The organism is Streptomyces sp. AJS327, from assembly GCF_013450295.1.
Classification (GTDB): domain Bacteria; phylum Actinomycetota; class Actinomycetes; order Streptomycetales; family Streptomycetaceae; genus Streptomyces.
This window is the reverse complement of record NZ_SKBR01000002.1, coordinates 344,373-459,715: the sequence shown is the minus strand read 5'-3', so window position 1 is coordinate 459,715 and position 115,343 is coordinate 344,373. Positions and strand designations below refer to the sequence as shown.

The window sequence follows — 115,343 nt, the reverse complement described above, 5'->3', positions numbered from 1 at the left end:
TGCGGCGCGGCTCCGGGCGGCTGGCCGCCGACCCGGCCGGTGCCGAGCCGGTGCGGTTCAAGGGCCGGAACGACGAGTTCGCCGACGTCGTACGGGCGCTCAACTCGCTGGCGGAGTCGGCCACGTCGAGCCGGGAACGCGCGCTGGAGTCGGAGGCCGACCGGGCCCGCCTGGAGGGTGGCCGTATCCGGCTGGAGGCCACCCGGGACGAGCTGACCGGCGAACAGCGGCGGCTGCGGGACGAGCTGGACACCGTTCGGACGGAACTGGCCACCGCACGGGGTGAGTTGGCCAGCGCCCAGGAGGAGGCCGAGGCGGCGCGCGCCGAGCCCTCCCGCGCGGAGGCCGAGCGGGAGCGCGCCGAGACCATCGCCCGCCTCGCGCTGCGCGCCCTGGGCCTGGTCGAGCGCCAACTCGGCGTGATCGAGGGACTGGAGGAGAAGGAGACCGACCCGGACCGGCTCGGCACCCTCTTCGCGCTGGACCACCTGGCGACCCGGATGCGGCGGCACGGCGAGAACCTGCTGCTGCTCTCCGGCGCCGAGCGGACCGCGCCCCGCCACCCCTCCCCCGCCCCGCTGCTCGACGTGATGCGCGCCGCGGTGAGCGAGATAGAGCACTACAAGCGGGTGGCGCTGGGCTCGCTGCCGCCCCGTACGAAGATCGCCGGACCGGCCGCCGGGGACCTCGGGCACCTGCTGGCCGAACTGCTCGACAACGCCACCGCCGCCTCCCCGCCCGAGACCCAGGTGCGGCTCGCGGCCGACGCGCTGCCCAGCGGGGAGGTGCTGGTCTCCGTCCGGGACGACGGCGTCGGACTGCCGCCGGAGCGGATGGACGCGCTGAACGCCCTGCTGGAGCAGGCCGCCGCCAACGGCGCGGCCGCCCCGGAGCGGGACGGCGCGCGGGTGCCCGCCGGGCTGGAGGCGCTCCCCGTGGGCGAGTTCGCGGGCCCCGGCACACCCGGACTCGGGCTGCGCGTGGTGGCGCTGCTCGCCACGCGCCGGGGCTTCCGGGTGGAGCTGCGGGAGCGGCCCGAGGGCGGCACCGCCGCCTCGGTGGTGGTGCCGGAGGCGCTCGTGCTCCGCGAGCCCACGCCGGGCACCGAGCCGCTGCCGGAACCCGGCACCCGGGCCCCGTCCAGCTTCGACATCACCCGGCCGCCTCGCCCCCTGACCGCGGCGGAGGTCCAGGACGCCCACGACGCCCAGGAGGCGGCGGAGTTCGGCGGGATCTCGCGCGAGCACAGCGCGGAGCCGGAGCCGACGGGCGGTCAGGGCCGGGAGCACGAGCGGCGGGAGGGCCCCGAGGGGCCAGCGCCCGTGCGTTCCGCGCCGCCCGCGGTGACCGGCAAGGGCCTGCCCAAACGCACCCCGAAGCACCGCGCCCCCCAGCGGGCGCGGCCGGAGCGCCCCGTGCGGGGCACGACGGACGCCGAGGAACTCCGGCGCCGCCTCGGCGGGTTCCAGCGGGGCGCCCGCGAGGGACTGCGGGAGGCGGAGGCTCGGCTCGCCGCCGAGCTGCCGGGAGAGCACGACGAGCCGGACGGCACGGGTCCGACCACCCCGTCCGGCCGGCGGAATCCGGGCGCGGCGCCCGGGCCCCAGGGAGATCCGGCGCGGCAGCCGGACGCGGCGCCGGGCAGTGGCCGGGCGGCCGAGCCGGGCCGGGACGGAACCGGCCGGTCGGGGGCGCAGAGTGACGGTGGTACCGCTGAGGAGGCACGCAGGTGAAAGCGCCCACCACGCGCACGGCAGAGGGCAGTGCAGGGGCACGCAGTCTGAACTGGCTGCTGGAGAGTCTGGTCCACGAGGTGCCCGGCATCAGATCGGTCGCCGTGGTCTCGTCCGACGGACTGCTCCTGCTGTCCTCCGATCCGGGCCACGAGAGCGCGGCGGATCCGGCCGCCGGGGGCCCGCACCGGCCCGGGTCGCGGGCGGACGCGGCGGGGAGCGCGCGCGGTTCCAGCGGCGACCTGGCCACCCTGGTATCCGGTCTCGGCTCGCTGACGCTGGGCGCCGCCCGGCTGATGGACGGCGGACCGGTCCGGCAGACGGTCGTCTCGATGGACGAGGGCTCGCTGTTCATCATGTCCATCAGCGACGGTTCGCTGCTGGGCGTGCACACGGCGCCGGAGTGCGACACCAACGTCGTCGGCTACCACATGGCCCTGTTCGTGGGCCGCGCGGGACACGTCCTGACTCCGGAGCTGCGCTCGGAGCTACGCACCTCACGGGAGGAGCGCAGATGACGGCGCGTCGGGCGACGGATTCCGCCCCGGCCGGAACCGGGCGGCGGCCGGGGCGCGTCCCTGCCGCCACGACAGTCGCGCCGCCGGGGGAACCAGCCCGGCGGCGCGCCGGGGACCGTCGCCGGAACCACGGCGGGCGGGGAGCGCGGGCGGTCACCGGGCCGGGGCGAATCGTCCCGGCAGGGCCGCGCGGGGGAGGATGCTGAGTGGACTCCGTGGACATCACGGGAAGCACCCGCTCGACGGAGCGGGATGAGCGCGGACCGTACGGAGAGGACGCCGCCGGTGCCGCCGCCGTGGACGGCGCGGCGGAGCGGCAGGAGTCCGAGGCACCGCACCCGGCGGCGGTCCAGACGAAGATCGTGGTGGCAGGCGGTTTCGGGGTGGGCAAGACCACCTTCGTGGGCGCGCTCTCCGAGATCGAACCGCTGGTCACCGAGGCGCTGATGACCCGCGCGAGCGAGGGCACCGACGACCTCAGCGCCACCCCGGAGAAGCTCACCACCACGGTGGCCATGGACTTCGGGCGCATCACCCTCAGCTCCGACCTGGTGCTGTACGTCTTCGGCACCCCCGGCCAGGAGCGCTTCTGGTTCATGTGGGACGACCTGGTGCGCGGGGCGATCGGCGCGGTGATCCTCGCCGACACCCGGCGGCTGGACGACTGCTTTCCGGCACTGGACTACTTCGAGGGCTGTGGGCTGCCCTACATCGTCGCGGTGAACCAGTTCGACGGGGTCAACGACTTCGCGGCCGAGGACGTGCGCGAGGCGCTGTCCATCGCGGAGGAGACGCCCGTCGTGCTGATGGACGCCAGGGACCGGCACTCGGTCCTGGAGTCGCTGCTGGCCCTGGTGGGCCACGCGCTGGACGTGGCCCCGGCCTGAGGCGCCGGCGGACGCGGCGTCAGTCCGCGTGCCAGCGCCCGGCCACCCGCGCCCGCGCGCCCCGGCGACCGGTTCGCCCGTGGGGCCGGAGGGCCGCGCCCCGGCGGAGCGGTCCGCGCCCCGCCCGCCGACTCCGCTGTCCTGGCCGTCACCGTTCTCGTGGCGTCGCTGCCGTGCTGGCCGCCGTCGCCGCTTCGCGGGTGACGCCGCGTCACCCCGGCGAGCTCCCGGTTCCGCCCCTCGCGGCGGGACCCGGCCACCCGCCGGACGCCCCGGCCGGGTACGGCCCGGCCTTCTCCGCGGGGACGCGTCCCGACGCCCGCCGTCCGTCGCTCCGACGGGGGTGGGGCTCACTCGCCCGGCGGCGGCCCGGACTCGACGGGCGTGTTCAACCGGTGCAGCAGCCGGGCGAGTTCGGCCACCTCGGCCCGGTCCCAGGAGGCCATCTTCCGCGCGTACCGTGCCCGGCGGGCGTCCCGCACCCGGGTGAACCGCTCCCGCCCCTCCGAGGTCAGCCGGACGAGCGAGGCGCGGCCGTCGGCGGGATCGGGCGTGCGGACGACCAGTCCGAGGCCGTCCAGGGCCCGCAGCTGACGGCTTATCGTGGCCTTGCCCACGCCGAAGTACTGGGCCAGGTCGGTGGCCCGCTGGCTCCCCGCCTCCGCCAGTCGGACGAGCAGCCCGTAGGCGGCGGGCTCCAGCTCGGGGTGGACCTCGCGCGCCATCTCGCCGGAGGTCGCGCGGGCCCGGCGCAGCAGCACGGCCAGTTCCCGCTCCAGGTCGAGGAGTTCGTCGAGCTGGCCGGTCCCGGCCGCCGCGTCGAGCACGCCGGTCCCGTCAGCCGGGCCGGACGCGTCCGCCCGACTCGTACCGCCCGCGTCCCTCGTGCCGCTCGTGTCGCTCGTTCCGGTTGTTCCGCTCGTTCCGGAGGCGGCGCCGGTCCCGCCGACATCACGCGCGTCGGCGGTGGCGGCGGTGTGCGGCTCCTCGGCGGGTGGCCGTCGTTCCGCGAATCCGGGCGGCGCGCCCGGCTGTCGCGAGCGGTCCACACCAGTCGCGCCAGCCGTACGACGGTCCGCACCGCTTCTGGTCTCGTGCACGTCAGGCACGCCTCCGGCGTTTTCCGTAAAGAAAGTTTCCTTCAAAGCCTACAATTTCCGCAGCTCTGTCAGCACTCACGAGGTGTAGACCAACGGCGGCTACCGGGTGCCTTCCTGGCCCCTTCTCCACGCGCGTACTGTCGCTGTGACATGCCCATACCAGCATGTTGGTCTGCCCCTTCCTCCACCCGACCATCCCCCACCGAGGTTTCTGGAGGCAGTCATGCCAGGCTCCACTTCCGTCCACTCCCGGCGCAGACGCGGCGCTCCCGCCGCGGCCGGTGCCGTTCTCGCGTCCTTCGCCCTGGTGGTCGCCCTCCCGGGCACGGCGAACGCCGCTCAGGAGGACGCCGGCCCCGGCGCCCGGGACAGCCAGCGCGCCGCACCCACCAAGCCCGGCGAAGCGTCGTTGGGCGCGGGCGTGCGGATGTACGAGGGCGACAGCACCGACGGCGCCCCGCCACCGATCACCAACCGCGCCGCCACCGTCAAGGGCGTCGACGTGAGCAGCCACCAGGGGAACGTGAACTGGAAGGCCCTCTCCGACAGGGGAGTCCGATGGGCCTACGTGAAGGCCACGGAGTCGACGAGCTACAAGAACCCGTACTTCACCCAGCAGTACAACGGTTCGTACAACCGGGGGATGATCCGCGGCGCCTACCACTTCGCGCTGCCCAACAAGTCCAGCGGCAAGACGCAGGCGAACTACTTCGCCAAGAACGGCGGCGGCTGGAGCAAGGACGGCAAGACCCTGCCGGGCGTGCTCGACATCGAGTACAACCCGTACGGCTCGACCTGCTACGGGCTGAGCAAGAGCGCGATGGTGAAATGGATCCGGGACTTCACCCGCACCTACAAGTCCCGCACCGGCCGGGACGCGGTGATCTACACCAACACCAACTGGTGGCGGCAGTGCACCGGCAACAACGGCGGTTTCGGCAAGACCAACCCGCTGTGGATCGCCCGCTACGCGTCCTCGCCCGGCGCGCTGCCGAACGGCTGGGGCTTCCACACCTTCTGGCAGTACACCTCCTCGGGCCCGGTCGTCGGTGACCACAACGTGTTCAACGGCGCGTACAACCGGCTCAAGGTCCTGGCCAACGGCGGCTGACCGAGACCGCCGGGGCAGGGCCCCGCGCCGCCCGTTCCACTCGCGCTCCGCCGGGCGGAAACGGGCGGCGGGAGCGAGGGGGCACCACCGTCCGCCAGCCGCCCCCGGCTGCCGGGCCGAACGTGGTGGGCCGGGTGGCGCGGCGGCGTCCACCCGGCCCACCGCACCCGGGGGAAGGGCCCCGCGCCGGTGCGCGCGGGGCCCTCTCCATCACCGCCGAGAGCCTGCGGACGGGGACGCGGGCCAGGGCGGCTCAGGCCGCGACCGGCATCTCCCGGCCGCTGGCGCTGTGCGCCGGGGTCAGCGCCAGCTCCAGCACCTGCCGCACGTCGGAGACCGGGTGCACCTCCAGCCCCGCGAGCACCTCCGGCGGCACGTCGTCCAGGTCGGGCTCGTTCCGCTTCGGGATGACCACCGTGCTCACCCCGGCCCGGTGCGCCGCCAGCAGCTTCTGCTTGACACCACCCACCGGCAGCACCCGGCCGGTCAGCGAGACCTCACCGGTCATCGCCACCTCGGGACGGACCTGACGGCCGCTCAGCAGCGAGGCCAGTGCGGTCGTCATGGTGACGCCGGCGCTCGGGCCGTCCTTGGGCACCGCGCCCGCCGGAACGTGCAGATGGATGCCGCGCTCCCGCAGATCCCCCACCGGCAGCTCCAGTTCGGCGCCGCGCGAGCGCAGGTAGGAGAGCGCGATGTGCGCCGACTCCTTCATCACCTCGCCCAGCTGCCCGGTGAGCGTCAGCCCCGAGGCCCCGGTCTCCGGATCCGCCAGCGACGCCTCGACGTAGAGGACGTCCCCGCCCGCCCCGGTGACCGCCAGGCCGGTGGCCACCCCCGGGACGGCGGTGCGCCGCTCGGCCGGGTCCTGCGCCGACTCGGGCGTGTGGTGCGGCCTGCCGATCAGCTCCCGCAGCCCGTCCGGACCGACGGTGACGGGCAGCTCGCGCTGGCCCAGCTCGTGCTCGGCCGCGACCTTGCGCAGCACCCGCGAGACCGCCCGCTCCAGGTTCCGCACCCCCGCCTCGCGGGTGTACTCCCCCGCCAGCCGGCGCAGCGCGGCGTCCTCCAGCACGACCTCGTCCGGCTCCAGCCCGGTCCGCTCCAGCTGCCGTGGGAGCAGGTGGTCGCGGGCGATGGTGACCTTCTCGTCCTCCGTGTAGCCGTCCAGCCGGACGACCTCCATCCGGTCGAGCAACGCCTCCGGAATCGCCTCCAGCACGTTGGCCGTGGCCAGGAACACCACGTCGCTCAGGTCCAGTTCAACCTCCAGGTAGTGGTCCCGGAAGGTGTGGTTCTGGGCCGGGTCCAGCACCTCCAGCAGCGCGGCGGAGGGGTCGCCCCGGAAGTCCGAGCCGAGCTTGTCGACCTCGTCCAGCAGCACGACGGGGTTCATCGAACCGGCCTCCCGCACGGCCCGGACGATCCGCCCCGGCAGCGCGCCGACGTAGGTGCGCCGGTGACCACGGATCTCCGCCTCGTCCCGTACGCCGCCAAGCGCCACCCGGACGAACTCCCGCCCCATGGCGCGCGCCACACTCTGTCCGAGCGAGGTCTTCCCGACACCCGGCGGGCCGACCAGCGCCAGCACGGCGCCACCGCGCCGCCCTCCGACGACCCCGAGCCCCCGCTCGTCCCGGCGCTTGCGCACCGCGAGGTACTCGGTGATCCGCTCCTTCACGTCCCCCAGCCCCGCGTGGTCCTCGTCCAGCACGCGCCGCGCTCCGGGGATGTCGTACGCGTCCTCGGTGCGCACCGTCCACGGCAGCTCCAGCACGGTGTCCAGCCAGGTGCGGATCCAGCCGCCCTCGGGCGACTGCTCGGAGGACCGCTCCAGCTTGTCGACCTCCTTGAGCGCGGCCGCCCGCACCTCCTCGGGCAGGTCGGCGGCCTCCACCCGGGCGCGGTAGTCCTCTCCCGCGTCCTCCGGATCGCCGTTCAGCTCGGCCAGCTCCTTGCGCACCGCGTCCAGCTGACGGCGCAGCAGGAACTCGCGCTGCTGACGGTCCACACCCTCCTGGACGTCCTTGGCGATGGACTCCGCGACGTCCTGCTCGGCGAGGTGTTCCCGGACGGCGTCGACCGCGTACGTCAGCCGCTCCACCGGGTCCTCCGCGCGCAGCAGCCGCAGCTTCTGCTCGACGCCGAGGAAGGGGAAGTAGCCCGCGTTGTCGGCGAGCTGCCCGGCGTCCTCGATCTGCCGCACCCGGTCCACGACCTGCCAGGCGCCCCGCTTGCGCAGCCAGTCGGTGGCCAGCGCCCGGTACTCACGGACGAGCTCGGCGACCGCCTCCGGCAGGGGACTCGGCGTCTCCTCCGAGACCTCGGCGACCGTGATCCACCGCGGCCCACCGGCACCTCCGCCGTCACCCGCCGCCGCGGCTCCACCGGGCTCCCCGGCCGTCGCGGCTGCGCCGGGGGCGGGGATCTCCCCGGTGGTACGCACCCGGCGCACCGCGCGGATCAGCGCCCCGGGGTCGCCACCCGCGAGGCGGCCCAGCTGCTCGACCCGGCCGAGCACCCCGATCTCCCCCGGGCCGCCGGCGCCGTCCGCCCCCGCCGGGCGCGGCAACAGCAGCACCTGCGGCTTGTCACCCCGGGGCGCCGCGTCCCGGGCGGCCTCGACGGCGGTGCGCACATCGTCGTCGGACAGGTCCAGCGGCACCACCATGCCGGGCAGGACCACCTCGTCGTCGAGGGGCAGGACCGGCAGGGTGAGGTGGGTGGACGATGAAGCCATGATCTCTCCCTTGGCAGCCAACTTGAGTACTACACGCTCAACCTCATGACGGTCCGGGATGTTCCCCGCCCCGCCCGCCCGATCCCGGGGTGTTCACCGTGGGCGAACACCCCGAACACCCCTCCGTGGACCGCCCCTTGGGTCCCCGCTTCCGCACCCCCTCACCGTCCACCACCGCCCACCACCCAGGCCCCTGCGCGGGGAGCGCCCGCCTCGACGGCGGCCGCGCGCCGCCCCGACACCCCTCCGAACCCCGGCGGCCCCCGTCCGCTTCCCCGGATTCCCCCGGATTCCCCCGGAACCGGCACCGCCGTCGCCGCCTCGCGGGCCGGGGGCGAAGGCCAGGGGCGAGGGAGCCGCGGTCTTCCCGCAAACGGTTTGGCGGGGAGCCCGGACGGCGCGAGGATGATCGTCGGCGCCGCGCCCCGCACCGCGCCTCCCGGCCAGCCACCGTGACGATCAGGCCGCCAGTGGCCCAGACCACTGGGCGCCACCGGCCGGGAGGCCCGCACCGGCGGCCGCGCCGCCCCATCCGGCGCCCGGCGCCGGTGCCCCGCCGGACGCGCGCCCGCGGCGTCCGCGACCGCGCCCGACCCCAGGGAGGCCGCCGTGCCAGAGGCCCCGAGCCCGCAGTCCGCCCCGCCCCCGCGGCCGTCCGCCCGGCCCGTCCGGCCGCCCGCCCCGGGCCCGCTGGGCTACGGGCCCGGGGCGGAACCCACCGTCCTCGACCGGCGGCGGGGGCCGCACGGCGAGATCGTGCTGCGCCACCGCGCTACCGGGGAGCCGGGCCCCGCGACGGCGGGCGGGGACCGTGACGGCGGGGACGCGGCGGGGCTCAACGGGGTGTACGAGATCATCGCCAACGGCTGCTTCCTGATGGACACCTCCGACGGCCGGTCGGAACGCCTGCTGGTGCGGTCCGCGCTCGCCGCGCTCCCACCGGACCGGGCCGCCCCCACCCTGCTCATCGGCGGACTCGGCGTGGGCTTCTCGCTGGCCGAGGCGGCGGCCGAGCCGCGCTGGGGAACCGTCGCCGTGGTGGAGCGGGAGGCCGCCGTCCTGGACTGGCACGCCGGGGAGCGGGCGCCGCTCGCCCCGCTGTCCCGCGCCGCGCTCCGCGACCCGCGCACCACCGTGCTCCACGCCGACCTGGTCGAGACGGTGCGCCGGGGCGTCCCCGCGAGCGTCGACGCGCTCTGTCTCGATATCGACAACGGCCCGGAGTGGACGGTCACCGAGGACAACGGCTCGCTGTACTCCCCCGCCGGGCTCAGCGCCTGCCACGCGCTGCTGACCCCCGGGGGCGTGCTCGCCGTCTGGTCGGCGCGGGCCTCCGCCGACTTCGAGCGAGAGCTGCGGATTGCCGGATTCACCAGCGTAAGGACCGAAGAGAGCCCGGTCGCCCGAGGCGTCCCCGACGTGGTCCACTTCGCCGTCAAACCGGCGTAGCCGCACCCCACATGAGGCCCTTACGCTTCTGCCAGTAGACACACGACCGAGTCACGGGCGGACGCAGGGGCGGGGCCGAATGGACCAGAAGAACAACTCGCAGTCGCAAACCGGGGCCGCCGCCCCAGCGGCCACTCCGGGCGCCCAGCGCCGCATCCTGGTCGTGGAGGACGACCCCACCATCGTCGACGCCATCGCGCGGCGCCTGCGGGCCGAGGGCTTCCAGGTGCAGACCGCGCCGGACGGCCCCACCGCCGTGGACACCGCCGAGGCGTGGCAGCCCGACCTGCTGGTGCTGGACATCATGCTGCCGGGCTTCGACGGCCTGGAGGTCTGCCGCCGGGTGCAGGCCCAGCGGCCGGTTCCGGTGCTGATGCTCACCGCCCGGGACGACGAGACCGACATGCTCGTCGGCCTCGGCGTCGGCGCCGACGACTACATGACCAAACCGTTCTCCATGCGCGAGGTCGCCGCCCGGGTGCACGTCCTGCTGCGCCGGGTCGAGCGGGCGGCGCTCGCCGCGCACACCCCCCGCAGCGGCACCCTCCGCCTCGGCGAACTGGAGATCGACCACGCACAGCGCCGGGTCCGGGTCACCGGCGAGGACGTGCACCTCACGCCGACCGAGTTCGACCTGCTGGTCTGCCTGGCGCACTCGCCGCGCGCGGTGCTCTCCCGGGAACAGCTGCTGGCCGAGGTCTGGGACTGGGCGGACGCCTCCGGCACCCGCACCGTGGACAGTCACATCAAGGCGCTGCGGCGGAAGATAGGGGCCGAGCGGATCCGGACGGTGCACGGCGTGGGGTACGCGCTGGAGACCCCGGCCCCCGCGACCGACGGGGTCTGAAGGGCCGGCGACGGAAGGGATGTCGCTCACCGACCGCGCGGCGCCGCTGGCCCGGCGCCTGCGCGATCAATGGAGTCCACTGGTCCGTAAGCTGCGCGCGCGCCGTCGCTCCGGCGCCGGGTCCCGCGGGGCCACCGCGCGCGGCGCCCGCGCCACGGCCGCCGCGCTGGCCCGGCTGGCCCGGCGCTGCCGCTCGGTCGCCGCCCGGGTGCGCCAGCGCTGCGGACCACCGCTGCGCGCGCTGGGGGCCTGGCTGCCGCCGCTGGCCGGGCGCTTGCGCCGCCGCTGGGAGCCCGCCGTCAGCCGCGCGGGAGCGCAGCTGTGGGAGGGGCTGCGCCCGCTCGACCCGTACCGCTCCGTCAAGGCCGCGCTCGGGGCGCTCGTGATCACCTCGGTGACGATCACCACGCTGCTCGCGCTCTTCGCGGTCTACTCGGCGACCGAGCTGCGGGTCATCACGGTGTTCTCGATCATCGCCTCACTGCTGATCACCCAGTTCGTCGCACAGTCGCTCACCTACCCGCTGGACGAGATGACCGACGCGGCCAAGGCCATGGCGCACGGCGACTACTCGCGCCGCGTCCGGGTGGGGCGGCGGGACGAGTTCGGGGAGCTGGCCGAGACCTTCAACCAGATGGCGGCCGACCTGGAGTCCGTCGACCAGCACCGCAAGGAGCTGGTCGCCAACGTCTCGCACGAGCTGCGCACCCCGATCGCCGCGCTGCGGGCGGTGCTGGAGAACGTGGTGGACGGCGTCTCCGACGCCGACCCGGAGAACATGCGCACCGCGCTCGCGCAGACCGAGCGGCTGGGGCGGCTCGTCGACCACCTGCTGGACCTCTCCCGGCTGGACAGCGGGGTGGTGCCGCTGCACGCCCGGCGCTTCGAGGTGTGGCCGTACCTGGCGGGGGTGCTCAAGGAGGCCAACATGAGCAAGGGCTCCGGGCACGCGCGCACCGACGTGCACCTGCACCTGGACGTGTCACCGCCGGAGCTGACCGCCTACGCGGACGCCGAGCGGCTGCACCAGGTGGTGGCCAACCTCATCGACAACGCGGTCAAGCACAGCCCGCCGCACGGCCGCGTCACCGTGCGCGCCTTCCGGCCGGACGGGGGAGCCGAGGAGAGCCTCGGCGTCGAGGTGCTGGACGAGGGGCCGGGCATCCCCCGGGACGAGCGGCACCGGGTCTTCGAGCGCTTCAACCGGGCCAAGGAGCCGGCGGACCGCCGGGCGGGCCCGCCACTGCGCCAGCGCCAGACCGGCCAGGGCTCGGGCGACGGCGGCACCGGTCTGGGGCTGGCCATCGCCCGCTGGGCGGTCGATCTGCACGGCGGCCGGATCCGGGTCGCGGAGTCCCCGCGGGGCTGCCGCATCCAGGTCACCCTCCCGGGGCTGGCCGACGAACGGATGTGACGTAGGCTCGGGACGGTCCTTGACGAAATCATTACCCGCCGGCGGCGGGATGGCGGACGTTCCAGCGACCGCCCCACCGGGGACGCGTCGAGGCGGCCACCGGCTGCCTCGTCATGCCGAAACCTCGCGTGATTCCCGCCAATTCTCGTCCTGAAACCAGAGTTCGAGTGTGATGTACGCGACCTCGGGGGCTACCGGACTGCACCAAACGGCCAGAGAGGCGTAGCCTTTATTTCCGCTGTCCACCACCCAAGGAAGCGGAAGAGGGCGGTTGCCGCCGTGTCGTCTCAGTCCCCCAATAGCGCGAGTGCCTCAGCCGACCAGGGCGGGCAGGGGAAGCCCCCTGCCACCACGTTCGGCGCCAACGAGTGGCTCGTCGACGAGATCTACCAGCAGTACCTCCAGGACCCGAACTCGGTAGACCGAGCCTGGTGGGACTTCTTCGCCGACTACAAGCCCGGGGCCGGGGCGGCCGCGCCCGAGGCGGCGCCGTCGAAGCCCGCCCCCGCCGCGCCGACGGCCCCAGCCCAGCCAGCGGCTCCCGCGCCGGCGGCGGCCCCGCCCCAGCCGGCGGCCCAGGCTCCGGCGGCGTCGAAGCCCGCGGCGCCCGAGCGGCCGAAGGCGGCCGCCCCGGCGAAGCCCGCGGCACCCGCCCCGGCCGCGGCCGCGGAGGAGGCGGCGGAGCAGCCGTCCGGCCCGGAGTACACGCAGCTGCGCGGTCCGGCCGCGGCGGTCGCGAAGAACATGAGCGCCAGCCTGGAGCTGCCGACGGCGACCAGCGTGCGGGCCGTCCCGGTCAAGCTGCTGTTCGACAACCGCATCGTCATCAACAACCACCTGAAGCGCGCCCGCGGCGGCAAGGTGTCCTTCACCCACCTCATCGGCTACGCCATGGTGCAGGCGATGAAGGCGATGCCGTCGATGAACCACTCCTTCGCGGAGAAGGACGGCAAGCCGACGCTGGTCAAGCCGGACCACGTGAACCTGGGTCTCGCGATCGACCTGGTGAAGCCGAACGGCGACCGGCAGCTGGTGGTCGCGGCCATCAAGCAGGCCGAGACGCTGACGTTCTTCGAGTTCTGGCAGGCCTACGAGGACATCGTCCGGCGGGCCCGGGACAACAAGCTGACGATGGCGGACTTCTCCGGCGTCACCTGCTCCCTCACCAACCCCGGTGGCATCGGCACCGTCCACTCGGTGCCGCGGCTGATGCCGGGGCAGAGCATGATCATGGGCGTCGGGGCGATGGAGTACCCGGCGGAGTTCCAGGGCACCTCGCAGGACACCCTGAACCGGCTCGGCGTCTCCAAGGTGATGACGCTGACCTCCACCTACGACCACCGGGTCATCCAGGGCGCCGCCTCGGGCGAGTTCCTCCGCGTCGTGAGTCAACTGCTCCTGGGGCAGAACGACTTCTACGACGACATCTTCAAGGCGCTCCGCATCCCCTACGAGCCGGTGCGCTGGAACCAGGACATCGACGCCTCGCACGACGACGACGTCACCAAGGCCGCCCGGGTCTTCGACCTGATCCACTCCTACCGGGTGCGCGGCCACATCATGGCCGACACCGACCCGCTGGAGTACAAGCAGCGCAAGCACCCGGACCTGGACATCACCGAGCACGGCCTCACGCTCTGGGACCTGGAGCGGGAGTTCGCGGTCGGCGGCTTCGCCGGCAAGACGATGATGAAGCTGCGCGACATCCTCGGCGTGCTGCGCGACTCGTACTGCCGCACCACCGGCGTCGAGTACATGCACATCCAGGATCCGAAGGAGCGCAAGTGGATCCAGGACCGCGTGGAGCGCTCGCACGCCGCGAAGCCGGAGCGTGAGGAGCAGCTGCGCATCCTGCGGCGGCTGAACGCGGCGGAGGCCTTCGAGACCTTCCTCCAGACCAAGTACGTCGGGCAGAAGCGCTTCTCACTGGAGGGCGGCGAGTCCGTCATCCCGCTGCTCGACGCGGTGCTGGACGCCGCCGCCGAGTCCCGGCTGGACGAGTGCGTGATCGGCATGGCGCACCGTGGGCGGCTGAACGTCCTGGCGAACATCGTCGGCAAGTCGTACGCCCAGATCTTCCGGGAGTTCGAGGGCAATCTCGACCCGAAGTCCATGCACGGCTCGGGGGACGTCAAGTACCACCTCGGCGCCGAGGGCACCTTCACCGGGCTGGACGGCGAGCAGATCACCGTCTCGCTGACCGCCAACCCCTCGCACCTGGAGGCGGTCGACCCCGTGGTGGAGGGCGTCGCGCGCGCCAAGCAGGACATCATCGGCAAGGGCGGCACGGACTTCACCGTGCTCCCCATCCAGCTGCACGGCGACGCGGCCTTCGCGGGCCAGGGCGTGGTGGCCGAGACGCTCAACATGTCGCAGCTGCGCGGCTACCGCACCGGCGGCACCGTGCACATCATCATTAACAACCAGGTCGGGTACACGGCGCCGCCGGAGTCGGCGCGCTCCTCGATGTACTCCACCGACGTGGCCCGGATGATCGAGGCGCCGATCTTCCACGTGAACGGTGACGACCCGGAGGCCGCCGTGCGCGTCGCGCGGCTCGCCTTCGAGTACCGCCAGGCGTTCAACAAGGACGTCGTCATCGACATGATCTGCTACCGGCGCCGGGGCCACAACGAGGGCGACAACCCGCACTTCACGCAGCCCCTGATGTACCACCTGATCGACAAGAAGCGCTCGGTGCGCAAGCTGTACACCGAGTCGCTGATCGGCCGGGGCGACATCACCATGGAGGAGGCGGAGCAGGCGCTCCAGGACTTCCAGGGCCAGCTGGAGAAGGTCTTCACCGAGGTCCGGGACGCGGCGGCGGCCCCGCTGCCGACCTCCGTGCCGGAGCCGCAGGCGGAGTTCCCGGTGCGGGTGGACACCGCGGTCAGCCGCGAGGTCATCAAGCGGATCGCCGAGTCGCAGGTCAACATCCCCGAGCACATCACCGTGCACCCGCGGTTGCTGCCGCAGCTCCAGCGGCGGGCGCAGATGGTCGAGGACGGCACGATCGACTGGGCGATGGGTGAGACGCTGGCCATCGGCTCGCTGCTGATGGAGGGCACCCCGGTGCGGCTGGCCGGGCAGGACTCCCGGCGCGGCACCTTCGGCCAGCGGCACGCGGTACTGCTCGACCAGAAGACCGGGAACGACTTCACCCCGCTCCTGTACCTCTCCGAGGACCAGGCCCGGTACAACGTCTACGACTCGCTGCTCAGCGAGTACGCGGCGATGGGCTTCGAGTACGGCTACTCGCTGACGCGTCCCAACGCGCTGGTGATGTGGGAGGCGCAGTTCGGCGACTTCATGAACGGCGCGCAGACCGTCATCGACGAGTTCATCTCCTCGGCCGAGCAGAAGTGGAACCAGACCTCCGGGATCACCCTCCTCCTGCCGCACGGGTACGAGGGCCAGGGCCCGGACCACTCCTCGGCGCGGATCGAGCGGTTCCTCCAGCTGTGCGCGCAGAACAGCATGACGGTCGCGATGCCGTCGCTGCCGTCGAACTACTTCCACCTGCTGCGGTGGCAGGTCCACAACCCGCACCACAAGCCGCTGATCGTCTTCACCCCGAAGTCGATGCTGCGGCTGAAGGCCGCCGCCTCGCAGACCGAGGAGTTCACCTCGGGTGGCTTCCGCCCGGTGATCGGGGACCCGTCGGTGGACCCGGCCAACGTCCGCAAGGTCGTCTTCTGTTCCGGCAAGGTCTACTACGACCTCGACGCCGAGCGGCAGAAGCGCGGGCTGACGGACACCGCGATCATCCGGCTGGAGCGGCTGTACCCGCTGCCCAGCGAGGAGATCCAGGCCGAGATGGCGCGGTACTCCAGCGCCTCGAAGTTCCTGTGGGCGCAGGAGGAGCCGGCGAACCAGGGCGCGTGGCCGTTCATCGCGCTGAACATGGTCGACCACACGGACCTGATCATCGGTTCCGACCCGGTGCCGAACGCGGACCGGCTGCGCCGGGTCTCGCGTCCGATCTCCTCCTCGCCCGCCGTGGGGTCGGGCAAGCGTCACCAGCAGGAGCAGCTCCAGCTGATCCAGGAGGTCTTCGACCTCTGAGCGCGTTGGTCCGGCCGGTGCGGGGCACCGGCCGGACCAACGCCTCCGCTCGTCCCGAGGGGCTCCACCGTCCGGTGGGGCCCCTCGGTCCGTCCGGGCACGGGTCCCGTCCGGCCATCGGGCCGTCCGGTGCCCGGCGGTGCCCTGCCGGGCTGGGCGGGGGCGGGGGCGCCGGTTCCCGTCAGCCGAGGTCGGCCTCGAAGTCCCACTGGGGGCGGACCCGTTGGCGGGCCGCGACGGTCTGCGGGTGCTGGGCGCCGAGCGTGCGGGTCAGCTCGCGCAGCGCGTCCCGCTCGACGGACTCACCGCGCTGCTTCTCCCCCGTCCCCCGCAGGTCCGCGGAGTGCGCGGTGTGCGCCGCGAGGGTCAGCGGATGGTCGTCCCCCAGGACGCGGGCGGTGCGCTCGGCCGTGTCCTCGCTGAGCGCGAGGGCGTCCTGGAGCCGTCCGGTGATGTTCCGCCCGCCGCTGGCGTTGAGCGCGCTGCCCAGCGTCCAGGGGTGGTCGTCGCCGAGGAGCGTGCGCAGTCCGACGTACGCCTGCTCCAGCAGGTTGAGCGCGCCCTCCCGGTCGCCCTCCGCCTGGAGGAGCAGCCCGGCGTTGGTCTGCATGCCGGTGGGGACCGGGTGGGCCTGGCCGAGCAGCCGCCGGTAGCCGTCCTCGGCCTCCAGCGTCAGGTCCCGGGCGTGGCTGAGTTCCCCTGAGGCGCGGAGCAGGTTGGCGTAGTCCGTGGCGATCACGAGGGTCTCGTGGTGGTGCGTGCCGTACACCTGCCGGGAGGCGTCGAGCAGGGCGCCGAGCATCGCGCCGATCTCGCCCCGGTCCGCGCCCGCCCGGTACTGGCAGAGGGCGAGCTGGCGGCGGGTCCAGAGGGTCTGCGGGTGGTCGGCCCCCATGGTCTGGAGGTGCAGCCGCAGCACCTGCTGCTGCCGGGACAGCGCCTCCTGGTAGCGGCCGAGCAGCCGCAGGTCGAAGGCGCAGTTGTTGCCGGAGCGCAGGGTGGAGGAGTGCCGGGCGCGCAGCACCGCCTCCTTGCGGCGCAGGGTGCGCAGGTCGAGGGTGTACGCCTCCTGGTAGCGGCCCAGCAGACGGAGGACCACGCCGAGGTTGTTCCGCGCGCTGAGCGTCATCATGTCGTCGGCGCCGAACAGCCGTTCCGCGTCCTCGCTGGTGCGCTCCTGGAGGCGGACGCCCTCGACGTACCGGCCCAGGCGGCGCAGGTCGGCTGCGACGGCGGAGCGGGCGTAGGTCATGGAGCTCTCGTCGGCGCCGATGCCCTCCAGCCGGTCGACCTGCTCGCGGTGCAGCTCGTAGGCGGGCAGGAAGGCGCCGCTGTTCCGCAGCATGTCGCCCTGCTGGAGGGTGAGTTGCAGCCAGAGCGGGTCGTCCTCCGGCAGGACGCCCCGCCAGTGCCCGCGGACGCGCTCGGCGAGCGCGACGCCGGTGCTGTACTCGCCGCTGAAGTTGCAGTAGCGCAGGCAGTTGATGACCAGGGCGCGGACGCGCTGGTTGCGGCTGCTGAGCGCGCCGCTGGCCTCCAGGTGGGCGAGCAGCTCGGCGTACCGCGGCCACTCGCGGCTGTCCTGCGGGTTGTCGACGTCGGCCTCGGCGAGGGCGCGGCGGACGATCCGCTGGTGGGTGTCGCGGTCGCCGGTGGCGATGAGGCGGCTGACGATGCTGTGCACCAGCCGGTGCATCCGCACCGAGCCCTCGGGCGCCTGCGGCTCGCCGGGCCGCTGCCGTTCGACCGGCTCCTGGGTGATGACGGAGAAGTTGGTGAGCGCCTCCAGCGCCTGGTTCCAGGCGGCCCGGTCCCGGACCATCCACCGCAGCCCCTCGGGGAGTTCGGCCTCCGGGACGGCGCGGACCAGCCCGAGCGGGATACGGCCCGCGGCGAAGGCGGTGCACAGCGCGAGCAGGTCGACGGCGGCCGGGTGGCTGCGCCGCAGCTGGTTGATGAGTATCGACCAGGAGGTGAGGGAGGACTGGGGGTACTCGCTGGGTGGGGCGGCGGACGACGGGGCCGCCGAGAGGGCGGGCGGGGTGGCCGGGGCGGGGATGAGCGAGGTCGCGGGGGCGCTGGTGAGGGGCGCCGCCGGGGCGCCGGTCTCGCGGGTCATGCGCAGGTAGTCGGCGACGCCCATGTCCGACTCGCCCAGCCAGGCGGCGGCCTGGGCGAGGGCGAGCGGGACGTCCTCGAACTCGGTGGCCACCTCGTCGGCCTCGCGGGCGGTGACGCGGGGGGCTCGCCGCATCAGGTAGCCGGTGGACTCGGCGCGGAAGAAGCCGGGGATGGCCAGGCAGTCGGCCCGCTCCCGCCAGCCGTGGTTCCGCGAGGTGATCAGGGTGTGCCCGGCTCCGGCGGGGAGCAGGTCGGCGGCGCCCTCCGGGTCCTCCCAGCCGTCGAAGATCAGCAGCCAGCGCCGGTAGGGCTCGCCGCGCCGCAGGGCCTCGCGGAGCGAGCGGATCCGGCCACCGGGGCCGCCCGCCTCGGCGGGGAGGCCGAGCCGGGGCGCGAGTTCGCTGTAGCGCTCGCGCAGGGTGCCGCGCTCGTCGGCGTTGATCCACCACACCACGTCGTACTCGGAGCTGAAGCGGTAGGCGTACTCGGCGGCCACCTGCGTCTTGCCGATACCGGACATCCCGACGAGCGCGCAGACCGCGGCTCCGCGTCCGGCGCTGACCAGTCGCTCCTGGAGGGTGTTGAGGAGTTCGTCCCGGCCGGTGAACTCGGTGTTCCGCAGCGGGACGTCGCCCCAGACCTCCGGGGGGTCGTCCGGGTAGCGGGGGGCGCCGCCGGCGGCTCGCGCCGCGCGGGTTCCGGCGGGGAGTTCGAGGCGGTTCAGCAGCCGCCGCTCGGCCTCCTCGGCGTCCACGCCCCACAGCGCGGCGGGACGGAGTACCGAGGTGGCGGGGAGCAGGGCGCGGCTGGTGAGGTTGACGGCCGCGAAACGGTCCTGGTAGGCGGCGACGAAGCCGCGCAGCGCGCGGTCCCAGTCCTCGTCGTCGCGCCGGGGGCCGAGTTGGAAGAACCAGTCGCTGAGGACGAGCACGACGCGCCCCTCGGCGAGGAGCAGGTCGCCGAGTTCGTCCTCCAGGGCGCGCTCTCGGGGCGGGTCCCAGCGTTGCAGGGTGACGCGGTGCCCGAGGCCGTCCAGGGTGTGGTAGATCCAGGTGGCCCACTGTCTGTGATAGCCGGGAAAGACGACGGTGAAGTCCTCCCGGTGCTCGCCCGGCTCCTCGGCCGCGCGCGGCTCGCCCTGCGCGCCCATGCGCACATCTCCTCTGCCTCGTTCCACGTCCACCGCGGACCACTCGGCGTGACCACCGTGAGGCTACAACACCTCACGTACGGTGATGGTGCGGGAGTTCCCGGGTCCGGGGGCGCCCGAGGCGGCGGTACTCACGGCGCATTCCCCCGGTGAACTCACGCCCCGCTTCCGTCAGTTCATCGGATTCAAGCAGAGTCCGCAGCGCTTCGCCTACGTATGCGCGGCAGCGCTCCCGGCGGACCGCGACCTCCGCCGCCCCGGTACCGCGCGCTCCGCGCGCGTGCCCCACGCGGTGCCAGAGGTCGGCCATCGCGAGGTGCGCGTAGGCGCCCTGGAGAACCGCGCCGACCGGTCGCGGGTCGGAGCGCCAGGGCACCCGGTAGTGCGCGGCGCCGCCCGGCCGGTAGAGCGGCAGGAGGTCGCAGAGCACCGCGAGTTTGCTGTGCTGGATCTCGTGCACCAGCACCTCGGCGAGGACCTCCCCGGAGGCGGGCAGCACGCTCAGCACGGCGCCGGGGGCGGCGCGCAGCGTGGCGCTGCGCGAGCCGGTGCGGGCGCCGTGCTGAGCGGGGTGAACCGGGGGCCGTGCGGGGGGAGTCGGGGCTTCCGCCCGGCCGGGGGGCTCCGCCGGGCGCGCGGGGGTGGACGGCGGTGCCAGGGGGATGACGCAGCGGGTGAGCGCCGCGACCTCCTCGGCCCGCCGCTGGTCGACCGCGCGCAGCAGCGCCATCGCGGTGGTCCAGCGGTGGTCCCAGGGGCCCGCGCCGCTCGGCTGCCGCTCCTCGGCGACCGTCGCGCGGAGGCCGGGGGCGCCCTGGGGCACCCGGTAGGGGTCCAGGTCGTCCAGTCGGGCGGTGCCACCCGGCAGCCGCCGCAACCGGCGGGCGCCCCGGCGCGCGCCGGGGCGGAGGGTGAACTCGCCGCCGGGACAGGGGACGGTGCCGACGCCGGGCAGCGTCAGGCTGCCGCCGGGGGCGGGGAGGGTCAGCTCCGCCGGGCAGCCGGAGCGGAGCGCGGCCGCCGCGGCGATCGCGCCGAACTGCCCCAGTTCGGTGGCGAACTCGCCGCCGTCGGCGGCGCCGAGCGCCCGCACCAGCCGGGTGCCCACGGTCGGGTAGGCGAGAGTGGCCCGCACCGCCTCGGGGGCGTGCGCCTCGGCGCGCTCCAGCACCAGCCAGTGCCGGGCGAAGGTGGCGCGCGCCGCGGCGGAGAGCTCGGAGGAGGGATCCGTCACGCGCCGCCAGAGCGACTTCAGCAGCAGCAACCGTCGGTGGTACAGGGCGCGTTCCAGGGCGCGCACCCCGCCGGGCACCGGCCGGGTGGTGCCCATCCGGCGTGGGGCGAGCGGGGCCGGATGGCTCCCGGCGCCCCTCACGCGGCGCCGCCGCACCGCCCCGTCGACAGGGGGCTGGGGCCGGTGGTCGGGGGGTCGTTGGCGCCGTAGTCCTCCGCGACGTCCCGTGGGTGGCGCAGTACGTGGTCGACGGCGGCGGTAACGGCGGGGGTGTCGAGACTGCGCAGCGTCCGCAGATCGACCCCGCTCAGATCGGGCAGTGGCGGCGCCGCCGCGCCCGTCGCACCGGCGGCTGCGTCCGTTGCGTCCTTCGGTTTCGGCACGCTCTCTCCTTCTCGACGCCCCGCTCCGGAGGCGGCCCCCGCGGCTGTTGACTTCTTCCCGACTCCTCAGATACGGAAACCCGTTCGGGATACGGACACCTCCGGCCTCCCCGGCGCCGCCGGGGCGCACTCCCCGGTGTGCGCCCACCCGGTGTGAGCTTGGCGCGTGCTCCCCTGGGCCCGGCCGAGCGCCGGGTGTCCGGTGAGCGGACGCCCGCCCGGACCGGCCACGTCGCCGGTACCGGCCCCACCGGGCGCACCGGGCACACCGCTCTTCCCCGGCGAACCGGCCCTCCGGAGCGCGCCGTTGACGCCTCTTCCCCACCCTCCCGGCCCCGCTCCTCCTCCCTCCCTCCCGGCCCCGGCGCTTCGGCCCGTCACATCGACTCGTCCCCGTGGGTGTCCTGCCCGGCGGGATCCGCGGGGCCGGGTGCCCCGGGCGACTCCAGCCGGGCCACGCACTCCCGGGTGGCGGTCACCTCGGGCCACGGCAGCCGGACGAACTGCCCGGCCAGCCGGTTCCACTCCGCGGCCGCCGCCCGGTACCGCGCCAGGGCGCTGCCCAGCGCGCCGGCCCGCTCCTCCATCGCGCCCAGGCCGTGCAGCGCGCGGGCGGCCTCCACCGAGCCGCGCCCGCGGGCGGCCTCCCCGGCCCGCCGCAGCGCCCGGTGGTAGGCGTCGCGCGCCTGGCCGTACGGGGGTTCGCGCGGCGGGAAGGCCAGCCGCGCCTCGGCCAGCAGCCGCCACGCCTCCGCCTCGTGCTCGCCGTCGGTGGCCTGCCGGGCCGCCGCCTCCAGCTGGTGGCAGCTCTCGTACAGGTCGGGCAGGAAGCGGGCGCGCTCCCAGCGCAGCGCGAGAGCCCGGCCGAGCAGCAGGTGGAGGCGGGCGGTGACCGGGCCGTCGCCCGGCGCGCCGATCAGCGCCTCGCGCAGTATCCGCTCGGCGCCGTTCACGTCGAAGGCGTCGGTCAGCCTCATCTCGCCCATCTCAGCGAGCAGTTCGCACCGTTCCCAGCTGTTGGCCCAGGTCAGCTCGGCCGCCTCGGCGTAGGCCCGGTCGGCGGCCCCCCACTGCATCGCGTCCCGGTGCACCCGGGCCCGCTCCCGCGCGCAGCGCAGCAGCAACTCCGGGCTCCCGGCGGCCTCTTCGGCGGCGCGGTCCAGCCCGCGCAGCTGCTCGCCGGTGGGCGCCTCGCTCAGCCGCAGGGCGCGCACCAGGTCCAGCAGCACCTCGGTGCGGTGCCGCCGGGCCCGCTCGTCGGTCTCCGCCGCCCGGTTCCGGTTCGCGTCCAGCTCCTCGCTGACGGCGCGGAGTTCCACCACCGCCTCGCGCGCGCGGTGCCGGAAGGCGGGCACCGCCGCGGCGTGCGCGAGCAGCACCCGCCCCAGCCGCAGCCTGCCCTCGGGCGGTACCGGCACCGGCAGACCGCGCAGCGCCGACTCGGCGGCCATCAGGTGGGCGGGGTCGGCGTCCACGTGCCACAGGTCGTGCAGGGTGGCGGCGCGCTCCAGCCGCTCCGCGAGTCCATCGCCGCCGAGCAGCCGGGCGGCGCGGTGCAGTGGGACGGCCGGATTGCCGTGCGGGCGGGCGAACTCCGGGGAGCGCGCGCGGGCGCGGAGCACCCGCCCCAGGGTGAGCCGGGCGCGCTGGCCGCCGTCGGCGGCGTGGGCCGCCTCGGCCAGCTCCTGGGCGTGCGCCAGTCCCCGCGCGTCACGCTGGTTCCACCACTCCTCCAGCAGCCGCTCGGCCTCGTCGAGCCGCCCCCGCTCCTCGGGCGGTGGCCGGAACCAGCGCACCACGCTCGCCGGGACCTGCGCGAACAGCTCGTCCGGCTGGGGGGCGGTCGGGTCGTCCGGCGGCTCCGGCCGGGCGTTCCGCGTGGCGCCCGCGCCCCGGCGCCCGGACAGCTCGGCCACGGCGAGCGCCGGGAAGTTCCGGGAGCCCTGCCCGAACCGGTGCGCGGCGTACGCGGAGACGTGCTTGAGCACCAGTTCGGCGGTGTCCTCGTCCAGCGAGTGGAACAGCAACTCCTGGACGCCGGGCGCGAACTGGTAGCGCGGCCCCGGGGTGGCCGCGCCGTCCGGCAGCCGCTCCAGGAGGCCGCTGAGCAGCACCTCGGCGAGTTCGGTCGGACCGGTGTCGGGCAGCATGGAGCGCTGCACCAGCTCGATCACGGGCAGCACCAGCGGCACCGCCGCGAGGTGCACCGCCAGGTCGACCGCGCCGGGCGAGGCCGTCTCCAGGAAGGCGTCGAGCAGTTCGCGGGAGTCCCGTTCGCCGGGCGGCGGGCCACCGGGCGGGGGCATGGCGTGGTGCCGGGGCAGCACCCAGGCGGCGGCGCCCCGCGCGGTACGGCGCCCGCCGCCACCGAGCAGCCCGGCCCAGTTGCCGAGCGCGGCCGGGGTGGGCAGCAGCACGGGCACCGGCAGCGCGCCCGGTATGTCGCCGAGCCCGGTGCGTCCGTAGCCGTCGGGTTCGAAGGTGACGCGCCCGCCGCCGTCGGCCGCGCGCACCAGGGTGCCCGGTTCGGCGGGCAGCGCGGTGCGCGGCCACATCCGGGGCGGCAGCGGCTGGACGACGGCCAGCGGCGAACCGCCCGACCAGTCGTGCAGCATCCGCTGGGCGGAGCCGTCCTGCCAGAGGGGGCCGACGCAGTCGCTGAGGACCAGGGTGATCCGGCGGCCGCTGGTGTCCCGCCGCTGGTCGACGGGGCGCAGCCCGGCGGGCCCCGGGTCGGGGCCGGTGCCCAGCAGCGGGGTGCCGTCCCGGCCCCGGTGCAGGTAGAGCGCCTGCACATCGCGGAAGCAGCCGAGTTGCTCGAAGGTCTGCCGCAGCTGTTCGAAGGTGAGCCGCCACACCGAGGTGGTCGGTGAGGCGTCCATCAGCAGCTGGACCTCGGTCTGACGGCGCGTCGAGGGGGCGAAGACGGCACGGAGCGCACCGGCGCGCGCGCTGGCGTCCGCGGAGGCCTCCTCGTCCAGGTCGCCGAACGGCGTGGGCAGCGCGGTGCGGTACGCGGCCAGGGGGCGCAGCGCCCGTTCGTGCTCCAGCAGCCCGGAGAGCGAGCTGACGGCAGGGGCGCGGACGGGGAAGGTGTACCCGGCCGTCGGGGAGTGCCGCGCCGGGGCGTACAGCGAGACCGGGGGCGAGCGCTCGACCAGCGGCCTGGGCCGCTCGGCGCGGTCGGCCAGCTCCTCCCGGGTGGGGGCGGGGCGCGGCGGCGCCGGTTCGCCGCCGGTCGCCGGATCGCCCCCCGCTGGGGTGGCCGCCGGGGGCGCGGCGGGTGGGCGGGCGAAGCGGGCCAGCCAGAGCGTCTCGGCCAGCTCCTGCGCGGTGGGCTCCCAGCCCGCCCGCCGCAGCCGGCCGCCGAGTTCGGCCAGGGCGGCCCGCGGGTCACCGGCGAGCGGCCGCCCCTCGCGCCGGCCCGGTGCGTCGGATCCTCCTCGGCCGGGCGGGGTGGTCATCCCCCATCACCTCGGCTCGTCCAGCGGACGCAGCAGCATGTCGGCCAGCCGGTTCCGGGTGACGCGCTCGGCGCCCGGCGCCCGCTGGGTGAGGTAGAGGGCGTTGAGGAGCTGGTCGGTGGCGACCAGCTGGCCCGGTTCGCGCTGGAGGAACCGTTCGACGAGGTCGCCGCCCTCCTCCAGGGCGCCCTCCCCCAGGTGCGCCGCGACCATCGCGGCGAGCTGCTCGTTCCCGGGCGGCTTGAGTTCCAGCTGTACGCAGCGGCGCAACAGGGCGGCGGGGAAGTCGCGTTCGCCGTTCGAGGTGAGCACGATGAACGGGAAGACGGTGCAGCGGACGCGGCCGCCGACGACCGGGACCTGGCCGCCGTCGTCGGAGAGCACCTCGGTGCTCGGCGTCCGGTCCGCGACCCGCTCCAGCTCGCGGATGGTGAACTCGCCCTCCTCCAGGACGTTCAGCAGGTCGCTGGGCAGGTCGATATCGCTCTTGTCCAGTTCGTCGACGAGCAGGACCCGCGGTAATCCGTCCGGGGAGGGCAGCAGCGAGGTGCCCAGTGGTCCCAGCCGGATGTACGAGCCGATCGGCGGCCGGACGGCGGGTTCCTCCCCGCCCGCGCGGTCCAGCTGCACGTCCTGCAACCTGCCGATGGCGTCGTAGTGGTAGAGGCCGTCCTGGAGGACGGTCCGGCTGACGATCGGCCAGCGCAGCACCCGGCCCAGGCCGAGTTCGTGCGCCACCGCGTGCGCCAGCGTCGACTTCCCGGTGCCGGGGTTGCCGGTGACGAGCAGCGGGCGTCTGAGGTAGAGCGCCGCGTTGACCGCCTCGATCTCCTCCTCCCGGGGGAACAGGTTCTCCACCACGGCCCTGCGCACCCGTTCGACGCCGAGCCGGCGGGCGGCGTCGCCGTCGTCCGCCTCGCCCGCGTCGGAGAAGTCACGCCAGGGGGGCGGGGGAGGCAGGCGCCGCACCTCGCCGTGCGGGCGTCCGGCTCCGCGGTAGATACGCCAGTCACTCACCATGGGCTCCCTTGCCTGTCTGACGCCGCCCGCGGTGCGGTGTGCCCGGACTGGTCCGCGGCGGTCTGGGGTGGACTGGGTGGACTGGATGCGCGGGGTGACGCGGGTCCTGCCGCCGCCCACCCACCATGACGGCACCGGCGCCGCCCGGGGGCCGGAGACTCCGGGACCGGGGCCGTGCCCGGGGTGGCCGGGTGCTCGCCGGGGCCCCGCCGTGGCGCGGGAGGGCCGCCGCCGCGCGGCCGCCGCCGGGGGCGGCGGACACCCCGTGGGTACCCGGAGTACCGGAGGGACCGGGGGAGTTGGGGGTCCCGGGGGCGCCGGGGCGGCCGGGGAGGGACGGGTCGGAGTGTGGGGTCGGGCGCGCCGGGAACGGCCGCCGGGGTCGCCGCTCAGCGGAAGACACGTGACGGCTCCCGCAGTAGGCCCTCCGCCGGGCGCGGTCTGTGGGGCGGATCGTAGAGGAGCGCGAGGTGGCGTGCACAGTCCGCCTCCGTTCCCGTTTCCCCGGCTTCCGACTCCCCGTCATACCGCTGGCGCAGTGCGCGTAGCCGGGCCGGGAGCTCGGAGGCCGTCGCGGCGCCCGCGAACAGCGCCCGCGTCCGCTCGTGGAACTCGGCGCACCGGCCGGGCTCCCCCCGCGGCGGTCCGCCCGCTCCGCTCCCCGAACCGGGGCCCTCGCCCCCGGGCGCGGGATGCTCGCCCGCGCACCGCGTCCACAGCGCCACCGGGTACCCGGCGGCCAGCGCCGCGCCCATCGGACCGGCCCCCGGCCCCTGCCCGACGCGGCCGCTGTGCACCGGGACGGTGCCCGCCGGGGCCGCGAGCAGCCACTCACGCGCGCCGTCCTCCCCGCGCGACTCCCCCGGCAGCGGCACCGGCGCGGGCGCCTCGGCGCCGAGCGCCTCCCACCGCCGGGTCCACTCCTCCAGATAGCCCTCCCGGACCTCGCGTCCGCCGTAGCGCGCCCAGTCCCGCAGGACGACCGGGCGGTGACGCCCGAGCGGCAGCGTGCGGCAGGCGCGTGGCTCGTCCGGGTCGGTCATCCGCACCGGCCACGCGTCCACCGGAAGGTCGAACAGCGGCTGCGGGACGACGAACTCGACGTCCGCCAGAACGCCGAAGGCGTCGCCCAGGTCGAGTACGGCGGGCAGCGCCCGGCTGATCTCCTCGCGGAGCAGCGCGCGCGGCACCGGCTCCCGCGCGACGTGCTGCATCGTGACCCGGCCGCCGCCGCGGTCCAGCCGGATGTGCCAGGTGTGCGCCTCCGGCGTGGACATGTCCGGCTCGATCTCCACCCGCGCCACGGACCGCGTCAGCCCCGTCCGCGGGTCCTCGGCGAGCGCCTGCGGGACGATGATCTGCCGCACCACCTGGTTCCGCACCTGTCGGCGGTTCCGGTCGATCCACTCCCGGAGCGCGGACCGGGCCGCCTGGCCGCCACGCCCCTCGCGGCTGAGCGCCGCCCAGACCTTCGCCGCGTAGACCATCACGGCCTCCAGTTCGAGACCGGTCGCCCCGGCCCCGTCGCTCACCCGGCCGTCGTGCGCGTCGTACAGCAGCCCGGCCCCCTCCCGCCAGCTGTGCGGGCGGAACTCCCGCACCTGGTACGAGGGCCGGAGGGTGGCCAGACGGGCCGCGTTGGACAGCTCGATCGGCTCCCCCGCGGTGCGCGGCGGCGGCAGCTCGGCGAAGAGCGCGTACAGCTCGGCGCGCAGCTCGGGCGAGAACCCGCCACGGGAGTCCTGGAGCCGGGGCTGCACCCGCGGCCAGCAGTCGCCCGCGCCGTCCAGCCGCCCGTGGTGGTAGCGGTCGTGCGCGCTGAGCAGTTCGTGCAGCACCGCGCCGCCGTGCTGCTCGCTGTCGCGCAGGACGCGGAGCGCGGTGATCGGGGTGGCCACCCCGGAGCCACCGCCCTTCGAGACGCCCTTGTTGACGCCGATGACCGCGCCCCGGTCGAGGTCCACCACCGGCCCGCCCGAGCAGCCGGGCTGGAGCTGTCCGCCCTGGATCACCAGGTGGCCGTCCCGCCCGCCGCTCGCGCGGCCGGTGCTCGGGTGGAACTCGACAGCGCCGCCCGGCACCTCGATCCAGCCGTAGAGTCCGGTGTCGGCCGGGGCGAGGGTGGAGCGGTCGCTGAGCCAGAGACACTCGCAGCCGGTGCCCTCGTCCACCCGCCACTCCGCCTCGGGGACCCGCAGCAGCGCCAGGTCGGGGAACGGCCAGGCGCCGGAGGTGCGCCCGCGTGGGGTGGCGGGCGCGGCGCCGGGGCCCGGCAGGAGGTACATGACCTCGCCGGGCAGGTTGTCGCCGTCGGCCGTCGTGACCGTGATGACGCGCTCGCGCCGCCCCACTGGCCCGCCCCTCCCGCTCACGACATGGGCGTTGGTGAGCACCCACCCCGGGGCGACGAAGAAGCCGCTGCCGAGGAACGTGGTGCCGCCCTCAGCATGCCCCCCGGCGGAGGCCCCGACGCGCACCACGGAGGGGCGGATGATGTCCTCCAGGGTGTCCGCCGTGTACCCGGGGGCGCTCACGGCGCACCCGCCCCGCTCACGCGGCCCGTCCCGTTCCTGGAACCTCCGGTCGTGTCACCACCGTCGCTACGCACCCGTCCCCCGTCCGTCCGTCACGCGCGGGAAGCCCACTAGTTCCCGCCTTCCGGGCCCCCGGAACCGCGCGGTGCCGGAGGGGCGGCCGGATCGGCGGGGTCGGCCCGGTCGTCAGCGGGTGGCAGCCGCGTCCCGCCGGGAACCCAGCGCAGGGTGACCGAGATCGACGCCTTGGCCTCGCCGTCCGCCAGCATCGCCACCGCCCGGCCGGACTTGGCGACCAGCTCCACCCCGAAGGTGGCACTCACCTCGTCCGGCCGCGCCGACGCCGCCGCGTCCACCACGGCCGAGCCCACACCGCTGATCACCTCGCCCAGCCGGTCGACGCGGGCCGCCAGCCGGTCGAGGGCGCCGACGTCCGCGAACCCGAAGTCGTCCTCCGGCCCCTCTCGCAGGTCCGGTCCCTCCGGCAGGTCCTCCGCGTCCAGCACCGTGACCCGGGCCAGCACCAGTTCCCCGCCGGGCAGCTCGATCTCGCGTAACGCGCGCTCGCCCGGCTGGTGTTCGGCGCCTCCCGGGGCTCGTCCGGTTTCCGTCTCCACGACCGTCTCCTCTCCGCGCGCGCCCACCGTGTAACCCCCGCGCCGCGCGAACCGCGCCCGGTGGGCACGGTTCCGGCCACCGCGGGCGCCCGGCCGGGAGGCCGACCGGCGCGCGGAGGGCGGAGCTTACGCTGGGCCCGGACATTTCGCTGGCCCCGGTGTGGGCCACCGGCACCGGGAGTGAGCGTGTACTTCACCGACCGCGGCATCGAGGAACTGGCCGACCGGCGCGGAGAGGAGGAGGTGACCCTCGGCTGGCTCGCCGACCAACTGCGGACGTTCGTCGACGTGAACCCGGACTTCGAGGTGCCGGTCGAACGCCTCGCCACCTGGCTGGCCCGGCTGGACGACGAGGACGACGACTAGCGACGACTGGCCAGCCCGACCGGCGGCTGACGGGCCGGAGCGCCGCGAGACCGGGCGAGGGACGGCGACAGACGGGTACGGGAGGAGACGAATAGGACAGACGGGACGGGCACCTACAGACAGGGGTGAACGGGGCATCGCGAGGCCGGGAAGGGGACGCGGATCGGCGGGCCCACCGGACGTACGGAGGGCGGGCCCGATGACCGGCCCGGGCGCGGGACCGGCGGGAGCGTCCGCCACTGGGCGGGCTCACGGGGGCACCCGGGGCGCGGAACGGGGCGGAAGGCGCGGAACGACGTGAACGACGGGGACGCCGGGGACGTGCGCTGGTTGCCAGTGACGCGATACGCGACATATCGTGTTGTTCGCACGCGATAGCACGTCGCGTCCTTCCTTCCCGCGCCCACACCGCCCGTCCGGAGGTCACCGTGGTCGGCGAACGAACGTGGCAGGTCTCCGGCGGTGAGCGGTTCGCCGTGTCCGAGCCGGTACGCGAGCTGCGCGTCGAACTGATCGACGGCAGCGTCAACGTGGTCGGTACCCCCGGCGACACCGCCCGGGTCGAGGTCGGCGCGGTCGAGGGCCCTCCCCTCACCGCCCGCCACCGCGGCGGCTCCCTCTCCCTGCGGTACGACGACCTCCGCTGGCCCGGCCCGCTCCTGCGCCCCCCGGGCGCCCACCGGCGCTCCGCCCGGATCACGGTCTCCGTCCCGTCGGCGACCCGGGTGGCGCTGCGCTCCGAACGCGCCGAGGTGTTCGTCTCGGGGATCGCCGGGCGCACCACGGTCTCCGGAGTCGCGGGCGGCAGCACGCTCGTCGGCCTCTCCGGCCCGGCACACGTGCGCACCGTGAGCGGCGGTGTCGAGGCGCAGAACCTCGGCGGCGCCCTGCACTTCGGTTCGGTCAGCGGGGACCTCACCCTCGTCGAGGGCGGCGCCCGGGTGCGGGCCGAGTCCGTCAGCGGAGACATGATCATCGACGTCGCGACGGTCGCCGCCGAGGCCGCGGACATCCGGCTGTCCACCGTCTCCGGTGAGGTCGCCATCCAGCTGCCCGACCCGGTGGACGCGCGGGTCGAGGCCAGCACCACCAGCGGCTCCCTCGCCAGCGCCTTCGAGGAGCTGCGCCTCCGCGACGGAGGCTGGCGCGCGGGCCCCGGCCCCCGCCCCGGCCGGGTCGTCGGTACCCTCGGCACCGGCAGCGGCCGCCTCCGGGCGACCACGGTCACCGGAGCCATGGCGCTGCTCCGGCGCCCCGGCGGTCCGGACCCCGCGGCTCCCCGCACCTCCGCAACGCCCCACCCCGGTAAGGACCTCTGAGATGCCTCCTGTCTTCGCGCACGGACGGCTGCGCCTCTACCTGCTCAAGCTGCTCGACGAGGAACCCCGCCACGGATACGTCGTCATCCGGCTGCTGGAGGAACGCTTCCAGGGGCTCTACGCCCCCTCGGCGGGCACCGTCTACCCCCGGCTGGCGAAGCTGGAGACGGAGGGCCTGGTCACCCACACCACCGAGGGCGGGCGGAAGATCTACTCGATCACCGAGGCGGGCCGGGCCGAACTGGCCAGCCGCCAGGGTGAGTTGTCCGAGCTGGAGATCGAGCTGCGGGAGTCCCTGGCCGCGCTCGCGGAGGACATCCGCGAGAATGTCAGCGGCTCGGCGACCGATCTGCGCCGGGAGATGCGCGAACAGGCCCGCCGCGCCCGAGGCGGTGCCGCACCGCGCTCCGGCCGCGCCCAGGACTCTCCGGAGGCTCAGCCCGCGCAACCCTCACAGCCCTCTCAGCCCTCACAGCCCTCCGCGTCCACGGGCCCGGCGGACTCCGGGCCCCCCGGCGGCGGGAGCGAGAGCGAGACCTCCGGGGCCGCGAGCTTCGCCGAGGAACTGCGGTACGCGAAGGAGCAGTGGAAGGAACAGGCCCGTGCGGCGGCCCAGGAGGCGCGCCAGGCCCGGCGCCAGGCGAAGAAGGAGCGGGAGGCGCACGCCGAGGCGCTCCAGGAGGTCCAGCGCATCGCCCGGCAGGTGCAGGACCAGGTGCAGGACCACCTGCGGGCCGGGGACTGGCAGGGCGCGATGCGTCACGGCATGTCCGAACTGGCCGGCGGAATGGGCGCCCTGGGCCGTATCACCGGTTACACCACCCGATGGCCGTACGTCTCCTACGACCCGGCCGGGGGCCACCGGAACGCCACCGAACCGGGCGCCGAGGAGGAGGCGGATCCGTGCGGCGAGCGTTCCGAGACCACTCACCCCGAGCGGGAGTTGCTGCGGCTGCTCGACCACTTCCGGGACGACGTGCGGGACGGCGCGCGGGACCACGGCGTCAGCGAGGCGCAGTTGCGAGAGATCCGGCGTACCCTCTCCGCCGCAGCCGCGCAGGTGGGTGCGGTCCTGCGCGTCCCGGGCCACTCCACCGGTTCGGCCTTCGCGAAGGAGTCGGAATCCGCCAGCGGGTCGGAACCCACCCTCCCTCCACCACACTACCCCTGAGCCCGCGCGATACGAACACCCGGGCCACGCACGGCCGTTCGGTCTACCCGCGTCGGTCAGACCGCTCGGCGCCGTTCCGGCGGTTCACCATCGATCGGGCGGTTCGCCACCGCCGGTCAGGCCGTTCGTATCCCGTACCGCCGATCACCGCCGTTCACCGCCGTTCACCGCCGTGCACGGCGGTCCGGGCGCCGCGGCTCAGACGGTGAGAACGATCTTGCCGAACAGCTCCCCGTCCGCCATCTTCGCGAAGCCCTCCCGCACCCGCTCCAGCGGCAGGGTGGAGTCCAGCACCGGGCGTACGCCCTTCGCGGCGCAGAAGTTCAGCAGCCCGGCCAGCTCCTCCTTGGAGCCCATCGTCGAGCCGACGACCTTCAGCTCCAGGAAGAAGATCCGGTTGAGTTCGGTGCTGGGCGGGTTGAACCCGCTGGTGGCCCCCGAGATCACCAGGGTGCCGCCGGGCCGCAGCGACTTGATGGAGTGCGACCAGGTCGCGGCCCCGACCGTCTCCAGCACCGCGTCGACCCGCCGGGGCAGCCGCTCACCCGGGGCGAAGACGGCCTCGGCGCCGAGGTCGAGCGCCCGCCGCCGCTTGACCTCGTCCCGGCTGGTGGCGAAGACCCGCATCCCGGCCGCGGCGGCCAGCACGATCGCGGCGGTGGCGACGCCGCCACCCGCGCCCTGCACCAGCACGCTGTCCCCGGGGCGGACCCCCGCGTTGGTGAACAGCATCCGGTACGCCGTCAGCCAGGCGGTGGGGAGGCAGGCGGCCTCCTCGAAGCTGAGTTCCGGCGGCTTCGGCAGCACGTTCCACTGTGGGACCGCCACCCGCTCGGCGAAGGTGCCCTGGTACCGCTCGGTCAGCAGGGTGCGGGTCTCGCGCGGGCCCACCCCGTGCCCGGTCTGCCCGATCACGGAGTGGAGGACGACCTCGTTGCCGTCGGTGTCCACCCCCGCCGCGTCGCAGCCGAGGATCATCGGCAGCGCCTCCTCGCCGAGCCCCACCCCTCGGAGTGACCACAGGTCATGGTGGTTGAGCGAGGCGGCACGCACCGAGACGGTCGTCCAGCCGGGAGGCACGACCGGCTCGGGGCGCTCCCCCAACTCCAGGCCGTTCAGCGGCTCGTCCTTGTCGAAGCGGGCGGCGTAGGCAGCGAACATGATCCTGACGGTACGCGGGGGCCGAGGCCGCTGAAAGACCCCAACCGTCGAAGCGAGCCAGATCACCTGCCCGGCCGTCGGACGGCGCGGGCGACGCCCCCGCAGGTCGAGACGGCACCGACCACCGGCCCCGCCGCCCCTCCCCCGCCCGGGACGCGCAACGGCGCGCTTCAGCGCCGCGCGCCGCGAGCCCGACGGCCCCGGTGGCGAAGTGCCGGGACCTCCGGGTTCCGGGCCCGCGCCTCGGGCTCGGGCCCCCGAAGCGCGGTAACGCCAGCGCCCCACGGCTCAGCGACCACCGAAGCGGGGAGAACACCAGAACCCGGGAACCACCCAGAACCCGGGAACCACCAGGGCCGGGAACAAGCCGGGCCCTCGGGGCCCGGACCGCCGGAGCCCCGGATCCGGAACGCCGAGGCGCCGGGGCTCCGGGCACCCCGACTCCACGGCATCCGGACCTCCACGGCTCCCCGGGAACCCGGAACTCCCGGCCGTCGCGGGCCTGATGACCCTCGCAGGACTGACGGCCCTCGCGGCACTCCCCCGAGCCGGGGGCTCCGGACCGGCTACAGCACCTTGGAGAGGAACGCCTTGGTGCGCTCGTGCCGGGGGTTGCCCAGCACCTCCCGGGGGTTGCCGGACTCCACGACGACGCCGTCGTCCATGAACACCAGGGAGTCGCCGACCTCGCGGGCGAAGCCCATCTCGTGGGTGACGACGATCATCGTCATGCCGTCCTCGGCCAGGCCCCGCATCACGTCCAGCACCTCGCCGACCAGCTCGGGGTCGAGCGCCGAGGTGGGCTCGTCGAACAGCATCAGCTTGGGGTCCATGGCCAGCGCCCGGGCGATGGCGACGCGCTGCTGCTGCCCGCCGGAGAGCTGGCTGGGGTAGCTGTCCGCCTTGTCCGCGAGGCCCACCCGGTCCAGCAGCTTGCGGGCGCGCTCCCGCGCGTCCGTCCGGGACTCCCGCTTGACCTGCACGGGCGCCTCGATGACGTTCTCCAGCGCGGTCATGTGCGGGAAGAGGTTGAAGCGCTGGAAGACCATGCCGATCTCCCGCCGCTGCGCGGCGACTTCCCGGTCCCGCAGCTCGTACAGCTTGCCGCCGCGCTCCCGGTAGCCGACCAGCGTCCCGTCGACGTAGAGCCGCCCCGCGTTGATCTTCTCCAGGTGGTTGATGCAGCGCAGGAAGGTGGACTTGCCGGAGCCGGAGGGGCCCACCACGCAGAACACCTCGCCCCGCGCGACCTCCAGGTCGATGCCCTTCAGTACCTCGACCTGGCCGAAGGACTTGTGCACCGCCTCGGCCTTGACCATGGCGTTCACGCTCCGCCCACCCCCGCTCCCTTGCCGCGTCCGAATGTGAAGAGGTTCTGCCGGGCCTTCTGCCAGGGCGTGGCGGGCAGTTCGCGGGAGGAGCCCCGGGCGAAGCGCCGCTCCAGGTAGAACTGGCCGATGCTGAACACCGTGGTGATCAGCAGGAACCAGAGGGTGGCGACCATCAGCATCTCCACCACGGCGCCGGAGTTGTTGGCGATGTTCTGCGCCTTGCGCAAGGTCTCCTCGAACATCACCACGGCGCAGAGCGCGGAGGTCTTCAGCAGGTTGATGAACTCGTTGCCGGTCGGCGGCACGATCACCCGCATCGCCTGCGGCAGCACGATCCGGCGCATGTTCTGCGAGCTGGTCATGCCCAGCGCCTGGGACGCCTCGGTCTGTCCCTCGTCGACGGACTGGATGCCCGCCCGGCAGATCTCCGCCATGTAGGCGGCCTCGTTCAGCCCGAGGCCGAGCAGCGCCGCCATGAACGGGGTCATCACATCCGTCATCTCGTCCTTGTAGATCGGACCGAGGTTGAGGATGGGGAAGATCAGCGCGAGGTTGAACCAGAGCAGCAGCTGCACGTAGACGGGCGTGCCGCGGAAGAACCAGATGTAGCCCCAGGCGACCGAGGAGGTCACCGGGTTCTTCGACATCCGCATCACCGCGAGGACGACGCCGAGCACGAGCCCCATGAGCATGGCGAGCACGCTCACCACGAGGGTGTTCTTGACGCCCTCCAGGATCTGGTCGTCGAAGAAGAAGTCGCCGACCGCGCTCCACTCCAGGTCGGCCTGGGCGAAGGCCCGGACCAGCAGTCCCAGGAGCACGATGACGACAACGGCGGCGAGGTAGCGGCCGTAGTGCCGCACGGGTATCGCCTGGATCACCTCGGGCGCGTCCGCCGACGGCTTCGCACCGTCGGGCGCGGCCTTCTTGAGATCTGTCACGCGTGCTGCCTTTCCGCGTCCGTACTTGATCGCTGCCGCCGCGTACCGCCCGGGCCCGGGTGAGGCCCGGGCGGTGGGACGGTCAGACTCCGGCGTTGATCGTCGACTTGCTGACGGCGCCGTCCTCGACGCCCCACTTCTTCAGCGCCTTCTCGTAGCTGCCGTCCTCGATGATCGCGCGCATCGCGCCGTGCAGCGCGTCGCGGAGTTCCGTCTCGTCCTTGGAGACGGCCATCCCGTACGGAGCGGACTCCATCTGCTCACCGGTGAGTTCGAAGTCGTCACCGTTCGCGGCCGCGTGCGCGGCGACCGGGAAGTCGGCCACGTCCGCGACGACCCCGCCGGACTTCAGCCGGACCCGGGCCTCGTCGTCGGTGGCGAAGGGCTCGACGGCGATCGGCTGCTTGCCGTCCTTCTCGCACTTCTCCGTCTGGTTCTTCAGCAGTTCGTGCGAGGTCGTGCCGCGCTGTGTGGCGACCTTCTCTCCGCAGAGCTGCGCCAGGCACTCGATGCCCTTCTCGTTGCCCTTCTGGACGAGGATCGAGGAGCCGGCGGTGAGGTAGTCGACAAAGTCGACGCCCTTGCCGACCTTCTTGCCCTTCTCGTCCAGCCCCTCCTGACGGTCCTTGGTGTCCGTCATGGAGGACATCACCATGTCGAACCGGCCCGTCTGGAGCGCGGTGATCAGACCGTCGAAGGTGCCGTTGGTGAACTCGAAACGGACGCCGAGCTTCTTGCCGATCGCCTTGGCGATGTCCACGTCCAGCCCGACGATCTTGCCGCCGTCCTTGTACTCCATGGGCTTGTAGGCGGCGTCGGTGCCGACCTTGAGCACGCCACGGTCCTTGAGCTTGGCGGGCAGCGCGGCGTCGGGGTCGGCCGTGGGGCCGCCGGACGGCTGCTTGCTCTTGTCCGACCCGCCCTCGGTGGTCTTGCAGACGTCGGCGGCCTTGTCCTTGCCGCCGGAGCCACCCGCCCCGTCCGTCTGGTCGCCGCAGCCGGACAGCACCAGCGCACCGGTGCCCAGCAACGCGGCGACCGAGGCGGTGCGTATCCGGGCGGTCGCTCTCGGGCGTCGTGTGGATGCGGACATGAGCTGCTCCTTCTCCGGAGACACGAACGGGAGCCGGCCGGGCACGCGCCTTCGAATGTCTCGACCGCTGGTGAATGGAGGCATCTTGCCATCCGGACAGCCCCGCCCAGGACGCCCGCTACGTCAAAATCGGATAACGGATGTGCGAATCCGAATACGGTGCGGGCGAGTTGGAGCGGGAGAACCGCACCGCACCGCCCCGGTTGAGAGGTTCCTCACGCCCACCCCACCTCCGCACCCTCGCCCCGTCCGCCCCGCTGTCTCTCTTCGCCCTCTCCCACTCCCCCCACCCGGTAGCCGCCGTCCCGCGGTGCCGCCCGGTCCACCGGACGGAGGTGACGCGCCCCTCCCGGACGCCGATCCGCCGAATCAGCGGCCCCACCCGGCCTGTTGGACATCCCCCGCACCGCCGCCGCCCCGGTCCGGCCCCCGGGGGCCCGCGATCGGCTCGTCCCGGCGGGGCCTCGTCAGGTAAAAAGGTCGATTACACCCCTCACCCGGGGACCAGGGCGCGTGTGCGGCGCGCCCGGCGTCCGCTCCTCCCTCCGCTCGGCGATCCGCCGGCCGGAACGCGGACGTGGTGCCCGCCCGCTTCCCGACCGGGAGCGGCCACCCTCACTCATGTTTCGACTAAGGGGTACAACACAGTGGCAGCGGAGATCGTCAATTCGAAGGACGGGCTGAACGAAGGCGTGATCGATCCGGCGTTCGCCCTGCACCGGGGCGGCAAGATGGCAGTCCAGGCGACCGTGCCGGTGCGGGACGCGGACGACCTGTCCCTCGCCTACACACCCGGCGTCGCCAAGGTGTGCACCGCCATCGCCGAGGACCCCGCCCTGGTGGACGACTACACCTGGAAGTCGCAGGTGGTCGCCGTGGTGACGGACGGCAGCGCGGTGCTGGGCCTGGGGGACATCGGGCCCGAGGCCTCCCTCCCCGTGATGGAGGGCAAGGCCATCCTGTTCAAGCAGTTCGGCGGGGTCGACGCGGTGCCGGTGGCCCTCGACTGCCGTGCGACGGACGAGCTGGTGGAGACGGTCGCCCGGCTCGCGCCCTCGTTCGGCGGTATCAACCTGGAGGACATCTCGGCGCCCCGGTGCTTCGAGATCGAGGCCCAGCTCAAGCGGCGGCTCGACATTCCCGTCTTCCACGACGACCAGCACGGCACCGCCATCGTGACCCTCGCGGCGCTGCGGAACGCGGCCAAGCTGCACGGCCGGGGCCTCGGCAAGCTGCGCGTGGTCATCTCCGGCGCCGGGGCGGCGGGCGTCGCGATCGCGCGCATCCTCGTGGAGGCGGGCATCGGCGACGTGGTGGTCTGCGACCGCAAGGGCGTGGTCTCCGCCGACCGCGGCGACCTCACCGACATCAAGCGGGAGCTGGCCGGGTTCACCAACAAGGAGAACCGCAGCGGCTCGCTGGAGTCGGCCATGGCGGGCGCCGACGTGTTCGTCGGGGTCAGCGGCGGCACCGTCCCCGAGTCCGCGGTGGCCACCATGGCGGAGGGGGCGTTCATCTTCGCGATGGCCAACCCGAACCCGGAGATCCACCCGGACGTGGCGGCCAGGTACGCCTCGGTGGTGGCCACCGGGCGGAGCGACTACCCGAACCAGATCAACAACGTCCTCGCCTTCCCCGGCATCTTCGCGGGCGCCCTCCAGGTGCGCGCGACCGACATCACCGAGGGCATGAAGCTGGCCGCCGCCGAGGCGCTGGCGGCGGTGGTGGAGGACGAGCTGAGCTCGGAGCGGGTGATCCCCTCGCCGTTCGACGAGCGGGTTGCTCCCGCCGTCACCGCGGCGGTCGCCGCGGCGGCCCGCAGCGAGGGTGTCGCCCGCCGCTGACCGGCCGAGGTCCACGGCGCCGCGCGGCGTTCACCCGGTCCGTCCGGGCCAGCTGAAGCGCGGGAGCGTTCCGGAAGGATCCAGGTCCAGGGGAACGCTCCAGGAAAGCTCCAGGAAAGGGGCCCCACGCCCGGGGCCCCTTTCTCGTGCGCTTCTTCTCGTGCGCTGCTTTCCCGGGCGCTTCCCGTCCGCTTCCCGCGCTCCCTCGTTCCCGGGACCGTGGAGCTCCGTGGCACGAGGTTCCGGGGTCCGGCGCCCCGGGATCCCAGGGTCCCCAGTCTCAGGGTTCTCCGGGTCCCCGGTCAGCGCAGGGCGAGCACCAGCGCGTCCGTGGACGAGCACCAGATCGGCCGGGCCTCCGCGAACCCCACCTCACGCAGCGTCTGGGCGTGCCAGGCCGGGGGCTGGAAGTCGTTGTTGTTGTGGTCGCCGTGTGCGGGGTCGCCGAAGAGCGCGAAGCGCTCGGCCGCGACGCCGGCCAGTTCCGGATCGGCCGCCACCGCCTCCCACCAGTCCGACCAGCTCTGCCGTCCGGCGGCGCGGTCGCGCTCGCGCCGCCGCTCGTCGAAGGCGCGCACCGCCGCGTTGATCCTGGGCGTGGACTCGTCCGGCATGTGGTCGGCGTTCATGAGGACGCCGCCCTCCGGCAGCAGTCCGGCGATCCGCCCGTAGAGCGCCCGCAGCGGTTCGGTGGTGAGCCAGTGCAGCGCGGTGGCGGTGAGCACCGCGTCGTAGGACGGGTGCGGCAGCCGCTCGGGCCAGTCGGCCGTGGTGAGGTCGGCGGTGACGAACTCCACCCGCTCGTCCTCCGCGTAGCTCCCGCGGGCGATGGTGAGCAGCGCCGGGTCCAGGTCGAGCGCGGTGACCCGGGCCTCGGGCAGCCGCCGCAGCACCCGGCCGGTGATGCTGCCGGTGCCGCAGGCGAGGTCGAGGACCCTGGGCGCGGGCCCGGCGAGCGCCTCCAGCGTGTCGAGCATCACCCGGAACCGTTCCTCGCGGTCGGGGAGGTACCACTCCTGCTGCCGGTCCCAGCTCTCCTGCCAGGAACGCCAGCGATCCCGCTCCGTGGTTCGCGACACCGCGACCCCTCCTTCTCCTGACTCGTAATACCCTCGGTTCCCTCTCAGCTATTACGTCACCCTAGACAGCCCCCGTAAGGATCACAAGTGGAACTCAACTATTACGCGGAAATGGCGGTGCGCCTCGTGAACACCGAGGAGCCCGACCGCGGCCGGGACACCCTCACCGGCGCCGACGTGGTCCGCGAACTCTTCGGCGCCAACGCGCAGATGGCCCGCCGGGTGACCGACGCGGACGTCCCCCGGCTGCGCGGGGTGCGGACCCGGCTCCGCGCCGTCTTCGGCGCCGCCGCCGAGGGCGACCAGGAGCGGGCGGTCGACCTGCTCAACTCGCTGCTGATGGACTTCCCGGCCAGCCCGCAGATCTCCGGGCACGACTTCCTGGACGACGAGGGACGGCCGCGCTGGCACATGCACCTGGCCGAGCACTCCGCCAACGCCACCGCGGGCTACGCGGCCTCGGCCTGCATGGGACTCGCCTTCCACCTCACCGACCTCGGCGTCGACCGGCTCGGGGTCTGCCAGGCCGGCCCCTGCCGCAACGCCTACCTGGACACCTCGACCAACCGCTCCCGCCGCTACTGCTCCGACCGCTGCGCCACCCGCGCCAACGTGGCCGCCTATCGCGCGCGCAAGCGCCTGGAGAGCCGGGAGAGCCCGGAGAGCCGGGAGTCGCCCGCGGGGGCCGAGAGCCGCGGGAGCACCAGCGGCCGTACCGAGCCCAGCACCCACCTGGCCACCGACGAGACCGAGCGCTGAACGCCGCGCGGCGAGCGCAGCCGCAGCCACGCACGCGCCACCACCAACTCGTCGGGCACGACGCCGAACTCGCGGCTGTCGTTGCGCACCCGGGGGTTGTCGCCCCGTACCCACCAGCCTCCGGCACGCCGCTCGACGGCACGCTTGACGATCAGCAGATCGTGCTGGAAGGGGTGGCGGAGCACCACGATGTCGCCGGGCCGTACGGCCGATCCGTAGCGCACCACCAGCTGGTCCCCGGGCCGCAACACCGGGACCATGGACGGGTTGTAGACCTCGGCGAGACCGACGCGCAGCAGGCCCTCGCCCTGTGCGCCCCGGCCGCCCGTCGGTGCTCGCTCCGGCATCTCTCCGCCTCTGTCCGGGTATCGGCGCGCTCCGGCTCGATACTCCACTCGGTCCAGTCTGGGCCTGGACTTTTGTCTTAAGCCCCCGGGGGCACGCGGGAAAAGGCTTCCCGCACGGAGTAATCTCGCACCTGAGAAGACGATCACGAGGAAGGACAGCTCTATGCTCTCCCGCCTGTTCGCCCCGAAGGTGCAGGTAAGCGCCCACTGCGACCTGCCCTGCGGCGTGTACGACCCGGCTCAGGCCCGGATCGAGGCCGAGTCCGTCAAGGCCGTCCAGGAGAAGTACCAGGCCAACGACGACCCGCACTTCCGCGCGCGCGCCACCACCATCAAGGAGGAGCGTGCCGAGCTCGCCAAGCACCACATCTCGGTGCTGTGGAGCGACTACTTCAAGCCGCCGCACTTCGAGAAGTACCCGGAGCTGCACCAGTTGGTGAACGACACCCTCAAGGCGCTGAGCGCCGCCAAGGGCTCCACCGACCCGGCCACCGGGCAGAAGGCGCTGGACTACATCGCCCAGATCGACAAGATCTTCTGGGAGACCAAGAAGGGCTGAACGGCCCCCACTTGGCGGCCCGCGGCTCATCCGGCCGCGGGGCCCGTCCACGTCCGCACTCGGTCCGCATGCCGCCGGACGGCGTCCATGCCGGACCGGGTGCGCCCGGTCTCCCGCTCCGCGTGCGCCCGCCCGTGCGCGTCACGGGCTACCGGAGCATCCGCAGTCCGTCCCGCGCGGCGCCCCGACTCAGCACCGCCTTCCGGATCGCGCGGTACGCCTGGGCGCGTTCGCCGTGCTGTTTCCCGAGTTTCCCGGATTTCCCGGCGGATGTTGCCGCCAGGTTGATCAGCCGGTGCCGCGGCGAGGTCTCCATCAGGAACGGGGTGTACCCGGCCCTCGTGACCCGCCACTCGTCCCCGTCGCCCTTCGGCGGCGCGAAGGTGAAGCGGGCCGCCGAACCCATCGTCCCGCGCGGGTCGTTCATCTTCCCGGCGATCTGGTCCCCCATGCCGTAGACGACCCAGGTGCCGTTGACCTTCTCGTAGGCCTGGGGGACGTGCGCGTGGGTGCCGAGGATGAGGTCGATGTCCCGCCGGCCGTCCGACCGCGAGGCGGTGAGCCGCCGCGCCACCGAGCGCTGCCGGGCGTCCGGCGCCTCCTGCCACTCGGTACCCCAGTGCAGGCTGGCGACCACCACGTCGGCGCCCGCCCGGCGCGCGGCGCGGGCGTCCGCGATGATCCGGTCCGGGTCGATCAGGTTCACCAGCCAGGGTTTCCCCCGCGGGACCGGGATGCCGTTCGTGCCGTAGGTGTAGGCGAGTTGGGCGACGGTGGCTCCGCCCGCGCGCATCACCGCCGGGCGCGTCCGCTCGGTCTCCGAGCGGGCCGAGCCGACGTGGCGGAGCCCGGCGCGGCCCATCGCGCGCAGGGTGCGCGACACCCCCTCGGCACCCGCGTCCAGCGTGTGGTTGGAGGCGGTGGAGCAGCTGTCGTAGCCGGTGGCCCGAACGGAGGCGGCCAGCTGGGGCGGCGTCTCGAAGGCCGGGTAGCCACTGAAGGGGCCGCCGTCCGGGCCGTACACCGTCTCCATGTGACAGATGGCCAGATCGGCCCGGGTGGCCAGGGGCTTCGCCGGGGAGAGTATCCGGCGGAAGTCGTACCCTCCGCCCCGGGCGTCGGCCTTCGCCTGGCGAATGATCGAGTCGTGCACCAGCAGATCGCCCGTGGCCAGCAGGGTGAACGCGCGCTCGGCGTCCGACCTGGCCCGGGCCCGCTCGGTGACGGGGTTCCCGCCGTGCTCGGGGTCCTTGGAACGCGGTGGATCGGCGGAGACACCGCATCCGGCGACGGTCGCGAGCAGCGCGGCGGCCAGCACAGCGGCACAGCGACGTGCGGGTCTGTTCATGGGGCCACTCCAGAGGCGAACCTTCGGCAATGTGATAAACCCACTGACCCTCAGAACGCCGCCTCCCCGGGCGCGCAATGCCGTCCGTACCGGCCATCCGGAGCAGCGGAAACACCCGCTCCGGCGCCCCGGCCCCGACGCCGCCCCGGGACCGGCCGTACGTGATCAGCAGGAGCGGACGGCCGGGCGGTGCGCTCAGTCCGCGCGGCCCAGCCGCCAGAGCGAGGTGACCTCCGCGGTGCGCGCGACGGCCAGGACGTCCTCGGCCCGCGCGGCGCGCGGATGGCGCGGACGGGTGTCCTCCCGGCCCAGGACCCGCAACCCCGCCTGGCCGATCCACTCCAGAAGCTCGGCGCGAGAGCGCAACTCCAGCCGTTCCGCCAGGTCGGAGAGGACCAGCCACCCCTCACCGTCCGGCGTGACCCGCGCCGCCAGCCCGGAGAGGAAGCCCCGCAGCATGCGGCTGCCCGGGTCGTACACGGCGTGCTCCAGCGGCGCCGTGGGCGTGGCCGGAACCCACGGCGGGTTACACACCACCAGCGGGGAGGGCCGCGTGTCCGGGAAGAGGTCGGCCTCGACCACCCGCACCGCGTCCGCCACCCCGAGCCGTCGCGCGTTCTCCCGCGCGCACTCCAGGGCCCGCGCGTCCTGGTCGGTCGCGACGACCTCGGCGACGCCCCGCCGGGCCAGCACCACGGCGAGCACCCCGCTGCCGGTGCCGACGTCGACGGCGCGCGCCGTGCCGCCCGGCGGGAGCGGCACCCGGGCGACCAGGTCGACGTACTCGCCACGCACCGGTGAGAAGACGCCGTAGCGGGGGTGGACGCGCTCGCCGTCGAGCGCCGCCACCGGCACGCCGGTGCGCTGCCACTCGTAGGCCCCGGTGGCGCCCAGCAGTTCGCGCAGCGCGAGCAGGCTCAGTCCGGGCTCCGGCGCGCTCTCCGGCGCGGGTTCGCCGCCGGGCCCCGGTCCGGGCGCTGACCCGAAGGCCGCCGCGCAGGCCGCGTCCACCGCGGGTGCCCGGCGCAGCGGCACGGTGTATCCGGTGGGCCCGGTCTCCAGGGGGACGAGGAGCATGCCCAGCACCCGGGCCCGGCGCGAACGGGCCTGCCGGTACCGGTGGAAGCTCTCGCGGGGCGAGGCGCCGCGCTTGGCCGGTTTGCGGTCGACCCGGCGGCCGAGCGCGCTCAGCAGCTGGCGCGCGCCGTGGAAGTCGCCGCGCCAGAGGAGGGCGGTGCCCTCGCAGGCCAGCTTGTACGCCTCGTCGGCGCGCGTCCGGTCGTCCGCCACCACGATCCGGCGCGGGGGGCGCGCGCCGCTCTCGGAGCGCCACGCGGCGGTGCGCTCCTCGCCGTCCTCGATCCACCGCACCACCGGGAATGTGCTCACCCGCCCAGCTTAGGCGGCCCCTGGCGGACGCTTCGCCGGCGGTCGGGGGGGACGTCCCGACGCCCGCGGCGGGCGTACGCGGGCACCTCCCGGGTCAGCCGAGAGAGTCCGGGCGGGCCGGCCCCCGCGCGGGCGTACGCGGGGGGCCGGGGCGCGGTCCGCCCTTCCGTGACGGGCGGGCGGGCGCTCGGCGGGACTCAGCGGCGGCCGGTGCGGACCGCGCCCATGCTGGCCAGGATCACCAGCACGATGGCCAGCAGCTCCACCCAGCCCAGGCGCTGCCCGAGGACGGCGAAGCCCGCGAGCGAGGCGGCCACCGGCATCAGGCTCATGAGGAGCGCGAAGGTCTCCTTCGGGAGCCTGCGCAGCGCGAACAGCTCCAGGGTGTAGGGGAGTCCGGAGGACAGCACCGCGACGACGGCGCCGAGCGCCAGCGTCAGCGGGTCGAACAGGGCGGTACCGGCACTCACCACCCCCAGCGGCGCGGTCAGCACCGCCGCCACCCCGAGCGCCAGCGCCAGGCCGTCCACCCCGGGGAACCGGGCCCCGGCACGCGCGTTGAAGACGATGTACCCGGCCCACATGCCGCCCGCCGCGAGCGCGAAGGCGGTACCGGCCGGGTCGAGCCGGTCCAGTCCCCCGCTCAGCAGCCCCACTCCGCCCAGCGCCAGGGCCGCCCAGAGCAGGCTCAGCGGGCGCCGGGAGACGACGACGGACAGCACCAGCGGTCCGAGCAGCTCCAGGGTGACGGCGGCACCCAGCGGGATCCGGTCGATCGCCTGGTAGAAGAGGGAGTTCATGGCGGCCAGCGCGACGCCCAGCCCGATCGCGCTCCCCCAGTCGGCCCGCTGGTGGCCACGGAGCGAGGGCCGGCAGATCGCCAGCATCAACAGCGCCGAGAAGACGATCCGCAGCGCCACCATGCCCATCGCCCCGGCACGTGGGAAGAGCAACGCGGCGACGGCGGAGCCGAACTGCAACGACAGCGCGCTGGCGATCACCAGCCCGGTGCCGGTCAGCGCCCCGCCCCGGCCCGCTCCCCCGGAGGCGTCCCCAGTTCCGGGCGCCCCGGACGGTCCGGACGCCCCGGGGGCAGCGGTGACGTCGGGGGCGCGCGGCGCACCGGAGCCGCTGGAGCCACCGGGGGAACCGGAGGGGCGGGGGGTGTCGGGGGATGCGTTCACCCCCGCACGGTAGGGCGGCGCCCGCGTGCGGGGAAACGCCGTCCGCTCCGTGGCCCCCGCTTGCCGCCCCGGCCCGCTCGGCGCCCTCCCTGTACTTCTCTCCATGCCCTCCCCGTGCCTCCCCGTGCCCCTTCCGGGCCCTTTCCGGCGGCGGTCGCGAGGGGGCCGGGGGCGCCGGGCCCGGGCGCGCGGCCCCCACGCGGACGGGCCACGAGGCGGACCGGTGGGCCGGGCGGGATCGCGGGCTCCGGGGAACACGCCGCTCTCCCGGTACGTTGACGGCAGTACGGGAACGCGGGTGGGGTGTCGGGGCCGGAGCCGCGGAGCGCGCTGAGGACCGGGGGTCTCCGGGCCGGGGCGCGTCCGGGGTCACCGTCCGCCAACTCCCCACGCACACCGCACGCGTGGCCAGGGCGAGCACCCCGCGAGCCGGGCCACGCCGAACACGGCGACTCCGTCCGCCCGTCGGCCACCCGCGGAATCGTGGCCGCCGGAGGCCGGCCGGAGAACCACCGGGAGCGGCGGGCGGCACCCGCCCTCCCACCGAGCGCACCAGGAGGCAGGACGATGGCAGGCTTTCTCGACCGGGCGAAGGAACAGGCGCAGAGCGCTCTCACGCAGGGCAAGGAGAAGGTGGGCGAGGTCCAGGCCGAGCGCGCCGGAAAGGACCTGCTCCGCAAGCTCGGCGCGGCGTACTACGCCGAGCAGCGTGGGAGCGGGTCGCCGCAGGAGGTGCAGCGGGCGCTGTCCGAGCTGGAGTCGCACATCGCCCAGCACGGCGACGGCTTCCTGCGGAACTGAGCCGGAGCCCGGCCCGGCCGGGCCCCCGGCTCAGCCGAACCGGAGCCGGTAGAGCATCAGCAGGGCGGCGGCGGTGTTGGCGGCGGGCACCTCGCCCCGGGCGATGAGGTCCGGGGTCTCCTTCAGCGGAACCCACTCCCTGCGGTCCGACTCGAAGGCGTCCTCGGGCTCGCCGACGTGCTCCGCACCCGTCGCCCAGTAGATGTGGTGGCGCGCGTCGGTGAGTCCGTTGGCCGGTTCCACCGTCATGAGGTGGCGCAGGGGGCCGGGCCGCCACCCGGTCTCCTCCAGCATCTCGCGCGCCGCCGCCGCGGCCAGTTCCTCGCCGTCCTCGACCACCCCGGCGGCCAGCTCCCACCCCCAGCTGTCGGTGATGAACCGGTGCCGCCAGAGCAGCAGCACCTCGTTGCGGTCGTTCAGGGCGGTGGCCATCGCCACCGGGCGGACCCGAAGCAGGTAGTGATCAAGGTGTCTGCCGTCCGGCAGTTCCACGTCCGCGAGGTTCACCTGTAACCACGGGTTCTCGTACACGGTGTGCTCACCCAAGCTCTTCCATCGCACGTGTGTGCCCCCTTCCGGACGGAGGGTTTGGGCACATCCCAGTATGGTGCCGCGCCCCGCTCAGAGGGGGACGCGCAGCGCCTCCTCGATCAGCCGGGCCGCCTCGGCCGCCGGGGCTCCGGGGCGCAGCAGGAGGCGGTCCCGCACGTCCCGCATCCGCTCCCGTAACCGCTGCGACTCGATGCCCTGCGCGACGCTGACCATCTCGGCCGCCGCCTCGGCGGCGCGCTCGGGCTGGTCACTGCGGAGTTCGACGTCCGTGAGGGTGGCGAGCCGGTTCACCCGTCCCCGCGTGTGCGCGGGGGCGCAGGCCGCCTCCCGCGCGTACCGCCCGGCGGCGTCGAGTTCGCCGAGCACGAGCAGCGCCTCCGCCAACCGCACCTCGGCCAGGCCGGGTTGGACGTATCCGATCTCCTCCGGCTCCTCCTCGGGACGGATGCGTTCCGAGGCGCGTTCGGCCTCGCGCATACGGTCGTAGGCCGCGCGCCGGTCACCGAGCCGGGCGTACGCGGTGGCCTGCATCGCGTACAGGTCGGTGGCCAGGGCCGGGCTGGCGCGCGCGGTGCGCAGCACCGCCTCGGCGCAGGCGATGGCGCGCCGGTTCTCGCCCAGGAACAACGCCTGGTTGACGAGCAGCGCCACCACGTACCCGCCGAACAGCCGGTCCCCGGACGCCTTCGCCAGCCGCAGCGCCTGGTGGAAGTAGCGCTGGGCCAGTCCCTGCGCGTCGGTGTCGTAGGCGCAGATTCCGCTCACGGCGGCCAACGAGCCCACGGCGCGGCACAGTTCGCGGCCCATGGCCGCGTCGTAGCCGCCGCGCAGCAGGGGTGCGACCTGACCGGTGAGGAAGCCCGCGATGCGGGGCCGGGTCGCGACCCCGCCGGCGTTCCGGTACAGCTGCTCGTAGTGGCCGCGCGCGGCGTGCAGCACGGCGACGTGGTTCTCGGTCACCCGCAGGCTGCCCCGGTGGGCGACGTCCGGGTCGTCCGGGGGGTTCTCCCACTCCCAGACCGGTTCGATGGCGGCCGAGCCGCCGAGCAGGGGCGGGCCGGGGCCCTCGGGATGTAACTGGTCCATCCGCCAGAGCGCGGCGGCTCGTTCGACGAAGCGCTCCGGTTCTTCCTCTTCGGCTCCGTTGGGTGCGGGGGCGGCCGGTGGGGCGCCCATACCGATGTCGCTGAGAGTGAGGGTGCGGCCCAGGCGGCCGCCCAGCACCTCGCAGACCAGCTCCGGTACCCGGCCCCGCGGACGCTGCCCTTTGAGCCACCGGGCAACGGCGGTGTGGTCGTAACGCAGGGTTATCCCTGCTTCCTTGCCCAGGCGATTGACGCGGGTGGCGAGTCCCGCCCGGGAGATTCCGGACTGGTCAAGGACCGCGTCCAGTTGACTGTTGGGCTCCATGCCGCCCTCCGGTCGTTCATCTCGTGTGCTCGCAGAGTAACCGAGATCCCTTCACACGGGGTGTGAAAAGCGCACCAGCGCGGGCCCTCCGACACATGTTCCCGCCGCCGTTCGGCTGCGGTTGGGTGGAAACGCTCAGTAAGCAACAGCATGCTCGTATCCCCCAGGGAGGACCACCCCCGTGAACGACCCGCTCCGATTCCGCATCACCACTCACCATGCGCCCCGGTAGCCACACCAGCGCGGCCCGGCACCCAGGCGACGGCGCTCGCGCCCGCACCCCGAACCACAGCCTCCGCGCGCTGTTGACCGAATGCGAGTGGACACAGGAAGCGTTCGCTCGTGCCATCGCCGTATCCGGCGTCGAGGCCGGCCTACGGCGTCGGTACGACCGGACGTCCGTCGCGCACTGGCTCCGGGGGAGCCGCCCCGAGCCGCGCGTACGAGCCCTCATCGCCGAGGCGCTGTCCCGCCGCCTGGGCCGCCCGGTCCACGTCACCGACATCGGCATGGGTGGCCCCGGACCGGAGCCCGAGCACAGCGGCGGACCCCCCGCCGAGGGAGCCGAACTCCCCGGACCCGCCCCGGACGTCGAGACCGCCGTGGAGCACCCCCGCCACCGCGCCCCGCGCGCCGGGGCGGCGCCCGGAACGTCGTCGCTCCCCACCGACCGGCTCGCCTGGCTGACGGCACCGGTGATCGGCCCGCCACGCGCCGACTCCCCACCGCCCGCGCCCTACCGGCTGGCCCTCGCCTCCGCGCCGCGACCGAAGCCCGAGGCGAAGCCGGAGCCCGGCCCGGCGGCTCCCGGCACCCAGGACGCCACACCGGCCCGGCTGCCCCAACCCGCGTACGGAGGCCGGCCGTTGGCCCGCACCAGCGCGGTGGACGTGGCCTCGGTACGCGAGCACGCGCGGTTCTTCGCGCTCCAGACCGACCGGCACGGCGGCGGCCCGGTACGCACCCCGCTGGCCGCCTACCTGTCCGGGCTGGTGCGCACCCTGCGGTGCGGCGGCGAGGGCACGCACCATCGCCAACTGCTGGCCGGTACCGCCCGGTTGAGCTTCCTGCTGGCCCGGGTCTACGCCGACGAGCAGCGGCACGGCCTGGCACAGCGGGCGTTCCTCACCGCCGACGAGCTGGCCGGGGAGGCGGACGACCGGGAGGGCGTCGCCCTGATCCGCCGGGCGCTCAGCACGCAGGCACACGAACTGGGCCACCACCGGCAGAGCCTGGCGCTCGCCGAGTCGGCGTGCGCCGTCGCGCCCGCCAGGACGGCGCCTTCCACCCGTGCCTACCTGTACGCCGGGCTCGCGGTGGCGGAGGCGGCGGGCGGCACCCGGGACCACGCACTGGACGCGCTCCAGCGCGCCGAGCGTGAACTGGCGCGCGCCCCGGCGGACTTGACCGGTGGTCCGGAGAGCCCCACCGGCGAGCCCATGGGGACCTACCAGGACGCCGCGCTGCTCTACCAGTCAGGCGCGGTGCGTACCGCCCTGGGCGACGGCGCGGGCGCCGTCCGCGAGTTGCGCGCCTCGATCCACGCCCGGTCGGAGGGCGAGTGCCGGGCCCGCGCGCTCAGCCGCGCCGAACTCGCCGAACTCCTCCTCACCCAGGGGCGGTTGGACGAGGCGTGCGCCGAGTGGTGGGCCTTCCTGGACGACTGCGCGCTGGTGCGCTCGGAGCGTGTACGCACGGCGCGCACACGTGTCCCGGTGCTACTGCGCCCGCACCGGACCGTCCGCTGCGTTCAGCGACTCCTCGTTCGTACGGGCGAGGACGCGTGACGTCGCCCCGTACCGGGGATCCCGGTAGCAGCGTGAGCACTCGGACGACAATCCCAGGATTCCCGGGGGCACCCGCCCCCGGGAACCGGGCGCCCCCGGGAACCGCACCGGCGCCGCACCGCGGAACCGGTGCGCGCCGCGCCGTCGATCCCCGGGAACCGCCCGCGGACCGGCACCCGTACGGCGCGCGGCACCCCCGGCCCGGCCTCCGAAGACGGCGGCCCGGGGAACGGCGAGTCACGGCGGGGCCGCCGCGCACGGGGAACGGCGGAGGAACGGCGAGCGCGCCGGGAGGCACCCGGCCCGCCGGCACCGGCGACGGGCGGCGGCGCGGGCGGGTCCACGACCAGCGACGGCGGGCGGCGGAGCGCACGGAGCGCCGCGGCCCGCGAGACCAGGCACAGGGACGAACAGAGAGCGGGGACACCATGGCGACACCCATCACCGCGAACGCCCTCGTCGCGGCGCTCCAGCAGGAGGGCGCGACGATCAAGGAGGTCCGGGACTGGCGTAACAACAACCGCAACCACAAGGGGCCGTGGGGCGGGGTCAACGGGATCATGATCCACCACACGGTGACCAGCGGATCGCAGGCCACCGTCGACCTCATCTACGACGGCCACAGCGAACTGCCCGGGCCGCTCTCCCACGGGTGCGTCACCAAGGACGGCACGATCCACCTCGTCGGACACGGCCGGGCCAACCACGCGGGCCTCGGCGACGACGACGTGCTCCGCGCGGTGATCGCCGAGCGGCGTCCCCCGGCTCCCAACGAGCGGAACACCGACGGGAACCGGCACTTCTACGGCTTCGAGTGCGAGAACCTCGGCGACGGCGAGGACCCCTGGCCCGAGGCCCAGCTCGACGCCATCGAGCGGGCCACCGCGGCGCTCTGCCGCCACCACGGGTGGAACGAGCGTTCCGTCATCGGCCACCTGGAGTGGACCAACCAGAAGTCCGACCCGCGCGGCTTCACCATGGACGCGATGCGCGAACGCATCGCCGCCCGGCTGAAGTGACCGGCGCCTGAGCGGCCGTGGGCGGCCTCCGGGCCCCCACGGCCCCGCGCCTTCCCCGGTGGGCGGGGCACGCGGCGCCCGTCGAGAATGGACGGGTGCCCAGCGATCCCGACGTCCTCGCCCCCCGGCCGCCCTCGCCGCTGACCGAGGTCGTCGAGCCCGCCCTCGAACGACGCGGCCTCCGGCTGACGCTGAAGCGCGACGACCTCATCCACCCGGAGCTGCCGGGCAACAAATGGCGCAAACTCGCCCCCAACCTGCGGGCCGCCGTCCGGGCGGACAGCCAGACCCTGCTGACCTTCGGCGGCGCCTACTCCAACCACCTGCGGGCCACGGCCACGGCCGGGCGGCTGCTCGGCCTGCGCACCATCGGGGTGGTACGCGGCGACGAGCTGGCGCACCGCCCGCTCAACCCCTCGCTCGCCCGGTGCGTGGCGGACGGGATGCGGCTGTGGTTCGTCTCCCGCGCCACCTACCGCCGCCGGGCCGACCCCGCGTACCACCACGAGCTGCGCGACCTCTTCGGGGAGGTCTTCCTGGTACCGGAGGGCGGCAGCAACGCGCTGGCGGTCGAGGGGTGCGCGGCCCTCGGCCGGGAGCTGCGCGGCCGGACGGACGTGGTGGTCGTCCCGTGTGGCACGGGCGGCACGCTCGCCGGGCTCGCCGCGGGTCTCGGACCGGGGCAGCGCGCGATCGGCGTGTCCGTGCTCAGGGGGGACTTCCTCACCGCCGAGGTGCGCGGACTCCAGCGCGCGGCCTTCGGTGGTGAGCGCGGCGACTGGTCGCTGGAGGACCGTTTCCACTGCGGCGGGTACGCGCGCGGCACCCCCGAACTGGAGGAGTTCGCCGCCGACTTCGAACACCGGCACGGGCTGCCGCCGCTGGACCGGGTCTACACGGCGAAGGCGCTCCTGGCCACGGTGCGCCTGGCGGAGGAGGGCGCCTTCGCGGCGGGCGGCAGGGTGACGGCGGTCCTCACCGGCTGATCCCCGTGCTCCGGCCGTGCTCCGACGGGCCCGCCGGGATCGGCCGCCCCGCACCCGGCCCGCGCGCGCCCCGACCTCGGCCCGCTTCCCCGGCTCGCGTTCCGGGCCGGGTCCCGGGCCGGGAACGCGGCACCCGCGCCCCTCCGCCACGGCCCGCCACCCCGCTCCCGGCCGCCTCGGTGGTCCCGCGCGTCCGCCGGGCGTGCTCCCGCCACCTCGCCGGTGCCTGGAAGATCCCGGCCGGGCTCTCGCTCCGTCACCAAAAGTGTGACACTCGGTAATCAGCCGACCGTCACCGTGCGTACACGACATGGGGTAGCACAACGGAACGAGGCGACTGCTTTCGGTCGTTGACGGAATCCCGGTCACACGGTGCCATGAACGCTTCACGTGGTGGGTATTGAAGGGGAGCGACCCTTTCATCGACTTCCGTGCCGCCCCCGGCGCCGAACCGAAGGAGGGCAGACTGACTCCGCCGCGTCCTGAGTGCTGCCCTGAGCGGGCCCGCGCCGCCAACTCAGCGTAATCTTCCCGGATTTGAAGCGCCCACCCCCTAGCCACATAAAGTACCCATATGTTTACTATGGGTGACAGCTGTCGGGTGGCTGGCCTCCCCCCGGAGCGCGCGGCATCCGATCACGGATCGCGGTAGCGTCAAGGCGAACGATCGGCCGTGCCGGTGCGTTGGTTCCCAGCGAGCGATACGCCAGGGAAGCGCCGCCCGGTGAGGCCGTCCGGGCAGAGTCATCCTGAACAACAGCCAGAGCAAACAGCCTTAGAGCCCAACCAGCTTGTGTCACCTTGGAGGTGAGGGTGTCCCAGATCGCAGGCGAGCCAGCGGCACAGGACTTCGTCGAGGTCCGACTGCCCGCGGCGGGTGCCTATCTGTCGGTGCTGCGTACGGCGACCGCCGGTCTCGCGGCCCGCTTGGACTTCACCCTTGACGAGATCGAGGATCTGCGGATCGCCGTGGACGAGGCGTGCGCGATCCTGCTCCAGCAGGCCGTGCCGGGGTCCGTCCTCAGCTGCCTCTTCAAGCTGGTCGGCGACTCCCTGCGAGTCACCGTCTCGGCACCGACCACCGACGGACGCGCCCCGGAGCGCGACACCTTCGCGTGGACGGTGCTCTCGGCCCTGGCCGGTGAGGTCGACTCCGACGTGTCCGACGACCGCACGGTCAGCATCAGCCTGCACAAGAAGCGCGGCGCTGGCCCCGGAGCATCGTGACTGAGCACGAGGCAAGGGAGATGTGGGCCGGTCGCCACGCGGCGGCCGGCCCGGGAATCCCCGAGCAGCAGGCCCGGCCACACCCGGCCGACCCCACGAGTCAGCGACCGGAGCAGGCGGAGCGGGCGGACGCGATGGACCAGCAGCAGCACGAGATGCAGGGACACGACGGCTGGAGCGGGCACGAGAACCCGCACGACCGCAGTGGCGCGCGCACTCTCTTCGCCGAGCTGCACAAGCTGCCCGACGGCTCCCCGGAGCGCGCGGAGCTGCGCAACCACCTCGTGCGAATGCACCTGCCGCTCGTCGAGCACCTGGCCCGCCGCTTCCGGAACCGCGGCGAGCCGCTCGACGACCTCACGCAGGTCGCGACGATCGGCCTGATCAAGTCCGTCGACCGCTTCGACCCGGACCGGGGCGTCGAGTTCTCCACCTACGCCACCCCCACGGTGGTCGGGGAGATCAAACGGCACTTCCGGGACAAGGGCTGGGCGGTCCGGGTGCCCCGGCGTCTTCAGGAGCTGCGGCTCTCGCTGACCTCGGCCACCGCGGAACTCTCCCAGCGGCACGGCCGGGCGCCGACCGTGCACGAACTGGCGGCGCGACTGTCCATCTCCGAGGAGGAGGTACTGGAGGGGCTGGAGTCGGCGAACGCCTACAGCACCCTCTCGCTGGACGTACCCGACACCGACGACGAGTCCCCCGCGGTCGCCGACACCCTCGGCGCGGAGGACGACGCCCTGGAGGGCGTGGAGTACCGCGAGTCGCTGAAACCGCTGCTGGAGGAACTGCCGCCGCGGGAGAAGAAGATCCTGCTGCTGCGGTTCTTCGGGAACATGACGCAGTCGCAGATCGCGCAGGAGGTCGGCATCTCCCAGATGCACGTCTCCCGGCTGCTGGCCCGCACGCTGGCCCAGCTCCGCGATCGGCTCCTGGTCGAGGAGTGAGGACGCACCGCCGGGACCACCGGCGGTGCGTGGAACGGGGACACCCTCGCGGGCGGCGCGGCGCCCGCGAGCCGGACAGGGGGCGCCTACCCCTCGCGCGGACCGATGCCCAGCGCCTCGGTGGCCGTCGGATTCACCACGCAGGCGAGCACGGCCAGCGAGGCCAGCCCGATGCCCACCCCGGCGACCAGCCACATCCCGCCGTTCTGCGCCATCTGCCAGCCGACCGGCAGGCCCAGCAGCTGCACGATCATCGCCGGGCCCCGGCTCCAGCGGCGCCGCAGCCAGAGCCCCCGCGCGGCGGCCAGCGGGAGGACGGCGAGCGCCAGCACCGTCACCGCGAGCGTCACGGCCTGCACGGTGTCGTCCGGGGTGCTGGTCACCAGCATCACCAGCGAGACGATCCCGAAGGCCGCGACCACCCCGCCCTCCAGCGCGGTCAGCGCCGCGGCGGCCGTGATGCGCCGGGGCCGGGCGGCGGACGGCAGGGTCTCGGGGGTGTCGCTCACAGGGGGCTCCCGCTCACAGGGGTCGCAGGGTACGGGGAAAGCCTAGGGCACACCGCGCGGGACTCCCCCGGCCCGCCGCCGCTTCCCCGGAGCCGCACCGCCGTCCCACCCGCGCTCCGGGCCACCGCCCGGCCCTCCGCCGGGGCCCGCACCGGAGGGAGCACCTCCACCGCGGGGTCCGTCCTCCCCTCACCGACCGGCTGGGCCGCCCCGCGCCGGGATGGGTACTCTGCACCTCATGCGTGCGCTCCTCGTGGTCAATCCGGCAGCTACCACCACCAGTGCGCGAACCCGTGACGTCCTGACGCACGCGCTCGCCAGCGACCTCAAGCTGGAGGTCGTCGCCACCGAGTACCGGGGGCACGCGCGGGACATCGCCCGGGGCGCGGTGGAGGACGGCGCCGCCGACCTGGTCATCGCCCTCGGCGGGGACGGCACGGTCAACGAGGTCGTGAACGGGCTGCTGCACCACGGCCCCGACCCGGACCACCTGCCCCGGCTCGCGGTGGTCCCCGGTGGGTCCACCAACGTCTTCGCCCGCGCGCTGGGCCTGCCCAACGACGTCGTCGAGGCGACCGGCGCCCTGCTGGATCTGCTGCACCAGGGCAGCGAACGCACCGTCGGCCTCGGTCTGGCGAGTGGTTCCCCGGGCAGCGAGGACGCCGAGGTTCCCGCCCGCTGGTTCACCTTCACCGCGGGCTTCGGATTCGACGCCGGCATTGTCGGACGAGTGGAACAGCAGCGGGAACGCGGAAAGCGTTCGACGCACGCGCTCTATGTACGCCAGGTGGTACGGCAGTTCGTCAAGGAACAGCACCGGCGGCGCGGAACGATCACGCTGGAGCAGCCGGGCGAGGACCCCGTCGAGGGCCTGGTGCTGTCCATAGTCTGCAATACCGCGCCGTGGACCTACCTGGGCAACCGCCCGCTCTACGCGGCCCCCGAGGCGTCCTTCGACACCGCCCTTGACCTGCTCGGACTCTCCCGTCTGACCTCGGCCGCCGTCAGCCGCTACGGCACACAGTTGCTCACCTCCAGCCCGGAGCGGGGACCGCGCGGCAAGCACGCGGTCACGCGGCACGATGTGACGGGCTTCACCTTGCATTCCCAGGTGCCACAGCCGTTTCAGATGGACGGTGACCACCTCGGACTGCGAACTAGCGTGAGCTTCACAGGTGTTCGCCGTGCACTGCGTGTGATTGCATAAGCGGAAGGGTTCAAAGTCCTTCCAGTCGAACGTTTAGACCAGCATCCACCCTGTGGAATGAGGGCTGTGAGCTAGGCGACACCAAGGATTCAAAAAAAACTTTCCGGAAGGGGTTGTATCCGCCGTCCAGGTTTGCCAATCTCTTCATGGCGATCGGGACGGCCCACGACGGGCCCCCTTGAGAGTCCGAATCCCCCTCCTCGTTCCAGTGGGACCCGCATCACATTCTCGCGGCTCCCTCTTCCCACACGAGGGGATTCGTGAAAGCGTTCACATTCACAAGCAAGCACACGAGGAGAGGTAGCAGCCATGGACTGGCGTCACAACGCCGTTTGCCGCGAGGAAGACCCCGAGCTGTTCTTCCCCATCGGCAACACTGGTCCTGCGCTGCTGCAGATCGAGGAAGCCAAGGCCGTCTGCCGCCGCTGCCCCGTGATGGAGCAGTGCCTGCAGTGGGCCCTGGAGTCCGGCCAGGACTCCGGTGTCTGGGGTGGCCTCAGCGAGGACGAGCGCCGCGCGATGAAGCGCCGCGCCGCTCGCAACCGGGCGCGGAACAACGCCGCGACCGCCTGACTGACGCCCCACCCGTCACCAGCCGCATCCCGAGCCGCAGCGCGCAGTGCCCCCGATGCGCACCGCACCAGCAGACCGTTGAGCCCCGGTCCGCGACGCCGCCCAGAGCCGTCGCGACACCGGGGCTCACGTGTGTCAGCCCGCGCCCGCTCCGGTCCCGTCCGGGCGGCCGGGGCGGGTGAACGCCCGTCCGCCGGGCGCCCGTTCACCGCACGCCGCGGCGGCTGCCCGCCGGTGTTGACGGGGCTCGTCGGCGGGGCGCTGACGCCTCGTCTGGAGGCTGCCGCTTCGGTGGCGGCGGGCCCGTGCGTCCCGCGACCGCCGACCGGGCGAACTGCGCGCACCGCGGACGGGGCACTCGCCATCGACCAACTGCGCGCCCCCGTACGGGAATTCGGTTGACCGCCGCACGGGAACGCGGCGAGCGGCACCGCGCCGGGCGGGCCCCGGGGACGGACGGGCCGGAGAAAGCGTCGGACGAACGAGGCGGGGCGTACGGGCCGTCGGGGAGGCGGTCAGCCGCGCTCCCGCTTCTCCACCGAGACGGGCAGGTCGAAGACGACTCGGGTGCCCCGGTCCGGTGCCGGGAGCATGCTGAGACTGCCGCCCAACTCGCCCTCCACCAGGGTGCGCACGATTTGCAGGCCGAGGTTCCCGGCACTGCGCACGTCGAAGCCCTCCGGTAGTCCGCGGCCGTCGTCCTCCACGGTGACCAGCAGCCGCCCCTCCTGCTGGGCCGTGCCCCGCACCGCGCTGACCTCGACGGTTCCCTGCTCCCCCGGGCCGAAGCCGTGCTCCAGCGCGTTCTGGAGCACCTCGGTGAGCACCATGGACAGCGGGGTGGCTACCTCGGCGTCCAGCACCCCGAAGTGCCCGGTGCGGTGCCCCTGGACACGGCCGGGCGAGATCTCGGCGACCATCGCCAGGACCCGGTCGGCGATCTCGTCGAACTCGACCCGCTCGTCCAGCCGCTGGGACAGCGTCTCGTGGACGATGGCGATCGAGCCGACCCGGCGCACCGCCTCCCCCAGCGCCGCCTTCCCCGGCACGGAGTCCATCCGGCGGGCCTGGAGGCGCAGCAGCGCCGCGACGGTCTGTAGGTTGTTCTTCACCCGGTGGTGGATCTCCCGGATGGTCGCGTCCTTCGTCATCAGCTCGCGCTCGCGCCGCCGCACCTCGGTGATGTCGCGGAGCAGGATCAGCGAGCCGATGCGGGTGCCCTTCGGCTTCAGCGGGATGGTGCGCAGCTGCACGACGCAGTCGTTGGCCTCCACCTCGGCGCCGCGCGGCGCCCAGCCGCTGGCGAGTTTGACCAGCGCCTCGTCAACGGGGGCGCGGTCCGGGGCGAGTTCGGAGGTGGCGAGGCCGAGATGCAGTCCCACGAGGTCGGCCGAGAGCCCGAGGCGGTGGTAGGCGGAGAGCGCGTTGGGGCTGGCGTACTGCACGAAGCCGTCGGCGTCCAGCCGGATCAGCCCGTCGCCGACCCGGGGGATGTGGTCGATGTCGAGTTCCTGGCCGGGGAACGGGAACGAACCGGCGGCGATCATCTGGGCCAGGTCGGAGGCGCTCTGGAGGTAGGTCAGTTCGAGGCGGCTCGGGGTGCGGACGGTCAGCAGGTTGGTGTTCCGCGCGATGACGCCCAGCACCCGGTCCTCCCGGCGCACCGGGATGGACTCGACGCGCACCGGCACCTCCTCGCGCCACTCCGGGTCGCCCTCGCGCACGATCCGGCCCTCGTCCAGCGCGGCGTCCAGCAGCGGCCTCCGGCCACGGGGGACGAGATGGCCGACCATGTCGTTCTGGTGCGAGGTGGGGCCGGTGTTGGGACGCATCTGGGCCACGGAGACGTAGCGCGTGCCGTCCAGGGTGGGCACCCAGAGGACGAGGTCGGCGAAGGAGAGGTCGGACAGCAGCTGCCACTCGGAGACCAGCAGGTGCAGCCATTCGAGGTCGGAGTCGGAGAGCGCGGTGTGCTGTCGGACGAGGTCGTTCATGGAGGGCACTTGGCGAGCTTACCGGCGAGGGGTCCGCGGCCCGCCCGCGCCCGCGTAGACTCGGCTCCCCTTCGCGCGGGCGCGCCGCACCGGCCTCCCCCGCCCCGGGTTCGGGGCGCTCTCCCGGAGCCGGGGGTCGGGCGGGCACCGCGGGAGTGGTGGCGGGGCGGGAGCGTGCGGCGGGGCCGGGCTCACCCCGTCCGGGGCCGGTTCCGTGGGGCCGTGGGCCCGGTGGGAGGCCCGGGGTGGAGCGGGCCTCCGAGGTATGGACACCGGAGAGTGGTCTAGTCCACAATCGGCCCCAGAACTTCTGTCCTCCCCGCACAGGAGGACAGATCGAGGCCCGTGGCGCGCTCTGCCCTGACCGCGCCGGGCCTTGGAAGCTCCGGGTCGCGGGGCCGGACGGGTTGAGGGTCCCGCCCGTCCCCGCGCCCGAAGCGACACGGGCGGCACCCGTTCCTTTCTCTCTTCCTCTCCCCCGGGGTCCCCGCCAGCGGCGTCGCTGGCGACCCGCTCCTGCGTTTCGTTCGGTCGTCCCCTCCGCGCCGGTCGCGCACGACGCGCCGTCGCGGGACCCCGTCACCGGCCTGTCGCACAGCCTCGCGTCCCACGGTCCGCGCCGCGCGCCCGCGAGTGCGACGGCCTGCCACGGCCCAACGCCCCGCCCGTCACGTCGCGTTGACGCGGTGCGGGCGCGCCGGGACGGCGAGCGTGACGGGCGGGCTCACCCGCGCGACCGGCGGGTGCGGGCGGCCGCGCACGTCCGGCCGTGGGGGGGGACGGCCCGGCGGGAGGGCGCTGGCGGGAGGGGCGAACGATGAACAAGGGGTGAACGACGCGACCGCCCCCGGCGGTGGCGGGGGCGGTCGGGGTGCCGTGCGCCGGGCGGTGCCCGTCCGGCGGGGCGGGGCTCAGCGGGTCTCGGTCACCTTCGCCAGCGAGCGGGGCGCGTCCGGGTCCTGGCCCCGGGCGATGGTGACCTCGTAGGCCAGCATCTGGAGCGGCAGGATCTCCACGATCGGCTGGAGCTCCTCGGCCAGCCGCTCGGTGGGCAGCGCGAATCCGGCGGAGGCGCCCTCCACCGCGCTGGCGCTTCCGATGACGACCAGGTCGGCGCCGCGGTCCCGGAGCCGGTCGAGCACCGGGCGCAGCGCCTCGCCACCCTTGCCGTCGGTGACCACCGCGATCACCGGGGAGATGTTGTCGACCATGGCCAACGGGCCGTGCAGCAGGTCGGCGCCGGAGTAGGAGAGCGCGGGGATGTAGCTGGTCTCCATCAGCTTGAGCGCGGCCTCCTTCGCGGTGGGGTAGCCGTAGCCGCGGGAGGTGAGGACCATTCGCTCGGCGAACCGGTAGCGGGCGGCCAGCGCGCGGACCTCGTCCTGCCGGGCGAGGACGGCGGCGGCCAACTCGGGCAGCTCCCGGGCCTGTTCCAGCCCGCGGCCGGAGTCGGCGCCGCCCTCGGCCCAGGCCCGCATCCCGTCGACGAAGAGGTAGAGGGCGAGGAGTTCGGCGGTGTAGGTCTTGGTGGCCGGGAGCGCCTTCTCGGGGCCCGCGAGCACGTCGATGTGGTGCTCGCAGACGGCGGCCAGCGGCGAGTCCGCGTTGTTGGTCACCGCGAGGGTGATGGCCCCGGCGTCCCGCGCGGACTTCGCCGAGGCGACGAGGTCGGGTGACCCCCCGGACTGGCTGACGGTGATGACCAGGCAGTCGGTGAGGTCCTGCCGGGCGCCGTAGGCCGTGGTGGTGGACATCGAGGTCAGCCCGCAGGGCTTGCCGAGCATGACCTCCAGCAGGTACTTGGCGTAGAGGGCCGCGTTGTCCGAGGTGCCGCGCGCGGTCAGCAGGACGAAGCGGGGGTTCTTCGCGGCGATGCGCTCGGCGACCTCACGGATGGTCGGGGTGCCACCGGGGCCGGACTCCGCTCCGGACTCCCGGTCGAGCAGACGGCGGAGCACTGCGGGCTGCTCCGCCATCTCGCCGGACATGACGCGGCCTGGCGGGGGAACGGACGGCGCTGACATGCTGGCTGCCTCCAAGTGGCTCTTCACGTGTGGTGGTGTCCGCCGCCGGTCCGCTCACCGGCGATGACCTCCGCCGCGGCCCGGCCGCAGACGCGGGCGGCTCCGCGGGTGGCGATGTGCAGGGCACCGGTGGGCGGTGACTGGGGCACCCCCATCTCCACCACGACCGTCTCCGGCCGGGCGGCGACGAGGGCCGCCAGGGCCTCCGCCATCCACGGATGCCGATGCGCGTCGCGTACCACTGCGACGATCCTACGGTCACCCGCCGCGCGCAGTACATCTCCACACAGCCCGGACGGTCCGTGCCGGTCCCCGTCGTATCCGGTGTTCCCCCCGTAGGCGGCGATCTCGGTCCCCGGGAGGAGCGCCTCCAGTTCGGCGCCGACGCCCCACGGCGTCTCGTCGCCGACGGCGATGTTGGCCAGCGGGGTGAAGGCGGCGACGAACGGGGGCGTGGCCGGGGGCTGGTAGCGCGCGGCGCCGGTGAGGGTGAGGGCTCGCCGGGCGGCCTGGAGGCCGATGTCCGGCGCGGGCTCGGGGGGTGTCGCGGGGGTCGCGCGCCGTGTCCAGGCGGAGAGCTGGCGTACCCGTGCCGCGGCTTCGGCGAGCCGCTCCTCCGGCAGCTCGCCGTCGTGGACCGCTCGTACCAGCGCGTCCCGCAGCCGCAGCACGGTGTCCTCGTCGGCCAGTCCGCCGCCGACGCAGATCGCGTCGGCTCCGGCCGCTATCGCGAGCACGCCGCCGCGCTCCAGCCCGTAGGTGGCGGTGATGGCCCGCATCTCCAGCCCGTCGGTGACGATCAGGCCGTCGTAGCCGAGGCCGCCCTCCTCGCGGGGCGCGCGCAGCAGTCCGGACAGCACGCTGGGGCTGAGGGTGGCGGGGCGGCCAGCGTCGAGGGCGGGCAGCAGGATGTGGGCGCTCATCACCCCGGCCGTCCCGGCGGCGACGGCCTCCCGGAACGGCAGCAACTCCCGGGTGTGGAGGGTGTCGAGACCGGCGTCGATGCGGGGTACGGCGTGGTGGGAGTCGACCGCGGTGTCGCCGTGCCCGGGGAAGTGCTTGACGCAGGCGGCCACCCCGGCGGCCTGGAGCCCCTCGACGTAGGCGACGGTGTGCCGGGCGACCAGCGCCGGGTCGCTGCCGAAGGAGCGCACCCCGATGACGGGGTTGTCCGGATTGGAGTTGACGTCCGCGGAGGGCGCCCAGTTGAGGTTGACCCCGCAGGCGGCCAGCCGGCGGCCCAGTTCGCGCGCGACGCTCCGGGTCAGGCCTGGGTCGTCGACGTGGCCGAGCGCGTGGTTGCCGGGGAACGAGGAGCCGCTGCGCGCCTCCAGCCGGGTGACGTCCCCGCCCTCCTCGTCGATGCCCACCAGCACCTCGGGGCGGGCTTGGCGCAACTCCGCGGTGAGCGCGGCGAGTTGCTCGGGGTTGTCGATGTTCCGGCCGAACAGGCCGACGGAGGAGAGGCCCTGCTCCAGTTGGCGCAGCAGCCACGCGGGGGCCGAGGTCCCGGTGAATCCGGGCTGGAGGACGGCGAGGGCGTCACGGGTGACGGTGTCGGTCTCGGGTGCGTGGGTGGTCATGGGGGTGTCCCTTCGGGGGTTAGCCCTTCACTGCGCCGGAGGTCAGCCCGGTGGCCATCTTCTTCTGCACGAGCAGGAAGAAGATGACGACGGGGATGGAGATCATCACGGAACCGGCCATCAGTCCGCCGTAGTCGGTGCCGCGGTCGGTGGTGAAGTTCATCAGCCACACGTTGAGCGTGTACTTGTCGTTGTCCTGCATCAGGACGTACGCGAACAGGTACTCGTTCCACGCCGTGATGAGGGCGAAGATCGAGGCCGCGGCCAGCCCGGGCGCGAGCAGCGGGAGGATCACCCGGCGGAAGGCTCCCATCCGGGTGCAGCCGTCCACCATCGCCGACTCCTCCAGCTCCCGGGGGATGTTGACGACGAAGCCGCGCACCATCCAGGTGGTGAAGGGCAGCACCGTGACGAGGTAGACGACGATGACGCCCCAGTACTCGTTGAGCGCGCCCAGCGAGTTGAGCTGGACGTAGATCGGGATGAGCATGGCGGTCGGTGGCAGCAGCTGCACGAGGATCAGGACCATCATGAACGCCTTGCGGCCGAGGAACCGGAAGCGGCCGATGGCGAAGGCCGCGATGGTGCCGATCACCATCGCGCCGAGCACCGAGGTGACGCAGATGACGAGGCTGGACTGGATGGCCGTCCAGAAGAACCGCGTCTCGGTGGCGCGCGTGAAGTTGTCGAGGGTGACGGAGCTGGGCCAGAGCGTCTGGTCGTAGCTGCGGATCTCGTGGTTCGGCCGCAGGGCGCTGACCACCAGCCAGTAGACGGGGAAGGCCATGACGAGGGTGGCCAGCAGCCCCAGCGCGTTGTAGCCGAGGCGGCCACCGCGGCGGCGGCGCTGCCTGGCGTGGACGGTCCTGGTCCGCCCGGCGGCGTGCGTCATTCGACCTCTCCCGTCTTGAGCAGCTGGCGCAGGTAGTACACGGCGACGCCGGACAGCAGCAGCACTGTGATCAGCGCGATGGCGGCGCCCTGGCTGAACGAGGAGCTCTCGAACGCCTTCTGGAAGGAGTAGATGCCGAGCAGTTCGTACTCCGGTTCCGGCTTGTTGCCGCGCATCAGGAAGACCTGGCCGAACACGTTGAAGTCCCAGATCACCGAGAGCGTCGCGACCATCTGGAACACCGGCTTGATCACCGGGAACACCACGTTCCGGAAGACCGTGAGGGGCCCGGCGCCGTCCAGCTGCGCCGCCTCCTCCAGCTCCCTGGGCACCTGGGTCAGCGCCGCGTAGAGCGTGATGACGACGAAGGGGACGGCCCCCCAGATGACCACGGCCGCGATGACGGCGAAGCCCTGCCAGGGGTTGATGAACCAGTTGTGGCCCTGCATGTCCACCCCGGGCAGCTTGCTGAGCAGGCTGTTGGCCACCCCGTAGTCGCTGTCCGCGAACCAGCGGAAGACCGAGGTGGCGACCAGCAGCGGCATCGACCAGGCGGCGACCAGCGCCCCGGTGAGCAGCAGCCGCACCCAGGTGGAGACCCGCTGCATCAGCAGCGCGACCAGCAGCCCGGCCCCCATGGTCACGGTGACGCAGACCCCCATGAACAGGACGGTCCGGAGGGTCACGTCCCAGAACTGGGAGTCGCCCAGGATGTCGGTGAACTGCTCGAAGCCGACCCAGGGTGGGCTGTCGCCGGTCCACAGCTCCCGGCGGCCCATGTCCTGGAAGGACATCACCACCGTCCGCACCAGCGGCCAGAGGAAGATGGCGCCGATCGCCACGATGGCGGGGGCGATCAACAGGTAGGGCAGGGTGGCGGCGCCCCGCCGGGCCCGGCGCCCCCGGGCGTCCCTCGCGCCCGGCTTCCGCGCTCCCCCGGTGCCCCCTCCCCCCGGCCGGGTGGGCCGCGGGGAGGGGGACGGCTCGGGGCGGGCCGCGGGGGTGCGTGCTGTGTCAGCGGCACTCACAGTGCAGACCTTCCGCTCCTACGACCACTCAGGCGTCGTTGTTGATGAGTTCGTCGATCTGCTTGTCGGCCTTCGCGGTCGCCGACTTCACGGACTCGCCCTTGACGATCGACACCAGCATGTTCGGCAGCACGTTCTGCTTCTCGATCGCGGCCCAGCCGGGGGCGATCGGGGTGAACCAGGCGTCGGTCACGGCCTTGGCGGCCGGGGCGGTCTCCGGATCGTCCTTGAGCGGTTCCAGCTGCTTGGTGTTGTTCGGCAGGATCTTCTTGGAGGCCAGCTTCTCCTGGGCCTTCTCGCTGGTGAACATCGAGATCCAGTCCTCGGCCAGGTCCTTGACCCCGGACTTCTCGATGACCCCGAGGTCGGAGCCGCCGATGAAGGAGGGCAGCGGCTTACCACCGGGACCGGGCATCACGGCGGTCTCGATCTTGCCCTTGAGCTTCTTGTTGCCCTGCTCGGTGCCGGTGACCCGGGCGACCTCGAAGGCGTTGCCGTAGAGCATCGCCGTCTTCTCGTTCGCCATGACGTTGGCGTGGTCCAGCTCGTCCTTGGTCTTGTCGGCGTTGTTGTAGTCGCTGATCAGGTCGGCGAAGTGCTGGATGCCCTTGCGCGCGGCCGGTTCGCTCAGCGTGGCCTTCCACTTCTCGCCGTCCTCACCGTCCTTCTCCGACGTGGCGATCTGGCCGCCGTACGCGGTGACGTAGGACATCGCGGCGTACCAGTACTTGCCGGGGAGGTAGAGCGGGGAGAACGCGGCGTCGGAGCCGTACTCGTCACCCAGCTCGCCGAGCGCCTTCCGCAGTCCGGCCTCGGTCTCGGGCACCTTCGCCGAGCCGGTGGCCTTCTCGAACATCTCGGTGTTGTGCAGCGCGACGCGGGCCGCGGAGTAGTACGGGACGCAGTAGAGCTTCCCCTCGTAGGTGCAGGTGTCCTTGAGCCCCTGGACCCAGGAGTCGGAGTTGTCGTACTTCTTCTCGTCGACCTCGGCGAGGGCGCCGTTGAGGATGTACGTCAGCGTCTCGGTGTTGCCCAGCTCGACCACGTCGGGGAACTTGCTCCCGCCGAGGGCGGCGTCGAGCTTCTTGGTCTTGTCCCCCCACTGCTGGTACTGGATGTTGACCTTGACCTTCGGATACTTGTCCTTGAACCGCGCGTTGACGTCCTTGACCAGGTCGGGCCAGGTGCTCTCGGCGTCGTTCATCAGCCAGACGGTCAGCTCCTCGTCCCGGTCCGCCGGGTCCTTCGAGGCGTTGCCGCCGTCGTCCGAACCACAGGCCGCCAGACCCGCCACCAGGACCGTCGCACCGAGCGCCGCTATGAGTTTCCGCTTCACGCCACCCTCCTCGGGGATGCCAAGAGCCCCCCGCCCCACGAACAGTGACGATCCATCCGATTCTCGGCACGCACCGCCCCCCGGGACCGGGATTGGTCTTTAATGGTTTAGACCAGTAGGGGGAGCTTGGCCTAGACCTTTCTAGAGTGTCAATGGTGCCCAGAGTTGGCTACCCCTTCCGTTACCGGAACGACATCTGGGCTCACCGACCCCGCATCGGGCGGCACATGCCACGATGTGAGCCCTATCCAGGAGGAAGCCGGTGACGGCAGCAGGCAACGACTCGGGAAGGCGTGCCATGAGTACGGACGGGACCCCCGCGACCAGCACGGGAGCCGCGGCACCGGCGGAGCCCCGCACGGTCGGCGGCAACGGCGGTGCCCCCGGCTCCGCGCGCGTGCCCAAGTACTACCGCCTGAAGCGGCACCTGCTGGAGATGACCCAGACCCTGCCGCCCGGCACCCCCGTCCCGCCCGAACGCACCCTGGCCAGCGAGTTCGACACCTCCCGCACCACCGTCCGGCAGGCGCTCCAGGAGCTGGTCGTCGAGGGGCGGCTGGAGCGCATCCAGGGCAAGGGCACCTTCGTGGCCAAGCCCAAGGTCTCGCAGGCGCTCCAACTCACCTCCTACACCGAGGACATGCGCGCCCAGGGCCTCGAACCCACCTCGCAGCTCCTGGACATCGGCTACGTCACCGCCGACGACCGGCTCGCCGAACTGCTCGACATCGACACCGGGGCGCGGGTGCTGCGCATCGAACGGCTCCGGCTCGCCAGCGGGGAGCCGATGGCCATCGAGACCACCCACCTCTCCCACCGGCGCTTCCCGGCGCTCCGCCGCAACCTGGTGCGGCACGCCTCGCTCTACACCGCGCTCGCCGTGGACTACGGGGTGCACCTCGCCGAGGCGGAGGAGACCATCGAGACCTCGCTGGCCACCCCACGCGAGGCGGGGCTGCTCGGCACGGACGTCGGCCTGCCGATGCTGATGCTCTCCCGGCACTCCCGGGACGCCGCGGGCGAACCGGTGGAGTGGGTGCGCTCCGTCTACCGGGGCGACCGGTACAAGTTCGTCGCGAACCTCCGGCGCCCCACCGACGGCGGAACCGACGAGGTGCGCTGAGGCGCTACGCGCGTGGCGCGGGCGCTGCCGCGCCCCGTGGGCCTGGCGCACCGCGCCCGCGCCGCCGTCACGACCGCACGGCCACCGCTCCCCTGCCGCGGCGGGCCGGACCGGGCCTGGAACCGGGAGGGCCGGGGGTGGGGCGGGAGGGCTGGGGCGGGCGGAAGCTGACGTGCGCCGGGCGCGAACGGCTGGCCCGGCGGGAGCGCGTCGGATGATTCGTTCCGCGCTATAGCGCTGGCCTCCCGGCTGTTCTACGGTCCTAGCTGCCAACTCCCGTCGTACGACCGGGCGCCGCCGGTTCCGCAGCCCCGGCGGTACGGCAGTTCCGCCAGGTGAGGAAGGATCCGCGAGTGCGCGCCAATCCGCGAACTATCGCCGTGTGGACCGGTGTCGGCCTGATCGGCGCCCTGGGCTGGACCATGCTCGCCCTCGCGCGCGGCGAGGAGGTCTCCGCCGTGTGGATGATCGCGGCGGCGCTCGGTTCGTACGCCATCGGGTACCGGTTCTACGCGCGGTTCATTCAGACCCGGGTGCTGAAGGCCGACAAGACGCGGGCCACCCCGGCGGAACGACTCGACAACGGCGTCGACTACCACCCGACCGACCGCAGGGTGCTGCTCGGGCACCACTTCGCGGCGATCGCGGGGGCGGGGCCGCTGGTGGGGCCGGTACTGGCGGCCCAGATGGGCTACCTGCCGGGCACCATCTGGATCGTGGTCGGCGTCATCCTGGCCGGTGCCGTGCAGGACATGGTGACGCTCTTCTTCTCGATGCGGCGGGACGGCAAGTCGCTGGGGCAGATGGCGCGCGAGGAGATCGGGCCGATCGGCGGCGCTGCCGCGCTGATCGCGGTCTTCGCGATCATGATCATCCTGCTGGCGGTGCTGGCGCTGGTCGTGGTGAACGCGCTGGCCGAGTCGCCCTGGGGTGCCTTCTCCATCGCGATGACCATCCCCATCGCCCTCTTCATGGGCTTCTACCTGCGGGTGCTGCGCCCCGGCCGGGTCACCGAGGTGTCGCTGATCGGCGTCGGGTTGCTGCTGCTCGCGCTGGTCTCCGGTCGCTGGGTCGCGGAGTCGTCCTGGGCCGACACGTTCACGCTGGAGCCCGGCACCCTGGTGATCTGGCTGGTGATCTACGGCTTCATCGCCTCGATCCTGCCGGTGTGGATGCTGCTCGCGCCGCGTGACTACCTCTCCACCTTCATGAAGATCGGCACCATCGGGCTGCTCGCCCTCGGCGTGCTGATCGCCATGCCGAACCTGCGGATGGACGGCGTCACCGACTTCGCCTCCCGGGGCGACGGCCCGGTCTTCGCCGGTTCCCTGTTCCCCTTCGTCTTCATCACCATCGCCTGTGGCGCGCTCTCCGGCTTCCACGCCCTGATCTCCTCGGGAACCACCCCGAAGATGATCCAGAAGGAGACGCAGGTCCGGATGATCGGCTACGGCGCGATGCTGATGGAGTCGTTCGTCGCGATCATGGCGATGGTGGCGGCCAGCATCATCGACCCGGGCCTGTTCTTCGCGATGAACGCCCCCGCGGGCGTCATCGGGGACACCGTGACCTCAGCCTCGGAGGCGGTGGCGAACTTCGGCTACTCCATCTCGCCCGCCGAGCTGGAGGCGGCCGCCAGAGCGGTGGAGGAGGAGTCCCTCCTCTCCCGCACCGGCGGAGCGCCCACCCTGGCCGTCGGCGTCTCGGAGATCTTCACCCAGGTCATCGGCGGCGACGGGATGAAGGCGTTCTGGTACCACTTCGCCATCATGTTCGAGGCGCTGTTCATCCTCACCGCGCTGGACGCCGGAACGCGCGTCGGCCGGTTCATGCTCCAGGACATGCTCGGCAACGTCTACAAGCCGTTCCGTGAGGTCAGCTGGCGTCCGGGCGTCTGGATCACCAGCGGCATCGTGGTGGCGCTCTGGGGCTACTTCCTCTGGGTCGGCGTCCACGAGCCGCTGGGCGGGATCAACCAGCTCTTCCCGCTCTTCGGTATCGCCAACCAGCTGCTGGCGGCGGTCGCGCTGGCGGTCTGCACGACGCTGCTCATCAAGTCCGGACGGCTGAAGTGGGCCTGGGTCACCGGCGTTCCGCTCGCCTGGGACGCCGTGGTCACCCTGACCGCCAGCTGGCAGAAGGTCTTCTCCAGCGACCCGGCGGTCGGCTTCTTCAAGCAGCGCTCCGTCTACCAGGAGGCGATCGACCGGGGCGAGGTGCTGGCCCCCGCGAAGTCCATGGACGACATGCACACCGTGGTCACCAACTCCACGGTCACCGGCACGCTGGCGGCGCTCTTCGCGGTGCTGGTGGTCGTCATCCTCATCGACTGCGCCCGCACCTGCGTCCGGGCGATCCGCGATCCGGAGGGCACCCGCCTCATGGAGGCGCCGTACCAGAAGTCCACCGTGGTGGAGCCCGCTGGGCTCATTCCCACCAGGGAGGAGAAGCAAGAGATGGCCGCCGCGAAGGCGGGCGGCCGGGAGGGAGCCGCCGCGAAGGCGGGCGGCCGGGACGGTGGCGCGGAGGGGGAGCGGTGAACCGGCTGTTGCGCGGGGTGCGGTGGACCGGCTGGTATCTGCGCGAACTCACCGGAGAGACCGCCTACGAACGGCATGTGGCTCATCTGCGGGCGCACGACGCGGCCGCCGAGGTGCCCACCCGGCGGGAGTTCGAGCGGCGGCGCACCGACGCCCAGGAGCGCGACCCCCGCGAGGGCTTCCGCTGCTGCTGAACTCACCGCGTCAGGAGGCCCGTTCGATCCTGGTCCCCGGCCGCCGTTTCCGGCGATCGGCGGGGCGCCGCTTCCGGGTCGGTGGTCGTCGCACGGGCGCGCGGCCCGGCTGGCCTGGAGTCGGCTAACGACCGTCGTGCGCGGGGGAGTTCACGCGGATGACGGGCGGGTGCGGACGGCGTGCCCGGGGCGTCCGGCGGGGCTGTCCGCCTCCCTCACCGCGCCCGGAACTCACGGGCGGGGCTCGGCTGGGGTGTGACTCCCGGCTCGCCGCCCGCCGTTGGCGGGGCGTCTCCCCCTCCCCCTCGCGCGTGCCGTTACGGCGTCAACTCGGGGCGGTACGGGAGCGGTTGAGCCCCCGTGGGCCCGCGGTACGGGCCGGAGGGTTGCGGGGCCCGGGGGCGGTGCGGGGCGGGCGTGGGCCGGGCCGCCTGGGGCCGTCTCGGGCCGTGTGCGGGGCCGGTGCGGGGCCGGTGCGGGGCCGGTGCGGGGCCGGTGCGGGGCCGGTGCGGGGCCGGTGCGGGGCCGGTGCGGGGCCGGTGCGGGGCCGGTGCGGGCCCGCGCGAGCGACGAGCGCCGCGCGGGCCGTGGATCGCGGTGGTGTCGGCCACCGCGATCCGGGCGCGCGCCGGGCCGTGGGCCGGGCGCGCGGATGTTTCAGGGGGTGTGGCCACCGGTTCCGGTCGGTTCCGGACCGGCGGCGAACTCCCCTTCGGACGGCGGCACATGGCCGGGTGGGCCCTGCGGCTCCGCCGTCCGTCGGGCGAAGGTCAGCAGCCTCCGCAGTTGTGGTACGTCACGTCCCAGTGGTTGCCCTCGCGGTAGTAGATGTTCCCCGAGGCGGACTTCCACTTGGAGCCACCGATGGAGGTGAAGCTGCCCTTGATGTAGTTGTCCAGGCAGCTCGACAGGCTGAAGTCGACCTTGTAGCCGTTCCAGTGGCTGTACTGGCCGCTCGCGTGCCCGGTCTCGGTGCCGCCGGTCAGGTTGACGGCGCATCCGCTGGACTTCTTCAGCGTGATGACCCCGTCCACCGTGGCCGAGTTGATCTGGTCGAACGAGGTGCAGTTCGGCTTGTTCCGGTCCGAACAGCCGCCGCTGGAGGACCAGCTGAGCCCGGCCGACTTGAACTTGCTGGTGGCCTGCGAGTGGCTGAGCTTGGCGCGCGGCTCCGCCGCGCTCTCGTCAGCCTGGGCGACGGCCGCACCGGTCGCCACCAGGACGACGGCCGCGCCAGCGCCCACCAGGCCGTGGATCAGGCGTTTGCGCATGGGGGGTTCCCTTCGCTCGTGCGGCGGAGGTCAGATGCCGCAGGTAGGCGCCGACCAGTGCCTGCTGGACCGGTGGTCGACGTGGGTGTGGTCGTTGTGTCCCGGGTAGCCCGGGCCCAGGATGCCGTTGAACCCGTGGTTCCTGGCCGCCTTGGCCATCGCGCACAGCGAGTGCGAACCGGCGCCCAGGTCGGCCGCGTCGCCGTACATGTGCCGGCTGGAGGGCGAGCCGCCGACCGAGTCGTTGCACGACTTGGAACGGAAGCCGCTGGTGACCCGGAGCGGCTTGTCGCCCATCGCGTGCCGCATGGCCTCCAGCTTCCACATGGTGCGCAGCGCGTTGGACTTGGCCGTCGCGGCGCTGACCGCGCCGCCGCTCCAGGTGGAGTTGCACTTGTTCAGCTCGCTGAAGTCGAAGTGCTTCGGCGAGCAGTCGGAGTCCTGGAGGGCGTAGATCTTGCTGAAGGTGTTCGGTCCGGCCACGCCGTCGGCGGACAGGCCGTACGCCTTCTGGAAGCGACTGACCGCGGCCTTCGTCGCCGGGCCGAACTTGCCGTCGATCGCCAGCACCTTCCCGGAGCCCGGGTATCCGGCGACGCGGATCTGGAGCTGGGTGACGTCCGAACCCGAGTGGCCTTCCTTCAGGGTGCGGTTCCAGGTGTAGCAGCCGTCCAGCGGCTTGGCGTCCTTGGCCTTCGTGGTCTGGGCCTTCGTCGCCTCGGCGGCCTTGCCGTCCTGCGACGGTCCGGCGGACGCCGGGTTGGCCAGGCTCACCAGGGGAAGCGCGACGACCATCGCGCTGCCGAGCAGTAATCCAGCTCTTCGTCTGAGCATCTCTGCCTCCGTAAGTGTGGGGGTCGACACCAGACATTGACGTGACCAACACAATGCGTCAACAGAGACGGGGAACTGCCAGTGGACGGTCCACTGGCAGTTCCCCGGCGGCGCTCGGCGGGACGGCCCGGATCAGTCGTTGGGCACGGTCTCGTAGCGCGGGGTCGACTCCTCCATCTGCCGCAGCACGCCCTTGCGTTCACGCTTCGACAGCCGGTCGATGTACAGGTAGCCGTACAGGTGGTCCGTCTCGTGCTGGAGGCAGCGGGCGAAGTAGCCGGTGCCCCGCACGGCGATCGGCCGGCCCTCGGCGTCCTGCCCGCGCACCACCGCGTAGTCGGGGCGCGCGAGGGGGGCGTACGCGCCGGGCACGGAGAGGCAGCCCTCGCCGCCGTCGTCCAGCACCCGCCGCGCGGCGTCCAGTTCGTCCAGCACGGGGTTGCAGACCACGCCCACGTGCCGCACCCCGTCGTCGTCCATGCAGTCGTAGACGAAGACCTTCAGGTCGACGCCGATCTGGTTGGCCGCCAGCCCCACACCCTCGGCCATCCGCTGGCTCGCGAACATGTCGTCGATCAACTGGGCCAGCCCGGCGTCGAATTCGGTGACGTCCGCGCACTCCCGGTGCAGCGCGGGGTGACCGACAACGGTGATCGGCCGCGCGGTGCCCCGCTCGCGGTGCGCGGTCTCCCGCGCCTCACAGTCCATCGTGTCGACGATGAACTCGCCGAGGTCCTCCGTCTGGGTGCCCTGTCGCTGCGCCATGCCGCCGTACGCCTTCCTCACAACACGAATCGTCGCCCTACAGACTACGGGGCCCGCACACCGCCGGTACGGCGCGGGCGACGCCGCACCGGCCGCCGGGCGCCCCGCTCAGCAGACTTCCTCAAGGTCACGCCACGCACGTGTGTCCGGACTGTCCGCGACCCACCCGTCCAGCAGTCCGCGCACCAGCGTCGCCGGTGCGGCCAGCCCGCACTCCCGCTCCGGAACCCAGAGGGCGCCCGGCCCGCCGGCCGTCATGTGCCCCAGCGGACCGGGGTGTCCGGGCGAGCTGTGGTCGTGCGGATCGAGCCGCTGGCTGCCGTCCCCCTCGTCGGCGGGCATCGCGCTCTCCGAGCAGGAACGGCACAGCAGACGCACCGAGGAGGACCAGTCCTCGGCGGCGAAGCCCGCCTCGGCCGCCAGCCGCTCCAGGGCGTCCCGGTCCGACTCCGTCGCCGCCTCCAGCAGCACCACCCAGGTCGGCACCGGCGAGGGCGCCCACAGCTCGATCTCGTCGAACACCGGGTAGGAGGGGCCGGCCGCGGTCGTCCGCTCGCCGTGCGGAACGCCGTCGTGCAGCACGACCTCGCCCCAGCGGCGGCCGGAGGACGGCAGCGGGATGCTCTGGATCTCCAGCCGCGCCGGGTCGATCCGCCGCCCCCACACGACCTCCGCCTCACCCTCCGGTGAGAGCCGCACGGCCGCGCTCCCCAGCTGCATGCCGGTGGGTTCCTCCACCGCCGCCGCGCTCTGTGCCTGCCCGGGCACCCGCAGTCCGTACGCCTGCCAGGCGCGCCGCGCCAGCGGCCAGTCCTGGAGGGCCGTCGCCGCGATGCCCACGTTCCACCAGTCCGGGGCGCCCGCCTCGCGGTCCAGCAGCGCGACGGCCCGCAGCCCCGCGGCCCGCGCCTGCTCCCAGTCGTGCCGGAACTTGTGCAGCAACGCCAGGTTGAACCAGGACTCGGACAGCCACGGCTCCAGGTCGGCGGCGCGCGTGAGCAGCGCGCCCGCGTCCTCGTACCGCCCATCGCCGATGAGCGTGAAAGCGCGGTCGGTCGCCTGCCGCCAGGAGGCGGAAGGCCGGTGCCGTACCTTGCCGAAGATCCTCACAATGATTCCGCCGTTTCCGCCCGGTTCCCGTCTGCCGCGTGGCCCCGGCGCCCCGGCGCCGAGGGCTCCGCACCGCCGCGCCTCGCGCGCGGTACGCGCCTCTCGCGGTTCCCCTCTTCGCATCCAACCATGCCCGCTACGGTGCCCGCTCATTACCCGTGCGTCCGGCCCCGCACCGGCGAAGCACCACCCGGGCCAGGGCTTCCACCGCCCCGGGGCGCGTCCTCCCGGGCGCTGGCCGCGACCGGCCGCGCCAGGGCCCGCGCGTGGGTGTCGCCCCCGGAGGCCCCTCGACCGCGATCAGCCCCTCGCACACGGTGACCGTACGCACCGCACGCGCTGTCAACAGACGTTGAACGGTACGGATCGGCCCACCGCTCCCCCGCGACGATCCGGGCCGCGCGGTCCGGCGGAGGCGCCCGCCCGCCACCGTGTCCGGCGGCGCCAGCCGCCCGGTGTCGCGCGTCAGCCCGGCCTACTCCAGCACGGTGAACTCCGGTTCGGTCAGCCCCGGTTCCCGCCCGCCGGACGGCACCCGGCGGCGCCCCGGGGCGGACGGCCGGGCGGGGCGTGGACGGGCGTCTCCGTCGCACGCGCGAGGGACCCCACGGTCCACCGGTACATCGCCCGTACGGAGGGTGGCCACGCCGTCCGGGCGGCTCCCACGGCCTCCGCACGCGCGGTACGTCTCCGCCCGCCCCTCAACAGGCTGGCGGGCGAGGGGAGGTCGGGGCGACCGGGACGGCCGGACCGGCGGGAGCGCCCGTCCCGCACGGGGCGGCCCGGCTTCACACGGTGCGGTGGGCAAGGTCGAGGCGCCCACGGACCGGCGAACTACCGTGCCGCCGCCCGCGGTTGGGGCCCCGGCGGAACCGGTGGCCCGGTTGCCGCGGCACGGGCGAGGCGAGCGACGCGACGGGTGGTGGGCGCGTGGCGGGGAGATGAGCGCGTCCGGCACGGGTCGCGGTGCGGGCGGCGCGGGGGTACCCGCGATGACGGCTGGCCGGGGGCGATCCGCCCGGCCACGGGAGAGACGGCGGCGCCGCGGGACGGCCCCGGCGGAGCGGGGCCGGAAGGGACCGGAAGGGTCAGGCGGGGCGGGGGTGCTCCGCCGAGGGGAGCGGTTCCTGCGGCCCGGTGGACTGCTGCGGCGCCGACGCGGCGCGGGCGTCCGGCTCCCCGGTGGGGCGCTCGGAGGCGCCGGACTCCGCGGAGGGCGACGGCCCGGCGGGATCGTCCTCCGCCCCGGCCTGGCCCGCGCGGATCACCTCGATCCGGCCCATCACCTTGGACCGCAGGTCGGAGGGGACGTCGTCCTGCCCGCAGCAGCGCTTGACGAGCTTCTTGACCTCCTGCTCCAGCCCGTACTTCTCCAGACAGGGCGAGCACTCGTCGAAGTGTTCCTCGTACTTCGCGCAGTCGCTGTCCGGCATCTCACGGTCGAGGTACTCGTAGAGGTGGCTCAGTACCTCCGAGCAGTCCGTCTCGTGCGGCTCTCCGCAACTCATGAGCCCGAGCCCTTCCGGTCGTGCGAGTCTTTCGGGGCGGCGCCCGCGGGTACGAGCCCGCGGTCCCGCGCGTAGTCCTCCAGCATGCCGCGCAGCTGGCGCCGTCCGCGATGCAGCCGGGACATCACCGTGCCGATGGGTGTCCCCATGATGTCCGCGATCTCCTTGTAGGCAAAGCCTTCAACGTCCGCGAGATACACGGCTATCCGGAACTCCTCGGGAATCTCCTGGAGCGCTTCCTTCACGTCCGAGTCCGGCAGGTGGTCGAGGGCCTGGGCCTCGGCGGAGCGCAGACCGGTCGACATGTGCGACTCGGCGCGGGCGAGCTGCCAGTCCTCGATCTCCTCCGCCGCGCTGCGCTGCGGCTCCCGCTGCTTCTTGCGGTAGGAGTTGATGAAGGTGTTGGTGAGGATCCGGTACAGCCACGCCTTGAGGTTGGTGCCCTCCCGGAATTGGTGGAACGACGCGTACGCCTTGGCGTACGTCTCCTGCACCAGATCCTCGGCGTCGGCCGGGTTACGCGTCATCCGGAGGGCGGCCGAGTACATCTGGTCGAGGAACGCGAGGGCGTCCCGTTCGAAGCGCGCACTCCGCTCGGCCTCGGTCTCCCGCTGGGCGCCAGCGCCGTCATCGGTCCCGGTGACAGGACCCACCTCCTCCGGTTCGGCGGTGAGCCTCCGCGCGGACTCACCCGAATCGGAGAATAGACGACGATCCGCACCGTCCGCCGCTCGAATCTTCGAGCCCCCGGACAGCGCCAGCGTGGCCCAGTCCAGGTCAGCGGCGCGAGGACGCTGCGGGCAAGCGACAGAACCCATACGGGCGGCTCCCTCTCTTCGTGCTCTGCGTGGTGCCCCACCTGCTCCGTGCGCGGCGGGTGCTTTCCGCCGCCGACACCTCTGCCGGCACCTGTGTCTCATCGAACACCGGAGGGCCCCGCGTCATTCCCGGCCCGCGCGCCACGTCCCTCTCCGACCGGTTCCCCCGCTCCTCCCGCGCCGGGTCCGCCGCGGCTCCGGACCGGACGGCGGGGGGCGTGGCCCGACGGTCACCCCGCGCCGGGCAGCCCCGTGATCCAGTCGGCGGCGGCGTCGGTCAGCACCGCCAGCGCCGCCTCCTCGGAGAGCGCGCCCTCCTTCGGGCGCTTCGGCACGGCGAAGCCGTGGTCGCCGCCCGGCACCGCCGTCAGCGGGACGCCGGGCGGGAACTCCCCAGGGCGGCCGAAGGGATCGCGCTCCCCCTGGAGGACGAGCACCGGCAGCTCGGCGGCGGCCCCGGTCAGTTCCTCCGCCCGCGACTTCCCGGGCTTCCCCGGCGGGTGCAGCGGGAAGGCGAGCGCCAGCACCGCGAGCGCCCCGAGCCCGGCGGCCGTCCGGCACGCGACCCGGGCACCCGCGCTGCGGCCTCCGGCGACGACGGGCGGCCCGGCCGCCGCCAGCCGCGGCCAGAGCGCGGTCCACGCGGTGTCCAGGGTCCCGGGCGCGGGCGCCACCTTGTTACCGGCCACCCGCCAGGGCTGTTCCACCAGGGCGACGGTCACGCCGTGGCCGGGCAGTGCCCCGGCGAGCGCCCGCAGGTCCCGCGCCTCGATCCCGCCGCCCGCGCCGTGTCCCAGCGCCAGCACCGCCCGGGGCCGGGAGGCGGGGTGCCAGGTGAGGCGTGCGTCACCGCTCGGGGTGCTGACCGTCTCCGTGCTCGTACCGCGACTCATGCCGTGACGCTACCGCCGGGCCCCGCGCGCCCCCGCCACCGACGGCGCCCCGGGAGCGAGACGAGGGACGGGACGACGGACGGGCCCGCCGAACCGGGCGGCTTAGCTGGCACGTCTCCGCGGGCGGCTCAGCTGGGCGGGATCGCCGGACGGGGAGGTGGGGCGCGCTAGAACAGCGTGCTCTCCTCCGGCTCGCGGGCGTGCTCCTTCTCCAGCAACTCCGGCCCGTTGTTCCGCACGCTGCTGACGGCCCTGCCGACCGGGTAGGCCCGCATCAGCCCCCCGGGCGGTGGAGCGAGGAGTTCCCGCAGCTCGGGACCGTCCCCCAGGGCGGGGTCGAGCCAGGCGCCCCACCGGTCCGGGGTGAGCGTCAGCGGCATCCGCGGGTGGATCTCGGCGAGCGTCCCCGGCCCGTCCTCGCCGGTGTCCCCGTCCGGTTCGGGCGCGAGGGGGCCGGTCTCCGCCTCGGTGGTGATCACCGTGCAGGTCGCCCACCACGCCTGGGGGTGGCCGTCCGGCAGGGTCCGGTCCCGCCAGAACTCGTACAATCCCGCCATGGCCAGCACCGAACCGTTCCCCGGGGTCACGAAGTACGGCTGCTTCGGCGTCCGCTTCTTCCCGCCCCGCTGGCCGGGGGTGGGGACCGTTCCGCCGCCGCGCCCCGGGTCCTCACCGGGGACGGTGGAGGCGGTCGGCTCCTGCCACTCGTAGTAGCCGTCGGCGGGCAGCAGGCAGCGCCGTTTCGCGAACGGAGCGCGGTAGGCGGGCTTCTCGTGGACGGTCTCCGCGCGGGCGTTGATCATCTTGACGGCCATCTCGGGCGACTTGGCCCAGCCCGGCACCAGACCCCACCTAAGGGGCCGCAGCTGCCGCACCGGCCGCGGATCGTCCGAGCCTCTGACCGGACGGTCGAGCACCGCGTACACCTGCTTGGTCGGCGCCACGTTCCAGTCGGGGACCAGGGTCTCGGCCGGGTCCCACTTCTCCACCTCGAAGAGCCCTGCGAGGTCCTCGGGGGACCGGCTCGCTGCATACCTCCCGCACATAAGTGCCACACTGCCACGGCACGTCCCGTCGGCGCCGCGCGTTACGCGGAACACCTCCGTCCCACGGCCTCGCGTGGGCGCCGCACGCCACCGCCGTGGCGCGCCCACCCGCGCGGACGAAGCGGCCCCGCCCACCGGGCGTCGGACGTCCGGACATCCGAACGTCCGGCCATCCGGAACGGCGGCGGCGGCGTCCGCGTCGATGAGGGTGTCGGCGCGCGCGGCGATGCCCGCCCGGCGCACAGCGGCGGCGCGGCCCGGCCGCGCGGACGAGGACGGCGCGACGCCCCACCGGGGGGCCGTCGCGGAGCGCGGCCGGGCGAAGCGGACGGCCGTGACCAGGGGAGGGTGAAGGCAGGAGATGGCGGCGGAGATGGCAGAGACGAGCCTGGGCGACCTCTGGGACCGGGTCTTCGGGACCCAGCCCGACCCGGACCCGTGGCTGGTGGTGGCCATGGGGGTGGCGGCACTGGCGGTGGTGCTGCCACACGGCCCCTGGCGGCTCGCCCGCAACGCCGTGACCATCGCGCACGAGGGCGGGCACGGCCTGGTGGCCCTGCTGTCGGGGCGCCGCCTGGACGGTATCCGGCTGCACTCGGACACCTCGGGCCTGACCGTCTCCCGGGGCAAGCCCACCGGCCTCGGCATGGTGCTGACGGCCGCGGCGGGCTACACCGCGCCCTCACTGCTCGGCCTCGGCGGCGCCTGGCTGCTGGCCGCCCACCACATCACGCTGCTGCTCTGGGGTGCGACGGCGCTGCTCCTGCTGATGCTGTTCATGATCAGGAACGCCTACGGGGTACTCACCGTCCTCGTCTCGGGCGGCACCTTCCTGCTGGTGTCCTGGCTGACCGAACCCGAGGTACAGGCCGGTTTCGCGTACGCCGTGGTCTGGTTCCTGCTGCTCGGCGGGGTGCGCCCGGTCTTCGAGCTCCAGACCAAGCGGCGGCGCGGCGGCGCCCCGGACTCGGACGCCGACCAGCTGTCCCGGCTGACCAACGTCCCCGCGGCGTTCTGGCTGCTGCTCTTCCACGCCGTCGCGCTCTGCTCGCTGATCGGCGGCGGACGCTGGCTGCTGGACCTGTAGACGTCAGTCCCCCCGTCCGGACGACCCGCACGCCGTACGCCCGGCCCCGGACGCCGAGGCGGCCCGCCGGGGACGGGGGCGGGCCCGCCGGGAGGAGCGCCGGAGGCCGGGCGCCGGACCTGCCCGGGCGCGGTACGGGGGAGCCGGACCCGGCCGGGACCGCGCGCGGCCGTCGCCCCTCGTCTCCGTCCCGCTCCGTTCCTCTCCGTCCGTCGCCGTGTCGTCTTCGTTCGTCTTCGTTCGTCTTCGTTCCCGCATCCCTCCGTCTTCGCACAGCGCCCGGGTCCCTCCGTTCCTGACCGATATCTGCCCTCTGCCGTACGCACTACAGTGAGTCGCATGACCGAGTACACCGGCCCTTCCCTCCCGTCCCACCGAGCGTCCCGGTCCACCGGGCCGGTTCCGTCCGGGGAGCCGGAGGGAGACGCCGGTCTCCCGGGCCTGTGGCCCGCCCCCCACGCCCACGGGCCGGTCGACGCCACGGTGACCGTCCCCGGGTCGAAGTCGGTCACCAACCGCGGCCTGGTGCTGGCCGCCCTCTCCACCGAGCCCGGCTCGCTGCGCCGCCCGCTGCGGTCCCGGGACACCCTGCTGATGGCGGCGGGCCTCCGGGCGCTGGGCGCGCAGATCGAGGAGACACCCGCCTCCAGCACGGCGGCGGTCGCGGGGATGGCCGATCCGTCCGGCGCGGACGACGTCGGTGAGGTGTGGCGGATCATCCCGTCCGGCATGCGCGGTCCGGCCACCGTCGACGTCGGCAACGCGGGCACCGTGATGCGCTTCCTGCCACCGGTCGCGGCGCTCGCCGACGGCCCGGTGCGGTTCGACGGCGACCCGCGGTCCTACGAACGTCCGCTGGGTGGCGTGATCGACGGGCTGCGCGCCCTCGGCGCCCGGATCGACGACGAGGGGCGCGGAGCGCTGCCGCTGACGGTGCGCGGCGGCGGCGCCCTGCCCGGCGGCCGGGTCGAGGTGGACGCCTCCTCCTCCAGCCAGTTCGTCAGCGCCCTGCTGCTGTCCGGGCCCTGCTACGACCAGGGCGTCGAGGTGCGGCACACCGGCGGCACCCTGCCCTCGACGCCGCACATCCGGATGACCGTCGACATGCTGCGCCAGGCGGGCGCGCGGGTCGACGCCCCGGAGGACGGCGGGGAGCCGAACGTGTGGCGGGTGACCCGCGGCGCGCTGCTCGGCCGGGACCTCACGGTCGAGCCCGACCTCTCCAACGCGCAGCCCTTCCTCGCCGCCGCGCTGATCACCGGCGGCCGGGTCAGGGTCCGCGACTGGCCCGAGCACACCACCCAGCCCGGGGACGCGCTCCGGGAGATCCTCACCGCGATGGGCGGCTCCTGGGAGCGGGACGACCACGGGCTCACCTTCCGGGGCGGCGGCTCGCTGCACGGCGTCGACCTCGATCTCGGGGACGTGGGCGAACTCACGCCCGGCATCGCGGCGGTGGCCGCGCTGGCGAACGGCGAGTCGGTGCTGCGCGGCATCGGCCACCTCCGGCTGCACGAGACCGACCGGCTGGCGGCGCTCGCCAAGGAGATCAACGGCCTCGGCGGGGACGTCACCGAGACCCCGGACGGACTCCGCGTCCGGCCCCGGCCGCTGCGGGGCGGGGTGTTCCACACCTACGACGACCACCGGCTGGCGACGGCGGGCGCGCTGCTGGGCCTGGCCGTGCCCGGGGTACGCGTGGAGAACATCGGCACGACCGGCAAGACCCTGCCCGACTTCCCCCGGCTGTGGCACGAGATGCTCGGCACCCCGGCTGGCGAGAGGGCCTGAGCCACGCCATGCGCCGCTACGGCAAGCACACCGACGAGGACGACGTCCGGGTCCGCCCGAGCCGTAAGGGCAGCCGGCCCCGGACCCACACCCGCCCGAAACACGAGGACGCGGCGGAGGGCATGGTGCTCACCGTCGACCGGGGGCGACTGACCTGCCTGGTGGAGGACCGTACGGTCACCGCGATGAAGGCGCGCGAACTCGGCCGGAAGGGCGTGGTCGTCGGCGATCACGTGGCGGTCGTCGGCGATCTGTCCGGGGAGAAGGACACCCTGGCCCGGATCGTCCGCGTGGAGCCGCGCAGCTCCGTACTCCGCCGCAGCGCGGACGACAACGACCCGTACGAGCGGATCGTCGTCGCCAACGCCGACCAGCTGGCGATCGTCACCTCGCTCGCTGATCCGGAGCCCCGCCCCCGGCTGATCGACCGGTGCCTGGTCGCCGCGTTCGACGCCGGGCTCGAACCGCTGCTGGTGCTCACCAAGTCGGACCTCGCCCCATCGGAGCCACTGCTGGAGACGTACGCGCCGCTCGGGGTGCGGCACACCGTCACCAACCGCGCCGAGCTGGCCGGGGGCGAGGCGGCCGAACGCGTACGGGCCGAACTGTCCGGCCGGACCACGGCGTTCGTCGGGCACAGCGGCGTGGGCAAGACCACCCTGGTGAACGCGCTGGTACCACGGCGGCAGCGGGCCACCGGACACGTCAACGCGGTCACCGGACGCGGCCGGCACACCACGACCTCGGCGCTCGCGCTGCCACTGCCCGGCGACGACGGCTGGGTGATCGACACCCCCGGGGTGCGCTCCTTCGGGCTGAACCACGTCGATCCGGCCCGGGTCATCCACGCCTTCCCGGACCTCGAACCGGGCACCGCCGAGTGCCCCCGTGCCTGTGGTCACGACGAGCCGGACTGCGCTCTCGACCGGTGGGTCGCCGAGGGGCACGCCGAGCCCGCGCGGCTGCACTCGCTGCGGCGGCTGCTGGCGACGCGGGAGCGGCGCGAGGGCGATTGACCCCGATCAGCGCGTGACCTGTGCCTACGCTGTCCCGGAGCGGTGGGCCGGACCGCCGGACGCCGCGCGGTGCGAGGAGAGGCGGAGCCCTATGCCGTGGCTGCTGGTCGTTGTCGCCGGGGTGCTGGAGACGGGCTTCGCGGTGTGTCTCAAGCTCTCGCACGGCTTCACCAGGCTCTGGCCGACCATCGCCTTCTGCGCCTTCGCGCTCGGCAGCTTCGGGCTGCTGACGCTCGGGCTGAAACGGCTGGAAGTGGGCCCCGCCTACGCGGTGTGGACCGGTATCGGCGCGGCGGGTACCGCGATCTACGGCATGTTCTTCCTGGGGGACGTGGTCTCCACCCTCAAGCTGATCTCCATCACGCTGGTCATCGTCGGAGTCATCGGCCTTCAGCTCTCGGGCGGCGTCCACTGACCGAGGGCGTCCGGTCCGGGAGGCTCCGCCGTGGGGCGACCGGCCTGGCGCCCCGGCCCCGAGTCCCATCCGGGGTCCGCTCCGGAGTCCGGTGCTGGGCCCGGTCCTGGGTTCGCTCCTGGGTTCGCTCCGGCGGGCGTCCCGCTCACGGGGTGGCGAGCAGCGCCCGCACCACCTCGTACACCCGCCCGCAGGGCTCCTCGTACCCCCGCGGCCCCCGCTCCCCCGGCTCCCCCCACTCTCCCGGTTCTCCCGGCTCTCCACGGCCTCCCCGCTCCGCCCGCTCCGGCTGGGCCGCCGCCCGGGACTCGTCCCGCGACGGCGCCACGACGTAGGACAGCGCGACCCGCAGCCCCACCTCGTACGCGCGGGCCGTCTCCGGGCCACCCCGCTCCGCGTCCTGCGGCAAGTCGCCGTCCAGCGACGGCAGCCCCTCCCGGGTGCGTTCGCACAGCACGGTGGCCAGCTCCCCGGGGTCGGCGGGCAACCCACCGGGGCGTACCCGGCGTACCGGGGCCGGTAAGGGCATGCGGGGCGTCCAGCAGCCGGTGAGCGCGGCCCGCACGATGGGTTCCTCGTGCGCGGCCCGCAGCATCCAGTCGGCCGCCGCCGAGCAGCACCCGGCCGGTCCGGCGCCGCGCCGCCGCGCCGCGCGGGCCGCCTCCGCCGCGCCGTCCAGGAAGCCCTGGACCAGGCCGTCGACGAGCGCGGCGCCCAGCCCCTCCTTGCTGCCGAACTCGTTGTAGAGGGTCTGCCGCGAGACACCGGCGCGCGCGGCCACATCGACCATGCGGACGCCCGTCCACGGCTGTTTCCGGACGGCCGTGTGCGCGGCTTCCAAGAGGCTCTGGCGTGCGGTGGGCACCGTTTCCTCCCGACCCCGACGGCTGGAGTGCGGCACAGAATTGACGGGCCGCCAGGGGGTGTCAACCCCCCGCGCGCCCGCCGTCACGCGGTGCCGGAGCCGTCCCTCGCCCATTCGGCCATGGCCCTGTGGCCGGTGATACACCCGGTCGATACTGTTCGGACATGCCGGACTACCACGATGATCTGCGTCTCGCCCACGTGCTGGCGGACGCCGCCGACGCCGCGACCATGGAGCGGTTCAAGGCGCTCGACCTCAAGGTCGAGACCAAGCCGGACATGACTCCGGTGACCGAGGCGGACAAGGCGGCGGAGGAGCTGATCCGCACGTCACTGCGGCGCACCCGGCCCAGAGACGCCGTGCTCGGGGAGGAGTTCGGCACCGAGGGCGGCGGTCCGCGCCAGTGGGTCATCGACCCGATCGACGGAACGAAGAACTACGTCCGCGGCGTCCCCGTGTGGGCCACGCTGATCGCGCTCACCGAGCGCGGCGAGCAGGGCGACCGGCCGGTGGTCGGCGTGGTCTCGGCCCCCGCGCTCAACCGCCGCTGGTGGGCCGCGGTGGGCGGCGGCGCGTACACCGGGCGGAGCCTCGCGCAGGCCAGCCGCCTCCAGGTCTCGCGGGTCCAGCACGTGCGGGACGCCTCGTTCGCGTACTCCTCGCTGCACGGCTGGGAGGAGCGCGGGATGCTCGGCGGCTTCCTCGACCTGACCCGCGACTGCTGGCGCACCCGCGGATACGGCGACTTCTGGCCCTACATGATGGTCGCGGAGGGCTCGGTCGACATGTGCGCCGAGCCGGAGCTGTCCCTGTGGGACATGGCGGCCAGCGCGGTGATCGTGGAGGAGGCTGGCGGCTCCTTCACCGGGCTCGACGGGCGGCCCGGCCCGCACAGCGGCAACGCGGCGGCCTCCAACGGCCTGGTCCACGACCAGATGCTGCGCTACCTCACCGGCTGACGGCGGGAGGGGCACCGTCCGGGCAGCACGGAGGACCGGGGTCCCTGATCCCCGGTCCTCCGTGGTCGTGCGGCGGGCGGGCGGTCAGCCGCGCAGCGCCCGCACCGCGGCCTCCAGCCGCTTGCCGAAGTCCTCGTCCGCGCGGCGGAAGTTGCCGATCGCCCGGCTGGCGATGTCCTCGCGGGAGACGCCCGAGATCGCGCCGGCCAGGTTGTCGATCAGCCGCTGGCGCTCGTCCTCCGACATCAGCCGGTAGAGGTTGCCCGCCTGGACGAAGTCGTCGTCCTCGGCGTGCGCGGGCGCCTCGTGGTCACCGGTGACGCCGCTGACCGCAGTGGGGCCCCAGAGCGGGCGGTCGGTCTGGGCCGGGCCGCCGAAGCTGTTCGGCTCATAGTTCTTCGCGCCGCCGTGCCGGCCGTCGTACAGCGCGCCGTCCCGGCCGTGGCTCCGCGCCTCGGTGGCCTTCGGCTCGTTGACGGGCAGCTGGTCGGCGTTGATGCCGACGCGGTAGCGGTGCGCGTCACCGTAGGCGAAGAGCCGTCCCTGGAGCATCTTGTCCGGCGACGGGCCGATGCCGGGCACGAAGTGGTGCGGCGAGAAGACGGACTGCTCGGTCTCGGCGAAGATGTTGCGCGGGTTGCGGTTCAGCTCCAGCTTCCCGATCTCGATCGGCGGGTAGTCCTCGTGCGGCCAGACCTTGGTCAGGTCGAACGGGTTGAAGCGGTACCGCGCCGCGTCCGCCTCCGGCATGATCTGCACCCGCACGGTCCAGCGGGGGAAGTCGCCGCGTTCGATGGACTCCCGCAGGTCCCGCTGGTGGCTGTCCGGGTCCTGACCGGCCAGCTGGTCGGCCTCGGCCTGGGTCAGGTTCCTGATGCCCTGGTCCGTCTTGAAGTGGTACTTGACCCAGAAGACCTCGCCGTCGGCGTTGTTCCACTGGAAGGTGTGCGAGCCGTAGCCGTTCATGTGGCGGTACGAGGCGGGGATACCGCGGTCGCCGAAGAGCCAGGTGACCTGGTGCGTCGACTCGGGTGAGAGGCCCCAGAAGTCCCAGACGCTGTCCGCCTCCTGCGAGCCGGTGTAGGGGTCGCGCTTCTGGGTGTGGATGAAGTCCGGGAACTTGATGGCGTCCTTGATGAAGAACACCGGGGTGTTGTTGCCGACGAGGTCGTAGTTGCCCTCCTCGGTGTAGAACTTCAGCGCGAAGCCACGCGGGTCCCGCACCGCGTCGGCGGCGCCGAGGTTGCCCGCCACCGTCGAGAAGCGCAGGAAGACCTCGGTCTCCTTGCCGACCTCGGACAGGAACCCGGCACGCGTGTACGCGGTCACGTCCTCGGTGACGGTGAAGGTCCCGTAGGCACCCGCGCCGCGCGCGTGGACGACCCGCTCGGGTATGCGCTCCCGGTTGAAGTGCGCGAGCTTCTCGATCAGCAGCTGGTCCTGGATCAGACCCGGGCCACCGACGCCCGCGGTCTGGCTCTGCTGGTTGTCCGCCACCGGAGCCCCGGCTTCGGTGGTCAGCGGTCCGTTGTTCTCCTGCACCGGCACGGGCCTCTCCTGTCCTTCGGTCTCGTCGGAAGATCCGGAAGTGATCCTACATTGGACTAAGTCCAAGTCAAGAAGTGTCCGAGTTCCGTACCCGTTCTGCCTCCGGACCCACACTGCTACCCTGGGCCCATGAGTGACCTGCTGGAACGACTCCGTGAGCGCGGCTGGCGACTCACCGCGCAGCGGCGAGTCGTCGCCGAGGTGCTCAACGGCGACCACGTCCACTACACCGCGGACGAGGTGCACGCCCGCGCGGTCGAGCGGCTGCCCGAGATCGCCCGCGCCACGGTCTACAACACGCTCAGCGAGCTGGTGGCCATCGGTGAGGTCATCGAGGTCAGCACGGACGGCCGCGCCAAGCGGTACGACCCCAACACCCGCCACACGCACCAGCACCTGATCTGTTCGCGCTGCGGCACCATCCGGGACGTCCACCCGACCGGCGATCCACTCGCCGCGCTCCCCGAGACCGAGCGGTACGGCTTCGCCATCGCGGACGCCACCGTGACCTACCGGGGCGTCTGTCCCGGCTGCGCCACCGACTGAGCGGACTCGCGCCCCGCCTGCCCCCAGCCCCGGCGTCCGGCTGCCCGACGCCCATCCGACGGCGGCCGATGGGCGGCCCTCCCGCACGCCCCGGACCCCTGGCGCCCGCGCCGCCGACCCCGGAGACATCCCACTCACGCCACTCAAGGCGCCGGGGGCGACACCAGCGCACCCGGAGTCGCGCACCGGCCTCGGGGTGATCCGAAGGGGCCGGAGTGATCCACACCACGGACGCCCGCGAACCCTCGGCCTCTCCCGGCGCCAGAGCGGCCCAGCCCCTTCGAACGCGGCCTGCTTCCCGCCCCGGCCACCCGGAAGCGCACACGGGAGCGGTAGCAGCCCCGGGGCAGGAGGCAGAGACCAGCGCGAGGCAGAAACCGAGAGGCAGAAGCGGAGACACAAGCGAGAGGGCCCGGATCCATTGGATCCGGGCCCTCTCATCAGTAGCGGGGACAGGATTTGAACCTGCGACCTCTGGGTTATGAGCCCAGCGAGCTACCGAGCTGCTCCACCCCGCGTCGATGTGTCTTTACTCTAACCCCGCGCTGACCAGCCGTGCAAATCCGTCCCCCGGCCCCACCGCACACCCCGTCTCGCGAACCCGTGCCCGCCCACCACGGACCGCCCCACCTCCGGCCGGCGGCCTCTCCGGCGCCCAGCTCCGCGTCCGCGCTCCCGTCCGGGCCCCGGGGCCGGACGCGACGTCAGGACGGGCGGGCCCCCGAGGGAGACCCACCCGCCCCACGCGCTTCCGGACGCCGTGTTCCGGCGCCTTCCGGCGGCTACGCGCCCTTCGCCGTCGACTCGGCGCGCAGCGCGTCCCGCAGCTTCGCGGCGCGCTCGGCGACCTCGGCCGGACCGAGTTCGATGGCGCGCGCGCACCAGTGCTGGCCGTCGCTCAACTCACCGCGCCGAGCGCTGATCAGGGCCAGCCGCAGCGCGGCCCGGCCGTGACCGCCCTCGGCGGCACGGGTCCACCAGAGCGCGGCCTCCGGCTCGCTGCCCTCCCGGGCGAGCAACAGCCCCAGGTTGAACGCGCCGTGGATGCTGCCCGCCTCGGCGGCCAGCCGGTACCAGCGGGCCGCGTCCACGATCTCGCCGCGCGCCGAGGCGCACATGCCCAGCCGCACCTGGGCCCGCCGGTGCCCCAGCTCGGCGGCGCGGCGGTACCACTCCTCGTACTCCGGCGGCTGCGCGCCCTCGGCCGGAGCCGAGGGGACCGCCGGAAGGGCGTCGCCGTCCTCCTCCCGGCCGCGGCGCTCCAGCAGCGAGCCCAGCCGGAAGGCGCCCTCGACGCTGCCGCCACCCGCGGCGTGCCGCAGGTGGCGTTCGGCACGCTCCGGGTCGTTCTCCCGCAGCAGCGCGATGCCGACCTGGAGAGCCGCCTCGGCGTGGCCGGAGGCCGCCGCCCGCTCGTACCAGTGGCGGGCGGAGCGCTCGTCCCCACGGGCCGCGTGCAGGATGCCGAGATTGAACGCGGCGTCCACACTGCCCGCCTCGGCGGACTTGGAGAACCACGGCTCGGCGCCCTCGGCGTCGCCCCGCTGCAACAGCAGCACGGCCAGCGCGTTGGCGCCCTCACGGTGCCCCGCGTAGGCGGCCCGGCGGTACCACTGCTCGGCCTGCGCGGTACGCCCCTGGGCGGCGCAGAGCAGCCCGAGGTTGAACGCGCCGTTGTCACACCCGGCGTCCAGGGCCGCCAGGTACCAGCGCTCGGCCGCCTGCCGCTCACCCCGGTCGGCGTGGAGCGCGCCGAGCGCGTTCGCGGCGTTGCCGTCGCCGTCGTCGGCGGCCTGCCGCCACCACACCTCGGCGCTCTCCTCGTCTCCCGCGTCCCGAAGGAGGAAGCCCAGCGCGCACGCGGCCCGTGGCTCGCCGTCCCGCGCCGAGGTGAGGTACCAGCGGCCCGCCTCCTTCAGCTCCCCGCGGCGCTCCAGGATGGTGCCGAGACGCAGCGCGGCCCGGCGGTGCCCCCGCGCCGCCGCCTGCCGGTACCAGCGCTCAGCCTCCCGCTCCAGCTCGGCCCGGCCGCTCTCGGCGGCCTCGGCCCGGGTGCCGGTCAGTCGGGCGACGCGGTAGGCGGCCTCGCGGTGGCCGCGTTCGGCCGCCGCCCGGAACCACTCCTCGGCGCCGCCCTCGCCCCGGTGCTCCAGCAGGTCGGCGAGCGCGTAGGCGCCGAGCACGTGGCCGGACTCGGCGGACTGCCGCAACCAGTAGTGGGCCGTCGGCTCGTCTCCCCGCTCACGGTGGTGACGGCCGAGGGAGTGCGCGGCGGCCGCGGACCCCGCGACCGCGGCGACGCGCCACCAGTCGGCGGCCTCCTCCGCGTAGCCGCGCTGGTGCAGCAGCACGCCGAGGTTGTTGGCCGCGGCGCGGTCCCCTCCGGCGGTCGCGGTCCGCAGGTGCGGTTCGGCTCCGTCGAGGTCCCCACGGCGCAGCAGTTGAGCACCGAGGACGCTGCCGGTGGCGATCTCCTCGGCTTCCTTCGTTCCCGTGCGGCGTGGAACGGCACCTCGCGGTCCGTTACGCCTGCCCTTGTCCCCCATAAGCTCCATCGTCGCACCACCCGCAACCCGCGTACACCTGGTATACCGCAGCCGGTGAGGTCACTTCGGCGGTTTGTCGACTTCCCGATACGGAGATACCTCAAACCAGTTACCGGTGGTCCGTGTATGCGAACGAGCCCGCGTGGCCAACCGCGCGGCGGACACGGGCGGGACGAGCCTCGCGGGAACTCGTCGGATCGACGAGGACGGGACCCTGTGGGAGCAACGAAGAGGGACCCGGAGTCAGTTGACTCCGAGTCCCTCTCGATATCAGTAGCGGGGACAGGATTTGAACCTGCGACCTCTGGGTTATGAGCCCAGCGAGCTACCGAGCTGCTCCACCCCGCGTCGATGTGTGCACAACACTACACCATGATCCGGGGTGCTCCGTTCGGGGTCGGTGATCGCATCTCGCTCCCGAACGGCGCCCGGGGGCACGGCCGTTGAGCGACCGTGCCCCCGGGACCCTCGTCACGGGTTCGCGACTCAGGTGTCGCTCGTCTCCTTACGCGCCTTCTCGGCTCGCTTCAGGGCCTCGTCCAGCTCCTTCTGGGCCTTGCCGTAGGCGTCCCAGTCGGGCGTTCCCTCCAGCGCGTCCTGGCTGTCCTTGAACGCGTCGAGAGCGTCCTGCACGGCCTCGTCCCGGCTGCCGGACCCACCGCCGCCGGTGCCCTGGTCCTCGTCCTTCTCCTTGTCTCCGGAGTCGGAGCCGCTGTCCTCGTCTCCCGAGTCCCCGGAGTCGCCGGAGTCGCCTCCGTCGGCGTCGAACACCTTGTCCAGGGCCTCTTCGAGGGTGTCCTCGAAGGCGATCTGCTCTCCGTAGGTCACCAGGACCTTCCGCATGCGCGGATAGTTGTTCCCGGTACCTCGGACGTACACCGGCTCGACGTGGAGCAGTCCGCCCTCCAGTGGCACGGTCAGCAGGTTTCCGTACTCGATCTCGGAGTCACCGCGTTTCAGCAGGTTGATCTCCTGCGCGATCGCCGGATCGGAGTTGAACTTGCTCTGGACCTGCGACGGACCGGCGACTCCGGTGTTGGCCGGGAGTTTCAGGATTCTGATCTTGCCGTACTCATCGCTTCTCGCGTCCGCGTCGATGGCCATGAAGGCGCCGAGCGTCTCGCGTTTGTTCGGGTTGTACGTCGTCGTCAGCGAGAACCGCTGTTCCTTCTGGTCCGGCATCCGCATACTCAAGTAGTAGGGCGGAACCGAGTTGCCCTTGTGCGTCGGGTCGTCCGGCACCTGCCAGCGCTCACTGCCGCTGTAGAACTGCGACGGCGAGGTGACGTGGTACGTCTGGAGCAGATCGCGCTGCACCTTGAACAGGTCCTGCGGGTACCGCAGGTGATCCATCAGCTGCTTGCCGATCTCGGACTTCGACTTGACGGTGTCGGGGAAGGCCTTCATCCAGGTCTTCAGCACCGGGTCCTTCGTGTCCCACTCGTACAGGTCCACGCTGCCGCTGTAGGCGTCCACCGTGGCCTTGACGGAGTTGCGGATGTAGTTGACCCGGTCCTCCTGGGCCACCACCGAACGCTCACCGTCGGTCAGCGAGTCCGCCGTGGTGTCCCCGAGCGTCGTGCGCGAGGAGTACGGGTAGCCGTTGGAGGTGGTGTAGGCGTCGACGATCCACTTGATCCGACCGTCTATCACGGCGGGGTACGGGTCGCCGTCGATCGTCAGCCACGGGGCCACCGCCTCGACGCGCTCCTGCGGCGTCCGCTTGTACAGGACGCGTGACCCCTCGCCGATCGCCCCCGAGTAGAGGATCTGCGGCTCGTTGAAGTTGATGGCGTACGCGGCCCGGTTGAAGGTGTTCGACAGGTTGACGCCGCTGTTGCCGGTGTAGGTGTAGGTCTTCTCACCCTCGTCGGTGGCGTAGTCGAGTTCCTTCTGCGGACCGCCGACGATGGAGTAGTCGGTGGTCTTCTCGCCGTAGTAGATCCGGCCCTCGTACTTGCCCATCTCGCCCCGGGGCGGCAGGTCCTGCTCGGTGAAGGCCGGGGCGCCGTCCTTGTCGACCTCGGTGCCCTTCGCGGCCACCATGCCGTACCCGTGGGTGTACTTGAAGTGCTGGTTGATCCAGTTCTTCTCCGGGATGCCCTCGGTGTTGATCTCCCGGAGGCCGACGACGGTGTCCTTCTCCTCGCCGTCCTTGTTCTTGTACCGGTCGACGTCCAGCGTGGCCGGGAACTGGTAGTAGCCACGCACCTGCTGCTTCTGCTGGTACGTGGGCGAGACGACCGTCGGGTCGAGGAGCCGGAGGCTGGCGGTGGTGTCGGCGGCCTGCCGCAGCGTGTCGTTCTTCTTCTTGCTGACCCCGGAGTAGTCGTTCACCTGCGAGTCATCGATGTCGTACGCCTTGCGCGTCGCCTCGATGTTCTTCTTGATGTACGGCGTCTCCTTGGCCTGCTCGTTCGGCTGGACCTGGAACTTCTGCACCAGCGCGGGGTAGAGGCCGCCGATCAGGATCGCGGAGAGCACCATCAGGCCGAAGCCGATCACCGGCAGCTGCCAGGTGCGCCGCCACAGGGTGGCGAAGAACAGCAGGGCGCAGATGATCGCGATGATGAACAGGATCGTCTTCGCCGGGAGGTACGCGTTGGCGTCGACGTACTTCAGGCCCGTCCAGTTGTCGGTGGCCTTGAAGTCACCCGACTTCACCGCGAGTCCGTACCGGTCGAGCCAGTAGGCGACGGCCTTGAGCGCCACGAAGACGCCGAGCAGCACCGAGAGGTGGCCGGTGGCCTGCGCGGTGGCCCGTGCCCCGGGGGTGGTCACCCGGAGACCGCCGTAGAGGTAGTGGACCAGGGCGGCGGCCAGCAGCGACAGCACGGCGGCGGCGAACCCGAAGCTCAGCAGGAAGCGGTACCAGGGGAGGTCGAAGGCGTAGAACGAGACGTCCTTGCCGAACTGCGGGTCCTTCTCGCCGAAGGAGACCCCGTTCACCCACATCAGCCAGGTGCGCCACTGGCCCGCCGCGGAGGCCCCGGAGATCAGGCCGACGAGGGCGGTGACGCCCAGCAGCACCCACTTCTTGTAGGGCGCGATCCCCATGCGGTAGCGGTCGAGGCTCTGCTGCTCCAGCGACATCGCGCTGAGCGGCGGCCGCAGCCGGTGCGCCAGCCAGATGTTGAAGCCGACGGCCACCGCCATGATCAGACCGAAGGCGGCGAACATGCCGACCTTCGTCCACAGGGTCTTGGTGAAGACGGAGGTGTACTGGACCGAGCGGTACCACAACCAGTCCGTCCAGAACCCCGCGAACATGACGAAGAGCATCGCCAGCACTGCCAGCACGCCCACTGTCATCAGCAGCGTCCGGGCACGCCGGGAGGGCCGACCCACTCTGATCCGTGGCCCGGAGGGGCCTCCGGAGCCCCTGTTCGGCATCTGGAAAGCCAAGGTGCGCACCTCGAAGATCGCGATGGATGAAGCTGGGCCCGCATAGTAAGGCCCACCCTTGCAACTTACTCAACCTTTACTCAGTTCCCGTTTCCGGGGTGGAAGACGGCACGATGTGGGCATGGAAAACCTGCCCCCCAACGGGACCCCGCTGGCCTCCGGCCCCCTCACCCGCGCCGTCCTGGAGATCGACGAGTACGCCTCGGGCCTCGGCTGGGACCAGCCCGCGCGGCTGTTCGCCCTGGTGGACACCGCCCGGCTGCGCGCCGAGGAACCTTCGCTCGCCGGCCAGCTCGGCCTCGACGACTCCGCACCGTCCCCCGCCGGTTCCCTCACCCCGGTGGAGCAGGAGGAGCTGCCGTCGGGCACTCCCCTGGACGAGTTCCTGGCGACCATCGCCTGGCCGGACGCGGTGGGGGGCTGTGCCATGACGGTGGAGCGGGTGATGCTCCCGCCCTCCGTCGAGGCGTCCGTCCCCCCGGACCTCGACGAGCGGCGGCTGGCCGAGTGGGTCGCGGCCCATCCGGAGCGGCAGGAGGTGCGGATGACCGTGGCCGTACTGCGGGACGGCAGCCGGGAGTCGGCGCTGCGCCTGCGGGAGAAGGACTCCGCGACGGAGGTGCTGACCGGCGCCGACCTGGTGCCCGGACTGTCGGAGGCGCTCCAGGCGACCTTCGCGGAGACCTGAGCGCGCGGCCGCCCGGGAGGTGTCCGCCGCCACCCGGGCGGCGCGGCCCCAGGCCGGCGCCGGAGCTGGAGCAGGGGCTGGCCGGGAGGCCGGGAGGAGTGCGAGACGGCGGAGGACGGCGGGGCTGTCGCGGTCAGTCCCGCTGGCACTCCGTCAGCTTGTCGGTGTCGCCCGCGCGGATCTTCTTGAGGGCGTCCATCGCGTCGTCCATGGTGGCGACCTTCACCAGCGTCAGCCCGTCCGGTGTGGTCCGGGCGGCGGTGGCGCAGTTGCCCTCGGGCGTGAGGAAGAACCGGGCGCCCTTGCTCCGGGCGGCGACGGTCTTCATCTGGATCCCGCCGATCGCGCCGACCTCGCTCCGCTCGTCTATCGTGCCGGTGCCCGCGACGAACTCGCCGCCGGTGAGGTCGCCCTTGGTGAGCTTGTCGACGATGCCCAGCGCGAACATCAGCCCGGCGCTCGGGCCGCCGACGTCCGCGAGCTTGATGTCGATCTCGAACGGGAAGGTGTGTCCCACGCCGGGGATGATGCCGACCAGCGCGCGGCCGTCGTCCTTGGCCTTCTCGGTGCGCACGGTGACCTGCTTCGCGTACCGGGCGGGCGGCTTCTCGCCCTTCTTCCCGGCCGCCGCGGCCTTGTCCGCCGGGATCACGGTGAACCGGACCCGCTCCCCCGGCTTGTGCTCGGTGACCAGTTCGGCGACCCGCTGCGGTTTGGTGACCCGGGTGCCGTCCACCGCCTGGATCACGTCGCCGGGGCTGAGCGACGTGTCGGCCGGGCCGCCCTTCGTCACCGAGTCGACGGTGACGTGCGAACTGACCGGCTCGTCGAGCTGCTGGAGTGCCGCGACCTTCGCGCTCTCCTGCGAGGCGCTGAACTCCGCGGCGTTCTCCTCGTCGACCTCCTCGGCCGACTTCCTCTCCGGATAGAGGGTCTTGTACGGGACCACCGCGCTGTCCCGCCGCAGCCAGCCGCTGACCGCCTCCACCAGGTTCATCCGGTAGTCGGCGCCGGTGACCCGCACCGTGGTCATGTTGAGATGGCCGTCCGCCGGATACACCGGGCGGTCCTTGATGCTGAGCACCGGCTCACCGTCGTGGTCCCCCAGGGTGTTCACCGTGGGTCCCGGCGACATCTGCGCGTACGGGACGGTGATCAGCGCCGCCGCGCAGAGCAGTGCTATGAGCAGCAGTGTCGAGGTGAGGAGTGTCGCGGTCCGCCGTGGCATGGCACGACAGTACGGGACGGCCGGGTCAGTCGGCCGCCCGGGCCGGTCCGTCCGGGCCCCCGGGGCCGCTGAGTTCGGCGGGCTCCCCGGCCCGGTCGTGCCCCGGCCGGGCGTCGGTGCGGGAGCGCTCCATGGCCGCGCGGAAGCGTTCGTACCCCGCGACGCCCGCGCTGTCCGGGGTGGTGGTTCGACGGCGCCCGGCCCAGAGGCTCCACAGCGCCGCCACCGCCGCGGCGGTGACCGGAATCAGCAGCCAGGCGAGTGCCGCCACACAGACCTCCCGACCTCATGTGCGCTCCGTGCCCGGTCGGACGACGACCAGCCGGCCAGCAGGGTAACCGTCGGACTCACAACGGTCGTGTCCGGGGGCCGGTTACGCAACCGGAACCGCCACCGCCCGCGCTCCGGGCCCCCGGCGGCCCCGTCCCGTTCCCGGGGCCGGGTCGGTTCCCGGGGCCGGGCCCGTCTTGACGGGCCGGGCTCCTAGACGCCGACCCAGTCCTGGGCGCCGTCGGTGTAGGTCTGGTGCTTCCAGATCGGGACCTCCGCCTTGAGGTCGTCGATCAGCCGGCGGCAGGCGTCGAACGCCTCCGCCCGGTGCGCGCACGCCACCGCGACGACCACGGCGGGGTCCCCGATGGCCAGTTCCCCCACTCGGTGGACCGCCGCCAGGGCGCGGACCGGGAAGTCCGCGGCGACCTTCTCCGCGACGCGGCGCAGTTCGGCCTCCGCCGTGGGGTGCGCGGTGTAGCCCAGCCGTGCGACGCCGCTGCCGCCGTCGTGGTCACGCACCGTGCCGACGAACAGCGCGGTGCCTCCGGCGGCGTCGTCCCCGACGGCCCGGTACACCTCGTCGACGGAGAGCGGGTCGGCGCGGACGCCGAGCAGCCGGATCGGGTCGGCCGCGCCTCGCTCACCGGGGTGCTCCTCCTGGCCGGCGGCGGGGCTCTCGGCGGACTGGTCGTACGTCTCCATGCCGCTCATGCTGCCGTACGCTGCCGGAATCCGGAACCAGCGGACGGGTGCGACGGACGCCACGGACGCGAAGGACACGACGAACGCGGGGCGTGCGACGTGTCCGCACGGGGGCGGGGCGGGTGGTCCTCCGGCGGGGCGGGGCGGACGTCCGCCGGGTGTGGGGCGCGGGCTGTCACAGTCCGCGGCGGCGGCGCACCCGGCGCACCAGCGCGGCGGTGCCGAGCAGCGCGACCGTCGCCCCGGCGGCCCCGGCGGCGGCGGTGGCCTCGGTGCGGCCGAGCCTCCGGCCCGCCACGGTGTGCCGTCCGGCGACCTCCTCCAGCAGCTCGGCGAGGGCCTCCTCGTTGGTCCAGCGGGGCCGCCAGCCCGCGGCGTGCAGCCTGCTGCCGGACACCACCCAGGGGTACATGGTGTACGCGAGGTCCCCGGCGGGTGAGGGGGTCAGGCCGAGCCGGTGGAGGCGGGAGGCGGCGCCGAGCGCCACGCTGGACGGGAGTTCCATGCGCCGGATCCCGGTCAGCTCCTCGACCTCCTCCTGTTCCAGCCAGCCCTCGCAGCCGACGGCGAGGTCCCCCTCGGCCCTCTCCAGCGCCGCGTACTCCAGCGCGGACACCAGGTCCTCGACGTGGCAGAACTGCCAGCAGGGCCGGGAACCGGCGACGACCAGCAGGCGCGGCGACTCGAAGTAGCGGGTGAGCGCCGTGTCCATGCCCGCGCCGACCAGCACGGCGGGGCGCACGACGGTGACGTTCAGCCCGGGGTGGGCGCGGGGCGCGCGCCGGGCGAGGCGCTCGATCTCCAGCAGGTCGCCGACGCCGGTGGCCTCGGCGGTGGCCCGCAGCTCGGCGTCCTCGGCGAGCGGTACGTCGTTGTCCTCCAGCGCCCCGTACACCATGGCGGAGGTGCAGAGCACGACCCGGCGGACCCCCGCGGCGGCGGCCGCGGTGAGGACGGTCTGGGTGCCGCGCACGTTGTAGGCGGTGCGGGCGGCGGGGTCCGACTCCAGGTCGAGGTCGAGGGCGAGGTGGACCACCACGTCCACCGGGTCGCCGTCGCCGCGCAGCCGCTCGGCGATGGCCGGATCCCGGATGTCCAGGGTGTGCCAGCGGGCGCCGGTGTTCTCCCCGCGCCGCTCGTCGAGCGCGACCACCTGCCGGACGTCCGACGTCCCCGTCAGCCTTTCGACCAGCAGCGCACCCACTCCCGAGGCAGCGCCGGTCACGGCGATGGTGGGGGTTCGCGCTACGCGAACGGGGGTCTCGGAGGAACTCACCGGGCGTCTCCAGCGGTTGTTTCTGGTACGGGGTGCGCAGGCCCATCCTGCCTGACGGGTGTCTAGGCTGGAGACCGAGCCCGTCAGATCGCATCGATGATCTTCACCGACCGTCCGACGACACAGAGCCGAGGAAACCGTGAGTGACATCCCATTCGGATTCGGCGTACCTCCAGAGGAGCCCGAGGACGGGGACGAGAACAAGAAGAAGCCGGGCGAGGGCGGCACACCGGGGCCGTTCGGCTTCGGACCCGGTCAGGCCGGGGGCGCGGGCAACCCGCTGGCGGCCATGTTCGGCTCGCTCGGCGCGGGCCAGGGCGGCTTCGACCCGAACGACCTGGGCGCCGCGTTCCAGCGCCTCGGGCAGATGCTCTCCTACGAGGGCGGCCCGGTGAACTGGGACATGGCCAAGGACATCGCCCGGCAGACGGTCGCCGCGGGCGGCGCTCCGGGCACCACCCCCACCGGGGCCGACACCAGCGTCAGCCAGCAGGACCGTTCCGCCGTGGAGGAGGCCGTCCGCCTGGCCGACCTGTGGCTGGACGGGGTGACCTCCCTCCCGTCCGGCTCCAGCTCGGCGGTGGCCTGGAGCCGCGCCGAGTGGATCGAGGCCACCCTGCCGGTCTGGAAGGACCTGGTGGACCCGGTCGCGGAGCGGGTCGGCGCCGCGATGGGCGGTGTCCTGCCGGAGGAGATGCAGGCCATGGCGGGCCCGCTGCTCGGCATGATGCGGTCGATGGGCGGTGCCATGTTCGGTACCCAGATCGGCCAGGCGCTGGGCGTCCTCGCGGGCGAGGTCGTCGGTTCGACGGACGTCGGTCTGCCGCTGGGCCCGGCGGGCAAGGCGGCGCTGCTGCCGGTGAACGTCGCGGCGTTCGGCGAGGGCCTGGGGGTGCCGCGCGAGGAGGTGCGGCTCTACCTGGCGCTGCGCGAGGCGGCGCACCAGCGCCTCTTCGTCCACGTGCCGTGGCTCCGTTCGCACCTGTTCGGCGCCGTCGAGGGGTACGCGCGCGGCATCACGGTGGACACCGCGAAGCTGGAGGACCTGGTCGGGCAGCTCGATCCGCAGCGCCCCGAGGAGTTGCAGGAGGCGCTCCAGCAGGGCATGTTCCAGCCGGAGGACACCCCCGAGCAGCAGGCGGCGCTGGCCCGGCTGGAGACGGCGCTCGCACTCGTCGAGGGCTGGGTGGACGCGGTGGTGCACGCCGCCGCCGAACCGCACCTGCCGTCGGCGCTGGCGCTGCGCGAGACGCTGCGGCGCCGTCGGGCCAGTGGCGGTCCCGCCGAGCAGACCTTCGCCACGCTGATCGGGCTGGAGCTGCGCCCGCGGCGGCTGCGGGACGCGGCCCGGCTGTGGGCCTCGCTAGCGGACGCCCGGGGCCCGGAGGGCCGGGACGCCCTCTGGGCGCACCCGGACATGCTGCCGACGGCCGGTGACCTCGACGACCCCGACGGCTTCGTCCACCGCGAGCAGCCGGACTTCTCCGAGCTGGACCGGATCCTCGGGGACGCGGCGGCGGGCGGCTCCGGGGCGAGCCTGGACAAGGGCCCGAGGGAGCCCGGCGACGCGGATGGCGGGCGGAACGCCCCGGACGGGCCCGGCACGTCGGACGAGCGGCGCGACGGCGGCGGGAACGCCCCGGACGACGGGGGTTCCGGCGGCTCCGGGGACTCCGGTCCGGCGGACGGCGGCCGGTGAGCCCGCGGGCTGACGCGGCGGAAGCGGGCGCGGAGCACGGCCTCCGGGAGGAGGCGGCGCGGACGCTGGAGGAGTGGGCCGCGCCGGACGCTGGCCAGGAGCGGCTGCGCCGCGACTACCTCGACCATCTGCTCGGCCGCCCGGACGCCATGTGGCGTTCCTGCGCCGCCGGGCATCTGACGGCCAGCGCGCTGGTCGTCGACCCGGAGCGGGAGCGGGTGGTGCTGACGCTCCACCGCAAGCTGCGGCTCTGGCTCCAGATGGGCGGTCACTGCGAGCCGGGGGACCGCTCGCTGGCGGGTGCCGCGTCCCGGGAGGCGGCGGAGGAGTCGGGCATCGCCGGGCTGCGGCTGCTGCCGGGCGGGCCGGTCCGGCTGGACCGGCACCACACGCCCTGCGCCTGGCATCTGGACGTGCAGTACGCGGCGTTGGCGCCGTCGGGTGCGGTGGCCGAGATCAGCGAGGAGTCGCTGGACCTGCGCTGGTACGCCTACGAGGAGGTGGCCGCCGTCGCCGACGATTCGGTGGTGCGGCTGCTGGAGGCGACGCGGGCGCGGCTCTGAACGGCGCGGGCGCCTGGCGCCCCGTCCCGCCCCCGCCTGGTCGGCGCGCGGCCGCGCGGCGGGGCCCGAAGGGGGAGGCCCCGGGAGGTTTCGCTGAACTCCCCGGGGCCACCGGTCAGTTGGTGAAGATGTTGCCGCTGTTCTGGCCCGCGGCGCCCTGCGGCCCCATGCCGTACTGGGCGCGCAGTCCGTTGCCGATCTGGGCGTGCTGCGGTGGCAGTACCTCGCTGGGCTGCACCAGGGCGTACCCCTGGCCGAGGAAGCTCAACTCCCAGCCCTCACCGGTGTTGCCGCGCCGCCGCCAGACACCGGAGGCACTGGTCTGTGCCTGGAGCTGCACGCGCAGCCCGGACGACCAGGCGACCACGGCGTCCGCGTCGGCGTTCGCGTAGGTCTCCGGGGTGACCCGCAGCATCAGCGGCTGGCCGGAGGTCATCAGCACCACCTTGCCCTGGCCGGTGATGTTGAGGGTGTGCTTGCCGGTGCCCGAGACGCCGTGCTGGCTGTCCACGGAGATGACCTCCCAGTGCAGGTGGGAGTCGAGCGCCAGCACGTAGCCGCTGTCGACGGTCAGGCCCTCGTGGTCGACGTCCAGGATGTGCACGTACTGGCCGAGGTTGGCGAGGAAGACGGTGCCCTGCCCGGAGCAGCGCATCAGGTCCAGTCCCTCGCCGGTCATCGCGCGCGCCTGCCGCTGCCCGCGCGACTGGAACTCCGCGTCGAACTCCAGCAGCCCCTGGTAGGCGACCATGCTGCCCTGCCGGGCGAGCAGGTCCTCGTGGCCGGTCAGCGCGACCCGCAGCAGTGTCGGGTTCTGTAGGGCGTAGCGGTCCTGCGACTGCACCTCGGTGTAGCCGAACAGTGAACTCTGCATGGTGCGTTCCTCTCCCCCGTCAGCCGCGGGCCCGCAGCCGGTCCGTGCTGTCCTCGCTGGGCTGGACGACGACGAACCCCTCACCGGAGAACGCCATCTGGTACGCCTCGCCGCTGCCGCGCCCGATCATCGAGGACGCCTTGAAGCTGCGCTTGCCCTTCATCTTGAGGTGCGTGGACCAGGCGACGAGCGCGTCCGGGTCGACGCAGGTCTCGTCGTCCCCCCGGCCGCAGTCCACGACGATCGGCGTGCCCCGGGTGGTGATCGCCATCCAGCCGGTGCCGGAGACCGCCACGTTGAACAGGCCCTGGCCGGCGAACTTGGCCATGCCCTTGACCCGTTGCACACCCCACTCCAGGTGGGCGTCGAAGGCGAGCAGGTTGGTGCCGTTGACCGAGATGGTCTCGTTGTTCAGCCCGAGCACGACCACGTCGGCACCGTAGTCCGCGAGGTAGAGCTGCCCGTCGCCGTGGCACCGCATCAGCGGCGCGCCCTCCCCGGTGAGCCACTGGGAGGCGCGCTGGCGCACGGCGGGCGGGTTGGGTTCGTACTGCACAAAGCCCTCGTAGGCCACCATCGAACCGACGCGCGCGAACAGGTCGTTGCCGCTCCGCATCGCGACCCGCAGCATGTGCGCGCCGTGGTTCTCCATCCGGGCGGTGGGCTGCGCCGCTGCGTAGCCCGAGATGAGCTGCTGGTTCATGGCTGACCTCAGACCTCGTACGGCTGGACGACGATGAAGTTGCCGGGGGCGCCCCGGAACTGGAGGTTGACGCTCTCCCCGCTGTGTCCCGGGTAGGCCTGGCGGCGCAGCCTGACCTGGCTGGAGACGATCACCTGCGCGGCCGAGGACCAGGCGACGACGGCGTCCGCGTCGGCGAAGGTGGTGGGGGTCACCGGCAGCACCACCGGGGTGCCGCGCGTGGTGACCACGACGGTGCCGGTGCCCTGGAACTGCATGGTGAACAGGGCGCCGCCGGGTATGCCGTGGCCCTCGATCCGCCGCACCTCGTGGTGCAGGCTCTCGTCGAACGCGAGCACGTGCTCGGCGGAGACGCAGATGCCGTCCCCCTGGAGCTCGATGGGGTGCAGGTAGGCGGCCTCCTCCGCGAGGAAGACCTGCCCGCTGCCGGTGCAGCGCATCAACTGCATCTCCTGGCCGGTGGCGTTGCCGACGACGCGGCCCCGGAACCCGGCCCCCTTGTAGCCGAAGTCGACCTTGCCCTGGTACAGGACCATGCTGCCCTGCCGGGCGAGCACCGGCTGCCCCTGCACGCCGAGGTCGACGCGGGCCAGCTGGCCGTTCTGGAGCGTCCACCGCTGCCCGGTGGGGGCCTCGCGGTACTGCTGGAAGACGGCGCCGATGCCGGCGGGCGGGGTCTGCGGTACCGCGTACCCGGCCTGTGGGGCGCCGGGCGGCGCCTGCGCTCCGGGTTGCTGCGCGAACGGGTTGGCCATCGGCTGTCCCGGGAGCGTGGGCCCGCCCATCGGGGGCTGCGGTGACTGCGGCGCGGGCGGCTGCGGTGGCTGCGGCGCGAACGGGGCGCCGGGAGGCTGCGGCGCCGCGCCGGGAGGCGCGAACACGCCGGGCTGGGTGGGCTGTTGCGACGGGGCCGGTGGGCCCGGCTGGGTCGGCGCCGCGGGCTGCGGAGCCGCGGGGGGCGGGCCGGTGGGGGCGGGCGCGCCGAACTGCGGCGCGGGCGCCGGGGGCGGCTGCGGCGCGGCCGGGGGTTCCGGTGCGGCGGGCGGGGCGAAGGCGGGGGGCGGCGCGGCGCTCTGTCCCGGCGGGGCGAAGCCGGGCACGGCCGCCGGTTCCGGCGCCGCCTCCGGCTCCTCTTCCAGCACCTCGCCGCCGAAGTTCCGCAGCAGCGCGTCCAGTCCGCCGTCGAAGCCCTGGCCGACCGCGGCGAACCGCCAGACGTCCTTGACGTAGAAGTCGCCCAGCATCACCGCGCGTTCGGTGCTGAACTCGGTGCCGCTGAACGCGTAGCGGGCGACCTCGTCACCACCGGCGACGATGCGGATGTAGCCGGAGGTGATCTGCGACATCTGACCGGCGCCGTCCAGCGCCGCGGTGAACGACAGCTTCTGGATCCGCTCCGGGACGCGGTCCAGCGTCACCCGGAAGGACTCGGTGTCCCCGGCCTGCGGGCCGAGGAGTTGGATCGACTCCTCGGGTGAGGTGGGCTGGTTGAAGAAGACGAAGTACCGGTCGTCCGAGAGCCGTTCGTCGGCGTCCAGACCGAAGCAGCTGATGTCGAAGGACAGCCCCTGCCCCTCGATCCGCACCCCGACGTAGAGGTCCGTCCCGGCCGTCAGGTCACTGACCCTGGCCTTGTGTCCGCGTTGGAATTCCCTGCTGGCCATGCGTAACGACCGTCCCCCATCCGACGTGGCTGTGTGTGCCTCAGCCCGGCCAGGTTATCCGGTGAACCGCGCGGTCACTCTCCCCGGTCAGCGTCCCGCTCCCCCTCGGCGAGGTGCGGCAGCCGGGCCGCGGACGCCACCCCCTCCAGAAAGCCACGCGCCCGTTCCGTCCGGGGATAGCACTCCAGCAGTCGCCAGAACCGCGCGCCGTGCCCGGGCACCAGCAGATGCGCCAGCTCGTGCAGCAGGACGTAGTCGACGACGTAGCCGGGCATCCCCTGGAGCCGGTGCGAGAGGCGGATGCTGCCCTCCGCCGGGGTGCAGGAACCCCAGCGGGTGTTCTGGTTGGTGACCCACCGCACCGAGCTGGGCCGGGCCCGCCCCTCCAGGTACCGCGTGGACAGGCGCGCCGCCCGCTCCTCCAGCTCGCCGTCGCCCAGCCGGCGCCGGCTCTCCTGGGCGGCCAGCTTGTCGAGCATCACGCCGACCCAGCGGTCCTCCTCGGCGGCCGACATCCGCGCCGGGATGAGCACGATGGTGCGCCCGCCCTCCCGGTAGGCGGAGACCGTGCGGCGGCGCCGTGCGCTCCGTCGCACTTCGACCGCGCTCCGGTTGACGCTGTTCAGAGGGTCGGAAGGCACCCCTCGACCGTACCCGTCCCGACCGGTGACGTCCCCGTCGCCCGGCAGGTTCCGCACGATTCCCCGAGCGAGCACACTGCTTGTCGCACCAACGCCCGCGCTTGTGGATAACTCACGTCACGCCTTCCCCCTCTCCCCACATACTGACGACGCACGCGACACCCGACCCAGCCAACCCACCCACCCCGGCCGCTCCGGGTCACTCCGGTCACTCCAGCCGTCCCAGCCGTCCCAGCCGCTCCACCCGTCCCAGCCGCCCCGTCCCCACCACACCCACGGGACCTCGCGAAACCCACGCGATCCCCGCACGCGCACCGCGCACCGTCAGGCTCCTCAGGGGGAAGCCCATGCACCCGATGATCAAACCCGCGCTGCGGCGCGGCTGGCGCGACCGGCAGACGGTCCAGTTCGGCATCGCCCCCGCCCACTCCGTCGTCCTCGGCCCGGTGGACGACACCACCGCCAGCCTCCTCGACCTGATGGACGGCACCCGCAGCACCGACCGCCTCAAGGAACACGCCACCGCCCTCGGCCTCGCCCCGGAGGAGGTCGACCGCCTCACCCGGCGCCTCACCGCCGCCGGCGTCCTCGACGACGCCACCGCCCACCGCCGGGCCGCCGCGAGCGTCCCCGACCGCCTCCGCCCCGACCTCGCCACCCTCTCCGCCGTGCACCGCGAGCCCGGCGCCGGAATCCGGCGGCTCACCACCCGGCGGAGCGCGGCCGTCCAGATCCGGGGGGCCGGACGCGTCGGCTCCGCCATCGCCACCGCCCTCGCGGCGGCCGGCGTCGGCCACGTCGACGTCCTCGACGGCGGGCACGTCGAGCCGTGGGACACCCTGCCCGGCGGCATCCCCGCCGACGGCGTCGGCAGCCGCCGGGACACCGCCGCGCGCACCGTGGTCAGCCGCGCCAAGCCCTGGCGGGACCGCTCCCGCGCCCGCGTCCACCTCGTGATCATCGCCCCGCGGGACGGCCTGGACGCCTACGCCCCCGACCCCCGGGCCACCGAACGGTTCGTCCTCGCCGGAACACCCCATCTCTTCAGCGGAGTTGTCGAGGGCACCGGGGTGGTCGGCCCGCTGGTGCTACCCGGCCGCTCCCCCTGCGCCGAGTGCCTGGCGCGGCGCGGCTGCGAACGCGACCCGAGCTGGGGCCTCGTCGTCGGCCAGTGGCGCAGCCCCGCCCGCCGCCGCGCCGGAGTACCCGCTTGCGACGCCGCGCTGGCCACCATGGTCGCGGGCGTCACCGCGGCCTACGCGCTGAACTTCCTCGACGGCGACGGCAACAGCGGCGCCGGCTACCGCCTCCGGTACGCCCTGCCCCATCTCATCTCCGAGACCGACCGGTTCGCCGCCCACCCGGAGTGCCCCTGCGGCGCGGGCGCCCCGCCGGCCACCCCCGCCGAGGAGCAGCCGGACGCCCCCGTACTGGGCGCTCCAGCGCCCACCCCGCACAATGGCCGCGGAGACGACGCCCGCGGCCCCGTCCGCCCGGGCCGTCAGGGAGTTGGAGAAGCGCATGTCTGATCTTCCCCGAAAGGCAATCACCCGCACCGCCAAACTGGCCGCCCTCCCCCTCGGGTTCGCCGGTCGCTCCGCCTGGGGCCTCGGCAAGCGCATCGGCGGCTACTCCGCGGACCTCGTCGGCCACGAACTCCAGCACCGCACCGCCGAGCAACTGTTCAAGGTGCTCGGCGAACTCAAGGGCGGTGCGATGAAGTTCGGGCAGGCCCTGTCCGTCTTCGAGTCCGCGCTGCCTGAGGAGATCGCCGGTCCCTACCGCGCCACCCTCACCAAACTCCAGGAAGCCGCACCCCCCATGCCGGTCGGCACCGTCCACGCGGTACTGGCGGAACGGCTCGGTGCGGGCTGGCGGGACCTGTTCACCGAGTTCGACGACAAGCCCTCCGCCGCCGCCTCCATCGGTCAGGTACACCGCGCCGTCTGGCACGACGGACGGGCCGTCGCCGTGAAGGTCCAGTATCCGGGCGCCGGGGAGGCGCTCATCTCCGACCTCGCCCAACTCGGCCGCTTCGTACGGGTACTGGGCCCCCTCGTCCCGGGGATCGACACCAAACCGCTCATCACCGAACTGCGGGACCGCGTCGCCGAGGAACTGGACTACGCCCTGGAAGCGGAGGCCCAGCGCGCCTACTCCGCGGAGTTCGACGGCGACCCCGCCGTGCTGATACCCGAGGTGGTGCACCAGACGGACGAAGTGCTGATCACCGAGTGGCTGGACGGCGTCCCGCTCGCGCGGGTCATCGCGGACGGCTCCCCGGCCGAACGGGACCGGGCCGGGCAACTCCTCGCCCGCTTCCTCTTCTCCGGCACGGAACGCACCGGGCTGCTCCACGCCGACCCACACCCCGGCAACTTCCGCCTGGTCACTGACGGCCACCCGGATCCCGGGCAATGGCGGCTCGGCGTACTGGACTTCGGCACCGTGGACCGGCTGCCCGAGGGCCTGCCCCCGATGATAGGGACGCTCCTGCGCATGACACTCGACGGAGAGGCCGACGCCGTCTACGACATGCTCTGTGCCGAGGGGTTCGTCAAGGAGACCATCGAACTCGACCCGGGTGAGGTGCTGGACTACCTACTGCCGATGATCGAGCCAGCGCGAGGCGAGTCGTTCGACTTCAGCCGCGAGTGGATGCGCGAGCAGGCGGGGCGCGTAGCCGACCCACGCTCCGCGGCGCACCAGCTCGCGCGACAGCTCAACCTGCCCCCCTCCTACCTGCTGATATACCGCGTCACCATGGGAACCATCGGAGTGCTGTGCCAACTCGGCGCCACCGTGCGGCTACGGGACGAACTGGAGGACGGAGTGCCGGGCTTCCTCCGGGACGAGGAACTCCCCGAGACGCGGTCACCCGAGCCGAAGGACAGCCCCTCCTGACGCACCCGCCAGGTAACCTCCCCGACCAGCCGACCCGGACGGGCAGGCGGGACAGCCAGGGCGGCGGGTGGGACAGACGGCTGGGCGGGACGGACAGGCACCGGACGGTCCGACGGCTGGGGCGTGCCCGATGAGGAGACCGCTTCGGCCGACGGACGGATTCGACCGGTAACGGTGCCGGTGGGCAACGGTGCGCGTTGGTAGGCGGGTCCCGATGACAGACGGTGCCGTTGGTGGGCCACTCCGGTTGCCGGGCGATGCCCATTGCTGGGCGACCCCGGTTGGCGGACGATGCACGTTGGTGGGCGGCTCCGGTTGGCGGACGACTCCAACTGGCGTGCCCTGATAGACGGTTCGGCGTGGGGCGGGGTGGGGTGGGGGAGGGGGGAGGGCCCCAGAGGCCCCGTCAACTCGGCGCCCCCCCGGTCCATCACCTCCTCCCCCCACCCCCACCACCCGCACCCCACCTGACCCACCCATCTGCCCAGGGCTGTCCCCTCCCGAGATGGTTGGAGGCTGACGCCAGGGCCGGTGTGTGTGGGGGGGGCGGGGGCAGAGGCTGGCAGCGGGGGCGGGGCGGACAGGCGAACGCCGTGCTCCCCGAGACGGGGAGCACGGCGTTGGTCCTGGTCCTGGTCAGTGCATGACGACCATGGCGATCGCGCGCTTGGCGCGCAGTCTCGCGCGTCCGGCGCGGCCCTGGAGTCCGGGCCGACGGCGGGTGCGTCCAGGTGGCTGGTCGCGGTGTTGGGGCCCGGTGTCCGGCCTGCGTTGTCGCAGACGGGTCCGAGCCAGGGTTTCTGGCAGAAGTTGCATGTCGCGGTTTCTTTTCTGACGCGGTTCGCGTGTTTCGTTACTGCGGAGCGGCGTGGTTCCGCACCAGCGCTGGGCGCGGGCTCGCCGCGGCTCGTTACTCACCGGGTGGTCGAGGGTGCCTCTGGCCGATCGGCCGGTGGCCGCCCCTGTCGCGGGGTTCACGCCGCCACCGGGTTCTTGCGGGGACGCCCACGGGGCCGCTTGCGCGGTACGACCACACCCTGGACGAAGAGTTCACCGCCCCACACACCCCACGGCTCGCGGCGGTCCTTGGCCCCGGCGAGGCAGGCTTCGCGCAGCGGACAGGTCTGGCAGAGCGACTTCGCGTACTCCACGTCCGCGGGGGCCTCCGCGAAGAAGACCTCCGGATCGTAGGAGCGGCAGGGCACGTCGACACCGAGTCGCTCGATGGCGTCGTCCAGTTCAGTCAGAGTGGTCAGCGGGGCAGACACGGGGTCCTCCGTGGTGGGCTTGGGCGCGAGGTGGTCAGGCATGTGTGACGGGGCGTGCGTTTCGCGATGCACTGTCGGTTTTCCTCGTCTGTTGATGTCTGTTGTCTGGCGGTCCGGCTGGAGGCCGGGCGGTTGGCAAACAGAAGGGCCGCGGATCCCGGTGTGGGTTCCGCGGCCCTGGAAGGTGCCGGCCTGATCTCGCCGATCAGGCTGGTTCTCTCCAGGGTTCGAGCCCACGGAAGGCCCACATGCGCCGCTGCGTCCTCTGGCTTTCTGCACCGGCACCCGCGATCGCGCTGGCAAAGGCATAGGCACGCACCTGTGCCGTCTCCGCTGCTACCGCAAGTGCCTTGGTCGGTCGCTCAGCGCCGCCGAGCATGACTCCGGACAGACCGGTGCCATGGTTGGAGCCGAGCAGGCAGGCGCAGATGACCGAGCGATCGGTCATTTTCATGGCGGTCTTAATGTTGATCACTGGTCTCGCCTCCTCTCGGCGTCTCGGGGCGACCGAAGCCGACCTACGGATTTTCAGGGCTCAGTACAACATGGAAGGGGTTGGGACGAAAAGCCCCGCCCCCTCCACACCTCGGAAGGCTATGAGGGCTGGGACGGCGGGCGCAAACTATTTTTCGGCGCTCTCCGTAACAGCTTCCGTGACATCATCCGGATCTTCGAGTTCCGCTTTCTCGCTGGTCAGCCGCTCGCCCGCGCAGATCGCCAGTACGTCCGCCCCGTAGCGGTCGAGCTTGCGTCCGCCCACTCCGGAGATCCGGCGGAGCGCCAGCTCGCTGTCCGGAACGTTCTCCGCGATGGCCAGGAGTGTCTTGTCGGTGAACACGCAGTAGGCGGGTTGCCCCAGCAGCAGCGCCTGCTCCGAGCGCCATTCCCGGAGCCGTTCGTACAGCTCCTCGTCGAGGTCGGAGGGGCACTCCTCGCAGCGCATCAGCTTCACCTCGCCGGGGTCGGTCAGCGAGCGCCCGCAGACCCGGCAGCGGGCGGGACCCCGGCGGACCCGGCTTCGCGCCGCACGGCTCGGCTCCCCTCGCTCGACGCTCGGGCCGCTGCCCCGCCGCCCGACGGTCGCCCCGCCGGAGCCGGGCCGCAGCCCCTCCAGAAAGCGGCTGGGACGCCGCACGGCCCGGCCGCCCGGGGAACGGGCGAGAGCCCAGGAGAGGCTGAGCTGCCGCCGGGCACGGGTGACGCCGACATACAGCAGTCGACGCTCCTCCTCCAGCTGGGCCTCGGTTCTGGCGTGGGTGATCGGCATCATGCCGTCGGTGAGCCCGACCAGGAACACCGCCTCCCACTCCAGACCCTTCGCCGAGTGCAGCGAGGCGAGCGTGACGCCCTGCACGGTCGGGGCGTGCTGCACGCTGGCCCGCTGCCCGATCTCCTCCACGAGTTCCGGCAGCCCGGCCCCTGGGTTGGCCTCGGCGAAGTCACTGGCGAGGCGGACCAGCGCGGCGAGGGACTCCCAGCGGTCCCGGACGGCCCCCGATCCGGCCGGGGGCTCCGGCTGCCAGCCCTTGGTGCCGAGCACGGCGCGTACCTGGGAGGGCAGGTCGACGGCGTCGTCGAGGAGGGAGTCGTTGCTCCCGGCGCGGGCGGCCCCGCGCAGCGCGACGTGCGCCTCGCGCACCTCCGGGCGTTCGAAGAAGCGCTCGGCGCCCCGGAGTTGGTAGGGCACGCCCGCGTCGGTGAGGGCCTGTTCGTACACCTCGGACTGGGCGTTTATCCGGAACAGGATGGCGATGTCGCCCGGCTGGGTGCCCGCCTGGACGAGGTCCCGGATGCTCCGGGCGACCCCCTCGGCCTCGGCCGGTTCGTCGGGATAGGGGGTGTATCCGGGCTCGGGGCCGGGGTCACGCTGTGAGCGCAGTTCCAGCCGGTGCTCCGCCGCGCGCCCGCTGGCCTGCCCGAGGAGGGTGTTGGCGAGGTGCACCACCTGTGGGGTGGAGCGGTAGTCGCGGACGAGCTTGACCACGGTGGCGCGCGGATGCCGGGCCCGGAAGTCGAGCAGGTGGTCCGAGGTGGCTCCGGCGAAGGAGTAGATCGTTTGGCTGGCGTCCCCGACCACGCAGAGGTTCTCCCGTTCGCCGACCCAGAGTTCCAGCAGCCGTTGCTGGAGTGGGCTGACGTCCTGGTACTCGTCGACGACGAAGTGCTGGTACTGGGCGCGCACGGTCTCGGCGATGTCGGGGCGGTCCTGGAGGACGCCGACGGTGAGCAGCAGGACGTCCTCGAAGTCGATGGCGCCCCGGTCGCGTTTGATCTGTTCGTAGTGCTCGTAGATCCGGCGGATCTCGGCTGGGTCCCGCGGCGCCTCGCGGGAGGCCGCCGCGACGGCGCCCGGGTAGTCCTCCGGGACGGTCTGGGTCACCTTTGCCCATTCGATCTCCCCGGTGGCGTCCCGGAGTTCACCGCGGTCCAGCCGGATCCGGCAGCGCGCGGCGGCCTCCGCGACGACCTGCACCTTGCGGTCGAGCAGCTGTGGTGGTGGGCCGCCGACGGCCTTGGGCCAGAAGAACTGGAGCTGCCGGAGGGCGGCGGAGTGGAAGGTCCTCGTCTGGACGTTGCCGGCGCCGAGCTGGCGGAGACGCCCGCGCATCTCACCGGCGGCCCGCTGGGTGAAGGTGACGGCGAGCACGCTGGCGGGGGGGAGCACCCCGGCGCGGACGCCGTAGGCGATGCGGTGCGTGATGGCGCGGGTCTTGCCGGTTCCCGCTCCGGCGAGGACGCAGACCGGGCCGTGCAGGGCGGTCGCGACCTCGCGCTGTTCCGGGTCCAGCCCCTCCAGCACCGCGTCGGCGTCCTGCGGCGGTGCCGGGTGAGCGCCGGTCGGGTGGCTCGGGAAGAGGGCGGGGTCGGTCGCTGCTGTCACCCCGCCATGCTGTCAGGTCAGGAGGGGCGGCCGGTACGGCTGTCCACAGCTGGGGACTGCTTGTCCGACGAGCCTCCCGGTTCTGCGATGGCGTGGGGGTTCCCCGGCGGGTGAGACGGCACCGGTGGGTAGCGGACGCCCCCGGCCCGCCGGGGACGGCGGGAACACCGGGAACGCCGGGAGTGGGAGAACCTGCGGAAACGGCGGGAACCCGCGGGACGGGCGGAGGGACGGGTGCGGGACGGCGCGGAAGGAGCCGGGAGCCGCCATGGCCGGACATTTGGACGTACCGGTCGTGCTGCTCAGTGGCGATGACAGCGCCTGCGCCGAACTGCACGATCTACTCCCGTCGGCGGTCACCGTCGCGGTCAAGCAAGCCCTTGGCCAGAGCGCAGCCATCGCCCTGCACCCCGAGGAAGCACGGGAGCGGCTGCGTCGTGCGGCGGCCGACGCCGTCAACCGGCGGGCCCAGGTCGCGCCACTGTCCCTGGCCGGACCGCTCGATGTCGAGGTCGACCTTTCCGCGCCGTTCATGATCGACCTGGCGACACTCGTACCAGGGGTCTCACGCGATGAAGGTGGCCGGACAGTCACATTCACCGCGGCCGACTTTGGCGACGCCTACCGGCTGGTCCTGCTCCTCGCGCAGCTCGCCACCATCAAACCTGGCTAGGATTCGACCGGCCTTGGTCGTCTATGGCCTGGCCAGGACCTTTCACCAGGAGCACCTCGATGCTTCTCCGGTGGTCCCCCGGTGCTGCCGGGAACGCGGACGGGGCATCGGCTCGATCAGGCCGCTACTGGCGGCGGGAATGTGTGGCCGCGGTCGGACGTTCCTCACGTGTCCGTCCGTCCTGTCCGTCCCGTCGGTCCCGTCCGGCCCGACAGCCGTCGGCAGCCCGTCCCGTTCCTGCCAGACTCGCCAGTTCCCGGCAGTTCCCGCCAGTCCCCGTCCGTTCTCCCAGCCCCCCTCCCCCAGACCGTCGAGTTCCCCGTGGTTCCGTTCGGTCGGTCCCGTTCGGTCGGTTCCGTTCGGTTCACGTCAGTCAGTTGACGTCAACCAGTTCAGTTCAGTTCAGTTCCATCGCGAAGGAAGCGAGAGTCAGATGTCCGGCACCGTGACGATGTACAGCACCACCTGGTGTGGCTACTGCCGCCGCCTGAAGGGGCAGATGGACCGCGAGGGCATCGCCTACAGCGAGGTCAACATCGAGCACGACCCGGAGTCGGCGAGCTTCGTGGAGCAGGCCAACGGCGGTAACCAGACGGTCCCGACGGTCTTGGTAATTGCCCCCTCCGGTGAGGAAGCCGTCATGACGAACCCGAGCCTCGCCCAGGTCAAAGAGGCCCTTGCCGCCTGAGCCCCCTGCCCTCAGAGACACAGACCCCCGCCACCGACCGGCGGGGGTCTCGTCTTGCTTCCTTCACTCCTCGGGACCGCCACCCCGAGGACCAGCCCCCACACCAGTCCCGGTGCTCACCGGCACGGCCGGGGCCAGTTGGTTCAGTAAGTTCAGTTCCCCCGGAGCCCTGTTTATGCAATGTCGCGCATAGTCGCGTTCGTGCATAGACGGCTCAACCGCCCCGCTCGTACTGTCATCACGACCGGCCCGCCAGGGGCCGCATGAGGGGGTACACGGCTATGACTCGTGAGGAACTGACTCGACTGACTGGCAACGGGAACGGCAACTGCAACAACGACGACTGTCCGAACGTCTACCGGACGGCCTCCGGGTCGTTCGTGGTCCAGGGAGATGTGTCCAAGGCGTTCACCGCGCCGGAAGGCGAAGGGCTTGTTGAGATCCCTGAGGAGACCTTGAGGGAGGCGTTCCGTGCTCTTGGATGGTGAAGCCTGGACAGCCAAGGTTCAGGGCTTCAAACGGGAGGCGTGGCGACTCGAAACGCTCCCCGTGTACCGGGTACCGAGCGAAGACGGTGATATCCGGGACTTCCTGGCCGGGCAAAGGCTGGACCCTGAGAACTACTCTTCTGGCTACACAGAGGGCCTGAAGAGGGTCAAGGCAGAGGGCAAGTCCAAAGGGCGCGTCCACATCGTCACGCGGCCACTCACGGACTACCTCCGGTTCGAGTTCATGTACTACGACGTACACGAAGCTGCCGGAGATGAGATCCGCATCCTGGATGTGACTGACCGCCCCAACCCCCTCAAGGGGGTACCGGACTTCTGGCTGTTTGATCAATCGGAAGTCGTTCTCATGCAGTACGAGGATGACGGTACGCAGATCAGCCGGGAACTCTACGAGGGCGATCCTGCGCCGTACGTCGAATACCAGCGCATCGCAATAGCGGAATCAGTGCCGTTCAGGGAGTACGTGAAACGGTGGCCATCGACCCTGACCAGCTAGAGCAGAGTGGCCGGGAGCTGTCGGCCATCCTGAAGCACCTCCGCAAACAAGCCGGGCTCTCAGGGGTCCGGCTTGCTGCGCGCTGCAACATGTCTCAATCCAAGATCAGCAGGATTGAGGGCAACAAGAGCCGCCCATCGCTGCTCGATGTTGAACAGATCCTCCGGGGCCTGGATGCCTCCCCCGCTGTAGCGGCTGAGGTAATGGCGCTTGCTCGCATCGCACAGACAGAATGGCAGGATGGCAGAACCCTCCGCAGGAAGGGCCTCGACAAGAAGCAGTTGCAGCTAGCTGGGCTTGAGTCATCCTCCACGACGTTCCGTTACTTTCTTCTTTCCATGGTTACCGGGCTCCTGGCCACCCCTGAATACGTTCGTGCCAGCCTGGCCCAGGCACCGCCAGAACAACAAGCCAAAGCCGTGGCTATGAAACTGGACCGGCAAAGGGTCCTGTTTGATCGCTCCAAACAGTTCACATTCATCCTGACTGAACAAGCTGTTAGATACCCACTCGTGCCACCACACGAGCTGGCCATGCAGATTGACCGGCTTGCATCCTTCACTCGTCAGCCGAACATTCAGCTAGGCGTCATCCCCATGGGAGTCCACTTCACTTCCGGGGCTTTGAATACATTCACCGTGTACGACGACACTTTGGCGACGGCTGAACTGGACCTAGGTGCAATCGTGTTCCGGGATAACCGGGATATTCAAGACCTGATCAACCGGTTCAACTCATATGAGGAACACGCCCTGTTCGGGGACGACGCCCGGGAACACCTGGAAGTCTGGGCCCACGACTGTCGCAGGTGATCTTTACTCGACAACGTGAATAACTCGCCGTATCGCTCCGTAACTCGGGGATCATCTTTCCCTCCACGAACTACGGGAGGCGCGACGGCATGGCATCAGGACAGCAGCAAGAGGCACCGTGCGAGCCCGGTACGGCCGTGTTCGACAACACCAGTCACATGGTCGGTGTCATCCAGGATCGGCACGGGCCCATGCTCACCCTGATCCGCCCCTCCGGCCTGAGCTGGCGGACCCATGCCGTCTCTGTACGTCCCGTCAATGACAGGGAACGCATTCAGCTTGCCGCCCTGGCTCGACACCACCAACAGGCCCGTACGTTGGCGAAGTTGCGGCGCGCACACCCCTGAGCCCCGCCCTGGTCACCCAGGCGCGTTCGGGTGGCCGGGGTGGGTTCCATCACCCGAGCACGACCACGTGAAGGGAACCACTGATGGCAACTGCGGTACAGGTCCGAGACCCCCGGAACTGCGTCCCGTCCCAGGTGTGGGACAGGGAAGTCCGACTCATCATGCGAGATCACGCCATGGGGCGTGACCTGGCAGAGCGCATCTTCGCTCAGGCCGTCGCCTACCTGGTGACCTCTGCCGAGTGCCCCGAGGTCCGCATGGGGCCCTCTCAGGACGTGGACCTGGGCGTCCACTCGTTCGTGCTCGACTCGATCAACTACATGGAGTTCTGCGACCAGCACGCGGGCCGCTACATCCACCACGTCCCGCACCTGCCCGGAGAGGAGACCGGGGAGCCCCCCGCCCTGCGGGACACGGTCAAGGCCATCCAGGCTTCCGGCTTCGAGATCGACCCGGAGCTGTGGGTCATGAAGGACGCGGCCGACTGCTCCCAGTGCCACGCTGGGTGCACCGACAGCCCCAACAGCGGGAAGAAGTAGCACAACGCTGACAGTGGCGACTCCCCTCGGCGGCGGGGGGAGTCGTCCCCATGAGGAGAGGTTCCGTATGGACGTCGTTGATGCCTGGGAGCGATACGCCCAGGGACGGACGCCACGGAGAGAAGCCAACGCTTCTGGTGCCCGTACGTGGTTGAACTGGACCCAGTACCCCGACCACGGCCCCGATGAATCGATCCTCGGAGACCTCCAGGGCCGTACCGTCCTGGAACTGGGATGCGGTACCGGCTGCAACCTGGCCCACCTGTCCACCCTTGGGGCGACGTGTACCGGGGTCGATATCGCTCCGAGCCAGCACGGGAAGGCCGTAGCCCGATGGGGGCACCTGCCCGGCCTCACGTTCCACACGGCAGAGGTGACCGACTACCTGAGCCACACAGAAGGCCCCTTCGATGTGGTCCTGTCCATCTTCGGGCCCGTCTGGTTCACGGACCCTGAACAGCTTCTCCCCCTGGTCCGTAAGAGGCTTTCCCCTGGTGGCGTGCTGGCCTTCTCCCACAAGCCCCCAACGGCCGGCACTCAGCCCGTGGGTCAGCTAAGAGAGGCCAAGGCAGTGACCAGGTGGGACTACACCCCAGAGGAGTGGTCGGCCCTTCTGGCCTCTTCGGGGTACTCGGATATCAAAGCCGAGGTCATCTCTCCCCCGGAAGGGAAGGACGTAGGAACCCTCTTGGTAAGGGCCTACGCATGAGGGCTTAACCCCGGAAGAATTCCCCCTACTTTCCCGGTAGGGGGGGGTTTCTTTATGGTCGCTTATGGATTGTGACCTAAATCACCTATTCGAGAATGGAGGTCAATAAGGGCAAAGGTTTCACAAAGAAAGCCAAAGGCCCAGAAACGTACGTTATCGGAGAGCCACGCTCCGCCGGTTCTCTTTTCAATTCGACTAACCTTGTTACCCCACCCTCTAGGTAAATTCATTTTCACTGTCGGTAACAACTGGCCCGTACCCCTCTGAATCAACTGAACTTACCTAAATAACCCAACCCACTGCGTAACTAAGTGACAACTCTGAGCAATGGGTTAATTCAGTAAGTTCGGTTAGCTCTCAGGGTCAATAACTGCATCAGTTGTGATTGAGATCACGCCTCAAAACTTCCTTCACACCCAGTTCTGGCATGACTAGGGGTGTACGGTGGAGCCTCCACTAGATAGGCGTGAGGGAGTACGGCAGTGCTTAAGACGGTTATGCGGCCTGTAGAACTGACTGTGTGCGATGCCTGCCAGGGCAAGGGAGAGGACACAGAGGCCGTCACTAAGGCCAGCATGAGCCTGGGCAACGACTCTCGGACTGTGGACCTCTGTGAGGAACACAAGGGGCTCTTTGTGGCCGTCATGGACAAGCTGATGCCGATTGCTGCGGCGGCCAGTGCTGCCGCTCCTGTTGCAGTGAAGGAGGAGCGGGAAGAGACCGGCCTTACTGAGCCAACCTCCCTTGCCACTCAGGTAGTTCAGGAGCCTGCCAACTCCCAGGCAGAGGACGGCCAGGAGGAGCCTGCCCGTGCGTCCCGGTTCGATGACCTCACGGACTACTGCCAGCGCATCACTGACGGCCGTAAGGCGATGAAGGGCCGGAAGCTGAACGTTGCTGAGCAGTCGGCACGGGCACAGTGGGCACGGCACCGGTCGCGGTTCCAGGGCATCACCCAGGATGAGCGTTCGCACTTCATCGACTGGGCCGAATACCACGGCAAGGGTGTGGACTTCACTGCCTCTCACGTCGAGTTCAGGGGTTGGCTGTGGGAGAACTTCCCTGCCAAGGCTGAGCACTACGTAGCCCAGTACAAGAACTCCCAGGACGTTAAGACCCCCGACGTTCCGGCCGTCGAGATTCGGGACAACATCGGCCGTCGCATCGTGAAGGCAAATGAAGTCCGTGCATGGGCACGTGAGAACGGCTACCAGATTGCCGACCGTGGCCGTATCCCTGCCGATATCCGGGAAGCCTTCAAGGCTGCCCAGGCTGCCTGAGAACCAACACCAGGAAAGGAACATAACCAGTGAGCGCAGGAACTACCCCGACTCTCTACGGCCCTATCGGTAAGGCCGTCCAGGACGTTGCTCCCTACTCGGAGACCGACCCGGTTGGGATCTATGCGGCGACCCTCTCCATGTGGTCTGCGGCCATCTCTGGCACCGTGCATGTGTCGTCCCGTGGCAAGGCTCGCCCTGTGCTCCTGTGGTCGGCTCTTGTGGCCGGTACGGGACGCGGCAAGGGAAATGCCCTCAGGGCCGCTGAACACGTCATGAGTGAGCCCCTGGGGCGTTTCCTGGACACGTTCGTCACAAGTGGATTCACGTCCGGGGCAGCGATCATCTCTCACCTTGCCGAACAGGCAGAGGCAACCTCCGAGAGTGAAGGCGGGATAGACACCCGATGCCTCTCCATTTCGGAAGAATGGTCGGAAGACCTGTTCCAGGCCAAGAAGGACAAGAAGTTCGGGACCACGATTCGGAAGGCATGGGACGGGGGTCCGCTCCGCAACAGCACCGTGAAGGAGCCAAAGGCCGTCGAGAGCCCCCGTCTCGTCCTTCACTGCCACATCACCCCGGCAGAGTTCTCCAAGTTCGCCCTTGGGGGCTCTGAGGCCCAGGGAGGCAGCCTGAATCGGATCATGCCGTTCACGCTCCGAGCCGTCCCCATGCTGGACGACGAAGCCGAGTTGCCCACGATCGACACAGAGGCCCTGGAGGACGCCTACGCCTGGGCACGGTCCAAGGCACGGACTGTCAGCCTGGGAGAGGACGCTAGGCCCCTGTGGAGGCTCATACGCCGTTACGGCCGTGTCCTGGGTGAGAACCTTCCCGAGTCTCAGGGCGTCATGGTCGAGCGGACTGCCGAACAGACGTTGCGTGTCGCTGCTGTGCTGGCAGCGTCGGAACAGTCCACCACCATCACCCGAGACGTTTTGGAGGCCGCGTTCTCCTTCGTCCGGTACTCCGTGAAGTGCGCTACCTCCCTGGTGGCCGACCAGGAGAGCACCCCCAAGACGGGCCGGACCGCAGTGGACACCCCCAGCCGCATCCTGGCGTACGTGTCGGCCAACCCTGGCTGTGCCTCCACGGCCCTTCTCCGTGGTGCCAAGGTCACCAAGGCAGACGTTCAACAGCTCGTATCCACTGGGGCTTTGGCCATGGTGAAGGGACCGGCCAATGGAGGCCGGAGGGCAGAGACGTACTGGCTCGCAGGGCAGTCCCCCGAACCCCAGGGCGATCACTCAGGGTTCAGCCGGCCGTCTACGCAGGGTGAAGGGACCACGGTCCAGCCTGAGCAGAACAGGAAGCCTCCTAGGCCGTCAGAACGGCCCAGGCTCCGTCTCGTGACCGCAGAGTCCCGACAGGACCAGAGCGAGCCGCAGACGGCCGTACAGGACTCTCCAAACCCCACGTCGGCACCTGCCGTTGTCCCCGGCAGTGAGAGCCTGGGGGATCTCCTGTCTCAGTGGTAGAGGCACCAGGGGAGA

Annotated in this window: 92 protein-coding genes, 2 tRNA genes and 3 pseudogenes (1 of these 97 only partly in view); 45 read left to right on the top strand and 52 right to left on the bottom strand. The window is 72.7% G+C overall.

What is annotated here, in order from left to right:
* The 3 genes from E0L36_RS11805 to E0L36_RS11795 all read left to right on the top strand — a co-directional run.
* A protein-coding gene (locus E0L36_RS11805; RefSeq protein ID WP_180928974.1) for a nitrate- and nitrite sensing domain-containing protein crosses the window boundary here: on the top strand, window positions 1–1,733 show its 3' portion. It extends 1,429 nt beyond the left edge of the window; the window shows 1,733 of its 3,162 coding nt (coding positions 1,430–3,162); its start codon lies off the left edge, out of view; the stop codon is at window positions 1,731–1,733.
* Entirely contained in the window at window positions 1,730–2,251 is a 522-nt protein-coding gene (locus tag E0L36_RS11800; RefSeq protein ID WP_180928973.1) for a roadblock/LC7 domain-containing protein, read from the top strand. The genes E0L36_RS11805 and E0L36_RS11800 overlap by 4 nt, the downstream gene beginning before the upstream one ends.
* A gap of 296 nt (window positions 2,252–2,547) precedes the next feature.
* Window positions 2,548–3,138 carry an ATP/GTP-binding protein gene (locus E0L36_RS11795; RefSeq protein ID WP_308416800.1) on the top strand — a complete coding sequence of 197 codons (591 nt, stop codon included), beginning with the start codon at window positions 2,548–2,550 and terminating at the stop codon, window positions 3,136–3,138.
* A gap of 350 nt (window positions 3,139–3,488) precedes the next feature.
* Here E0L36_RS11795 and E0L36_RS11790 read toward each other — a convergent pair whose 3' ends face one another.
* Window positions 3,489–3,965, bottom strand: coding sequence for a MarR family winged helix-turn-helix transcriptional regulator (locus E0L36_RS11790; RefSeq protein ID WP_180929949.1), 477 nt, complete (start codon window positions 3,963–3,965; stop codon window positions 3,489–3,491).
* 496 nt (window positions 3,966–4,461) lie between these two features.
* Here E0L36_RS11790 and E0L36_RS11785 point away from each other — a divergent pair, with 496 nt between their 5' ends.
* On the top strand, window positions 4,462–5,349 hold the full coding sequence (locus tag E0L36_RS11785) for a lysozyme (protein WP_180928972.1): 888 nt from the start codon (window positions 4,462–4,464) through the stop codon (window positions 5,347–5,349).
* A 253-nt stretch (window positions 5,350–5,602) separates the two neighbouring features.
* On the opposite strand, the gene lon is transcribed toward E0L36_RS11785, so the two are convergent.
* Window positions 5,603–8,089 (bottom strand): endopeptidase La, encoded by a 2,487-nt coding sequence (gene lon / locus E0L36_RS11780; RefSeq protein WP_180928971.1) that lies wholly within the window; start codon window positions 8,087–8,089, stop codon window positions 5,603–5,605.
* A 690-nt stretch (window positions 8,090–8,779) separates the two neighbouring features.
* On the opposite strand from lon, the gene E0L36_RS11775 reads away from it, so the two are divergent.
* The 4 genes from E0L36_RS11775 to E0L36_RS11760 all read left to right on the top strand — a co-directional run bounded on the left by E0L36_RS11775 (window position 8,780) and on the right by E0L36_RS11760 (window position 15,864).
* Window positions 8,780–9,538, top strand: coding sequence for a spermidine synthase (locus E0L36_RS11775; protein WP_180929948.1), 759 nt, complete (start codon window positions 8,780–8,782; stop codon window positions 9,536–9,538).
* A gap of 79 nt (window positions 9,539–9,617) precedes the next feature.
* The gene (locus tag E0L36_RS11770) at window positions 9,618–10,385 is read left to right on the top strand and encodes a response regulator transcription factor (protein WP_180928970.1); all 768 of its coding nucleotides are present in this window, start codon (window positions 9,618–9,620) and stop codon (window positions 10,383–10,385) included.
* A 19-nt stretch (window positions 10,386–10,404) separates the two neighbouring features.
* Window positions 10,405–11,799, top strand: a complete 1,395-nt coding sequence (locus E0L36_RS11765; RefSeq protein ID WP_258016145.1) for an ATP-binding protein — start codon at window positions 10,405–10,407, stop codon at window positions 11,797–11,799.
* A 279-nt stretch (window positions 11,800–12,078) separates the two neighbouring features.
* Window positions 12,079–15,864, top strand: coding sequence for a multifunctional oxoglutarate decarboxylase/oxoglutarate dehydrogenase thiamine pyrophosphate-binding subunit/dihydrolipoyllysine-residue succinyltransferase subunit (locus tag E0L36_RS11760; RefSeq protein ID WP_180928969.1), 3,786 nt, complete (start codon window positions 12,079–12,081; stop codon window positions 15,862–15,864).
* A gap of 181 nt (window positions 15,865–16,045) precedes the next feature.
* Here the strand turns inward: E0L36_RS11760 and fxsT are convergent, their stop codons facing one another.
* The 7 genes from fxsT to E0L36_RS11725 form a co-directional block, all read right to left on the bottom strand.
* On the bottom strand, window positions 16,046–19,135 hold the full coding sequence (fxsT, locus tag E0L36_RS11755; protein ID WP_180928968.1) for an FxSxx-COOH system tetratricopeptide repeat protein: 3,090 nt from the start codon (window positions 19,133–19,135) through the stop codon (window positions 16,046–16,048).
* Between the two features lie 73 nt (window positions 19,136–19,208).
* Window positions 19,209–20,465: an HEXXH motif-containing putative peptide modification protein gene (locus E0L36_RS11750; RefSeq protein WP_180928967.1), complete on the bottom strand. Its 1,257-nt coding sequence runs from the start codon at window positions 20,463–20,465 to the stop codon at window positions 19,209–19,211.
* Between the two features lie 41 nt (window positions 20,466–20,506).
* Window positions 20,507–20,752: a hypothetical protein gene (locus tag E0L36_RS11745; RefSeq protein WP_180928966.1), complete on the bottom strand. Its 246-nt coding sequence runs from the start codon at window positions 20,750–20,752 to the stop codon at window positions 20,507–20,509.
* A 377-nt stretch (window positions 20,753–21,129) separates the two neighbouring features.
* Window positions 21,130–24,216, bottom strand: coding sequence for an SAV_2336 N-terminal domain-related protein (locus tag E0L36_RS11740; protein WP_180928965.1), 3,087 nt, complete (start codon window positions 24,214–24,216; stop codon window positions 21,130–21,132).
* Window positions 24,217–24,222: 6 nt separating this feature from the next.
* Window positions 24,223–25,233 carry a MoxR family ATPase gene (locus E0L36_RS11735; RefSeq protein WP_180928964.1) on the bottom strand — a complete coding sequence of 337 codons (1,011 nt, stop codon included), beginning with the start codon at window positions 25,231–25,233 and terminating at the stop codon, window positions 24,223–24,225.
* A gap of 392 nt (window positions 25,234–25,625) precedes the next feature.
* Window positions 25,626–27,770 carry a trypsin-like peptidase domain-containing protein gene (locus E0L36_RS11730; protein ID WP_180928963.1) on the bottom strand — a complete coding sequence of 715 codons (2,145 nt, stop codon included), beginning with the start codon at window positions 27,768–27,770 and terminating at the stop codon, window positions 25,626–25,628.
* 110 nt (window positions 27,771–27,880) lie between these two features.
* Window positions 27,881–28,387, bottom strand: a complete 507-nt coding sequence (locus tag E0L36_RS11725; RefSeq protein WP_180928962.1) for a CU044_2847 family protein — start codon at window positions 28,385–28,387, stop codon at window positions 27,881–27,883.
* Between the two features lie 186 nt (window positions 28,388–28,573).
* On the opposite strand from E0L36_RS11725, the gene E0L36_RS11720 reads away from it, so the two are divergent.
* The 3 genes from E0L36_RS11720 to E0L36_RS11710 all read left to right on the top strand — a co-directional run bounded on the left by E0L36_RS11720 (window position 28,574) and on the right by E0L36_RS11710 (window position 31,243).
* Complete coding sequence (locus E0L36_RS11720) at window positions 28,574–28,753, top strand: DUF6104 family protein (protein ID WP_180928961.1); 180 nt, start codon at window positions 28,574–28,576, stop codon at window positions 28,751–28,753.
* A 428-nt stretch (window positions 28,754–29,181) separates the two neighbouring features.
* Entirely contained in the window at window positions 29,182–30,072 is an 891-nt protein-coding gene (locus E0L36_RS11715) for a DUF4097 family beta strand repeat-containing protein (protein WP_308416734.1), read from the top strand.
* A 1-nt stretch (window position 30,073) separates the two neighbouring features.
* Window positions 30,074–31,243, top strand: a complete 1,170-nt coding sequence (locus E0L36_RS11710) for a PadR family transcriptional regulator (protein WP_180928960.1) — start codon at window positions 30,074–30,076, stop codon at window positions 31,241–31,243.
* 198 nt (window positions 31,244–31,441) lie between these two features.
* On the opposite strand, the gene E0L36_RS11705 is transcribed toward E0L36_RS11710, so the two are convergent.
* The 4 genes from E0L36_RS11705 to E0L36_RS11690 all read right to left on the bottom strand — a co-directional run bounded on the left by E0L36_RS11705 (window position 31,442) and on the right by E0L36_RS11690 (window position 35,769).
* The gene (locus E0L36_RS11705) at window positions 31,442–32,404 is read right to left on the bottom strand and encodes a zinc-binding dehydrogenase (protein WP_180928959.1); all 963 of its coding nucleotides are present in this window, start codon (window positions 32,402–32,404) and stop codon (window positions 31,442–31,444) included.
* A 566-nt stretch (window positions 32,405–32,970) separates the two neighbouring features.
* The gene (locus tag E0L36_RS11700) at window positions 32,971–33,732 is read right to left on the bottom strand and encodes an amino acid ABC transporter ATP-binding protein (protein ID WP_308416733.1); all 762 of its coding nucleotides are present in this window, start codon (window positions 33,730–33,732) and stop codon (window positions 32,971–32,973) included.
* Complete coding sequence (locus E0L36_RS11695; protein ID WP_180928958.1) at window positions 33,729–34,676, bottom strand: amino acid ABC transporter permease; 948 nt, start codon at window positions 34,674–34,676, stop codon at window positions 33,729–33,731. The genes E0L36_RS11700 and E0L36_RS11695 overlap by 4 nt, the downstream gene beginning before the upstream one ends.
* Before the next feature lie 82 nt (window positions 34,677–34,758).
* Window positions 34,759–35,769 carry an ABC transporter substrate-binding protein gene (locus tag E0L36_RS11690; protein WP_180928957.1) on the bottom strand — a complete coding sequence of 337 codons (1,011 nt, stop codon included), beginning with the start codon at window positions 35,767–35,769 and terminating at the stop codon, window positions 34,759–34,761.
* A 647-nt stretch (window positions 35,770–36,416) separates the two neighbouring features.
* On the opposite strand from E0L36_RS11690, the gene E0L36_RS11685 reads away from it, so the two are divergent.
* Complete coding sequence (locus E0L36_RS11685; protein ID WP_308416732.1) at window positions 36,417–37,613, top strand: NADP-dependent malic enzyme; 1,197 nt, start codon at window positions 36,417–36,419, stop codon at window positions 37,611–37,613.
* 302 nt (window positions 37,614–37,915) lie between these two features.
* Here the strand turns inward: E0L36_RS11685 and E0L36_RS11680 are convergent, their stop codons facing one another.
* Entirely contained in the window at window positions 37,916–38,692 is a 777-nt protein-coding gene (locus tag E0L36_RS11680) for a trans-aconitate 2-methyltransferase (RefSeq protein ID WP_180928956.1), read from the bottom strand.
* Between the two features lie 87 nt (window positions 38,693–38,779).
* Here E0L36_RS11680 and E0L36_RS11675 point away from each other — a divergent pair, with 87 nt between their 5' ends.
* Window positions 38,780–39,451, top strand: a complete 672-nt coding sequence (locus E0L36_RS11675) for a CGNR zinc finger domain-containing protein (protein ID WP_374705526.1) — start codon at window positions 38,780–38,782, stop codon at window positions 39,449–39,451.
* A gap of 44 nt (window positions 39,452–39,495) precedes the next feature.
* Here E0L36_RS11675 and sodX read toward each other — a convergent pair.
* A pseudogene (gene sodX, locus E0L36_RS28500) lies at window positions 39,496–39,798 on the bottom strand (nickel-type superoxide dismutase maturation protease); the annotation flags it as partial.
* Window positions 39,799–39,961: 163 nt separating this feature from the next.
* On the opposite strand from sodX, the gene sodN reads away from it, so the two are divergent.
* Entirely contained in the window at window positions 39,962–40,357 is a 396-nt protein-coding gene (sodN, locus tag E0L36_RS11665) for a superoxide dismutase, Ni (protein WP_180928954.1), read from the top strand.
* 148 nt (window positions 40,358–40,505) lie between these two features.
* Here the strand turns inward: sodN and E0L36_RS11660 are convergent, their stop codons facing one another.
* The 3 genes from E0L36_RS11660 to E0L36_RS11650 form a co-directional block, all read right to left on the bottom strand.
* Window positions 40,506–41,705, bottom strand: a complete 1,200-nt coding sequence (locus E0L36_RS11660) for a CapA family protein (protein WP_180928953.1) — start codon at window positions 41,703–41,705, stop codon at window positions 40,506–40,508.
* Window positions 41,706–41,900: 195 nt separating this feature from the next.
* A complete protein-coding gene (locus E0L36_RS11655; RefSeq protein WP_180928952.1) occupies window positions 41,901–43,094 on the bottom strand; it encodes a class I SAM-dependent methyltransferase in 1,194 nt (397 codons plus the stop codon).
* Window positions 43,095–43,291: 197 nt separating this feature from the next.
* On the bottom strand, window positions 43,292–44,278 hold the full coding sequence (locus E0L36_RS11650) for an EamA family transporter (protein ID WP_308416731.1): 987 nt from the start codon (window positions 44,276–44,278) through the stop codon (window positions 43,292–43,294).
* A gap of 567 nt (window positions 44,279–44,845) precedes the next feature.
* On the opposite strand from E0L36_RS11650, the gene E0L36_RS11645 reads away from it, so the two are divergent.
* A complete protein-coding gene (locus E0L36_RS11645; RefSeq protein WP_180928950.1) occupies window positions 44,846–45,079 on the top strand; it encodes a hypothetical protein in 234 nt (77 codons plus the stop codon).
* A 30-nt stretch (window positions 45,080–45,109) separates the two neighbouring features.
* Here E0L36_RS11645 and E0L36_RS11640 read toward each other — a convergent pair whose 3' ends face one another.
* Together E0L36_RS11640 and E0L36_RS11635 are read right to left on the bottom strand one after the other, a co-directional pair.
* A complete protein-coding gene (locus E0L36_RS11640) occupies window positions 45,110–45,640 on the bottom strand; it encodes an NUDIX domain-containing protein (protein WP_180928949.1) in 531 nt (176 codons plus the stop codon).
* 60 nt (window positions 45,641–45,700) lie between these two features.
* Window positions 45,701–47,041, bottom strand: a complete 1,341-nt coding sequence (locus E0L36_RS11635) for a transcriptional regulator (protein ID WP_180928948.1) — start codon at window positions 47,039–47,041, stop codon at window positions 45,701–45,703.
* Window positions 47,042–47,259: 218 nt separating this feature from the next.
* On the opposite strand from E0L36_RS11635, the gene E0L36_RS11630 reads away from it, so the two are divergent.
* The 5 genes from E0L36_RS11630 (at window position 47,260) to E0L36_RS11610 (ending at window position 53,007) form a co-directional block, all read left to right on the top strand.
* Entirely contained in the window at window positions 47,260–48,828 is a 1,569-nt protein-coding gene (locus E0L36_RS11630) for a hypothetical protein (RefSeq protein WP_180928947.1), read from the top strand.
* 428 nt (window positions 48,829–49,256) lie between these two features.
* Entirely contained in the window at window positions 49,257–49,847 is a 591-nt protein-coding gene (locus E0L36_RS11625) for an N-acetylmuramoyl-L-alanine amidase (protein WP_180928946.1), read from the top strand.
* A gap of 95 nt (window positions 49,848–49,942) precedes the next feature.
* Window positions 49,943–50,833 carry a 1-aminocyclopropane-1-carboxylate deaminase/D-cysteine desulfhydrase gene (locus tag E0L36_RS11620; RefSeq protein ID WP_180928945.1) on the top strand — a complete coding sequence of 297 codons (891 nt, stop codon included), beginning with the start codon at window positions 49,943–49,945 and terminating at the stop codon, window positions 50,831–50,833.
* An 813-nt stretch (window positions 50,834–51,646) separates the two neighbouring features.
* Window positions 51,647–52,060 (top strand): anti-sigma regulatory factor, encoded by a 414-nt coding sequence (locus tag E0L36_RS11615; protein ID WP_180928944.1) that lies wholly within the window; start codon window positions 51,647–51,649, stop codon window positions 52,058–52,060.
* A complete protein-coding gene (locus E0L36_RS11610; protein WP_374705525.1) occupies window positions 52,057–53,007 on the top strand; it encodes an RNA polymerase sigma factor SigF in 951 nt (316 codons plus the stop codon). The genes E0L36_RS11615 and E0L36_RS11610 overlap by 4 nt, the downstream gene beginning before the upstream one ends.
* An 86-nt stretch (window positions 53,008–53,093) precedes the next feature.
* Here the strand turns inward: E0L36_RS11610 and E0L36_RS11605 are convergent, their stop codons facing one another.
* A complete protein-coding gene (locus E0L36_RS11605) occupies window positions 53,094–53,516 on the bottom strand; it encodes a hypothetical protein (protein ID WP_308416730.1) in 423 nt (140 codons plus the stop codon).
* A gap of 238 nt (window positions 53,517–53,754) precedes the next feature.
* Here E0L36_RS11605 and E0L36_RS11600 point away from each other — a divergent pair, with 238 nt between their 5' ends.
* Together E0L36_RS11600 and E0L36_RS11595 are read left to right on the top strand one after the other, a co-directional pair.
* Complete coding sequence (locus E0L36_RS11600) at window positions 53,755–54,723, top strand: diacylglycerol kinase family protein (protein WP_180928943.1); 969 nt, start codon at window positions 53,755–53,757, stop codon at window positions 54,721–54,723.
* 309 nt (window positions 54,724–55,032) lie between these two features.
* Window positions 55,033–55,296, top strand: a complete 264-nt coding sequence (locus tag E0L36_RS11595) for a WhiB family transcriptional regulator (protein WP_027747983.1) — start codon at window positions 55,033–55,035, stop codon at window positions 55,294–55,296.
* A 515-nt stretch (window positions 55,297–55,811) separates the two neighbouring features.
* Here the strand turns inward: E0L36_RS11595 and E0L36_RS11590 are convergent.
* The 6 genes from E0L36_RS11590 to E0L36_RS11565 form a co-directional block, all read right to left on the bottom strand.
* Window positions 55,812–57,290 (bottom strand): sensor histidine kinase, encoded by a 1,479-nt coding sequence (locus E0L36_RS11590; RefSeq protein WP_180929941.1) that lies wholly within the window; start codon window positions 57,288–57,290, stop codon window positions 55,812–55,814.
* A 911-nt stretch (window positions 57,291–58,201) separates the two neighbouring features.
* Window positions 58,202–59,314 carry an SIS domain-containing protein gene (locus E0L36_RS11585; RefSeq protein WP_180928942.1) on the bottom strand — a complete coding sequence of 371 codons (1,113 nt, stop codon included), beginning with the start codon at window positions 59,312–59,314 and terminating at the stop codon, window positions 58,202–58,204.
* A 23-nt stretch (window positions 59,315–59,337) separates the two neighbouring features.
* Window positions 59,338–60,897, bottom strand: a complete 1,560-nt coding sequence (locus tag E0L36_RS11580) for a glycoside hydrolase family 3 protein (protein WP_180928941.1) — start codon at window positions 60,895–60,897, stop codon at window positions 59,338–59,340.
* A 19-nt stretch (window positions 60,898–60,916) separates the two neighbouring features.
* Window positions 60,917–61,789 (bottom strand): carbohydrate ABC transporter permease, encoded by an 873-nt coding sequence (locus E0L36_RS11575; RefSeq protein ID WP_180928940.1) that lies wholly within the window; start codon window positions 61,787–61,789, stop codon window positions 60,917–60,919.
* On the bottom strand, window positions 61,786–62,817 hold the full coding sequence (locus tag E0L36_RS11570) for a carbohydrate ABC transporter permease (protein WP_180928939.1): 1,032 nt from the start codon (window positions 62,815–62,817) through the stop codon (window positions 61,786–61,788). Before E0L36_RS11570 ends, E0L36_RS11575 begins: the two co-directional genes overlap by 4 nt.
* 28 nt (window positions 62,818–62,845) lie before the next feature.
* On the bottom strand, window positions 62,846–64,153 hold the full coding sequence (locus E0L36_RS11565; RefSeq protein WP_180928938.1) for an extracellular solute-binding protein: 1,308 nt from the start codon (window positions 64,151–64,153) through the stop codon (window positions 62,846–62,848).
* A gap of 298 nt (window positions 64,154–64,451) precedes the next feature.
* Between E0L36_RS11565 and E0L36_RS11560 the strand changes: the two genes are divergently transcribed.
* The 3 genes from E0L36_RS11560 to E0L36_RS11550 all read left to right on the top strand — a co-directional run bounded on the left by E0L36_RS11560 (window position 64,452) and on the right by E0L36_RS11550 (window position 68,010).
* A complete protein-coding gene (locus E0L36_RS11560; RefSeq protein ID WP_180928937.1) occupies window positions 64,452–65,276 on the top strand; it encodes a GntR family transcriptional regulator in 825 nt (274 codons plus the stop codon).
* A 353-nt stretch (window positions 65,277–65,629) separates the two neighbouring features.
* The gene (locus tag E0L36_RS11555) at window positions 65,630–67,816 is read left to right on the top strand and encodes a carbon starvation CstA family protein (protein ID WP_308416729.1); all 2,187 of its coding nucleotides are present in this window, start codon (window positions 65,630–65,632) and stop codon (window positions 67,814–67,816) included.
* Window positions 67,813–68,010 carry a CstA-like transporter-associated (seleno)protein gene (locus tag E0L36_RS11550; protein WP_180928936.1) on the top strand — a complete coding sequence of 66 codons (198 nt, stop codon included), beginning with the start codon at window positions 67,813–67,815 and terminating at the stop codon, window positions 68,008–68,010. Before E0L36_RS11555 ends, E0L36_RS11550 begins: the two co-directional genes overlap by 4 nt.
* A 770-nt stretch (window positions 68,011–68,780) precedes the next feature.
* Here the strand turns inward: E0L36_RS11550 and E0L36_RS11545 are convergent.
* From E0L36_RS11545 to E0L36_RS11510, 8 genes are all read right to left on the bottom strand, one after another.
* The gene (locus E0L36_RS11545) at window positions 68,781–69,281 is read right to left on the bottom strand and encodes a hypothetical protein (RefSeq protein ID WP_180928935.1); all 501 of its coding nucleotides are present in this window, start codon (window positions 69,279–69,281) and stop codon (window positions 68,781–68,783) included.
* A 30-nt stretch (window positions 69,282–69,311) separates the two neighbouring features.
* Window positions 69,312–70,115: a D-Ala-D-Ala carboxypeptidase family metallohydrolase gene (locus E0L36_RS11540; protein ID WP_180928934.1), complete on the bottom strand. Its 804-nt coding sequence runs from the start codon at window positions 70,113–70,115 to the stop codon at window positions 69,312–69,314.
* Window positions 70,116–70,247: 132 nt separating this feature from the next.
* Window positions 70,248–70,880, bottom strand: coding sequence for a peptide deformylase (gene def, locus E0L36_RS11535; RefSeq protein ID WP_180929939.1), 633 nt, complete (start codon window positions 70,878–70,880; stop codon window positions 70,248–70,250).
* A 108-nt stretch (window positions 70,881–70,988) separates the two neighbouring features.
* Window positions 70,989–71,990, bottom strand: coding sequence for a hypothetical protein (locus E0L36_RS11530; RefSeq protein ID WP_180928933.1), 1,002 nt, complete (start codon window positions 71,988–71,990; stop codon window positions 70,989–70,991).
* A gap of 1,088 nt (window positions 71,991–73,078) precedes the next feature.
* Complete coding sequence (gene rsrA, locus E0L36_RS11525; protein WP_180928932.1) at window positions 73,079–73,498, bottom strand: mycothiol system anti-sigma-R factor; 420 nt, start codon at window positions 73,496–73,498, stop codon at window positions 73,079–73,081.
* Complete coding sequence (locus E0L36_RS11520) at window positions 73,495–74,151, bottom strand: sigma-70 family RNA polymerase sigma factor (protein ID WP_180929938.1); 657 nt, start codon at window positions 74,149–74,151, stop codon at window positions 73,495–73,497. The genes rsrA and E0L36_RS11520 overlap by 4 nt, the downstream gene beginning before the upstream one ends.
* A 395-nt stretch (window positions 74,152–74,546) precedes the next feature.
* Window positions 74,547–75,209 (bottom strand): alpha/beta family hydrolase, encoded by a 663-nt coding sequence (locus E0L36_RS11515; protein WP_180928931.1) that lies wholly within the window; start codon window positions 75,207–75,209, stop codon window positions 74,547–74,549.
* 167 nt (window positions 75,210–75,376) lie between these two features.
* Window positions 75,377–76,255 (bottom strand): SOS response-associated peptidase, encoded by an 879-nt coding sequence (locus tag E0L36_RS11510; RefSeq protein WP_180928930.1) that lies wholly within the window; start codon window positions 76,253–76,255, stop codon window positions 75,377–75,379.
* A 373-nt stretch (window positions 76,256–76,628) separates the two neighbouring features.
* Between E0L36_RS11510 and E0L36_RS11505 the strand changes: the two genes are divergently transcribed.
* From E0L36_RS11505 to E0L36_RS11490, 4 genes are all read left to right on the top strand, one after another.
* Window positions 76,629–77,342 carry a M50 family metallopeptidase gene (locus tag E0L36_RS11505; RefSeq protein WP_180928929.1) on the top strand — a complete coding sequence of 238 codons (714 nt, stop codon included), beginning with the start codon at window positions 76,629–76,631 and terminating at the stop codon, window positions 77,340–77,342.
* Window positions 77,343–77,681: 339 nt separating this feature from the next.
* Entirely contained in the window at window positions 77,682–79,133 is a 1,452-nt protein-coding gene (aroA, locus tag E0L36_RS11500; protein ID WP_180928928.1) for a 3-phosphoshikimate 1-carboxyvinyltransferase, read from the top strand.
* Window positions 79,134–79,141: 8 nt separating this feature from the next.
* The gene (rsgA, locus tag E0L36_RS11495; protein WP_180929937.1) at window positions 79,142–80,149 is read left to right on the top strand and encodes a ribosome small subunit-dependent GTPase A; all 1,008 of its coding nucleotides are present in this window, start codon (window positions 79,142–79,144) and stop codon (window positions 80,147–80,149) included.
* A 91-nt stretch (window positions 80,150–80,240) separates the two neighbouring features.
* The gene (locus tag E0L36_RS11490; protein ID WP_180928927.1) at window positions 80,241–80,564 is read left to right on the top strand and encodes a multidrug efflux SMR transporter; all 324 of its coding nucleotides are present in this window, start codon (window positions 80,241–80,243) and stop codon (window positions 80,562–80,564) included.
* A gap of 145 nt (window positions 80,565–80,709) precedes the next feature.
* Here the strand turns inward: E0L36_RS11490 and E0L36_RS11485 are convergent, their stop codons facing one another.
* Window positions 80,710–81,429, bottom strand: a complete 720-nt coding sequence (locus tag E0L36_RS11485) for a TetR/AcrR family transcriptional regulator (protein ID WP_180928926.1) — start codon at window positions 81,427–81,429, stop codon at window positions 80,710–80,712.
* Window positions 81,430–81,593: 164 nt separating this feature from the next.
* Here E0L36_RS11485 and hisN point away from each other — a divergent pair, with 164 nt between their 5' ends.
* A complete protein-coding gene (gene hisN, locus E0L36_RS11480; protein ID WP_180928925.1) occupies window positions 81,594–82,388 on the top strand; it encodes a histidinol-phosphatase in 795 nt (264 codons plus the stop codon).
* Between the two features lie 84 nt (window positions 82,389–82,472).
* Here hisN and E0L36_RS11475 read toward each other — a convergent pair whose 3' ends face one another.
* Entirely contained in the window at window positions 82,473–83,936 is a 1,464-nt protein-coding gene (locus tag E0L36_RS11475) for a catalase (protein ID WP_180928924.1), read from the bottom strand.
* A 129-nt stretch (window positions 83,937–84,065) separates the two neighbouring features.
* On the opposite strand from E0L36_RS11475, the gene E0L36_RS11470 reads away from it, so the two are divergent.
* Window positions 84,066–84,482, top strand: a complete 417-nt coding sequence (locus E0L36_RS11470; protein WP_180928923.1) for a Fur family transcriptional regulator — start codon at window positions 84,066–84,068, stop codon at window positions 84,480–84,482.
* A 444-nt stretch (window positions 84,483–84,926) separates the two neighbouring features.
* Here the strand turns inward: E0L36_RS11470 and E0L36_RS11465 are convergent.
* From E0L36_RS11465 to E0L36_RS11450, 4 genes are all read right to left on the bottom strand, one after another.
* A tRNA-Met gene (locus E0L36_RS11465) sits at window positions 84,927–85,000 on the bottom strand.
* Window positions 85,001–85,264: 264 nt separating this feature from the next.
* Entirely contained in the window at window positions 85,265–87,037 is a 1,773-nt protein-coding gene (locus tag E0L36_RS11460; protein WP_258016144.1) for a tetratricopeptide repeat protein, read from the bottom strand.
* Window positions 87,038–87,302: 265 nt separating this feature from the next.
* A tRNA-Met gene (locus tag E0L36_RS11455) sits at window positions 87,303–87,376 on the bottom strand.
* 138 nt (window positions 87,377–87,514) lie between these two features.
* Entirely contained in the window at window positions 87,515–90,421 is a 2,907-nt protein-coding gene (locus tag E0L36_RS11450; protein WP_180928922.1) for a UPF0182 family protein, read from the bottom strand.
* A gap of 133 nt (window positions 90,422–90,554) precedes the next feature.
* Between E0L36_RS11450 and E0L36_RS11445 the strand changes: the two genes are divergently transcribed.
* Window positions 90,555–91,121, top strand: coding sequence for a PPA1309 family protein (locus E0L36_RS11445; RefSeq protein WP_180928921.1), 567 nt, complete (start codon window positions 90,555–90,557; stop codon window positions 91,119–91,121).
* A 133-nt stretch (window positions 91,122–91,254) separates the two neighbouring features.
* Here E0L36_RS11445 and E0L36_RS11440 read toward each other — a convergent pair whose 3' ends face one another.
* From E0L36_RS11440 to E0L36_RS11425, 4 genes are all read right to left on the bottom strand, one after another.
* A complete protein-coding gene (locus tag E0L36_RS11440; protein ID WP_180928920.1) occupies window positions 91,255–92,349 on the bottom strand; it encodes a PDZ domain-containing protein in 1,095 nt (364 codons plus the stop codon).
* A gap of 25 nt (window positions 92,350–92,374) precedes the next feature.
* The gene (locus E0L36_RS27605) at window positions 92,375–92,620 is read right to left on the bottom strand and encodes a hypothetical protein (RefSeq protein WP_180930090.1); all 246 of its coding nucleotides are present in this window, start codon (window positions 92,618–92,620) and stop codon (window positions 92,375–92,377) included.
* A 212-nt stretch (window positions 92,621–92,832) separates the two neighbouring features.
* Window positions 92,833–93,333 (bottom strand): molybdenum cofactor biosynthesis protein MoaE, encoded by a 501-nt coding sequence (locus E0L36_RS11430; RefSeq protein ID WP_180928919.1) that lies wholly within the window; start codon window positions 93,331–93,333, stop codon window positions 92,833–92,835.
* A gap of 166 nt (window positions 93,334–93,499) precedes the next feature.
* A complete protein-coding gene (locus tag E0L36_RS11425; protein ID WP_180928918.1) occupies window positions 93,500–94,600 on the bottom strand; it encodes an NAD-dependent epimerase/dehydratase family protein in 1,101 nt (366 codons plus the stop codon).
* Window positions 94,601–94,739: 139 nt separating this feature from the next.
* Here E0L36_RS11425 and E0L36_RS11420 point away from each other — a divergent pair, with 139 nt between their 5' ends.
* Together E0L36_RS11420 and E0L36_RS11415 are read left to right on the top strand one after the other, a co-directional pair.
* Entirely contained in the window at window positions 94,740–96,299 is a 1,560-nt protein-coding gene (locus E0L36_RS11420; protein ID WP_180928917.1) for a zinc-dependent metalloprotease, read from the top strand.
* Window positions 96,296–96,862: an NUDIX hydrolase gene (locus tag E0L36_RS11415; RefSeq protein WP_180928916.1), complete on the top strand. Its 567-nt coding sequence runs from the start codon at window positions 96,296–96,298 to the stop codon at window positions 96,860–96,862. Before E0L36_RS11420 ends, E0L36_RS11415 begins: the two co-directional genes overlap by 4 nt.
* A 115-nt stretch (window positions 96,863–96,977) precedes the next feature.
* Here E0L36_RS11415 and E0L36_RS11410 read toward each other — a convergent pair whose 3' ends face one another.
* From E0L36_RS11410 to E0L36_RS11395, 4 genes are all read right to left on the bottom strand, one after another.
* Window positions 96,978–97,736: an AIM24 family protein gene (locus E0L36_RS11410; protein ID WP_180928915.1), complete on the bottom strand. Its 759-nt coding sequence runs from the start codon at window positions 97,734–97,736 to the stop codon at window positions 96,978–96,980.
* A gap of 19 nt (window positions 97,737–97,755) precedes the next feature.
* Entirely contained in the window at window positions 97,756–98,439 is a 684-nt protein-coding gene (locus tag E0L36_RS11405) for an AIM24 family protein (protein WP_180928914.1), read from the bottom strand.
* Between the two features lie 8 nt (window positions 98,440–98,447).
* Window positions 98,448–100,103 carry a TerD family protein gene (locus E0L36_RS11400; protein WP_180928913.1) on the bottom strand — a complete coding sequence of 552 codons (1,656 nt, stop codon included), beginning with the start codon at window positions 100,101–100,103 and terminating at the stop codon, window positions 98,448–98,450.
* A gap of 74 nt (window positions 100,104–100,177) precedes the next feature.
* Entirely contained in the window at window positions 100,178–100,744 is a 567-nt protein-coding gene (locus E0L36_RS11395) for a M48 family metallopeptidase (RefSeq protein ID WP_180928912.1), read from the bottom strand.
* Window positions 100,745–101,091: 347 nt separating this feature from the next.
* On the opposite strand from E0L36_RS11395, the gene E0L36_RS11390 reads away from it, so the two are divergent.
* Window positions 101,092–102,273, top strand: a complete 1,182-nt coding sequence (locus tag E0L36_RS11390) for a ThiF family adenylyltransferase (protein ID WP_180928911.1) — start codon at window positions 101,092–101,094, stop codon at window positions 102,271–102,273.
* Window positions 102,266–103,648, top strand: a complete 1,383-nt coding sequence (locus E0L36_RS11385) for an AarF/ABC1/UbiB kinase family protein (protein ID WP_180928910.1) — start codon at window positions 102,266–102,268, stop codon at window positions 103,646–103,648. Before E0L36_RS11390 ends, E0L36_RS11385 begins: the two co-directional genes overlap by 8 nt.
* Before the next feature lie 974 nt (window positions 103,649–104,622).
* Here E0L36_RS11385 and E0L36_RS11380 read toward each other — a convergent pair.
* The 3 genes from E0L36_RS11380 to E0L36_RS11370 form a co-directional block, all read right to left on the bottom strand.
* Window positions 104,623–104,988 (bottom strand): WhiB family transcriptional regulator, encoded by a 366-nt coding sequence (locus tag E0L36_RS11380; RefSeq protein ID WP_374705524.1) that lies wholly within the window; start codon window positions 104,986–104,988, stop codon window positions 104,623–104,625.
* A 133-nt stretch (window positions 104,989–105,121) separates the two neighbouring features.
* Entirely contained in the window at window positions 105,122–105,391 is a 270-nt protein-coding gene (locus tag E0L36_RS11375; RefSeq protein ID WP_180928908.1) for a hypothetical protein, read from the bottom strand.
* A gap of 147 nt (window positions 105,392–105,538) precedes the next feature.
* Complete coding sequence (locus E0L36_RS11370) at window positions 105,539–107,797, bottom strand: ATP-dependent DNA helicase UvrD2 (RefSeq protein ID WP_180928907.1); 2,259 nt, start codon at window positions 107,795–107,797, stop codon at window positions 105,539–105,541.
* 262 nt (window positions 107,798–108,059) lie between these two features.
* Here E0L36_RS11370 and E0L36_RS11365 point away from each other — a divergent pair.
* The 9 genes and pseudogenes from E0L36_RS11365 to E0L36_RS11325 all read left to right on the top strand — a co-directional run.
* Window positions 108,060–108,470, top strand: a pseudogene (locus E0L36_RS11365) (M55 family metallopeptidase); the annotation flags it as partial.
* Between the two features lie 433 nt (window positions 108,471–108,903).
* Window positions 108,904–109,158 (top strand): mycoredoxin, encoded by a 255-nt coding sequence (locus tag E0L36_RS11360; RefSeq protein WP_180928906.1) that lies wholly within the window; start codon window positions 108,904–108,906, stop codon window positions 109,156–109,158.
* Window positions 109,159–109,439: 281 nt separating this feature from the next.
* Entirely contained in the window at window positions 109,440–109,646 is a 207-nt protein-coding gene (locus E0L36_RS11355) for a hypothetical protein (protein ID WP_180928905.1), read from the top strand.
* The gene (locus E0L36_RS11350) at window positions 109,630–110,163 is read left to right on the top strand and encodes a DUF6879 family protein (RefSeq protein WP_180928904.1); all 534 of its coding nucleotides are present in this window, start codon (window positions 109,630–109,632) and stop codon (window positions 110,161–110,163) included. The genes E0L36_RS11355 and E0L36_RS11350 overlap by 17 nt, the downstream gene beginning before the upstream one ends.
* Window positions 110,139–110,975, top strand: a complete 837-nt coding sequence (locus tag E0L36_RS11345) for a helix-turn-helix transcriptional regulator (RefSeq protein ID WP_180928903.1) — start codon at window positions 110,139–110,141, stop codon at window positions 110,973–110,975. Before E0L36_RS11350 ends, E0L36_RS11345 begins: the two co-directional genes overlap by 25 nt.
* 508 nt (window positions 110,976–111,483) lie before the next feature.
* The gene (locus E0L36_RS11340; RefSeq protein WP_258016141.1) at window positions 111,484–111,861 is read left to right on the top strand and encodes a hypothetical protein; all 378 of its coding nucleotides are present in this window, start codon (window positions 111,484–111,486) and stop codon (window positions 111,859–111,861) included.
* A 67-nt stretch (window positions 111,862–111,928) separates the two neighbouring features.
* On the top strand, window positions 111,929–112,570 hold the full coding sequence (locus E0L36_RS11335) for a bifunctional 2-polyprenyl-6-hydroxyphenol methylase/3-demethylubiquinol 3-O-methyltransferase UbiG (protein ID WP_180928901.1): 642 nt from the start codon (window positions 111,929–111,931) through the stop codon (window positions 112,568–112,570).
* Window positions 112,571–113,751: 1,181 nt separating this feature from the next.
* Window positions 113,752–113,850, top strand: a pseudogene (locus E0L36_RS28495) (histone-like nucleoid-structuring protein Lsr2); the annotation flags it as partial.
* A 29-nt stretch (window positions 113,851–113,879) separates the two neighbouring features.
* Entirely contained in the window at window positions 113,880–115,328 is a 1,449-nt protein-coding gene (locus tag E0L36_RS11325) for a DUF3987 domain-containing protein (protein WP_308416728.1), read from the top strand.
* Window positions 115,329–115,343: the final 15 nt, after the last annotated feature.

Excerpts from the sequence above, each read along its gene's own strand:
- E0L36_RS11340 (WP_258016141.1), top strand. The coding sequence starts at position 111,484 with ATGCGAGATCACGCCATGGGGCGTGACCTGGCAGAGCGCATCTTCGCT.
- E0L36_RS11440 (WP_180928920.1), bottom strand. The coding sequence starts at position 92,349 with ATGCCACGGCGGACCGCGACACTCCTCACCTCGACACTGCTGCTCATA.
- E0L36_RS11545 (WP_180928935.1), bottom strand. The coding sequence starts at position 69,281 with ATGCGCAAACGCCTGATCCACGGCCTGGTGGGCGCTGGCGCGGCCGTC.
- E0L36_RS11400 (WP_180928913.1), bottom strand. The coding sequence starts at position 100,103 with ATGGCCAGCAGGGAATTCCAACGCGGACACAAGGCCAGGGTCAGTGAC.
- E0L36_RS11390 (WP_180928911.1), top strand. The coding sequence starts at position 101,092 with ATGCACCCGATGATCAAACCCGCGCTGCGGCGCGGCTGGCGCGACCGG.
- E0L36_RS11630 (WP_180928947.1), top strand. The coding sequence starts at position 47,260 with ATGCGCCCCGGTAGCCACACCAGCGCGGCCCGGCACCCAGGCGACGGC.
- E0L36_RS11560 (WP_180928937.1), top strand. The coding sequence starts at position 64,452 with ATGAGTACGGACGGGACCCCCGCGACCAGCACGGGAGCCGCGGCACCG.
- E0L36_RS11690 (WP_180928957.1), bottom strand. The coding sequence starts at position 35,769 with ATGTCCGCATCCACACGACGCCCGAGAGCGACCGCCCGGATACGCACC.
- E0L36_RS11410 (WP_180928915.1), bottom strand. The coding sequence starts at position 97,736 with ATGCAGAGTTCACTGTTCGGCTACACCGAGGTGCAGTCGCAGGACCGC.
- E0L36_RS11450 (WP_180928922.1), bottom strand. The coding sequence starts at position 90,421 with ATGCCGAACAGGGGCTCCGGAGGCCCCTCCGGGCCACGGATCAGAGTG.
- E0L36_RS11765 (WP_258016145.1), top strand. The coding sequence starts at position 10,405 with ATGTCGCTCACCGACCGCGCGGCGCCGCTGGCCCGGCGCCTGCGCGAT.
- E0L36_RS11405 (WP_180928914.1), bottom strand. The coding sequence starts at position 98,439 with ATGAACCAGCAGCTCATCTCGGGCTACGCAGCGGCGCAGCCCACCGCC.
- hisN (WP_180928925.1), top strand. The coding sequence starts at position 81,594 with ATGCCGGACTACCACGATGATCTGCGTCTCGCCCACGTGCTGGCGGAC.
- E0L36_RS11335 (WP_180928901.1), top strand. The coding sequence starts at position 111,929 with ATGGACGTCGTTGATGCCTGGGAGCGATACGCCCAGGGACGGACGCCA.
- E0L36_RS11785 (WP_180928972.1), top strand. The coding sequence starts at position 4,462 with ATGCCAGGCTCCACTTCCGTCCACTCCCGGCGCAGACGCGGCGCTCCC.
- E0L36_RS11515 (WP_180928931.1), bottom strand. The coding sequence starts at position 75,209 with ATGAGTCGCGGTACGAGCACGGAGACGGTCAGCACCCCGAGCGGTGAC.
- E0L36_RS11660 (WP_180928953.1), bottom strand. The coding sequence starts at position 41,705 with ATGAACAGACCCGCACGTCGCTGTGCCGCTGTGCTGGCCGCCGCGCTG.
- E0L36_RS11355 (WP_180928905.1), top strand. The coding sequence starts at position 109,440 with ATGACTCGTGAGGAACTGACTCGACTGACTGGCAACGGGAACGGCAAC.
- E0L36_RS11360 (WP_180928906.1), top strand. The coding sequence starts at position 108,904 with ATGTCCGGCACCGTGACGATGTACAGCACCACCTGGTGTGGCTACTGC.
- E0L36_RS11750 (WP_180928967.1), bottom strand. The coding sequence starts at position 20,465 with ATGGGCACCACCCGGCCGGTGCCCGGCGGGGTGCGCGCCCTGGAACGC.
- def (WP_180929939.1), bottom strand. The coding sequence starts at position 70,880 with ATGGCGCAGCGACAGGGCACCCAGACGGAGGACCTCGGCGAGTTCATC.
- E0L36_RS11770 (WP_180928970.1), top strand. The coding sequence starts at position 9,618 with ATGGACCAGAAGAACAACTCGCAGTCGCAAACCGGGGCCGCCGCCCCA.
- fxsT (WP_180928968.1), bottom strand. The coding sequence starts at position 19,135 with ATGGGCGCGCAGGGCGAGCCGCGCGCGGCCGAGGAGCCGGGCGAGCAC.
- E0L36_RS11625 (WP_180928946.1), top strand. The coding sequence starts at position 49,257 with ATGGCGACACCCATCACCGCGAACGCCCTCGTCGCGGCGCTCCAGCAG.
- E0L36_RS11600 (WP_180928943.1), top strand. The coding sequence starts at position 53,755 with ATGCGTGCGCTCCTCGTGGTCAATCCGGCAGCTACCACCACCAGTGCG.
- E0L36_RS11385 (WP_180928910.1), top strand. The coding sequence starts at position 102,266 with ATGTCTGATCTTCCCCGAAAGGCAATCACCCGCACCGCCAAACTGGCC.
- E0L36_RS11590 (WP_180929941.1), bottom strand. The coding sequence starts at position 57,290 with ATGAACGACCTCGTCCGACAGCACACCGCGCTCTCCGACTCCGACCTC.
- E0L36_RS11460 (WP_258016144.1), bottom strand. The coding sequence starts at position 87,037 with ATGGAGCTTATGGGGGACAAGGGCAGGCGTAACGGACCGCGAGGTGCC.
- E0L36_RS11470 (WP_180928923.1), top strand. The coding sequence starts at position 84,066 with ATGAGTGACCTGCTGGAACGACTCCGTGAGCGCGGCTGGCGACTCACC.
- sodN (WP_180928954.1), top strand. The coding sequence starts at position 39,962 with ATGCTCTCCCGCCTGTTCGCCCCGAAGGTGCAGGTAAGCGCCCACTGC.
- E0L36_RS11430 (WP_180928919.1), bottom strand. The coding sequence starts at position 93,333 with ATGAGCGGCATGGAGACGTACGACCAGTCCGCCGAGAGCCCCGCCGCC.
- E0L36_RS11505 (WP_180928929.1), top strand. The coding sequence starts at position 76,629 with ATGGCAGAGACGAGCCTGGGCGACCTCTGGGACCGGGTCTTCGGGACC.
- E0L36_RS11740 (WP_180928965.1), bottom strand. The coding sequence starts at position 24,216 with ATGACCACCCCGCCCGGCCGAGGAGGATCCGACGCACCGGGCCGGCGC.
- E0L36_RS11580 (WP_180928941.1), bottom strand. The coding sequence starts at position 60,897 with ATGACCACCCACGCACCCGAGACCGACACCGTCACCCGTGACGCCCTC.
- E0L36_RS11490 (WP_180928927.1), top strand. The coding sequence starts at position 80,241 with ATGCCGTGGCTGCTGGTCGTTGTCGCCGGGGTGCTGGAGACGGGCTTC.
- rsrA (WP_180928932.1), bottom strand. The coding sequence starts at position 73,498 with ATGAGTTGCGGAGAGCCGCACGAGACGGACTGCTCGGAGGTACTGAGC.
- E0L36_RS11595 (WP_027747983.1), top strand. The coding sequence starts at position 55,033 with ATGGACTGGCGTCACAACGCCGTTTGCCGCGAGGAAGACCCCGAGCTG.
- E0L36_RS11635 (WP_180928948.1), bottom strand. The coding sequence starts at position 47,041 with ATGGAGCCCAACAGTCAACTGGACGCGGTCCTTGACCAGTCCGGAATC.
- E0L36_RS11510 (WP_180928930.1), bottom strand. The coding sequence starts at position 76,255 with ATGTGCGGGAGGTATGCAGCGAGCCGGTCCCCCGAGGACCTCGCAGGG.
- E0L36_RS11445 (WP_180928921.1), top strand. The coding sequence starts at position 90,555 with ATGGAAAACCTGCCCCCCAACGGGACCCCGCTGGCCTCCGGCCCCCTC.
- aroA (WP_180928928.1), top strand. The coding sequence starts at position 77,682 with ATGACCGAGTACACCGGCCCTTCCCTCCCGTCCCACCGAGCGTCCCGG.
- E0L36_RS11540 (WP_180928934.1), bottom strand. The coding sequence starts at position 70,115 with ATGCTCAGACGAAGAGCTGGATTACTGCTCGGCAGCGCGATGGTCGTC.
- E0L36_RS11575 (WP_180928940.1), bottom strand. The coding sequence starts at position 61,789 with ATGACGCACGCCGCCGGGCGGACCAGGACCGTCCACGCCAGGCAGCGC.
- E0L36_RS11585 (WP_180928942.1), bottom strand. The coding sequence starts at position 59,314 with ATGTCAGCGCCGTCCGTTCCCCCGCCAGGCCGCGTCATGTCCGGCGAG.
- rsgA (WP_180929937.1), top strand. The coding sequence starts at position 79,142 with ATGCGCCGCTACGGCAAGCACACCGACGAGGACGACGTCCGGGTCCGC.
- lon (WP_180928971.1), bottom strand. The coding sequence starts at position 8,089 with ATGGCTTCATCGTCCACCCACCTCACCCTGCCGGTCCTGCCCCTCGAC.
- E0L36_RS11645 (WP_180928950.1), top strand. The coding sequence starts at position 44,846 with ATGGCAGGCTTTCTCGACCGGGCGAAGGAACAGGCGCAGAGCGCTCTC.
- E0L36_RS11710 (WP_180928960.1), top strand. The coding sequence starts at position 30,074 with ATGCCTCCTGTCTTCGCGCACGGACGGCTGCGCCTCTACCTGCTCAAG.
- E0L36_RS11705 (WP_180928959.1), bottom strand. The coding sequence starts at position 32,404 with ATGTTCGCTGCCTACGCCGCCCGCTTCGACAAGGACGAGCCGCTGAAC.